90 protein-coding genes and 2 tRNA genes (1 of these 92 running past the window's edge) are annotated in these 115,343 nt (G+C 42.6%); 66 read left to right on the top strand and 26 right to left on the bottom strand.

Features of this window, described 5'->3' with window-relative positions:
* The first annotated feature begins 707 nt into the window (after nucleotides 1-707).
* The gene (locus HXT55_RS06545) at nucleotides 708-2,069 is read left to right on the top strand and encodes a hypothetical protein (protein ID WP_421792753.1); all 1,362 of its coding nucleotides are present in this window, start codon (nucleotides 708-710) and stop codon (nucleotides 2,067-2,069) included.
* Nucleotides 2,070-2,379: 310 nt separating this feature from the next.
* On the opposite strand, the gene HXT55_RS06540 is transcribed toward HXT55_RS06545, so the two are convergent.
* Nucleotides 2,380-3,321 (bottom strand): AEC family transporter, encoded by a 942-nt coding sequence (locus HXT55_RS06540; RefSeq protein WP_004124231.1) that lies wholly within the window; start codon nucleotides 3,319-3,321, stop codon nucleotides 2,380-2,382.
* A 343-nt stretch (nucleotides 3,322-3,664) separates the two neighbouring features.
* On the opposite strand from HXT55_RS06540, the gene HXT55_RS06535 reads away from it, so the two are divergent.
* From HXT55_RS06535 to HXT55_RS06480, 12 genes are all read left to right on the top strand, one after another.
* Nucleotides 3,665-7,081 (top strand): Rne/Rng family ribonuclease, encoded by a 3,417-nt coding sequence (locus HXT55_RS06535; RefSeq protein ID WP_421792804.1) that lies wholly within the window; start codon nucleotides 3,665-3,667, stop codon nucleotides 7,079-7,081.
* Between the two features lie 181 nt (nucleotides 7,082-7,262).
* Nucleotides 7,263-7,571 carry a 50S ribosomal protein L21 gene (gene rplU / locus HXT55_RS06530; RefSeq protein ID WP_004111933.1) on the top strand — a complete coding sequence of 103 codons (309 nt, stop codon included), beginning with the start codon at nucleotides 7,263-7,265 and terminating at the stop codon, nucleotides 7,569-7,571.
* Between the two features lie 33 nt (nucleotides 7,572-7,604).
* Nucleotides 7,605-7,856: a 50S ribosomal protein L27 gene (rpmA, locus tag HXT55_RS06525; protein ID WP_004106248.1), complete on the top strand. Its 252-nt coding sequence runs from the start codon at nucleotides 7,605-7,607 to the stop codon at nucleotides 7,854-7,856.
* A gap of 209 nt (nucleotides 7,857-8,065) precedes the next feature.
* Nucleotides 8,066-9,730: a GTPase ObgE gene (gene obgE / locus HXT55_RS06520; protein WP_004111934.1), complete on the top strand. Its 1,665-nt coding sequence runs from the start codon at nucleotides 8,066-8,068 to the stop codon at nucleotides 9,728-9,730.
* Nucleotides 9,731-10,876, top strand: a complete 1,146-nt coding sequence (gene proB, locus HXT55_RS06515; RefSeq protein ID WP_014554788.1) for a glutamate 5-kinase — start codon at nucleotides 9,731-9,733, stop codon at nucleotides 10,874-10,876.
* A gap of 401 nt (nucleotides 10,877-11,277) precedes the next feature.
* On the top strand, nucleotides 11,278-12,540 hold the full coding sequence (locus HXT55_RS06510) for a pyridoxal phosphate-dependent aminotransferase (RefSeq protein WP_421792750.1): 1,263 nt from the start codon (nucleotides 11,278-11,280) through the stop codon (nucleotides 12,538-12,540).
* A gap of 183 nt (nucleotides 12,541-12,723) precedes the next feature.
* Nucleotides 12,724-12,799 (top strand) — tRNA-Trp (locus tag HXT55_RS06505).
* 38 nt (nucleotides 12,800-12,837) lie between these two features.
* A complete protein-coding gene (gene secE / locus HXT55_RS06500; protein WP_004111941.1) occupies nucleotides 12,838-13,053 on the top strand; it encodes a preprotein translocase subunit SecE in 216 nt (71 codons plus the stop codon).
* 28 nt (nucleotides 13,054-13,081) lie between these two features.
* Nucleotides 13,082-13,936 (top strand): transcription termination/antitermination protein NusG, encoded by an 855-nt coding sequence (gene nusG, locus HXT55_RS06495; RefSeq protein WP_004118345.1) that lies wholly within the window; start codon nucleotides 13,082-13,084, stop codon nucleotides 13,934-13,936.
* A gap of 484 nt (nucleotides 13,937-14,420) precedes the next feature.
* Complete coding sequence (locus HXT55_RS06490) at nucleotides 14,421-15,830, top strand: metallophosphoesterase (protein WP_421792748.1); 1,410 nt, start codon at nucleotides 14,421-14,423, stop codon at nucleotides 15,828-15,830.
* An 88-nt stretch (nucleotides 15,831-15,918) separates the two neighbouring features.
* Complete coding sequence (gene murA / locus HXT55_RS06485; RefSeq protein WP_004111949.1) at nucleotides 15,919-17,277, top strand: UDP-N-acetylglucosamine 1-carboxyvinyltransferase; 1,359 nt, start codon at nucleotides 15,919-15,921, stop codon at nucleotides 17,275-17,277.
* 157 nt (nucleotides 17,278-17,434) lie between these two features.
* Complete coding sequence (locus HXT55_RS06480; RefSeq protein ID WP_421792746.1) at nucleotides 17,435-19,414, top strand: serine/threonine protein kinase; 1,980 nt, start codon at nucleotides 17,435-17,437, stop codon at nucleotides 19,412-19,414.
* A 311-nt stretch (nucleotides 19,415-19,725) separates the two neighbouring features.
* Here HXT55_RS06480 and HXT55_RS06475 read toward each other — a convergent pair.
* Together HXT55_RS06475 and HXT55_RS06470 are read right to left on the bottom strand one after the other, a co-directional pair.
* Nucleotides 19,726-19,798: transfer RNA gene (locus tag HXT55_RS06475), tRNA-Ala, on the bottom strand.
* Between the two features lie 163 nt (nucleotides 19,799-19,961).
* A complete protein-coding gene (locus tag HXT55_RS06470) occupies nucleotides 19,962-20,609 on the bottom strand; it encodes a hypothetical protein (RefSeq protein WP_004111953.1) in 648 nt (215 codons plus the stop codon).
* Between the two features lie 377 nt (nucleotides 20,610-20,986).
* Between HXT55_RS06470 and HXT55_RS06465 the strand changes: the two genes are divergently transcribed.
* From HXT55_RS06465 to HXT55_RS06430, 8 genes are all read left to right on the top strand, one after another.
* The gene (locus tag HXT55_RS06465) at nucleotides 20,987-21,667 is read left to right on the top strand and encodes a DedA family protein (RefSeq protein WP_009994439.1); all 681 of its coding nucleotides are present in this window, start codon (nucleotides 20,987-20,989) and stop codon (nucleotides 21,665-21,667) included.
* A gap of 145 nt (nucleotides 21,668-21,812) precedes the next feature.
* On the top strand, nucleotides 21,813-22,082 hold the full coding sequence (gene rpsO, locus HXT55_RS06460; RefSeq protein ID WP_004111957.1) for a 30S ribosomal protein S15: 270 nt from the start codon (nucleotides 21,813-21,815) through the stop codon (nucleotides 22,080-22,082).
* Nucleotides 22,083-22,516: 434 nt separating this feature from the next.
* Nucleotides 22,517-25,261 (top strand): polyribonucleotide nucleotidyltransferase, encoded by a 2,745-nt coding sequence (locus tag HXT55_RS06455; protein WP_004115946.1) that lies wholly within the window; start codon nucleotides 22,517-22,519, stop codon nucleotides 25,259-25,261.
* Nucleotides 25,262-25,387: 126 nt separating this feature from the next.
* Nucleotides 25,388-26,245 carry an aldo/keto reductase gene (locus HXT55_RS06450; RefSeq protein ID WP_004115945.1) on the top strand — a complete coding sequence of 286 codons (858 nt, stop codon included), beginning with the start codon at nucleotides 25,388-25,390 and terminating at the stop codon, nucleotides 26,243-26,245.
* Nucleotides 26,246-26,299: 54 nt separating this feature from the next.
* Complete coding sequence (locus HXT55_RS06445) at nucleotides 26,300-27,265, top strand: polyphenol oxidase family protein (RefSeq protein WP_004575086.1); 966 nt, start codon at nucleotides 26,300-26,302, stop codon at nucleotides 27,263-27,265.
* Between the two features lie 31 nt (nucleotides 27,266-27,296).
* Complete coding sequence (locus HXT55_RS06440) at nucleotides 27,297-27,968, top strand: pyroglutamyl-peptidase I (protein ID WP_101888068.1); 672 nt, start codon at nucleotides 27,297-27,299, stop codon at nucleotides 27,966-27,968.
* 109 nt (nucleotides 27,969-28,077) lie between these two features.
* Nucleotides 28,078-29,469: a cell division protein gene (locus tag HXT55_RS06435; protein ID WP_004111967.1), complete on the top strand. Its 1,392-nt coding sequence runs from the start codon at nucleotides 28,078-28,080 to the stop codon at nucleotides 29,467-29,469.
* 175 nt (nucleotides 29,470-29,644) lie between these two features.
* Nucleotides 29,645-30,979 (top strand): C1 family peptidase, encoded by a 1,335-nt coding sequence (locus tag HXT55_RS06430; protein ID WP_004118354.1) that lies wholly within the window; start codon nucleotides 29,645-29,647, stop codon nucleotides 30,977-30,979.
* Between the two features lie 446 nt (nucleotides 30,980-31,425).
* Here HXT55_RS06430 and HXT55_RS06425 read toward each other — a convergent pair whose 3' ends face one another.
* Nucleotides 31,426-32,379, bottom strand: a complete 954-nt coding sequence (locus HXT55_RS06425; protein WP_004115930.1) for a hypothetical protein — start codon at nucleotides 32,377-32,379, stop codon at nucleotides 31,426-31,428.
* 221 nt (nucleotides 32,380-32,600) lie between these two features.
* Between HXT55_RS06425 and nusA the strand changes: the two genes are divergently transcribed.
* The 17 genes from nusA (at nucleotide 32,601) to rplA (ending at nucleotide 52,320) form a co-directional block, all read left to right on the top strand.
* Complete coding sequence (nusA, locus tag HXT55_RS06420; protein WP_004118356.1) at nucleotides 32,601-33,647, top strand: transcription termination factor NusA; 1,047 nt, start codon at nucleotides 32,601-32,603, stop codon at nucleotides 33,645-33,647.
* A 257-nt stretch (nucleotides 33,648-33,904) separates the two neighbouring features.
* Entirely contained in the window at nucleotides 33,905-36,838 is a 2,934-nt protein-coding gene (gene infB, locus HXT55_RS06415; RefSeq protein WP_410312054.1) for a translation initiation factor IF-2, read from the top strand.
* Between the two features lie 2 nt (nucleotides 36,839-36,840).
* Nucleotides 36,841-37,422, top strand: coding sequence for a 30S ribosome-binding factor RbfA (gene rbfA / locus HXT55_RS06410; protein ID WP_004111977.1), 582 nt, complete (start codon nucleotides 36,841-36,843; stop codon nucleotides 37,420-37,422).
* Nucleotides 37,423-37,458: 36 nt separating this feature from the next.
* The gene (truB, locus tag HXT55_RS06405) at nucleotides 37,459-38,661 is read left to right on the top strand and encodes a tRNA pseudouridine(55) synthase TruB (RefSeq protein ID WP_013399447.1); all 1,203 of its coding nucleotides are present in this window, start codon (nucleotides 37,459-37,461) and stop codon (nucleotides 38,659-38,661) included.
* An 89-nt stretch (nucleotides 38,662-38,750) separates the two neighbouring features.
* Nucleotides 38,751-40,088 carry a riboflavin kinase gene (locus HXT55_RS06400; RefSeq protein WP_014554782.1) on the top strand — a complete coding sequence of 446 codons (1,338 nt, stop codon included), beginning with the start codon at nucleotides 38,751-38,753 and terminating at the stop codon, nucleotides 40,086-40,088.
* Between the two features lie 113 nt (nucleotides 40,089-40,201).
* A complete protein-coding gene (locus tag HXT55_RS06395) occupies nucleotides 40,202-41,461 on the top strand; it encodes a 3-deoxy-7-phosphoheptulonate synthase (RefSeq protein WP_248912261.1) in 1,260 nt (419 codons plus the stop codon).
* 765 nt (nucleotides 41,462-42,226) lie between these two features.
* Complete coding sequence (locus HXT55_RS06390) at nucleotides 42,227-42,703, top strand: hypothetical protein (protein ID WP_174160359.1); 477 nt, start codon at nucleotides 42,227-42,229, stop codon at nucleotides 42,701-42,703.
* An 8-nt stretch (nucleotides 42,704-42,711) separates the two neighbouring features.
* Nucleotides 42,712-43,413, top strand: a complete 702-nt coding sequence (gene mtnN / locus HXT55_RS06385) for a 5'-methylthioadenosine/S-adenosylhomocysteine nucleosidase (protein WP_004111987.1) — start codon at nucleotides 42,712-42,714, stop codon at nucleotides 43,411-43,413.
* Nucleotides 43,414-43,695: 282 nt separating this feature from the next.
* The gene (gene pstS, locus HXT55_RS06380; RefSeq protein WP_192382283.1) at nucleotides 43,696-44,877 is read left to right on the top strand and encodes a phosphate ABC transporter substrate-binding protein PstS; all 1,182 of its coding nucleotides are present in this window, start codon (nucleotides 43,696-43,698) and stop codon (nucleotides 44,875-44,877) included.
* A 94-nt stretch (nucleotides 44,878-44,971) separates the two neighbouring features.
* Nucleotides 44,972-45,946 (top strand): phosphate ABC transporter permease subunit PstC, encoded by a 975-nt coding sequence (gene pstC, locus HXT55_RS06375; protein ID WP_192382272.1) that lies wholly within the window; start codon nucleotides 44,972-44,974, stop codon nucleotides 45,944-45,946.
* Nucleotides 45,943-46,950 (top strand): phosphate ABC transporter permease PstA, encoded by a 1,008-nt coding sequence (pstA, locus tag HXT55_RS06370; RefSeq protein ID WP_004111993.1) that lies wholly within the window; start codon nucleotides 45,943-45,945, stop codon nucleotides 46,948-46,950. The genes pstC and pstA overlap by 4 nt, the downstream gene beginning before the upstream one ends.
* Before the next feature lie 29 nt (nucleotides 46,951-46,979).
* Nucleotides 46,980-47,759, top strand: a complete 780-nt coding sequence (pstB, locus tag HXT55_RS06365) for a phosphate ABC transporter ATP-binding protein PstB (RefSeq protein WP_004111995.1) — start codon at nucleotides 46,980-46,982, stop codon at nucleotides 47,757-47,759.
* Nucleotides 47,760-48,051: 292 nt separating this feature from the next.
* On the top strand, nucleotides 48,052-49,446 hold the full coding sequence (locus tag HXT55_RS06360) for an NCS2 family permease (protein WP_004118365.1): 1,395 nt from the start codon (nucleotides 48,052-48,054) through the stop codon (nucleotides 49,444-49,446).
* A 447-nt stretch (nucleotides 49,447-49,893) separates the two neighbouring features.
* A complete protein-coding gene (gene rplJ, locus HXT55_RS06355) occupies nucleotides 49,894-50,415 on the top strand; it encodes a 50S ribosomal protein L10 (RefSeq protein WP_004112001.1) in 522 nt (173 codons plus the stop codon).
* Nucleotides 50,416-50,510: 95 nt separating this feature from the next.
* Nucleotides 50,511-50,894 (top strand): 50S ribosomal protein L7/L12, encoded by a 384-nt coding sequence (gene rplL, locus HXT55_RS06350; protein WP_004112006.1) that lies wholly within the window; start codon nucleotides 50,511-50,513, stop codon nucleotides 50,892-50,894.
* 283 nt (nucleotides 50,895-51,177) lie between these two features.
* The gene (gene rplK / locus HXT55_RS06345) at nucleotides 51,178-51,609 is read left to right on the top strand and encodes a 50S ribosomal protein L11 (RefSeq protein WP_004112010.1); all 432 of its coding nucleotides are present in this window, start codon (nucleotides 51,178-51,180) and stop codon (nucleotides 51,607-51,609) included.
* A gap of 15 nt (nucleotides 51,610-51,624) precedes the next feature.
* A complete protein-coding gene (gene rplA, locus HXT55_RS06340; protein ID WP_004112012.1) occupies nucleotides 51,625-52,320 on the top strand; it encodes a 50S ribosomal protein L1 in 696 nt (231 codons plus the stop codon).
* A gap of 87 nt (nucleotides 52,321-52,407) precedes the next feature.
* Here rplA and HXT55_RS06335 read toward each other — a convergent pair whose 3' ends face one another.
* Nucleotides 52,408-53,697: a helix-turn-helix domain-containing protein gene (locus HXT55_RS06335; RefSeq protein WP_064623376.1), complete on the bottom strand. Its 1,290-nt coding sequence runs from the start codon at nucleotides 53,695-53,697 to the stop codon at nucleotides 52,408-52,410.
* A complete protein-coding gene (locus HXT55_RS06330) occupies nucleotides 53,694-55,832 on the bottom strand; it encodes a DUF6020 family protein (RefSeq protein ID WP_064623378.1) in 2,139 nt (712 codons plus the stop codon). The genes HXT55_RS06335 and HXT55_RS06330 overlap by 4 nt, the downstream gene beginning before the upstream one ends.
* Nucleotides 55,833-55,942: 110 nt before the next feature.
* On the opposite strand from HXT55_RS06330, the gene HXT55_RS06325 reads away from it, so the two are divergent.
* Nucleotides 55,943-56,947: a biotin--[acetyl-CoA-carboxylase] ligase gene (locus tag HXT55_RS06325; RefSeq protein ID WP_064623231.1), complete on the top strand. Its 1,005-nt coding sequence runs from the start codon at nucleotides 55,943-55,945 to the stop codon at nucleotides 56,945-56,947.
* 711 nt (nucleotides 56,948-57,658) lie between these two features.
* Entirely contained in the window at nucleotides 57,659-58,876 is a 1,218-nt protein-coding gene (locus HXT55_RS06320) for a hypothetical protein (RefSeq protein ID WP_101892066.1), read from the top strand.
* Nucleotides 58,877-59,219: 343 nt separating this feature from the next.
* Here HXT55_RS06320 and HXT55_RS06315 read toward each other — a convergent pair whose 3' ends face one another.
* Nucleotides 59,220-60,059: an ATP-binding cassette domain-containing protein gene (locus HXT55_RS06315; protein WP_004112032.1), complete on the bottom strand. Its 840-nt coding sequence runs from the start codon at nucleotides 60,057-60,059 to the stop codon at nucleotides 59,220-59,222.
* Between the two features lie 55 nt (nucleotides 60,060-60,114).
* Nucleotides 60,115-61,293: an ROK family transcriptional regulator gene (locus tag HXT55_RS06310; RefSeq protein ID WP_004112034.1), complete on the bottom strand. Its 1,179-nt coding sequence runs from the start codon at nucleotides 61,291-61,293 to the stop codon at nucleotides 60,115-60,117.
* 270 nt (nucleotides 61,294-61,563) lie between these two features.
* On the opposite strand from HXT55_RS06310, the gene HXT55_RS06305 reads away from it, so the two are divergent.
* The 8 genes from HXT55_RS06305 to HXT55_RS06270 all read left to right on the top strand — a co-directional run bounded on the left by HXT55_RS06305 (nucleotide 61,564) and on the right by HXT55_RS06270 (nucleotide 70,949).
* Nucleotides 61,564-62,718 (top strand): sugar-binding protein, encoded by a 1,155-nt coding sequence (locus HXT55_RS06305; RefSeq protein ID WP_004115883.1) that lies wholly within the window; start codon nucleotides 61,564-61,566, stop codon nucleotides 62,716-62,718.
* A gap of 99 nt (nucleotides 62,719-62,817) precedes the next feature.
* On the top strand, nucleotides 62,818-64,362 hold the full coding sequence (locus HXT55_RS06300) for a sugar ABC transporter ATP-binding protein (RefSeq protein WP_004112038.1): 1,545 nt from the start codon (nucleotides 62,818-62,820) through the stop codon (nucleotides 64,360-64,362).
* 7 nt (nucleotides 64,363-64,369) lie between these two features.
* Nucleotides 64,370-65,590: a multiple monosaccharide ABC transporter permease gene (gene mmsB / locus HXT55_RS06295; protein ID WP_004112039.1), complete on the top strand. Its 1,221-nt coding sequence runs from the start codon at nucleotides 64,370-64,372 to the stop codon at nucleotides 65,588-65,590.
* A 138-nt stretch (nucleotides 65,591-65,728) separates the two neighbouring features.
* Complete coding sequence (locus HXT55_RS06290; protein WP_004115879.1) at nucleotides 65,729-65,959, top strand: CDP-diacylglycerol--glycerol-3-phosphate 3-phosphatidyltransferase; 231 nt, start codon at nucleotides 65,729-65,731, stop codon at nucleotides 65,957-65,959.
* 73 nt (nucleotides 65,960-66,032) lie between these two features.
* Nucleotides 66,033-67,646, top strand: coding sequence for a xylulokinase (locus HXT55_RS06285; protein ID WP_180947405.1), 1,614 nt, complete (start codon nucleotides 66,033-66,035; stop codon nucleotides 67,644-67,646).
* A gap of 90 nt (nucleotides 67,647-67,736) precedes the next feature.
* Nucleotides 67,737-68,429 (top strand): L-ribulose-5-phosphate 4-epimerase, encoded by a 693-nt coding sequence (locus HXT55_RS06280; protein ID WP_004112045.1) that lies wholly within the window; start codon nucleotides 67,737-67,739, stop codon nucleotides 68,427-68,429.
* Between the two features lie 51 nt (nucleotides 68,430-68,480).
* Entirely contained in the window at nucleotides 68,481-69,995 is a 1,515-nt protein-coding gene (gene araA, locus HXT55_RS06275; RefSeq protein WP_101888595.1) for an L-arabinose isomerase, read from the top strand.
* A 93-nt stretch (nucleotides 69,996-70,088) separates the two neighbouring features.
* Nucleotides 70,089-70,949 (top strand): aldo/keto reductase, encoded by an 861-nt coding sequence (locus HXT55_RS06270; protein WP_004112049.1) that lies wholly within the window; start codon nucleotides 70,089-70,091, stop codon nucleotides 70,947-70,949.
* A gap of 294 nt (nucleotides 70,950-71,243) precedes the next feature.
* On the opposite strand, the gene HXT55_RS06265 is transcribed toward HXT55_RS06270, so the two are convergent.
* The 3 genes from HXT55_RS06265 to HXT55_RS06255 all read right to left on the bottom strand — a co-directional run bounded on the left by HXT55_RS06265 (nucleotide 71,244) and on the right by HXT55_RS06255 (nucleotide 73,984).
* The gene (locus tag HXT55_RS06265) at nucleotides 71,244-72,068 is read right to left on the bottom strand and encodes an amino acid ABC transporter ATP-binding protein (protein WP_075038788.1); all 825 of its coding nucleotides are present in this window, start codon (nucleotides 72,066-72,068) and stop codon (nucleotides 71,244-71,246) included.
* Nucleotides 72,068-72,961: an amino acid ABC transporter permease gene (locus HXT55_RS06260; RefSeq protein ID WP_004112052.1), complete on the bottom strand. Its 894-nt coding sequence runs from the start codon at nucleotides 72,959-72,961 to the stop codon at nucleotides 72,068-72,070. Before HXT55_RS06260 ends, HXT55_RS06265 begins: the two co-directional genes overlap by 1 nt.
* 153 nt (nucleotides 72,962-73,114) lie before the next feature.
* Nucleotides 73,115-73,984, bottom strand: coding sequence for an ABC transporter substrate-binding protein (locus HXT55_RS06255; protein WP_004116998.1), 870 nt, complete (start codon nucleotides 73,982-73,984; stop codon nucleotides 73,115-73,117).
* Nucleotides 73,985-74,250: 266 nt separating this feature from the next.
* On the opposite strand from HXT55_RS06255, the gene HXT55_RS06250 reads away from it, so the two are divergent.
* A complete protein-coding gene (locus HXT55_RS06250) occupies nucleotides 74,251-75,141 on the top strand; it encodes a 5'-methylthioadenosine/S-adenosylhomocysteine nucleosidase (protein WP_004112055.1) in 891 nt (296 codons plus the stop codon).
* A 12-nt stretch (nucleotides 75,142-75,153) separates the two neighbouring features.
* Here the strand turns inward: HXT55_RS06250 and HXT55_RS06245 are convergent, their stop codons facing one another.
* From HXT55_RS06245 to radA, 4 genes are all read right to left on the bottom strand, one after another.
* A complete protein-coding gene (locus HXT55_RS06245; protein ID WP_004575034.1) occupies nucleotides 75,154-75,702 on the bottom strand; it encodes a cupin domain-containing protein in 549 nt (182 codons plus the stop codon).
* 77 nt (nucleotides 75,703-75,779) lie between these two features.
* Nucleotides 75,780-77,201 carry an amidohydrolase family protein gene (locus HXT55_RS06240; RefSeq protein WP_064623292.1) on the bottom strand — a complete coding sequence of 474 codons (1,422 nt, stop codon included), beginning with the start codon at nucleotides 77,199-77,201 and terminating at the stop codon, nucleotides 75,780-75,782.
* A gap of 92 nt (nucleotides 77,202-77,293) precedes the next feature.
* Entirely contained in the window at nucleotides 77,294-78,808 is a 1,515-nt protein-coding gene (locus tag HXT55_RS06235) for an adenosylhomocysteinase (protein ID WP_064623290.1), read from the bottom strand.
* A 34-nt stretch (nucleotides 78,809-78,842) separates the two neighbouring features.
* On the bottom strand, nucleotides 78,843-80,288 hold the full coding sequence (radA, locus tag HXT55_RS06230; RefSeq protein ID WP_064623288.1) for a DNA repair protein RadA: 1,446 nt from the start codon (nucleotides 80,286-80,288) through the stop codon (nucleotides 78,843-78,845).
* Between the two features lie 93 nt (nucleotides 80,289-80,381).
* Here radA and HXT55_RS06225 point away from each other — a divergent pair, with 93 nt between their 5' ends.
* Nucleotides 80,382-81,011 (top strand): hypothetical protein, encoded by a 630-nt coding sequence (locus tag HXT55_RS06225; RefSeq protein WP_004112066.1) that lies wholly within the window; start codon nucleotides 80,382-80,384, stop codon nucleotides 81,009-81,011.
* A gap of 126 nt (nucleotides 81,012-81,137) precedes the next feature.
* Nucleotides 81,138-81,227, top strand: coding sequence for a 30S ribosomal protein bS22 (locus HXT55_RS06220; protein ID WP_004268639.1), 90 nt, complete (start codon nucleotides 81,138-81,140; stop codon nucleotides 81,225-81,227).
* A gap of 194 nt (nucleotides 81,228-81,421) precedes the next feature.
* Here the strand turns inward: HXT55_RS06220 and rpiA are convergent, their stop codons facing one another.
* From rpiA to HXT55_RS06200, 4 genes are all read right to left on the bottom strand, one after another.
* A complete protein-coding gene (gene rpiA, locus HXT55_RS06215; protein WP_004112071.1) occupies nucleotides 81,422-82,120 on the bottom strand; it encodes a ribose-5-phosphate isomerase RpiA in 699 nt (232 codons plus the stop codon).
* 116 nt (nucleotides 82,121-82,236) lie between these two features.
* Nucleotides 82,237-83,298 carry a ribonuclease H family protein gene (locus HXT55_RS06210; RefSeq protein ID WP_004112073.1) on the bottom strand — a complete coding sequence of 354 codons (1,062 nt, stop codon included), beginning with the start codon at nucleotides 83,296-83,298 and terminating at the stop codon, nucleotides 82,237-82,239.
* A gap of 34 nt (nucleotides 83,299-83,332) precedes the next feature.
* Complete coding sequence (gene pgm, locus HXT55_RS06205; protein ID WP_004112076.1) at nucleotides 83,333-85,006, bottom strand: phosphoglucomutase (alpha-D-glucose-1,6-bisphosphate-dependent); 1,674 nt, start codon at nucleotides 85,004-85,006, stop codon at nucleotides 83,333-83,335.
* 30 nt (nucleotides 85,007-85,036) lie between these two features.
* Nucleotides 85,037-86,170: a diacylglycerol/lipid kinase family protein gene (locus HXT55_RS06200; protein ID WP_064623286.1), complete on the bottom strand. Its 1,134-nt coding sequence runs from the start codon at nucleotides 86,168-86,170 to the stop codon at nucleotides 85,037-85,039.
* A 257-nt stretch (nucleotides 86,171-86,427) separates the two neighbouring features.
* Here HXT55_RS06200 and HXT55_RS06195 point away from each other — a divergent pair, with 257 nt between their 5' ends.
* The 5 genes from HXT55_RS06195 to HXT55_RS06175 all read left to right on the top strand — a co-directional run bounded on the left by HXT55_RS06195 (nucleotide 86,428) and on the right by HXT55_RS06175 (nucleotide 95,164).
* The gene (locus HXT55_RS06195) at nucleotides 86,428-88,017 is read left to right on the top strand and encodes a L,D-transpeptidase (protein ID WP_180947406.1); all 1,590 of its coding nucleotides are present in this window, start codon (nucleotides 86,428-86,430) and stop codon (nucleotides 88,015-88,017) included.
* 64 nt (nucleotides 88,018-88,081) lie between these two features.
* Entirely contained in the window at nucleotides 88,082-89,401 is a 1,320-nt protein-coding gene (locus tag HXT55_RS06190) for a phosphatase domain-containing protein (protein WP_004116977.1), read from the top strand.
* A 68-nt stretch (nucleotides 89,402-89,469) separates the two neighbouring features.
* A complete protein-coding gene (locus tag HXT55_RS06185; RefSeq protein ID WP_064622910.1) occupies nucleotides 89,470-91,971 on the top strand; it encodes a S9 family peptidase in 2,502 nt (833 codons plus the stop codon).
* Between the two features lie 30 nt (nucleotides 91,972-92,001).
* Entirely contained in the window at nucleotides 92,002-92,721 is a 720-nt protein-coding gene (locus HXT55_RS06180) for a Crp/Fnr family transcriptional regulator (RefSeq protein ID WP_004112109.1), read from the top strand.
* Between the two features lie 52 nt (nucleotides 92,722-92,773).
* Nucleotides 92,774-95,164, top strand: coding sequence for a transglycosylase domain-containing protein (locus HXT55_RS06175; RefSeq protein ID WP_064622908.1), 2,391 nt, complete (start codon nucleotides 92,774-92,776; stop codon nucleotides 95,162-95,164).
* Nucleotides 95,165-95,281: 117 nt separating this feature from the next.
* On the opposite strand, the gene HXT55_RS06170 is transcribed toward HXT55_RS06175, so the two are convergent.
* Entirely contained in the window at nucleotides 95,282-96,436 is a 1,155-nt protein-coding gene (locus tag HXT55_RS06170) for a quinone-dependent dihydroorotate dehydrogenase (RefSeq protein ID WP_064622906.1), read from the bottom strand.
* Between the two features lie 209 nt (nucleotides 96,437-96,645).
* Here HXT55_RS06170 and HXT55_RS06165 point away from each other — a divergent pair, with 209 nt between their 5' ends.
* From HXT55_RS06165 to HXT55_RS06155, 3 genes are all read left to right on the top strand, one after another.
* Nucleotides 96,646-98,679, top strand: coding sequence for an ABC-F family ATP-binding cassette domain-containing protein (locus tag HXT55_RS06165; protein ID WP_064622904.1), 2,034 nt, complete (start codon nucleotides 96,646-96,648; stop codon nucleotides 98,677-98,679).
* 86 nt (nucleotides 98,680-98,765) lie between these two features.
* Nucleotides 98,766-99,530, top strand: a complete 765-nt coding sequence (rph, locus tag HXT55_RS06160; RefSeq protein WP_004112121.1) for a ribonuclease PH — start codon at nucleotides 98,766-98,768, stop codon at nucleotides 99,528-99,530.
* 54 nt (nucleotides 99,531-99,584) lie between these two features.
* Nucleotides 99,585-100,277 (top strand): non-canonical purine NTP pyrophosphatase, encoded by a 693-nt coding sequence (locus HXT55_RS06155; RefSeq protein WP_004116970.1) that lies wholly within the window; start codon nucleotides 99,585-99,587, stop codon nucleotides 100,275-100,277.
* Between the two features lie 57 nt (nucleotides 100,278-100,334).
* Here the strand turns inward: HXT55_RS06155 and rfbA are convergent, their stop codons facing one another.
* The 5 genes from rfbA to HXT55_RS06130 all read right to left on the bottom strand — a co-directional run bounded on the left by rfbA (nucleotide 100,335) and on the right by HXT55_RS06130 (nucleotide 105,569).
* Entirely contained in the window at nucleotides 100,335-101,234 is a 900-nt protein-coding gene (gene rfbA / locus HXT55_RS06150) for a glucose-1-phosphate thymidylyltransferase RfbA (RefSeq protein ID WP_004112125.1), read from the bottom strand.
* A gap of 14 nt (nucleotides 101,235-101,248) precedes the next feature.
* A complete protein-coding gene (locus HXT55_RS06145; protein WP_004112126.1) occupies nucleotides 101,249-102,691 on the bottom strand; it encodes a sugar nucleotide-binding protein in 1,443 nt (480 codons plus the stop codon).
* Nucleotides 102,692-102,789: 98 nt separating this feature from the next.
* Nucleotides 102,790-103,824, bottom strand: a complete 1,035-nt coding sequence (gene rfbB / locus HXT55_RS06140) for a dTDP-glucose 4,6-dehydratase (protein ID WP_004112128.1) — start codon at nucleotides 103,822-103,824, stop codon at nucleotides 102,790-102,792.
* A gap of 57 nt (nucleotides 103,825-103,881) precedes the next feature.
* On the bottom strand, nucleotides 103,882-104,553 hold the full coding sequence (locus tag HXT55_RS06135; protein ID WP_373271522.1) for an ABC transporter ATP-binding protein: 672 nt from the start codon (nucleotides 104,551-104,553) through the stop codon (nucleotides 103,882-103,884).
* A gap of 152 nt (nucleotides 104,554-104,705) precedes the next feature.
* Entirely contained in the window at nucleotides 104,706-105,569 is an 864-nt protein-coding gene (locus tag HXT55_RS06130) for an ABC transporter permease (RefSeq protein ID WP_004112141.1), read from the bottom strand.
* 303 nt (nucleotides 105,570-105,872) lie between these two features.
* On the opposite strand from HXT55_RS06130, the gene HXT55_RS06125 reads away from it, so the two are divergent.
* Both HXT55_RS06125 and HXT55_RS06120 read left to right on the top strand, forming a co-directional pair.
* Nucleotides 105,873-106,715 carry an NAD-dependent epimerase/dehydratase family protein gene (locus HXT55_RS06125; protein ID WP_004575020.1) on the top strand — a complete coding sequence of 281 codons (843 nt, stop codon included), beginning with the start codon at nucleotides 105,873-105,875 and terminating at the stop codon, nucleotides 106,713-106,715.
* Between the two features lie 65 nt (nucleotides 106,716-106,780).
* Nucleotides 106,781-107,752, top strand: a complete 972-nt coding sequence (locus HXT55_RS06120; RefSeq protein WP_004575000.1) for a glycosyltransferase — start codon at nucleotides 106,781-106,783, stop codon at nucleotides 107,750-107,752.
* Between the two features lie 39 nt (nucleotides 107,753-107,791).
* Here the strand turns inward: HXT55_RS06120 and HXT55_RS06115 are convergent, their stop codons facing one another.
* Entirely contained in the window at nucleotides 107,792-109,486 is a 1,695-nt protein-coding gene (locus tag HXT55_RS06115; protein WP_020760530.1) for a glucosyltransferase domain-containing protein, read from the bottom strand.
* A 163-nt stretch (nucleotides 109,487-109,649) separates the two neighbouring features.
* Between HXT55_RS06115 and HXT55_RS06110 the strand changes: the two genes are divergently transcribed.
* From HXT55_RS06110 to HXT55_RS06090, 5 genes are all read left to right on the top strand, one after another.
* The gene (locus HXT55_RS06110; protein ID WP_101892069.1) at nucleotides 109,650-110,936 is read left to right on the top strand and encodes a glycosyltransferase family 2 protein; all 1,287 of its coding nucleotides are present in this window, start codon (nucleotides 109,650-109,652) and stop codon (nucleotides 110,934-110,936) included.
* Nucleotides 110,937-111,024: 88 nt separating this feature from the next.
* Nucleotides 111,025-112,938 (top strand): rhamnan synthesis F family protein, encoded by a 1,914-nt coding sequence (locus HXT55_RS06105; protein ID WP_064623309.1) that lies wholly within the window; start codon nucleotides 111,025-111,027, stop codon nucleotides 112,936-112,938.
* Nucleotides 112,931-114,028, top strand: a complete 1,098-nt coding sequence (locus tag HXT55_RS06100; protein WP_004575007.1) for an acyltransferase family protein — start codon at nucleotides 112,931-112,933, stop codon at nucleotides 114,026-114,028. Before HXT55_RS06105 ends, HXT55_RS06100 begins: the two co-directional genes overlap by 8 nt.
* Nucleotide 114,029: 1 nt before the next feature.
* The gene (locus tag HXT55_RS06095; protein WP_421792729.1) at nucleotides 114,030-114,911 is read left to right on the top strand and encodes a glycosyltransferase; all 882 of its coding nucleotides are present in this window, start codon (nucleotides 114,030-114,032) and stop codon (nucleotides 114,909-114,911) included.
* 10 nt (nucleotides 114,912-114,921) lie between these two features.
* On the top strand, nucleotides 114,922-115,343 hold the beginning of the coding sequence (locus HXT55_RS06090; protein ID WP_064623307.1) for a glycosyltransferase family 2 protein. It continues 706 nt past the right edge of the window; only the first 422 of its 1,128 coding nucleotides appear in the window; the start codon lies at nucleotides 114,922-114,924; its stop codon lies beyond the right edge, outside the window.

Genomic DNA, 115,343 nt, shown 5'->3' with positions numbered 1-115,343 from the left:
ACGACCTGCCTGAGCGCTTAAAGCGTAGCGTGCGAAGGCAATTCGGAGCGCTGAGCCGCTCAAGGCAGAAGCACTGCTTCTGTGCGGCGAAGACGTTCGCGCGCTTAGACTGCGCGAACAACATTTGCGCTTTTTGTAGTTTGACACGCCGTGAATCAGCTACAAACTCGGGAAAATCTTCCCGACTTTGTAGTTCGACACGCCATTTTGAGCAACATTCTCGGGAAAATGATTTTGCGTTTGTTTTCAAAATTGCCAAATACGTAAACAATCTCGGGATAAGAGATAGGCAGAGTGAAGAGTGGTGGGATGTCGGCGTGTTGCGTGTGTGGGTTGTGTGGAATGTTGATTTTTCAATGGTTTTATAGTGTTAGTGTTCTTGTTCGAGTAGTTTCCTGAGAAAAGTCTGGGAAAATTCTTTAAAAACCTTGAAACAATGTGTTTTTACGGTTTTATTAGTGTTAATCCACAAATATTATGATGAAAATAGTTTTTATTGTGGATTAGTTTGTGTATAACATTATTTTTTTCTGTTTGTTTTGTGTGATTGCCTCTTGACTTTTTTAAACGGGGGGGGGGTATGTTAATAACAGCTGCTAGCTAGATGCTCTAGATGGTGGTTATCCACAATATTTCGGAATGTTGTTGGATGTTTAAAATTTCTCTTCGCGTGTTTTACGTGGAGGAGAAGAAGAAAGGAAATTAAAATGATGAATAAGAAGGCTATCGCCGCTTTCGCTGCTGGCGCAACTTTGCTTGCCGGCTTCGCAATGGCAACCCCAGCAATGGCTGCAAAAGTTCCTGCTACTGATACTGAGCGTACTCAGTTAGCTCAAGAGGCAGAACAGCGTGGACTTGGTTTTGTAGCAAATAATATTCGCACCTCTAAAACAAGCTCTTACCAAGAGCTTAAAGCCATGTTGCAAAAAGCTGAGGATGAACAAGACGCTGCAGAATCTCACCGTCTTCTTGATTATCCAAACGGTACATTGAATAATTCTTCTGCTGAGGGCGTTGCTGCTGAAGCTCGTAAGCGTGGTATTGCGAATCCTACGGTAGATGAGTTCCAGCCTGATTTGCTTGCTCAGTATGCTGGTACTCGTGCTGAGAAGCTTGGTAAGGCATACAATGATTTGCTTGATGGCAAGATTACTGAGGCTCAGTATCAGGCTGTGAAGAAGGCTGTGTTTGGTAGCAGCGAGTACACTGAGGATTCATTGGATTCAAAGCAGGACGACAAGCAGGCTCCTAAGAAGGATGATAAGAAGGACGATACTACCACTCCTGATCAGAAGATCAAGGATCTTGGTAAGTTGAACTTGTCTGATGCTGCTAAGAAGAAGCTTGCTGTTCATTACGTGTATAAGGCTAAGCTTGCTTTGGATGAGGCTGATAATAATCTTGCTGAGAAGAAGGCTGATTATGCTGCTAAGAGGAAGACTCTTGTTGAGACTATGACTGAGCTTGCTGCTCGTAAGGCCGCTGCTGAGAAGGCTAACCAGGATTTGACTGATTTCTTGGCTTCTGGTGAGAATAATTCTGCTAAGGAAACTGCTCTTCGTGATGCTTTGAACCGTGCTCATGCTCATGAGCAGCGTGCTTTTGATGCTGAGCAGAAGGCTGAAGCTGAGTTTAATGCTGCTCGTGATGCTGCTTTCGCTGCTGTTGCTGCTTATAACAAGGCTTTGGCTGAGTATAAGGATGCTTATAATGATGCGGTTCGTTTGGGTGTGAATCCTGCTGCTCTTCCTCCTGTTGTGACTTCTGATCCTTTGGCTGCTGATTTCCCAGCTGTTCCTGGTACGAAGCAGATTTATGCTGATGCTTTGAATGGTAAGTTTGGTCCTGCTGCTCAGGCTTCTGCTAAGAAGACTGAGGTTGCTAAGGCTCAGTCTGCTGCTCCAGCTGCTGCTGGTAAGGCTGCTGCTAAGGGTGAGCTTGCTGCTAAGGGTGGTCATGGTAAGTCTGGCGAGAAGCTTGGTAATGCTGGTGTTGGTGTTGCTTTGACTGCTTTGGCTGCTTCTATGCTTGCTGGTATGGGTGCTGCTGTTCGCAAGATGCGTCACTAAGCATTATTTACCACCTTATTTAGGGTTTGCGCTCAACGACTAGTGTGGTGTTTTGTAGGGAAGCATCACACTGGTTTATTCCCGATTCTCTTTGGTTTTATTGTTTTAACATTGGTTTGCTATTGTTTTTCTTTTCTTCCCAGTGTTGATTCGTTTAGCTTGTTGGGTTTTGGGTGTTGAGTGTTGTTGCTTTCGGTTTTGTTTGCTACTAGGGGCTTTCAAAACCGGAAGCATTTTTTTGTTTTTGTTTATTTTTGCCAGTGTTTGTAGTTATATTTGCTTAAATAGGGAACAAATGCGGGAGGATTAGTCACCCTAAAACTGCTGCGATTAACGCAATACAAATCGGACTCGTAACCGTAGAAAACAGGATTCCATCGCGCGCAAAACTCAAGCCAACATTGTATCTTGCAGCGTAATTGTACACGTTTTGACCAGTCGGCAGCGCCGCCAGCACAACACACGCGTAAAGAGTGGCACCTCGGAAACCCATAACAAAATAAGCCAATAAAAACGCAACAATTGGCATAATCAAGTTTTTTAAAATCGCAACTGTAGCAATAGCAGCGCGATTAGAATCCTTTTGTAGCGGCTTGCTGCCGTAAAGTGACATTCCAAAAGCCATTAAAATCATAGGAACCGCGGAATCGCCAATCATCTTAATCGGGTCATAAAGAAAATTCGGAACAGGAAAATAGCCAACTTTTGCGGAAATTGCCGAAATAATAATTCCTCCAAGTGAACCAATTAAAAGTGGTTGTTTAAGCGGCTGTTGAGCAATGCGTTTAAGCGAGCACTTTCCAGTAGTTGTAACGTCTAAAACCGTTAGTCCAACAGGCGTAAAAACAGCTTGCTGCATAACTAAAATCGGTGCAACAAGTGCAGGGTTTCCAAGAATATAAGTTGCAACAGGCAAGCCAATGTTGTTTGAGTTTAAGTAAAGCGAGTTAAGCGCGCCAATTGTGCAATCTGCCGCAGGAAGACGGAAAAACAGGCGATTAAGCAGAATAAATGCAACGCCAACAATCATTGCGGAGAAAAACGCAACAAAAATTGACGAGTGGAAAATCTCAAAAATTGGCTCTTTTGCAAGTATTGCAAACATTAAACAAGGACTTGAAACAAAAAAGCTTACGCGATTAAGCACCATTTGTGCTTGCGATCCGCCGATGCGAAGACGCGCGGTTACGTACCCTGCGGCAATGACGATGCCAATTACGCAAAAGCCTTGCATAGCACTGATTAAACCCATGAAAACGATTTTAGCGCTGATTTTTGGATTGTGGGTAATGCGCAATCGACTTTTATTGGCGTATGTTACTTTTATTGGCGCATGTTATTTGACGTTGCAATATGGCATACTAGAAAACGGTGGCGCTGCAAGCCGCCAGAGCATTCGACGGCGTCGATCCCCTCACGTGATTTTCACGCATGATTTTGGGCGAGGCTGGTGTCCGCTGTCGTGCAGCTAGACTTTATTGATAGCCTTAGGGGTGGCTCGCATAAGCGTGTGCATTCTTCAGGCTAAGAGCGCGAAACTATTGCAGAGTTTCGCTAGGAGCATAGTGCCCAGAGTAACACGAGAAGGCTTCACCGTGCCCGAAGCCAATAATGATAAAAATGAAGATAAAAATCTTTCATTCGTAGCAGCAAATTCAAGCGCGAACGAATCTACTAACGCAGCTGACGATCAAAGATCAGCAGCTGCTTCAACTGTTACATCACCCGTTACAGCAGGTGTTGTCAATGTGGTTTCAGGTTCGCAAGACGCAGCGTCAAGCACAAGACGCAGGCGTGCTGGAAGACGCGTTGTAAGAGTTGCAGGAGCAGCTGGCGAATCGATGAAACTACACGTACAAGGCGGAAACGATTACGATACACGCTCTGAGGAAACTGAATCTGAAAGTGTTGTTGAGCACCAAACTCCTGTAAGGCCGATAACATCGCTACTTTTTCAGGAGCCTGTTTTACCTCATCGTTTGCCTGAAACCAATAGTCGTATGCGCGATTTAGATTACGACGATGATGCAAATGAAAGCGATAGAGAAAACAGTCGAGATGATTTAGACAAAGACAATAGTCGCAGTTCACGAAAGTTGCGTAAAACGCGTTCTGGCAGGAATGACAGGAAGAATCGCAATGAAGACGAGGATTTAAGTAGAGTACGTAGTCGCAAAAATCGCAATAATCGTAACAATTTTGACGATAACTATGATTCTGAATCTGACGATGATACACGTGTTATTCGTGTGCGTTCCAGAGTAAATCGTGCAGATCGTACAGATCGATCTAATCGTGCAAATTCTGAAGATTTAAACGAAATTGATAATAGAAGCGATAGCAGAATAAGTAGAAATAATCGAGATTATCTGGATAAGGATAGCTTGGATAAGTCTAATTTTGATAAAGCTAACCTTGACAAAGATAATGGTGACAAATATAGCGAGAATAACAATAATGGTCGTAAGAATCGTGACAATCAGGATAATTACGATGATCAAAATCATAGAAAGTCACGCAAGAATCGCAGACTAAACGCTGCCGAAAGACGCGCCGCCGCAGAAGTCGAGCAAATAGAAGAAGACCTTGAATACGACGACATAGTTTATTCTCCAATCGATGATGTAATTGACGAAAGAATTGAAAATAGTGTTGAGTCAGATAATGATGTAGATTCTGAATCAACCCGCAAGTATACAAAAACTTCTGATTTAGAAAATAATGATGATGAAGACGGAGAAATGATAACCCGTCGTCGCCGTCGTCGCAGACCGTCTCGCGCAGATAAGGAAGATAGGACAGATAAGTCTGATAGATCAAGCCGTAGAACAACATCCGGCCTATCTTCGGATGATTCTTCATACGCTGACGATTATGACATAAACGAAATAGAAGTTTCTCAAGAAGACCGCGATTTAATTCCAGATCCAGACGAGTTGCGATCTCAAGATGACGAGGAAGTGTACACTCGTCGTCGCCGTCGTCGCAGGTCGAAATCTTCTGACGATTCGTCTCAAAGTTCCTCAAGTTCGCAAAGTTCGCAAAATTCACAAAGCACACAATCGCGTTTTGTGTCAATAGACTCCGATTCATCTAGTCGAAGATCTAGAAAACAGCAGTATATTGATGAGATTACGGATATTGAAGGTTCTACGCGACTTGAAGCCAAAAAGCAGCGTCGTCGTGACAATCGCAGGGAGCGTAATCGCCAAAACTTGCTTATGGAGCAAGACTTTTTGGCAAGGCGTGAAAACGTTGACCGACTTATGGTTGTGCGTGAACGCGATCGTCACACGCAAATTTCTGTAATCGAAGACAATATTCTTGTAGAACACTATGTTTCTGATATTCAAGAAGTTGCAACAGTAGGAAATATTTACCTTGGTCGTGTACAAAATGTGCTGCCAAGCATGGAGGCTGCATTCGTAGACATTGGTCAGGCTAGAAACGGCGTGCTTTACGCTGGCGAAGTCAACTGGGATACAACCCGATTAGAAGGACAGCCGCGAAGAATGGAGCTTGCGTTTAAGGCAGGAGACCCTGTTTTAGTGCAGGTTACTAAGGACCCTATAGGCCATAAGGGTGCGCGACTAACATCTCAAGTAACGCTTGCTGGTAGGTTCCTTGTGCTTGTGCCGTCTGGAGCGATGACGGGCGTAAGTCGCAAGCTATCCGACCGTGAACGCAGCCGACTTCGCGCAATCGTAAGCAAAATCGCGCCTAAAGACATGGGAATAATCATTAGAACCGCCGCAGATGGTGCTAGTGAAGATGCGATTGAAAAAGACCTTGAATCGCTTGTAAAACAGTGGGAACGAATCGAAACGAAGCGAGAAGAGTTCTTGCATGGCAAGCGTCCAAAGCTTTTGCAAGGCGAGCCAGATGTGGCTATTCGTGTTGTTCGAGACATATTTAACGATGACTTCCAAAAGATGATTGTGGAAGGCAAGGGCGCGTATGACCGCATTTGTGAATACTTGGAGATGATGGCTCCTGATTTGCGCAGCAAGATTGAGTACTGGGATCCTGCTGAGCATGAAGGCAAAGACGTGTTCGACAAGTGGCAAATCGACAGCCAGCTTAGAAAGGGCATGGAGCGCCAGGTTTATCTTCCTGCAGGCGGTTCGATTGTTATTGACCGAACGGAGGCAATGACAACGATTGACGTAAATACGGGTCGTTTTATTGGTCGCGGTAAGTCTTTGGAAGAGACTGTGACTCGCTGCAATTTGGAAGCTTCCGAGGAGATTGCGCGTCAGCTGCGACTTCGCGATATTGGCGGCATGGTTATGATCGATTACGTTGACATGGTTATGCCAGCGAACCGCGATCTTGTTTTGCGCCGTCTTGTTGAGTGTCTTGCGCGCGACCGCACAAAGCATCAGGTTGCAGAGGTTACATCTCTTGGCCTTGTCCAAATGACTCGTAAGCGCGTTGGACAGGGTTTGGTCGAGGCGTTTTCGGAGGAGTGCCCGACTTGCAAGGGTCGTGGGTTTATTCTCCACGACGAGCCGACTGTGTCTTCGGAGTATGCGGATCCTTACGCGCTTAAGGGCGGTGATCCGTTTATTAAAACCAATAAGCACGGTCATGGAAGTATTGCGGACCCTATGCCTGTGGTTAAGCAGGAGTCCAGTGCGGATGTTCGCGCCAAATTAGCGCGTATTGCTGCCGCTGCAGCGTCGTCGGCTTTCTTGGAGGAGTCTTTGCGTAAAAGTGACGAAAAAGACGATAACAATAATAAAGACGATAACAATAATGATGTGAATGCTGTAGCTGCAGATTACGTTGCTAATAATGGCGATGCAGGTGATAGTGTCGTTGATGGTGTTGACAGTGTTGACAGTGTTGATGAATCTTCGGTTGCTGGCGACTTTTCTGCAGTAGATGCGAGTAATGAATCTGCAGAAAGCAGTGAAGAATCGCAGGTAGTCGGGAAAATTGAGGAATCTGATGATTCGCAAGAATCTCAAGAATCCACAGAAAGCTCTCAAGAATCTAGTGAAAACTAAAAAATAGACGCAAAGTATACGGCTCGAGTACAATAATGTCTATTGCTTATTTCGACTTTATGAATTAAGACTTGACGTTAGTACAGGGGTCGGTGTAATTTTGATAGTCGGTGTCTTGCCGCAGGTTCAACGCTGCGCGTGAGGCAATAGTAAAGCTTTCAATTTAGCTAAGGAACGAATTATGTACGCGATTGTGAAGGCCGGTGGCCATCAAGAGAAGGTTGAGGTTGGAGACGCCATCCTCGTAAACCGTCTCGATGCAAAGAAGGGCGATACCGTGGAATTCCCGGTCGCGCTCGTTGTTGACGGTGCTAAGGTGACCTTAAGCGCTAAGGATCTTGCAAAGATCACAGTTAAGGCAGAAGTTCTTAACGACGAAGCTAAGGGTCCAAAGATTAGCATTATGAAGTATAAGAACAAGACTGGCGTGGCTCGCCGCAAGGGTCATCGTCAGAAGTTGACTCTCGTCAAGATCACGGCCATCGCCTGATTGACGGTGTTATAAACCTGAAAGGACAGCAAGATGGCACATAAGAAGGGTGCGTCTAGCTCGCGCAACGGTCGCGACTCACAGGCGCAATATCTTGGCGTTAAGAAGTTCGGTGGAGAAGCTGTTGTGGCTGGAAACATTATTGTTCGCCAGCGCGGCACCAAGTTCCATGCAGGACAGAACGTTGCTTTGGGTAAGGATCACACGCTGTACGCTTTGGTGGACGGCAATGTGAAGTTCGGCATTCGTCGCGATCGCAAGGTTGTAGACGTAGTTACCGCCTGAGTAACTCATTAATCTTCTAGCCGCACCCCGTTCGGTGCGGCTTTTTTGTTTTTGCAAATCTGGCGAGTATTGACGTTTTTTGTTGTTGATTTTGGCGTTTTGAGCTACAAAATCGGGAAATGATCTTGTGTTTGTTTCCAAGATCGACCAAAACGTAAACAAACGCAGGCAAATCTGGCGAGTATTGAGCATCAAGTAAGGTAAAAGTTATGAGCGATTTTGTAGATCGAGTAACGGTACATGTTAAAGGCGGCGACGGCGGCAATGGATCCGCAGGCGTGCGCAGAGAAAAATACAAGCCACTTGCAGGTCCAAATGGCGGAAATGGCGGAAATGGCGGAAGCGTTATATTCGTAGCCGATCGCAACGCTAACAGCCTACTCGACTACCGATTCATGCCACATCGCGTAGCGCAGAGTGGCACAATGGGTCTAGGTGATACAAAGGACGGCTCCAAAGGAGAAGACCTTATGTTGCCAGTGCCAGTCGGAACCGTAATTTTTGAGGCGAAGGGTGCATCGGGCGCGCAAAAAAAGCCAGGCAACGTTTTGGCTGATTTGCAACACGTAGGCGACACATTCGTAGTCGCAGCAGGAGGAGCAGGCGGGCTTGGAAACGCCGCTCTTGCCAATAAAACTCGCCGCGCTCCAGGTTTTGCACTACTAGGCGAACCTGGTGAAGAACGAGACGTAATCCTAGAACTAAAGTCGATAGCAGACGTGGCGCTAGTGGGCTTCCCGTCTGCAGGAAAGTCAAGTCTTGTAGCTTCAATCAGCGCTGCAAAGCCAAAAATCGCAGATTATCCGTTTACAACGCTTGTTCCAAATCTTGGTGTGGTCAGCTTTGGCGAATACCGCTACACAATCGCAGACGTGCCAGGTCTTATTCCAGGAGCTTCCGAAGGAAAAGGGCTTGGGCTAGAATTTTTGCGCCACATTGAGCGCACGGAAATAATCGCCCACGTAATCGATTGCGCAACGTTAGAGCCAAATCGCGACCCAATCAGCGATTATAAGGCTTTGGAACACGAGCTTTCTCAATACGCAAACAAGTTGGATTTGCCGCTTGGAGCAATTCCGATTCCAGAGCGTCCGCGAATTATCGTGCTAAACAAGATTGATGTGCCAGAGGCAAAAGAGTTGGCAGAATTTGTGCGAAGCGACTTTGAAAAAATGGGCTTTCCAGTTTTTGAGATTTCTACTGCGTCTCACGAAGGCTTGAAAGAGCTTGGTTTTGCGCTTGGAAAGATGGTGGCTAGTATGCGCGAAAAGCTTGCCGAGCAAGAGGCGGCACGCGAAGAAGAGCGAGTCGTTATTCAGCCGCTTGAACAGCCAGCATTGAGACGACGCAGAGATGACGGCCGCGGAAGTGCTAGCGACTTTACAATCGAGCGCGAAGAAGACAAAAATGGCGACTTCTGGTTTACTGTTACGGGCGCTAAGCCAGAGCGTTGGGTTGTGCAAACAAACTTCGACAACGACGAGGCAGTTGGCTATTTGGCGGATCGCCTAGCAAAACTTGGTGTAGAAGACGAGTTGCGCAAGAAGGGTGCGCGACCAGGAGACGAGATTAGGATTGGTCGCGGAAACCGCATGGTTTGCTTCGACTGGGATCCAAGCATTGCAGCAGGTGCGGAAGGTTTGGACGGCGCTAGCTTGGGCGCGCGTGGAAAAGACTTGCGACTTGAAGCAAATGACCCGCGTGGCGCAAGGCGCACGAATGCGGAGCGCAGACGCGATTATCACATGATGATGGATGCAAAGAGCGCTGTGAGAGATGCGATGATGGCGGAGAGAAAGCAAGGTCATTGGGCAGATCCATCGGTAGATGACGACAAACACGATGAGCAGAGTTTATTTGGACGTGGTGAGTAAATGATTAATAAGGCAGTTGAGCCTACCGAAGATGAGATTCGGCGTTCAATTAGCAATGCGAACACAATAGTCGTAAAAGTTGGCTCTAGCTCGCTTACAGACTTATCTGGTCATTTAGACGTGCAAAAATTACGTGCTCTTGTTACGGCTATTAGCCGTGCTCAAATGTCTGGAGCTAATGTAGTTTTAGTATCTTCTGGTGCTATCGCAGCGGGATTTGGACTACTTGGTTTTAATGAACGTCCTAAAGATGTGCCGACTCAGCAAGCAACAGCATCAGTTGGACAAGGCTTGCTCATGTACCAATATGAGTCAGCATTTGCTGAATTCGGCATAAGAGTAGGGCAAATGCTACTAACGGCAGACGTTACTATAAGCCCTTCGCGTTATCGTAATGCCCAACGCACAATGCTTAGGCTGCTAGAATTGGGCGTTGTGCCAATCGTAAACGAAAACGACGCTCTGTCTAGCAACGAAATACGTTTTGGTGATAACGATAGGCTTGCGGCGCTTGTGGCGAACATTGTGCGAGCAGATGCGCTGGTTCTTTTAACAGATGTTGACGCGCTTTACACGGCTCCGCCTAGCGAACCAGATGCTAAGCGGATTGGTTTTGTTCCCGATGTTACGCGCGCGTTAGATGATGTTAAAGTTGGCTCCAGCATTTCGGGTGTAGGCACAGGCGGAATGATAACCAAGATGGATGCAGCGCACGTTGCTGCTGTTTCTGGAATCCCAACGCTTTTGACATGTGCTAGTAACGCGGAGGGCGCACTATCGGGGAAAGCAGTTGGAACCGTGTTCGCGCCACTAAATTCGCGCGCGTCTTCCAGAAGACTTTGGATTGGTTTTGCGTCTAATCCGCATGGCTCGATTATTGTAGATTCTGGTGCAGCTGCAGCTGTTCGAGGAGGGAAAGCAAGCCTGCTGGCTGCTGGAATCGTAGGGGTTGCTGGTGACTTTTCTGCAAGTGATCCAGTGTGGATTGATGACGAGCATGGCAATCATTTAGCCAAAGGGCTAGTTGCATTTGATTCAGATGAGATACCGCAGGTAATGGGGCTTACAACAGACGATTTAGAGGCGACTTTGGGGCGGCAATACGCGCATCCTGTGGTGCATCGCGACAATCTTGTGCTTTTATAGCATTTGCTTGCTTTTGCGTTTTTCTTACCTACTGTTGCGAGAGGGCTGGCTAATTCTTGTCTCACAACGCTCCGCCTATTACGTGTAGTCTAGAGTTGCGGTTGTTCCGTTTTGGCTTTGATTTTGTTTTTTGGTTGAAGTTTATTTGTAGTGGTTGATCATTGGATTATTTGGTATCGGCTGCCGCTCTTATACTGTTCGACCAAGAATCACCCAGCCCTCTTACATGCTTGAGCAATTGTGTATAGCTTAATCACCGAGATTCTCGATTTTTCTTGCTCTCTCGGCGAGTCACCACCTTTCGGCGCTGAGGCTCACCTCGCTCGCGGCAAAAAATCTCGAATCTCTACATCACTTGGTGCATTTTCGGGAAATAACGTGTAATGGTTACACTGTAGAGTATGGCAGAAAATATCGCAGCAAATACGGCAGCAAACGCATCAAACTCTCAATGGCGCTCTATGAGCAATCGCATTAACAAAGTGGCACCGAGTGCAACGCTTGCTGTAGATGGCAAAGCAAAAGCAATGAAAGCCGCAGGAATCGACGTTATTAGCTTCGGCGCAGGCGAACCTGATTTTCCAACGCCGCTCTACATTGTTGAAGCCGCAGCCGCCGCATGCAAAGACCCAAAAAACTACAAGTACACGGCTACGGCTGGTCTTCCAGAGCTTCGCGAGGCGATTGCGCGCAAAGTCAAGCGCGATTCTGGCTACGATGTTTCTCTAAATCAAGTTGTTGTAACGAATGGCGGCAAACAAGCTGTTTACGAAGCATGCCAGATTTTGTTAAACGATGGCGATGAAGTTATAATCCCAGCGCCATATTGGACAAGCTACCCAGAGGCAGTAAAACTTGCAGGTGGTGTGCCTGTGCCTGTTATGTCTGGCGCGGATCGCGGTTTTGAGCCAGATATTGAGGCGATTGAGGCGGCTCGTACCCCACGCACGCGTGCGATTATTGTAACTTCGCCTTCTAATCCAACAGGCGCTATTTGGAGCGCACAAACGATTCGCGCGATTGGCGAATGGGCTGTAAAACACCATATTTGGGTGCTTTCCGACGAGATTTACGAGCACTTGCATTACGACGGCGTAAAAACGTCGTATATTGGCGTAGAAGTGCCAGAAGTGCGCGACCAGCTGCTTGTTTTGAACGGTGTTGCTAAAACGTACGCAATGCCAGGTTGGCGTGTTGGCTGGATGGTTGCGCCGCTTGATGTCGCAAAAGCTGCGATTAAGCTTCAAAGCCACATGACGTCTAACGTTTCCAATATTTCACAGCGATCAGCTCTTGCAGCGGTTGGTGGGACCTTAGATGAAGTTGCAAAAATGCGTGATTCCTTCGATGCTCGTCGCAAGGCTATTGTGCAGGCGTTAAACGATATTGATGGCGTGACTTGCCCTCTTTCGCACGGAGCTTTCTACGCGTTTGCAAACGTTGAGGCACTACTTGATCGCCCGATGGGCAAGGATTCTAAGATTCCAGGCACGTCGTCTGTGCTTGCGCAAATGCTTCTTGATGAAGCGCATGTTGCCGCTGTTCCTGGAGAGGCTTTTGGTGCGCCTGGCCACTTGCGATTCTCGTGTGCTTTAGCAGACAGTCAGCTTGCCGAAGGTATGAGGCGTATGAAGCAGTGGATTGAAGGCGGCAGCGCGTTTTAAAGGCGCCAGCGCGTTTTAAAGGCGCCAGCGCGTTGTTTACGCGCGCAAAAGTCGCCAGCAACCGCGCGTTTAGCGACACTCGCTAATCATAATAAAACCCTTAAATCTTGCCCTTCCGCTAACATATCTATTTGGCGGTTTTGCCAAGTCAATCTTTTTAAGGTATGATTAGCAAGTTCACCTAGGGATGTGGCGCAATTGGTAGCGCAACGGTCTCCAAAACCGTAGGTTGTGGGTTCGAGTCCCGCCGTCCCTGCCAGTTTTATTGTTAACAATTTTCAAACGAAGGATTCAAGCATGGCCAAGGCAAAAGAGAAGAAGCCGAATTTGTTCATGCGTATTGGCATGTTCATTAAGCAAACTATTGATGAGACTCGCAAAGTCGTTGCTCCTCACGGCAAGGAATTGTTTGCTTGGTCAGCTTCCGTGTTTATTTTTGTTATTTTCTTGATGGTTTTCGTCACTGTTATGGACTTCGGTTTGGGTAAGTCTGTTATGTGGCTGTTTGGCTGATTTCAACGAATTTTGAGGGTGTGCGAATATGACTGACGAGTTGAATCTCGAAAATGTTGATTCTGTGAATGATCTTGCGGATTTTGACGCAGCTGATATTTCGGTTGATGCTGCAAATGTTGAGAACGCAGATGCTGCAGATACTGTTGTCGTAGAAGATGCTTCTGAAAATAGTGAAAACGTAGCTGGTGAGACCGAGTCTCCTGCTGAGCCTGCTGAAACGGTTGCTGGCGATTCTTCCGCTGCGCAAGAAGTTGATCCTACAGATGCTGGTGCTGCCGCTGTTGCGGAATTCTCTAAGACTTTGCGCACTCTTGAAGGCAAGTGGTACGTTCTCCACACCTATTCTGGCTACGAGAAGCGCGTTAAAACTAACGTTGAATCTCGTGTACAAAGCTTTGGTTTGGAAGACAAGATTTTCCAGATTGAAGTGCCAATGGAAGAGGTTGAAAAGCACACCGACAAGGGTAAGAAGGTTATTACCCGCGTTCGCGTTCCAGGTTATGTGCTTATTCGTATGTGGCCAGATGAGAATGCTCGTCGTATTGTGCGCGAAACTGAAGGCGTTACTGGTTTTGTTGGCCCATCTAAGGAGCCTGCTCCTCTTAGCCGTAAGGAAGTTATCGATATGATGGCTCCTATGATTGCGTCTGAGGCTTTGAAGAAGGCTGGAGATAAGCCTGCTGCGGCTCGTAAGCGTACCGTTGAGGTGGCTTACAAGGTTGGCGATCAAGTTACAGTTACCGATGGCCCATTTGCGACTATGGCTGCCGTGGTATCGGATGTGGATCCTACAACGCAGAAGCTTACGGTTCTTGTTTCTATCTTCGGTCGCGAAACTCCTGTGGAGCTTGGATTTAACCAGGTAGAGCCTATTGTTTGATTTTTAATGCGCGTTTTGTGATTGTTGCGCGTATCTGATTTTATCAGTGCATAAGTCGGGGTGTGGTGTTTGCTGCATCCCGACTTTTGTTTTGCTTTGTTTTTTTTGGGGGGGGGGGAATAATCCGTAATTTTGTAATGTAATTTTTTATAATTTAATCAAAAACCCCGAGCTATTAACCCGGGGTTATGAAAGAGAAGAGAAGAAGAGAGGTTCAGTTATTAGTTCTTGCAAATCATTCGTTATGTTGATTTGCTTTTTCCTTGATGTCTCTATAATAGGCATCCTTTACTTAAGACAAAGATGTTATTGCCTGTGAATTACCTGAAAATCTTGTAAAAAATCTCTACGTTTCGCCATTTTTGTGTATATTTCTTTATTTTTCTGTAGTTCGAGTGCAGTCTTAATAATTTCGCGTTAAATTCTTTGAATTTTGTTAAATCTTTTGTTGATACTGTTCTCTGATGTGCCGTATGCTTGAATCATGTCAGAAATTGCAGAATCTACGAATAGCGATGAGTCTAAAGTTTTACCCACTTCTGAATCGGCTAATTCTTCTGAATCGGCTAATTTGCCGATGTCTATTTCTGCACGATTAGGTAAATTGCAATTCCATCTTTCTGGCAAATTTCGTGTTTTGCAGTTTGCAGATGTTCAGGATGCTCCAAAAATTAGCAAAGATACAATTAGGCTTATAGAGTCCGCTTGTGATGCTGTTAAGCCAGATATTGTGATTTTTACGGGTAATCAAATTGCTGGATATGTTAAAGATTTTGCGGATACATTTGTACGCAGACGCTGGTCTTCGGAGGCTTTCGACTCTTCCTCAGGACGATTTTCTGATAATTACTCGCCTAAGGATGAGTCGTATGCAGAAAAACTAGATGCAACGCGAAAAAAAGTTATTGAGCACATTAAGCGTATGGTGAAGCCTTTGGAAGAGCGTTCAATTCCATGGGCGCTGACTTACGGAAACCATGATTTTCAATGTGGATTAAGCAACGAAGAATTGGATTCTTTGTATCAAGAGTTTAAGGGTTGCATGAACCGTTCTTCGCAAAACAAGTCGAATAATTATGATTCTTCTAGTTGCAATGTTGCAGCTTTGCAATCCACTAAATGCATATTGCCAAATCAAATTATTTTTCCTTGTGAAGCTGGTACGTTTGCGCTTCCAGTTATGGATGTGAATCAGGAAAATGTTGTATTTTCATTAGTTTTGGTTAATTCTGGAGATTATGAGAAGAGTGGAGGTTATGGGAAACCTTCGGATAAGGCACTTGATTTTTTGAGAAATTTGCCAAAGTTATTGCCTCCAAAATTCTGTGTTTTCCAGCATTTTCCTCTTCCTCAATACTATGGTTTAATGCGTGAAGTTTCTAAAGATTATGCGTCTCAGGAACATGCGATTGAGGGGTACAGGCGTTTTGCTGGGAGATATTATGCTTTAGACGATAATCGCGTTTTGCCAGATGGTTATCTTGGAGAAGGTGTGAGTTGCCCAGATAAAGACAGTGGGGAATATGATATTTTGCAAAAGATTGGCACTTTCGCTTTCTGCGCAGGGCATGATCACAGAAACGCGTTTGCTGGACGTTGTAAAGATTCGGATATGCTACTTATGTCTACTGCAACGTGTGGTTTTGGATCTTATGGGCCAGCTGCATCTAAATGTGGTGCAAGACTTATCGAATTTGACATACGTCACCCATACGAGCCTAGAACGCAAATGCTTGAATTTGGTGATTTAGTTGGAAAACCTTCGTCTAAAAAGGCGTATACTTATGGTCTAAACGCGGATTGCGATCACGATTTGCCAGAAGTAGATTTATTGCAAAAACCTTCGCTTTTTGCAAGGCTATTGAGAAGATGGCGGTCTCGCGCAGCAAAGTAGCTTGGTTAATGCTCGAATTGGTATGTGTTATTGGCACGCATGTCGGTATTATAGTGATTAGTTTTAGTTGCAAACGAAAGAGGTAAATGTGTCTGCGCATAATACGGCTGAACAGAACGAAAGTGGCATTGACGCTGCAGACGTTTTGCATGTAGAAGGTGGCAAGCCGCTTAACGGAGCTATTAAAGTTCGTGGTGCAAAAAACTTTGTTAGTAAAGCAATGGTTGCAGCTTTGCTTGCTCCTGGGAAATCCGTGTTAAAGAATGTTCCAGAAATCAGAGATGTTCACGTTGTTTCTGATTTGCTGCGTTTGCATGGAGTAAACGTAGATGTTGATGGCGCTGCAGGCGTTGTTAGTATTGACGCAAGCAACGTTCAGCTTGCTGATGTTGCAGACGTAGATACATTATCAGGATCTTCGAGAATACCTATTCTCTTCTCTGGTCCGCTTCTTCACAGACTTGGTGAGGCTTTTATCCCAGCTTTAGGTGGGTGCAATATTGGAGGGCGTCCAATAGATTTCCATCTTGAAACTTTGCGTAAACTTGGTGCGAATGTAGATAAAGATCATGAGGATGGTATTCATATTACTGCTCCTAACGGCTTGCATGGCACTAAAATTCATCTACCTTATCCATCGGTTGGTGCCACTGAGCAAACTCTTCTTGCAGCCGTGCTTGCAGAAGGTAAAACAGAGCTTTCGGGTGCTGCAATTGAGCCAGAAATTATGGATTTGGTGGCTGTTTTGCAAAAAATGGGCGCTATTATTTCTGTAGACGTTGATCGAACATTTAGGATTGAGGGCGTTGATAAGCTTCAAGGCTACAATCATACGGCTTTAACAGATAGGATTGAGGCAGCATCTTGGGCTTCTGCTGCGCTCGCAACTCATGGTGACGTGTTTATTAAAGGGGCTACTCAGCCAGAGATGATGACCTTCTTAAACGTGTTCCGTAAAGTTGGTGGTCAGTTTGACGTTACTGATAACGGTATTCGATTCTGGCATCCGGGTGGTGATTTGCATCCTGTTGCTATTGAAACCGATGTCCATCCTGGTTTTATGACTGATTGGCAGCAGCCTCTTGTTGTTGCTTTAACTCAAGCTAAAGGTTTGAGTATTGTTCACGAAACTGTTTATGAAAATCGTTTTGGCTTTACAAAACCGCTTGTTCAAATGGGCGCTATGATTCAGTTGTATCGCGAGTGCTTAGGTTCTCTTCCTTGCCGATTCCAGCAGCGAAATTACAAGCATTCTGCTGTGATTTTTGGTCCGACGCCTCTTACTGGTCAAGATATTGATGTTCCTGATTTGCGAGGCGGTTTTAGTCATCTTATTGCGGCTCTTGCAGCTAAGGGTCCATCTAATGTTAAGGGTATTTCGCTTATTGACCGTGGTTATGCAGATTTCCGCGGTAAGTTGACTGCTCTTGGCGCGGATATTGATTGAGCAATGTGAGCAATGTGGATAACTTTTCCCTTATTTTTCTAGGGTTTTGATGGCTTTGGTACACATTGTTCTATAAGTATTTTCAATACGCAAATTAGTCTATAAAGTTTGCAGCACAGGATTATTGTCATTTTGATTTTATGAAAGTGCGGCAAATATGGTTTGTGTGGGCGGAAGATATCAGATTCTCGGAAAACTTGGAGCTGGAGGAACATCTACTGTTTATCTTGCGGTAGATAATGTTCTTCATAAGCAGTGGGCTATAAAAGAAACTGCTACTGATTTTGATGACGATAAAAAAGCCTTGATTTTGCAGTCTTTGCGCGCAGAAGTTGAGGTTTTAAATCATTGCAATCATCCTTCTATACCTAGAATTGTTGATTTTTTTGAGGAGAATGGCAGAGCATACGCTGTTCGCGACTATGTTGACGGATTTTCTTTAAAATCAATGATTTTACAAGAAGGTGTTATGAGTCCTGCCGAAGTGTGTAATTTAGGTATACGATTGTGTGGCTTATTGCAATATCTTCATTCACTTAATCCTTCTATTGTTTATTGTGATTTAAAACCATCTAACATTATGCTTTGTGCGGATTCAAAAGTTTATTTAATTGACTTTGGATCTGCATTAGAAATTAAAAATAAAGATGGTGTGTTGGTGCAACCAAGCAGATTTAAACAAGATGCGCGTTTTGCTACTCGTGGATTTGCTGCTCCAGAACTTTTTAAGCCTGAATCCAAAATAGGCGTTTTTACTGATGTGTATTCTCTTGGTGCTACATTGTGGTTTGCTCTTACGGGTAAATGTTTTTCTGATAATAAGACTATAGACTCAGAAAACTCAGAGCATTATGATGCTACAAAGCACTTTACTAACTTCGACTTAGCTGATGGTGGTTTTGCTAACGATCTTCAAGCTGTTTTAATGCGCGCCATGTTAGAAAATCCTTTGGAGCGTTATGCGGATTGTAAAGAATTTGCTCAGTCGTTAGAGGATTGCTTAGAAAATTATTTAGGTGACAATTTAGATTCCGACGTAGAGGGTATAGAAAATATCAGGTCGCGTGTAAATCATTATAAGAATAATCGTCGCGATAGGCGTAAGAGTAGCCGTAGGAGTATCCGTAAAAATAGTCATAAAAAGAGTGGTAGGAATAGTTATCGAAATATTGTAATCAAAATTATTTGCTGCATACTAATGGTGATTATTGGCTGCTTTTTGATAGGAACATCGTTGCATTCTTTAACATCAAATAGTCAAATAAATAGTCGAAAAAATGATTATGCGCGAGTGGCTCGTGACAATCGTGAAAAAAGAAACAAGAATGCTATAGAGAAAATAAGTGATGTTGAAAAATATAAAAACTACATGAGAACAGCGGCAAAATCAATGGATTCTAAGCAGGTGATTCAAAATGTTAAGCAAGCCATGCGATTGCAAATAAAACTTTTTAATGCCAATATTCAGCCGCTTTCCATTCAACCAATACTCAGACTTTTAGTGCATCAAATTGAAGATTTTCGGTGGACTCTTGATGAAAGAGAAGATTTTACAGCATTGATCAATGAGTATAAAAACATGCTTAAAAAATCTGAAGATTGGTATGAGTTGTGCTTATCCGTGGGCAAAGCATATTGGTACTATAGCGTTGAAAACGGGGAAGAAGTTAGTGATTCAAATAGAAAAACTCGCATAACAGCAGCGTCTGAATGGTTTAAAGAAGCGTTAAAAGGTGTTAAATCAAGAGACTATGAGTTGGCATCAATGTATTATTCGATTGGAAGTGAGTATTTAGGCTTTGCATCTTATGCGGAAGGAAAATACAAGCCGCAAAATGTTGATTATATTACGAAATTGCATAATTTTATTGAAAATGCTAAGAAAAATCAGAACGAGATTGTAAAAATAGATGCGTGTGAACTTGTTTTTAATTCGCTAAAATCGTGGATTAGTTTATTTAAGTCTTATGCTGTTAGTCAAGATAGTATTGAAAATATTTTTGACGACGCGTTAGATTTAGCGCGATCTATAAAGTCGCAAAATAAAAACGTTGACAATAGAGTTAAGCAAATAATGAGCCAAGCAGATCCGTTAATTGATTCAATTGAAAATATATTTGACAATGGCGATATTTGATGTTTAAGGATTCACTAGGTGCGGTGGAGATTCGAGATTTTTTGCAGCGGATGAAGCGAACCTCAGCATGAAATGGTGATTCGCTGAAGAAGCAAGAAAAATCGAGAATCTCGGTGATGAAAGATACGCAAAAGTTTTAGATATTCAGAAGGTTTGATGTATTTCTATACGAGCAATAAAAGAGGAGCGTAGCGACGGGACTTGCGAGGAGAGAAATACTCAAACTTCGCGCAACAGCAAACAAGGAATCGCGCAATAGTAAGTAAGAAAAGAAAAAGCCCACTGCGGTGGAATGAATGCAGTGGGCTTAGTGGAGCTAATGGTAATCGAAACCACGACCTCTTCGATGCGAACGAAGCGCTCTACCAACTGAGCTATAGCCCCATTGTTCTACAACAACTCTGCACACTGTACTACAAGGTGCGTAAAAGTACAATGCTAAACCAGTATGGAGTGTTGCAAAAAACGTTTAAATGTCAATAATAATGCGCCTAATGCTTATTTGTATTTTCATATAGTGCACACATTTAGTATGCATATGTGGAAGCTACATTGCTGTCATAAATCCGCCAAAAATCACCACAAGAATCGCTAAGACTTCAATAGTATAGAACATTATAAATGATGCCCAGCTGCAAGTCAGCACATTTAAGCGTGATGTTTTAGGCACTATTACAAGTAGTCCTACGAATAAAACAGCGTATACAGCAACGCCAAATCCTGCAGATATTATTCCAAGGTTTGCTGCATTAGCTAGTCCAGCTGCAGACCCATAAACGACGTATGTTGAGTACCAAAAGCTTAGTCTTAGCAAGCATAAGCCGCTTATAAATTGTTCAATCGTTAGAAAAATAACGAATAAAAATCTCCACAGCCATTTTTTAGACTCTATTAATGCCATTGCTAGTGTTGTAGCTGTTGCAACGGTTGTAACCCATGCTATAAACACAACGCCTTGTGGTGTTAAACCAGAATAATGTTGAACAACCCATGAAGTGTGTTGTACTGCTAATGTTCTACCTATCCAATATGGAATGACTATTGCTGCTAGAAGCACTGCAAAGTAGAGTATCCAGCGTTTAGGATTAGAGTGACGTTTGGAAATATCTGCTATCGATAGCTCAGATTCCAATTCGTTAGGTGATTCAAGTGTTTTATCTGCGTTAGCATCAGTGTTTGCTTTACGCTGATCCATCTTTTGCCACTCTCCTTTAAACGCGTTAAACACTTTAAAGCTAGATCAAATTTGTAATATCAAATTCTCAATGACTACATTACCAGCAAAATAAAATATACGCGAAAAACGCCTGATTGTCTGTAAAAAATCTCGAATCGTTAGCTTGTTAATCATCTTGTTAATCAGCATGTTTAATCGTTAGTCTGTGTTGCGTGTGCACGGTAAGTGCGCTAGCGTTCTTGGTTTTGTAGTCAAATATCGGTTTTAAGGAAACAAATTCAGGATTCAAATCATAATCTCATAATCTAAAGCGTGCAATATAATTGTTAATCCGCGCAAAATGCGTGCATAAAAAGTGCAACACGGCACTACAAAACAGGATTTTAGGTATTCTTATGGGATTTATTCATTTTATTCTTAATCTTCTTAAAGACCCGCGTTCAGCTATAGCTGGTTGGATTGCTATAGGTACAGCTCCTGCTTTGGGATTGATATTCTTAATCGTTTTTATTGAAACAGGCGTTGTGTTTTTCCCATTTTTGCCTGGAGATTCTTTGCTTTTTGCAGCAGGATTCTTTGCTGCTCCAGATTCGCAAACTGGTAAAAGTTCTCTTCCGCTTATGCTTTTGCTCGCGGTTGTGTGGATAGCACCTATTGTTGGCGACCAGTGCAATTATTTCATCGGACACTTTTTCGGCAGAAGAATTGTTGAATCTGGTAAAGTTAAGGCATTGACTCCAGAACGCGTTGCTAAAACAGAGAAGATGATTGATAAATGGGGTCCTCTTGCTGTGTTTTTAGGTAGGTTTTTCCCGTTTATACGAACTTTTATGCCTTTTATTTCGGGTATTTCTGGAATGCGTTGGACTCGTTTTACTCCTTTCTCGATTCTTGGTGGAGTGGTATGGTCGTCGCTTTTTACAATGCTCGGATATTTCTTCGGCAATATTCCTTTTGTTCAGAAGAATTTTGAGCTTGTTATAGTGGCGATTCTGCTGATTTCTCTTGTACCAACGTTTATTGGACTTTATAAAGCTCATGCTGCTAACAAAGCTAAGAAATGTTTGGAGAAGTAGGGTATTAGTAGAATTACGAGTATTCAATCGAATTAATCTTGTTAACACGTTGTTGTAGAATCAACACTTGGCGTGTAACGCCCGCGGATTGAGAGCGCTGCATCATAAGGTTGCAGCACCGCGCAGTGATATTAAGGAGGACGCCGTGGCATTGACGGCTGAAGATAAGAAGAGCATCATCAACGAATACGCGACACATGAGGGTGACACGGGTTCCCCAGAGGTCCAGGTTGCTTTGTTGAGCAAGCGTATTGCTGACCTTACTGATCACTTGAAGGAGCATAAGCATGATCACCACTCTCGTCGTGGTATGATGCTCATGATTGGTGATCGTCGTCGTCTTCTTGATTATTTGAAGCGTGTAGACATCAACCGTTATCGTTCTTTGATCGATCGACTCGGATTGCGTCGATAAGTCTTTTTTGCCCGGGCATAAGCTCGGGCTTTTATATTTTCATGATGAATATTTTCATTATGTATTTATCGGGTTTATCGGTTTTAGTGGGTTTGAAGTAGAATAGAAAAGCTTGAATTAAATCTATTAGTTTTAAACAGACTTATAGTGTCTAATTTGTAGAGTTATGGAAAAACTATAGAAAATATTGTAGAGACTTATATTTTTGGATTTTAGAATTTAGGATTCATAAGATTTATAACTGAAGATTTAGAAGCATAATTGAATATGGATGATTGAAGTAGCCGAAACAAAAAACACTACGAAAAGAAACATTGGCATATGCAAATTTGCAAATTCGCGTGGATGTTAGAGGTAAACAAATAACAAAAGCGAAGTTGTCAATGTTATTACGCATGTTGGTTGATTAGGTAAGTTAAGAAAAGGAGGAACCCGTGGAGGGTCCCGAAATTAAGGCTGTAGAAGCCGTTATTGATAATGGTTCATTTGGAAAGCGTACGCTACGCTTTGAAACTGGTCGCCTTGCTCAGCAAGCAGACGGTGCTGTTGCCGCATATTTGGATGATGATTCCATGATTTTGTCGACGACGACTGCAGGATCTAGCCCAAAGGAAAATTACGATTTCTTCCCATTAACTGTTGATGTGGAAGAAAAAATGTATGCTGCTGGAAAGATTCCAGGATCTTTCTTCCGCAGAGAAGGACGCCCGTCAAATGAGGCAACACTTGCGTGCCGTATTATTGACCGCCCATTACGCCCATTGTTCCCACACACTTTGCGTAACGAAGTGCAAGTTGTGGAAACGATTTTGGCAATTAATCCAGATGATGCATACGATGTTATTGCTTTGAATGCTGCATCTGCATCTACTATGATTTCTGGATTGCCGTTTGAAGGCCCAGTTTCTGGCGTTCGTTTGGCTTTGATTGATGGTCAGTGGGTTGCTTTCCCACGCTGGAGTGAGCGCGAGCGTGCAGTATTTGAGATTGTTGTGGCTGGTCGTGTTATTGAAAATGGCGATGTTGCTATTGCAATGATCGAAGCTGGCGCTGGCAAGAACGCTTGGAATTTGATCTATAACGAGGGTCAAATCAAGCCAGATGAGGAAGTTGTAGCTGGTGGTTTGGAAGCTGCAAAGCCTTTTATTAAGGTTATTTGCGACGCTCAGAATGAGTTGAAGCGTATTGCAGCTAAAGAAACCAAGGAATTCCAGCTGTTCCCAGAATACACTGACGAACTTTATGCAAGAATCGATGAGATTGCTCATGCTGATTTGAACGAGGCTCTTTCTATTGCTGAAAAGCTCCCACGCCAAGATCGCATTGCTGAAATTAAGGAAGGCGTGCGTGCTGCAATCGCAGAAGAGTTTACTGATATGGACGATGAGGAGAAGGAAAAGGAGCTTGGTAACGCCTTCAAGGAGTTGCAGCGCCAGATTGTTCGTCGTCGTATTTTGACGGAAGATTACAGAATTGATGGTCGCGGTTTGCGCGATATTCGTACGCTTAGTGCAGAAGTTGATATTGTTCCTCGCGTTCACGGTTCTGCGCTATTCCAGCGTGGTGAAACCCAGATTTTGGGCGTAACTACTTTGAATATGCTTAAGATGGAGCAGCAAGTGGATGCGCTTTCTGGTCCGCAGACTAAGCGCTATATGCACAATTACGAAATGCCTCCATATTCCACTGGTGAAACTGGTCGCGTTGGATCTCCAAAGCGTCGCGAGATTGGTCATGGTGCTTTGGCGGAGAAGGCTTTGGTGCCAGTTTTGCCAAGTCGTGAAGAGTTCCCATACGCTATTCGTCAGGTGTCTGAAGCTATTGGTTCTAACGGTTCCACTTCTATGGGATCTGTTTGCGCGTCTACGCTTTCTTTGCTTGCAGCTGGTGTGCCTTTGAAGGCTCCAGTTGCTGGTATTGCTATGGGCTTGGTTTCGGGAGATGTTGATGGAAAGCATATCTTCAAGACTTTGACCGATATTCTCGGTGCAGAAGATGCTTTCGGAGATATGGACTTCAAGGTTGCTGGTACTTCCGAGTTCATCACTGCTTTGCAGCTTGACACTAAGCTTGATGGCATTCCAGCTGATATTTTGGCTGCCGCTTTGCAGCAGGCTCACGAAGCTCGTGCAACGATTCTTGAAGTTATCAACGAGTGCATTGATTGCCCAGCTGAGATGAGCCCATTTGCTCCACGCATTATCACAACTACGATTCCTGTAGATAAGATTGGTGAAGTAATCGGACCTAAGGGCAAGATGATTAACCAGATTCAAGAAGAAACTGGTGCCGAGATTGCCATTGAAGATGACGGTACTGTTTATATTTCTTCTGAAGGCGGCGAAGCTGCTCAGAAGGCGAAGGAAATCATCGACTCTATTGCAAATCCTCGTATTCCAAAAGCTGGTGAAACTTTCACTGGTAAGGTTGTTAAGACAACAAGCTTTGGTGCTTTCGTAAACTTGACTCCTGGAAGTGACGGATTGCTGCACATTTCTCAGATTCGTAACCTTGCTAATGGCGAGCGCATTGATACTGTTGAAGATGTGCTTAAGGAAGGCGATAACGTAGAAGTAATCGTACAAAGCGTGGATGAGCGCGGTAAGATTTCTTTGGCTATTCCAGGTTTTGAGAATCAGGAATCTTCTGCTCCAGCGCCTCGCGAAAACCGTGGTCGCGCTCCTCGCGAAGATCGTGATGATAGGGATGATCGCAGAAGCGATCGCCGACGCGCTCCACGTGACGATAGGGATGATAGGGGCGATAGGGATGAGCGCCCTCGCCGCCGTAATGTTCGTGATGATCGTGATTCGCGTTATGACGATAGGAATGATCGAAACGATAGAAGCGATCGTTCTGACCGTTATGAGGATCGTTCTTCCAGAAGGGATGATCGCAGGGATAATCGTTACGATAACAACGATTTTGAAGATCGTCCTCGCCGACGCGCTCCACGTGAAGATCGTTATGATGATAGGGATGATCGCAGGGATAATCGCGATGATCGCCATGAAGATAGGTCTGCTCATCGCAATGCCGATCGTCGTGGAAACGACCGTAATCCACGTTACGCAGCTGATGACGATCACTATGATGAGTATCGCGCGTCTCGCGAAGAGCGTTCTGAGCGCCCTCGTCGTAGGATCCGTCGCGATTTTGACCCATTTGACGAGGATTAATCTTAAGTCAAATAGATGAACGCACAAAAGCGTAGTCGCATAAAATAAAAATAATTCTAAATGCCTTCAAGTAGCTTTTGCACTTGGGGGCATTTTAAAACGGCTTAAAATAAGGGAAATACTATTATGGATCGCATTTTAGGTTCATTTAAAACCACTTCTATTGGTTTTGGTGAAATGCCATTGACGATTGAAAACAATCTTGGACACGATATGGGTATCGAAACTATTCATGCAGCTCTTGATGCAGGCTGCACTCATATCGATACAGCATGGGCATACTATTGTTCTGGCGGCGAGGAACAAACTGGAGAAAAGCTTGTTCGCGAAGCTTTAGAAAGTTGGAATGGAGACAAGTCCTCTATTTTAGTTGCAACAAAAGTCGGACACTTCCGCAACTTTACTGACGGACGACCAACATGGGGTAAAGATGGTAAGCCAGAGCATTTGATTGCGCACGCTAAAGAGTCAGCAATGGCTCTTGGCGTAGATACGATTGATTTGCTTTACTTCCACAGGCCAGATCCAGAAGTTCCATACAATGAGTCGATTGAAGCAATGCAACAGCTGCTCGATGAAGGAGTTGCGCGCGAAATTGGCATTTCTAACGCATCTGTTGAGCAGATTGACATTGCGCGCGGAATTCTTGGAGAAAAGCTTGTGGCTGTGCAAAACCAGTATTCTCCAGTGCATTTAGAGAATGAAGACACGTTGCAATATTGCAAGCAGCTTGGAATTGCGTTTGTTTGCTGGAGTCCTCTTGGAGGGTTCCGTCACCCATATGACGAGCATCTTTTTGACCCATTCCGCAAAGTGGCAGATGCTCATAAAGTTAGCTATCAGCAGGTTGTTTTGGCTTGGGAGCTTGCTAAGGGAAATAACGTTTTTGTTATTCCAGGCGCGCATAGGCCAGCTACAATATTGGATAGTCTAAAAGCTGCGGATTTGCAGTTAAGCGATGAAGAATTAGCTTATTTGGGCTAACTTTTACGGCAAATAACTTGTTACAGCAAATAAAACAAAACGAAAGCGAATAATATGCAGGAAACTAGCGTAGCAGGAATGCCACTTGCTCATGAAGACGCGCACGGGTTGCCAATTCCAGTGACAATTCCAGTGCCATTGGGATCGCGCGCTCACGCCGTTTTTACAACACGATTAGGTGGCATTTCCGAAGGTGATTTTGCGTCGCTTAACCTAGGTGGCAAAGCTGGCGACGATGCTAAAGCTGTGTTTAGCAACCGTTGTGCTTTGCAAAATACTCTTAAAGCCGACTTGTGTCTTGTTAGCCAAGTGCATGGAAATAACGTATTTGATGCAGATTCAATAGTTGATTCATGGAACACTCAGTACGGTTTCGATGCAACAGGTTTTGCAGATTCAAAAGTGCGAATTGAGGCTGATGCGCAAGTTTCAACAGCATGCTCACTCGCTTTAGGAATGTTTGCTGCAGATTGCCTACCAGTTTTACTTGCCGATAGTGAATCTGGAGTAATAGCTGCAGCGCATTGCGGACGAAAAGGCTTAATGGCTGGAGTACTTGATTCTACTATTGAAGCAATGTGTGAGAAAGGAGCCGAATGCTCGAATATAACAGCTGTTCTTGGACCATGTATTTGTGGCGATTGCTATGAAGTTGGCGAAGAAATAGCTAGCGACTTTGAGCGACGCTACCCACAGACTGCAACGCAAACGCGTTTTGGTGGAGTGGGAATTGATATTGCTGAAGCTGCCCGCATTGATTTAGCGCTGGCAGGAGTTGCAAACGTTGTTGACGCTTTGCCGCGAGTTACAGCTGCAACTCAATATTTGGCAGAAGACGAAGAATTGAGTACAGTTTGCGATGTTGATTGCGAAGGTGGAACGCTGAAAAGTCGCCTTCAGGCGTTGCAAAACCCAATGTGCACGTTGGAAAATCCACTCTGGTATTCTCATAGACGCGCAGGTCTTGCTGGAAAATCACATGAAGGACGATTGCTTGCGCTTATAGTCAAAGATAAGTAAAAAGCAAAGCTATTCGTAGAAAGCTATTGTTATGAAGCAAATTAACGTAGTTATTTCAGGATTTGGACCATATGTTGATCTTAGCGTAAACCCGTCTTACGAAGTGCCATTGGCTTTAGAACAATATTCAAGTCAGGAGCTTGATCTTCCAGAAGATGTTAGCGTAAATATCAAGTCTGTAATGCTGCCGATTAGCTTTGCAAACGCATGGCCTCAGCTTTTAGAAATGATTAATGCGCAAGATGCGGATATTGTAATAGCAACAGGGGTAAAACATACTGCTCGCGGAGTGCAATTAGAACGGTGCGCCACAAATATTATGGACGCAACTAAACCAGACGTAGATAACCACACTCCACAAAGTGTACAAATTGTTGAAAATGGACCATCTGCATATTGGACTAGGTTGCCATTGCGAATGATTCTGAACGATTTTGCTCACGATGCAATAGCGTCAACACTAAGTTCGGATGCAGGAACATACGTTTGCAACTCACTGTTTTATAGGCTATTAAATTGGGCGTCCAATAATTCTAAAAAGCAGATAATCGCAGGATTTGTAAGTTTTCCTCCAGTTGTTGCAACTCATGACGCTAGGCATGGGCTGCCGTTAGATTCGCAAATAAAAGCTGGTCAAAACATAATTCGTGAAGCCGTAAAATACTATATGAAACCTTCATCTTTAAGCATATTGCTCGAGTAGTTCGCTCGACACGCCCGAGTGTTTTTGCGTCTAAAGTGATAGCGTTATTGCTGATGGAGTGTGCACGATAAGTTAGTGAATCGTGCGGGGGTTTGTGAAAGGAAAAACTATGGTGCCAGATCGTTTCCCAACTGCTTTGCGCGGATACGACAAAGATAAAGTCAACGAAGCCTTTTCTAACTACGAGCGCACAATATCGCGTCTGCGTGAACAAGTGCGATCTAGTGACGAATCTATTCTTCAATTGCAAGCACAATTGCAAGAAGAAAAAAATAATGTTAAACGTGCAAAAAGCGGGAATACTTTTGCATCTTTGGGCGCAAATGCGCAACAGTTACTTGCGTCGGCAGAACAGACGAGTTCGCAGCTAATTGAACGCGCAAAGCAAGACGCTGCGTCGATTAAAAAAACTGCTCAGGCGCAGGCGGGAACCTTGCTAAACAATGCAAAATTAGACGCAGAGCATTTGCTGCAAGAGGCTCAAACAAAAGCGGATACGCTGCTTTCTACAGCAAGCAACAAGGCAAGCCAGATGACGAGTGCGGCAAAAGAAGACTCGCAGCGTTTGCGTGAAACAACAAACAAAGATGTTACTGCACAAAGAGATGCTGCAACGCTGGAAATAAACAACGCTAGAGAAGAACACACGAAGCGAATGGCATCCGAAAAATCCGAGCAGGAGCGAGCAATTGCACAGCTAAAAGCGGATGCAGCGCAGAAAATCGCGGAACAGAGGTCTGCGGCAAACGCGGAAATTGCTCATGCTAAAGCAGAGACAAATGATCAGATTGAGTCGGCTTTGGCAGAAGCAAACAAGAAACTTGCAGACATGCAGGAGCGAGCAACAAAGATGATGGCGGATGCGCAGCGCAAGGCTGGAGAAATTACAGATGCTGCTGCTGCGAAAGCCCAGGAGATTGCAGACGAAGCGCAAGTTGAGCGCACGCGCACGCTAAGCCAGGTTAGTGCAGAAGTTGAGCAAATTAGAAACGATATTGCAGCTCAGCAAGAAGAAGCAACAAAAAAGGTGAACGAACTTATATCTGGATTGAAAGAGCGAGAACACGCTGCTCAAGAAGAGGCTGATGCGCTTGTTGCTAGGGCAAAAACTATTCATCAGGATGCGGATAATTATGCTGCACAGGCGCATAAGGATGCGGATGCTCAGGCTGCACAAATCGTTCGTAAAGCTATGCAAGATGCTACGGCTCAAGTGGAAGAGCGTAGGGCAGCAGCTCAGCAGGAGCTGGATGGTATGACGGCGCGCCTAACACAGCTGCAGCATAGGGAAGCGCAAATTACGCAACGTGTTACCGAGCTTAGGTCTTTGTTTGCAAACGCTTTTTCTGGATTTGATTTTGGTGATGCTGTTTCTGGACAGGGGCATTCTGGCGATTCTGCAGATGCGGATGCTTCGGATAATAGCGATGCTGATGCTCAAAAACAGGCGAGGAAAGACGCACAAGCCCAAGTTGAAGAAGCTATCGCTCAGGAATCCTGAGTGGCGAGTTGTGAGTAGCGAATTGTGCTGTGTGGTGGATTTATAGAAAACTCATAAAGAAAAGTAGTAAATAGATTCCACGGAAAAGTCGCAAGCATCCGAAGATTTGCGTAAAAAGCTAAAATAAACTATAAAAAATAAAGATAAAATAAGGAAAAACAAGAAAGGTTAGACAGTGACTGAGATCTCTGAATTAAGTGCCGAGGCTTTGCAAGGTTTGCGTGACGATTTTGACGCAAATCCATTGAATCGTTTAGCAATGAACGGTGTTACTGCCGCTGGAATCGACAAGGTAGCGCGCAACTATGACCGCGCGCGTTTATTGCAGCGCCGATTCTCAACGGTTGTGGATAATGGTGACGCAAGGCATCAGGATCATTCTGGTCGCTGCTGGCTATTTAGCTCTTTGAACGTTGCGCGATTTGTGGCTAAAAAAACGCTTAAAGTTAAGGATTTTGAGTTTTCGCAAAATTACGCAATGTATTTCGATAAACTTGAGCGAATCAACTATTTCTTAAAGGATGTTGCTGCTCTTGTTCGCTCTGGTGAACCAGCTGATTCTAGACTAGTACAGCATTTGTTGCACGACGTTATGGGTGACGGCGGTCAGTGGACAATGGCTATGAACGTCTATAAGAAGTATGGTGCCGTGCCTAAAGACTTGTATCCAGAAACGGAGTCGTCTAAAGATACGGACGCTATGAACACTCAGCTTCGCCGTTTGTTGCGAACGGCTGTTGCACACATGTACGCTAATGCTGCAGATATTGACGACATAATTGCGGAAACTACTGCTGCAGGTCATAGGATTCTTACAATCCACTTGGGTGAGCCGCCAAAGAGCTTCGACTGGGAATGGACGGATGAGGACGGAAAGTTCCATCGCGATGGCGAGATTACGCCAGTTGAGTTTTGGAAGAAGTATGTTACGGCTGGGCTGGAAGATTACGTTTGCTTAGTAGACGATCCGCGTGCGGAGCATCCAAAGGGCAAGAAGATTGCGATTGAGCACTTGGGTAATGTTGCTGGTGGAGACGCTACGGAATATTTGAACGTACCAAATCAGTTTATGAAGGATTGTGTGCGTAAGATCCTCGTTGAGCAGGGCATTCCAGTTTGGTTTGGTGCGGATTGCCATCCTATGATGGATCGTGTAAACGGTGCTTGGGCTACGGATTTGTTTGAGTATGATCGCGTTTATGGCGTTGATTTTGATTTAAACAAGGAGCAGCGTGTGCGTTTTGCTGATTCGGCGATGAACCATGCGATGGCGTTTGCTGGGGTTGATGTTGCGGAAGATGGCACGACTACTCGCCGCTGGCGAGTTGAGAACTCTTGGGGCGCGGATATTGCCGACAAGGGTTACTTTACTATGAGTGACGATTGGTTTACTGAGTACGTGTATGAGGTTGCTGTGCCTAAGGCGCTTTTGCCAGAGGAGTATCGTAAGGCGCTTGAAGAGCCGGCAATTGTTTTACCGGCGTGGGACCCAATGGGCGCTTTGGCTTAACGCGAAGCTGCATAATGCGCTTCGCGTTAAGCCAAAGCGCCCGAGCTTGCTCAGGTTGAAAGTCCAGTGGACTTTCAACGCAAGCGAGGACGTTCGCGCGCTTAGACCGCGCGAACGAAATCGCATAGCTTGAAATCACTAGGATTTCAAGCTACTCTAATGCGCCGCGTTCGCTATTTGCAAAAAGCACGGTGTGTTTTTTGCGCGAACGCGGCCTGCTGCGTCAATCGAGACGCAGCAGGTGTCACATTGTGTATTTATGTGGTTTTTGCGCTTCGCGTTACTCCAAAGCGCCCGAGCTGCTTAGGGCAGAAGCATTGCTTCTGCTGCAGCGAGGACATTCGCGCGCTTAGACCGCGCGAATGTTGTAGCTTAGGTTAATTTCACTAGGAAATTAACCTACTCGAGTGCGCCCAAGCTTGCTCGAAGTTGCTAGGTTAGTGCGTTTATTGTTCAAAGATTGCAGAATCGTCAGTTGGATATCCGTTTGAATACGCGCTTATTATGTGTGAAACTACGATATCTGCAAGTACACCTATAAAATCTTGATTTTCGATACTTACAATCGCATCATTATTTATTTTTCCGTCTTTGTTTATGGGGAAAATCGTTTGATTTAACGCGGCTAGTTCTTCTCTTGCACAATCCATATAGGCTATTGCAACAATAGGTAGTTCTTTTCCTGTGGCGTTGTCTTTAGCGATTCCTGATTCCAGGTTTTGCTTAGGTATCTCATAGACTTTTTGACGCAAGTCACTTCCGTTTGAAGCAAAGTGCATAAGTGTGTTTGAAATTGTAGCCGTCATGTCGCTTTGTCGAAGTGAAACGTTTTTTGCATCTCTAGCAGCTAGTGTTTGCAATAGAAATGCGAGTTTGTCTTGTGCTACAGCTGCTTTTGCTAGCGGATCATGATTCCAGTATAGGTTTTTGTTATTGTCTGCAAAGTCTTGGATTTTTTTGTAAGAGTTTAATTCTAGTTGCTCAGCTAGCTTAATTGTTTCAGCATTTCCAGTTTGATTTAAATTGGCTAATTTCCAAATGTTTTGGGCACTGAACACAACGCCTTGAGCGAATCTACTGTTACATTGAACTGCGACTTTTTTCCATGTGTCAGAAGCATTCTTTAAGTCTTTAGATGTTAAGTTATTTATTTTTTTATCCACTTTTTCTTGGATTGATTTTGCTTTTTGCATAATTTTGTAGCAAGGTTCGTGGTTTTGCAAAGAATGCAGATTGTTGTTTTTTAATTCTTTTGTACTAGAACATGCACTGAAAAGCATTGTTATTGCCATTAATGCTGCAACTATTAAAAGATGATTTTGCGTATGCTTTTGATTGCGCTTTTGATTGTGTTTTGTGCGCTCTAATAGGCTTCTTAACAAAACAAACTGTGTCTGCATAATCTACTAAAATAGTCCGTGACTGTGACCAATGTTTGCTTGTTTTGCGTTTGGCATTGTATGCTTAACATTTTCAATTGCAGTCATAAGATTTTGTGCTTTACAACCGTTGTTAGATTTAGATTTTAACGCGTTTGTTGTGTGCTAATCGCGATAAAAGAAAAATAAGTTAATTTTATAAGTGAATTTATAAATGAATTTTCAACAGGAGGACATGCACGATGGAATTGGATTTGGCGGGAATGCATCAGCTTGCGGCGCAGCAGGGGATTAATGCCGAGGAGCTGGACGAGGCACTCGCCGAGGCCTTGCGTCTTGCATACATGAAGACTTCTCACCCAGCTAGGCATGCTCGCGTTGAATTAGATGAGCGTGCTGGCAGCTTTACAGTGTGGGCAAAAGACGAGATTCCTGGAGTTCCTACGGAAGATAATCCTCATCCAGCACCAACTCTTGGCGAAGAATACGATGATACACCTCGTGATTTTGGACGTCTTGCTGCTGCTACGGCACGTCAGGTTATTACTCAACTTTTCCGTAAAGTAGAAGATGACCGTGTATTTGGTGCTTTTTCTGGACAAAAAGGAAAGTTGATTAACGGCGTTGTGCAGCAGGATTCTAAAGATCCTTCTAATATTCATGTTGCTGTTGGAGATGTTGAGGCGATTTTACCGCGTCGTGAGCAGGTTCCAGGCGAAAGATATCGTCATGGTGAGCGTATTCGTGTTTACGTTGTGAACGTTGCTCGTGGTTTGCGTGGTCCAGAAATCGTTGTTTCTAGGTCTCATCCTGATCTTGTTCGTAGACTTTTTGAGCGCGAGGTTCCAGAACTTGTTTCTGGAGCAGTTTCGATTATGGCTATTGCTCGCGAAGCTGGCGCTCGCACTAAGATTGCTGTTCGTGCCAACACGGAAGGTGTTAATCCAAAGGGTGCTTTGATCGGTCCTGGTGGTTCTCGTGTTCGTGCTGTTATGGAGAATCTTGGTCCAGAAAAAATAGATATTGTTGATTGGTCGGAAGATCCAGCGAAGTTTGTTGCCGCTGCTCTTTCTCCAGCAACAGCAACACAGGTTCATGTTGTTAGTGAAAAGAGCCAGACGGCTGTAGCGTTTATTCATGATTCTCAGCTTTCTCTTGCTATCGGTAAGGAAGGTCAAAACGCAAGGCTTGCAGCAAAACTTACTGGTTGGAAGATTGGTATTGAGTCTGCGGAAGAACATGCTAAGAAGCAGGAAGAAATGAATGCTGATTCTAAGGTTTCAGCATAGTAACATCCCGTGGATTAGCATTAGCGACACTCCCGAGAATCCAACGTTTCGAGTATGCTGAAAGCTGCAATTTGGGCTTATGCGCAGCTTTCTGCCTAGTGGGAACGAGGTACGGAAAATCATGGTTGAAATCATGGTCGCACGATGAGATATCGCATTATGAGGTATCTCACTAAAGAGCATAAGAATAAGAATCTTATAAAAATATAAAGTGGCTGCGTTCGTTTTGCGCTGCCACAGACTGAGGAGAACACTGAGTGGTAAAAAAGCGCGTATACGAACTAGCTAAAGAGTTTGGTGTAGACAGCAAAACCGTGTTGGAGCGGTTGAAGAGCATGGGCGAATTTGTTAAGTCCGCGTCTTCAACAGTAGAGGCTCCTGTTGCACGTAGATTAAAAACAGAGTTTGCGTCCGCTGGATCATCTTCTGGATCGTCTGCTGCAAAGAATGATGCGAAACCTGCTGCAAATAAGAATGCTGATAATTCTTCGAATAAGACTAATCATTCTTCTAATAAATCGGAGTCGTTGGCTCAGAATAATGCTGAAAAACGAAATTTGGATAAGTCTTCAGAAAAAGCTTCGGAAAAACAGCATTCTTCGCAAAAGTCACATGATAATCATGATAATAGTGACAATAAAGAAAATCATTCATCTTCCACTCCAAATGGTGTAATTCCTAAGCCTTCTGCTGGTCACGTAAAGCCACATGCTATCGCTAACGCTGATTCTAAGCGTGGAGGCGATAAGCGTGGCGAAAATCGTAACGATGCACGAGGCGATAAGCGCGGGGAAAATCGTTCTTCTAAGTCAGATCGTTCTTCTCAGATGCCTCCACGCCCTCGTCCGCATCAGGGTGCTGGCTCTGGTTCTGCTCCTCGTCCAGGTAACAATCCGTTCAGCCGAAAGCAAGGTATGCGCGCTCCTACACCTGGTGATATTCCTCGTCCTCACCCAATGTCACGTCCAGGCGCTGCTGCAGAAAATTCTCGTGGAGCAAAGCCTGGTCAAGGCGGAGGAAATGGCAACGGCGGTGGTCGCGGTCGCGGAGGTCGCGGAGGCGCTCGTCAGGGCGGCGGTAATGGTTCGAACCGCTCTTCGCAGTGGTCTGGTTCACATCGTCAGGGTGGCGGTAATGGCGCAAGCTCTCGTCCGTCTGCAGAATCGCGCTTTAATGCAAATCAGGCTGCAAGCTTCCAAGCTGCGGCTGCAGGCGCTCCAAATGCTGGTCCATCTCGTGGCGGTGGTCGCGGTCGCGCAGGTGCTGCAGGCGCATTTGGTCGTCAGGGTGGAAAGTCCTCTAAGGCTCGAAAGAATCGTCTTGCAAAGCGCAGAGAATACGAAGAGCTTAAAGCACCAGTGATTGGCGGCGTGCGTATTCCTTCTGGAAATGGCGCTACGATTCGACTTCGTCAAGGTGCAACGCTTTCTGATTTGGCAGAAAAGATTGATGTAAATCCAGCTGCTTTGGTAACTGTTTTGTTCCATCTTGGAGAAATGGCTACAGCTACACAGTCTTTGGATGAAACAACATTCCAGATTCTTGGCGAAGAAATCGGTTGGAATATTAATCTCGTTTCTGCAGAAGAAGAAGATAAAGAGCTTCTTCAACAGTTCGACATTGATTTGGATGAAGAGGAACTTCAAGAAGACGATAATCTTGTAACTCGTCCTCCAGTTGTTACTGTTATGGGTCACGTTGACCATGGTAAAACTCGTTTGCTTGATACTATTCGTAAGTCGAATGTTGTAGCTCGAGAAGCTGGTGGAATTACTCAGCGTATTGGCGCTTATCAGGTTACGGTTACTTTAGATGGAGACAAGCGCAAGATTACGTTCTTGGATACCCCAGGCCACGAAGCATTTACTGCTATGCGTGCTCGTGGTGCAGAGCTTACAGACGTTGCAATTCTTGTTGTTGCAGCAGACGACGGCGTTATGCCTCAAACTGTTGAGGCAATCAACCACGCTCAGGCTGCTCACGTGCCTATTGTTGTGGCTGTAAACAAGATTGATGTTGCTGGAGCAAACCCAGATAAGGTGCGCGGTCAGCTTACAGAGTACGGTCTTGTGCCAGAAGAATACGGCGGCGACACCATGTTTGTGGATATTTCCGCAAAGCAGGGAACTAACGTAGATAAGCTTCTTGAGGCTGTTCTTTTGACAACTGACGCTGAGCTTGATCCTAAGGCAAATCCGAACATGGATGCTCGTGGTGCAACCGTTGAAGCTCGACTTGATAAGGGTCGTGGCGCTGTTGCTACTGTTCTTGTTCAGCAAGGCACTCTTAAAGTCGGAGATTCTATTGTTGCAGGTACGTCTTATGGTCGTGTTCGCGCAATGCTCGACGAAAATGGCAACCACTTGCAAGAGGCAGGTCCTTCTACGCCAGTTCAGGTGCTTGGTTTGACTTCTGTTCCAACTGCAGGAGACTTGTTCTTAGTCACATCCGACGATCGTTCCGCTCGTCAGATTGCCGAAAAGCGCCAAGCTACAGAGCGTGCAGCTCAGCTTGCTAAGCGTCGCAAGGTTGTGTCTCTTGAAAGCCTTAAGGAACAGTTTGCTAAGTCCGAAGTTGATATGCTCAACATTGTTATTAAGGGCGATTCTTCTGGTTCTGTTGAGGCTTTGGAAGATTCCTTGATGAAGATTGAGGTTTCCGACGAAGTTGGAATTCAGGTTATTCACCGCGGTGTTGGTGCAATTACTCAGAATGATGTGAACTTGGCAACAGTTGATAAGGCTGTGATTATTGGCTTCAACGTGCGTCCAAACCGTCAGGTTGCCGATTTGGCAGACCGCGAGGGCGTGGAAGTCAAGTACTACTCGGTTATTTACAAGGCTATCGAAGATATTGAAGCTGCTTTGAAGGGTATGCTTAAGCCAGAGTTTGAAGAGGTTGTTACTTCTCACTCTGAGATTCGTGAAATCTTCCGTTCTTCCAAGTTTGGCAATATTGCTGGTGTTATGGTTCAAGACGGCGAAGTTAAGCGCGGTACAAAGTGCCGTATTTTGCGTAACGGTGTTGCTACTGTTAACGATCTTGAAATCTCCAGCTTGCGTAGATTCAAGGATGATGTTCAATCCGTTAGCGAAGGCTACGAGGCAGGCATTAACCTTGGCAGCTTTAACGACATTGAGCTTGGCGATATAATCGAAACCTTTGAAATGAAGCAGATTGAGCGCAAGTAATTATGGCAGGAACAAACCCTAGAGCCGCGCGAATTGCGGCTCTGATTCACAGAGTGATTGCGTCCAACATGGAGGCTCATTTACACGATAAGCGACTTGCTAATGTGACTATTACAGAAGTGAGAGTTACTAACGACTTGCAGATCGCTAAAGTGTATTGGACACAGCTTGGTACTGTTGGTAAAGAGCAGGGTGAGCGTCAGCGTGCAGCCCAAGCGTTGCAACAGGCTAAGGGGCGTTTGCGCACTCTAGTTGGAGCTAAGGCTGGATTGCGTTTAACTCCTCAAATCCAATTTGTTTACGATGAGGTTCCTAGTGAAGCTCATGAGATTGAAGACATTTTGGTCGCCGCGCGTAAGCGTGATGAGGAGCTAGCTAAAGCGCGAGAAAATGCTCGGTACGCTGGTGAAGAGGATCCGTATAAAAAGCCTCGTGAAGATGAGGATTTTGACGATTCCGATGATTCTGATGATTTTGATGACTCCGACGAGTATGAGGATTATGAGAACAGCGAAAACGATTTTGTAGAAGATAAGTCGCCAGCAACCGACGATTTAGATGATTCTGCTCATTTGGAATTATAGTTTTAAATCAAATAATTAATCAAATAAAATTTAGTAATGAGTAGTTCTCAAACATCATCTTCAGGCATTTTATTAGTAGATAAGCCGAAAGGCGTTACCAGCCATGACGTTGTGTCTTGTGCAAGAGGATTGTTGCACACTAAACGCGTAGGTCATGCGGGAACGCTTGACCCAATGGCTACAGGATTGCTGATTCTTGGTTTTGGTAACGCCACTCGCTTGCTTAACTATTTGCTTGGTCACGATAAGACTTATGAGGCTGTGATTCGTCTTGGCGAATCAACCAATACGGATGATGCAGACGGTGATGTCGTTTCAAGTGTTGATGATGAAAATAGCATTCTAAACTCTGCAAATACTGATGAGATTCTTAAAGAATTGCGTTGCGTAATCGCTAAGAATTTTACTGGGCACATTATGCAAACTCCAACGGCTTTTTCGGCTATTAAAATAAACGGTGTGCGTGCTTATGACTTAGCGCGTGAAGGTAAAGATGTTCATTTAGAGCCGAGAGAAGTTGTTATTCATGACTTTTCGCTTCTGGATGCGCGTTTTAATGTGGGTGTAAGCGGTGCAAAAGTTGTTGATGTGCGTGCGAGTATTTCTTGTTCTAGCGGCACGTATATTCGCGCACTTGCTCGCGACTTAGGGCGTGTTCTTGGTGTAGGAGGACATTTAGTAAGTCTTAGGAGAACTCGAATTGGCGAATTTTCGGTAGAAGATGATAGGGTTCTTAAACTTGAAACTAGGATTCGTACATTTACGGACAAGAATGGCGTGACTCAGACTCGCGCAAAGGCTGTTGTAGCTGACAGACACGATAGTGTTTCTGACTATTTTTCTGACAGTGTTTCTAACAGTTCGGTTGCTTGCGACTTATCTGGAGATTCTTCTTGCAAAAAATCTGCACAAAAAAACTATGATTTACAAAATCGTGTTCTAAGTATGTTTGAATCCGCAAAATTAACCATGCAAACAGTTGAAATCAGCGAAAATCAGGCTAAAGACTTGCGTTTTGGTAGAAAAATAGTGATTCCTGCGATTAGCGAAAAAAATACTATTGCATACGTAAAAGCCGAAAAAGATGAGCAAAACGATGTTGTTGCAGTTCTGGAAACCGCTGAAAAGTCGCCAGCAACCGCAGGGGGAAGCAGAGCGTTCTCCAAGTTACAAGAAAAAAATGAAAAAAATATAAATCAAATAGAAGCTAAACCTATTGTGGTATTTGTACAAAGCTAGTTTGCTGGTAAAATAGTTAATAGTGTGAAAATAAGGGTTCGCGGCAGTAATGCTGCTTATTTCGGATAGTTGCGAATAGTAAGGATATGATGAAGGTCATCAACATTCGACCAGATGCCAACGGCATGATTAATTGGCCAACATTAAGTGCTCAGCGTAAGGCGATTGTTACTATAGGTGTGTTTGACGGCATGCACCTAGGGCATAGAAAAGTTATTGAACGCACCGTTGATCTTGCTCGCAAAAACAATGCGTTTTCTGTTGTTATAATGTTTGATCCGCGACCAAGCGTGGTTCATGAAAACCCAGATTTATTCGACGATTTTGGAGATAACGCGCAGATTCCAGTGGATTCGCAGGCGTTAACAAGTGTTCGTCAGCGTCTTAGGGTTTTGCAGCAGCTAGACGTGGATCATGTGATTATTGTTCGATACAGCCTAGCTTTTGCTGCAAAATCATACAGATTCTTCCTAGGGCAGCTTGTTGGAAAACTTGGTATGCGTGCACTTGTACTCGGGTCGGATGCAGCTCTTGGAGCGCGTAGAGCTGGGAATGTTCATGCGATTAAGGAGCTTGCGCAGGCTACGGGCGTTTTTGATTTGGTTGTGGTAGACGATTTTGGTCCAGGGGATGTTCGTGTTCCAGACCCAATTGTGCCAGAAGTTCCGTCTGAAGATGGAGAGCCAAAAGACCCTGCGGATGGTATGAACAAGGCGGAATATCGCGCTTGGAGTAAAGGTATGCCGAATAAGAAGGTTCGTGCTTGGAGCTCTACGAATGTGCGATGGATGCTCGCGAATGGTAGGGTTCGCGATGCTAGGGATGTTCTTGGTCAACCGCATAGAGTTGAGGGTATTGTGGTTCATGGTGCCGAGCGCGGTCGTGAAATCGGTTTCCCAACAGTGAATTTGGGCGAGCGTATTGATGGGTATGTGCCTGTTGATGGAGTTTACGCTGGTTGGATTGTTGATTTAGATGCGGACGAGGCTAGTGCTGATAATTTGCATTCTTCTAGTATTCCGAGTGTTGGCGTTTTGCGCAAGGATGAGTTGCATCTTGGAGTTCATTCGCCATGGCGTTGGGCTGCTGCGATTTCAATTGGAACTAAGCCAACTTTTGCTGAGTCGAATGAAGGTGCTTCTGTTAAGAATGTAGTTTCTGGTGATTCTGGCGATATCTTTGAATCTGATTCTATCTCTGATTTTGGCGCAGATTCTTCTACGTATCCTAATGATAGTGAAAATCGTGTGGTTGAAGCTTATGCTTTAACGGATAAGTGGCAGGATTTGTATGGTCATCGCATTTGCATTGAATTTGCGCAATTCTTACGTCCTCAACATGCCTTCGATTCTGTTGAGACTCTTAAGGACGCTGTGAGACACGATGTTGAGAAAGTGCGAGAAATAACTGATGCTGAAAACCGATAAGCTGGTTTAGATTAGTTTAGGCTGATTTTTCTTGATCTAGCTTGATTGGAATCTGATTTAATCAGATTATTGGCTGCAGCTGTGGTGTTTTGTGCTTAAGATTGGCGGTGATTATGGAGTTGGATATTAATATCAGCGATATTAGTGGTATTGAGTCTAGTACAAGTGATCTTAATTGTAAATCGTTTAACAGCAATGCCTTAAATCACTCGGATGCTCGTGCTGTTAAAAAAGCTGTTGAAGAAGGGAAAAATCCACTCGATTCATCTAAATTCGAGCGCTGGGAAGACCAGGTTGGAGTAGATCGTATAATCAACCGTCGCGTGTTGGAGTTGGAGCCGCTTCCCACTCCTGCACAAGTGCTTGGTGAGTTGCCACTTTCTCCGTATGCGCAAGATATTGTCGCAGAGTCACGCGATGAAATCCGCAGATGCCTTAATGGAGATGACGACCGCCTTCTTGTTATTGTTGGACCGTGTTCTGTGCATGATCCTAAGGCAGCTCTTGACTACGCGTCTCGTTTGGCTGATTTGCGCGCAAAGCTCGAAGGTGAACTTTTGATTGTTATGCGCGTTTACTTTGAAAAGCCGCGCACAACAGTTGGCTGGAAGGGCTTGATTAACGACCCCGATATTGACGGCACGCACGATATTCACAAGGGTTTGCTTTTGGCGCGTCGCACGCTTCTTGGCGTTTTGGACGCTGGTTTGGCTGCAGCAACCGAGTTTTTGGAGCCGACTAGCCCGCAGTTTATTGCGGATGCTGTTAGCTGGGGGGCGATTGGCGCGCGAAACACGGAATCGCAGATTCATCGCCAGCTTGCTAGCGGTCTTTCTATGCCAGTCGGATTTAAGAATGCAACGGATGGCTCTGTTACGGCCGCCGTCAATGGATGTTTGGCCGCTAGCCAGCATCACACTTTCTTTGGCATCGACCATCTTGGACGCGCTTGCGCTGTACAAACACTTGGAAACCCTGATTGTCATGTTGTTTTGCGCGGCTCTAGCAAGGGTCCAAACTACGATGCGGCTTCTGTTGCGGCTTCTGTTGCATCGGTTCGTTTGAGGCTCGGCGCGGATTGCGTGGCGTCTAATGGCGTTGTAATCGATTGCTCGCACGGAAATTCGGGCAAAGATGAGAATCGCCAGATTCAAGTTGTGCGAGATATTGCGGACCGTTTTGCACATGGCGAAAAAGGCATTAAAGGCGTTATGATGGAGAGCTTCTTGCAAGGCGGAAACCAAGATCCTGCGCCTTTGAGTGAGCTTGAGTACGGAAAGTCGATTACGGATCGATGCATTTCTTGGGAAGATACCGAGCGATTGCTTAACACGCTTGCGCAGTCTGTTTCTTCTCGCCGACTTAAGTCTTGATTTTCCCGAAAATGTTGCTTTAATCGGCGTGTCGAGCTACAAAGTCGGGAAGATTTTCCCGAAAATGTTGTGCGATTTCCTATATTTCCTTGCTTGGTGTTGTAGGAGGGCTGGCTAATTCTGCGCTCGCGCGGATTAGCCGCGCTTACGTCTTCGCCGCATGTAAAGTCCACTGGACTTTACATTTAAGCGGCTCAGCGAATCGAGGTGACTTCTCGCGCGCTATGCAGCTCGAAGTCGTCGATTCGCACAACGCTCCGCCTCTTACGTGTTGTCTGTTGTTGCGGTTGTTCCGATTTGGCTTTGATTTTGTTTTTGGGTTGAGGTTTGTTTGTAGTGGTTGATCATTTGGATTGTTTGGTATCGGCTGCCGCTCTTATACTGTTCGACCAAGAATCACCCAGCCCTCTTACAAGTCTGAACAATTGCGTATCGCTTAAACACCGAGATTCTCGATTTTTCTTGCTACTTCAGCGAATCACCATTTCATGCTGCGAATCGACCTGCATGAGCGCTTAAAGCGTAGCGCGCGAATGCACTTCGATTCGCTGAGCTTGCTCAAAGTTGAAAGCACAGTGTGCTTTCAACGCAAGCGAAGACGTGAGCGCGCTGTAACGCGCGAGCGATACGTTTCATTCGCTGCGAAAAATCTCGAATCTCTACCCAGCTTGCGCGAACGACACGACACGCCGTGTTTTTTTTTTAGTTACAAACTATTACAATAAAACCTCAAATATGCAGCATTTTTGAACAAAGGAGTGCAAAATGTGCGAATCGCCAGCCCCCGATCGTAACAATCTTCACCAAGATAAAAACGTTTCAAGCCGCGCCCTGACGATCGCGCGATACGCGATTTTTGCGCTTCTGCTTGCTGGCGCATTTCTTCTGGCGTTTGCGTGGTATCGCGGCACTCACAGCAAAGGCTACACTGTTGTTACCTGTTCCGCACTATGGCTTAGCGTTATTGTTCCGTTTATTACATTGATTGTGCTTTGCGTTTTTGTGCGCGGATGGCGTCTTGTTGTTGGCTCTACGATTTGCGTTTTGCTAATAGCGTCTTTCTTTGGGTTTATTGCGTTCCACGATTCAATCATGGGTTTTTTGAATGTTCCCTCCACAAATCCTTGGTTTGAATTTACGTGCAGCGCTTTGCTAAAAATTGCAACCGCATCTTTTGTTATTATGTGTTGTGTAAGCGTATTTTTGATTAGACGCAATTCAATGCACAAGATAAAAGGATGATTTGACGAATGCCTAAGTTTACAAAAATCGCCATTATTGGCGCTATGGAAGAAGAAGTTACTCACATTGCCGGTTCTCTTAGCAATGTTAAGCATAATAAGGCAGCCAGCTTAGATGTATCTTGTGGCGTGCTTGAATGCGAAGATGGCGGAAAAATCGAAGTTGCTGCAACAGTTGGCGGAATGGGACTTGTAAATGCCGCTGCAACTGCACAGTATTTAATTGATACGTACAAGCCGCAGGCCGTAATCTTTTCGGGAATTGCGGGAAATCTCAATAAAAATTTGCATACGAATGATGTTGTTCTTGGAAAAACATTAAAATATTTAGACACCGACATGCGCATGATTAATCAGTGGAAGCCGTTTACAAACGAATATCATTCAGACGATTATCTTCTTAAAACTGCAGACAGCGTTTTAACAAAGATGGGCATTAACCACATTTTGGGAACAATCGCCTCTGGCGGATATTTTGTAGACACGCCCGAAAAAGTGGCGGAAGTGATTGAGGCGACTCAAGCGGATGCTGTAGAAATGGAAGGCGCTGCGATTCTTCACGTTGCTGCAAGAAACGACGTTCCAGCGTTAGTTGTGCGCGCAATGAGCGATAATGCAGACACAAAATACGAGGAGTTCCACACTTTCGACATATCCGAATACGCGGATACAGCTGCAAAAATGACGGTAAATATTGTTAGGAATTTGTAGAATTCAACACGCCGATGTGGTCGCCGACGTGCTGCATCGCCAAACAAAAGGCGAGTAGCGCTAAATGCCGCCATTTTCTGAGTGCAATCAGATTTTGGCGGCAAGGTTTTTACCCCCCTCTTAAGATTGGCATCGTTAATAGAAGAAAAAGGTAATAAGAAATAAAAGATGCCAGTTTTAAACATTAGTCTAAATAGTTTAAGAGGAAAATTTGCGGTAGGTTATACGAGAAACGCAGATTGACTGGCATGATGGCAATTCTTCTTGAAAGGAATGAAGAATATGCGTAAAAATGCAGTAAAAAATAATGCAGTAAAAAATAAATCAATCAAGTTGAACACAAATTTGAACATTCGCGCGATTGCAGCAGGATTGCTAGCATCCGCAACTTTAGTGAGCCTTGCAGCTTGCGGAGATAATGTTCCTGCAAGTAATTCGCAATCGTCCGCAAATACTGGCGCAAAAATCGTAGGAAACTTCCAAGGTTCGGGTGCATCTTCCCAGCAGGTTGCTGTAGAAGCGTGGATTGCAGGATTCCAATCAAAAAATCCTGGCGCAAAAATCGCATATAATCCAACTGGCTCGGGTGCAGGAGTTACAACGTTTATGACGGGAGCCACAGCGTGGGCTGGATCCGATAAATCGCTAAGCGACGACGAGTTAGAAAAGTCAAAGTCGGTTTGCGCTAATGGCACTACGGCTTTCGACGTTCCAGTATACGTTTCTCCAATCGCAGTAATCTTTAATCTAAAAGGCATTTCGGATGCTGGAAAACACATAAATATGGATGCTTCTACAATCGCAAAAATCTTCGACGGCAAGATTACGCGTTGGAATGATGATGCGATTAAATCGCAAAATCCAAAGCTAAAGCTACCAGATAAGCCGATTACAGTTGTTCATAGGTCCGATAAGTCTGGCACAACGCAGAACTTCTTAAGCTACATAAAAGACGTTGCGCCAAGCGATTGGTCATACGATCTTAGCGAAAATTGGCCAAATAGCGTGGGTCAGGGCGCAAAAGGCACGTCTGGCGTTGTTTCCACAATCCGCATGGCAGACGGAGCGATTGGATATGCGGACTTTTCGCAAGTTGGAAAGCTTGGAACTGTGGCAGTAAAAGTGGGAGATTCTTACAACGAGATTAGCCCAGAAGGTGGCTCTATAACCGTTAATGATTCAAAGGTTGACGAAGATGCTGCAGCAAAATCAAAGCACCGCGTTGTTGTTAAAATAAACCACAAAACGGAAGAAAAAGGCGCTTACCCAATTGTGCTAGTTTCTTACGATATTGTGTGCGGCGCTTACAAAGATGCTGCAACAGCACGATTTGCAAAGTCTTGGCTTAGCTACGTTACCAGCAAAGATGGCCAGGCTGCGGCTCAAGGTGCTGCTGGAACTGCGCCTTTGCCAGAAAAGCTTATGGGCAGGATTAACAAGTCGATTCAGTCGATAGGCAAGTAAAAATAGTAATTTGCCAAGATTTTAGAGTAGTTAATAGAGTAGTCAATATATTGCTGCTGATAGCATTTATATAATGACTACAAAAGGAGCATGAGTGAGTTCTAAACAAAGAACTGAAATCAGTAAAGATGTGCGCAAAAGTGGCCATTTTGCAGGTGGTTTTGCAGACCGCTTGTTCAAAAGCGTAGCGCTTTTATGCGGATTGCTGATTTTAATGGTGCTTACAGCTGTGGCGTTGTTCTTGCTGTTTCAAGCGTTGCCGATTGTAGGCGCAAACAAAAGCCAAGTAAGTCAAGTATTTTTAGACTTTACGGGAGGCAAAGCGCACGATTTCCTAAGCTACGTAGCGCCAATGGTTTTTGGAACTGTTCTTATGTCTGCGCTCGCTCTGCTCCTTGCATTCTTTGTTTCGATTGGAATCGCGCTGTTTATAAGCCACTATGCTCCGCCAAAAATGGTGCCGCTTTTAAGTGGTGTAGTCGACTTGCTTGCTGCGATTCCGTCCGTAATCTACGGTCTTTGGGGCGGATTGGTGCTAGTTCCATCCATATACCCATTCTGGAAGTTTATCTCGCACATTTTTGGCTGGATTCCGCTTTTTGCAGGTCCTGCGGCAAGTCCTTCGCGTAGTGCTGCAACCGTTAGTGTTGTTCTTGCTGTTATGATTTTGCCGATTATAACTTCTATGGCACGAGACATTTTCCAGCAAGCTCCGCGATTGCAGCAAGAAGGCGCGCTCGCTCTTGGTGCCACAAAGTGGGAGATGATAAAGCTAGCGGTTTTGCCGTTTGCAAAGTCGGGAATTGTTTCCGCGTCTATGCTTGGTCTTGGTCGCGCGCTTGGCGAGACAATGGCAGTTCTTATGATTTTGTCTCCAGGATTCACCTTTAAATTCAACATTTTGCAAGCTTCACAAAACCAGACGATTGCAGCAAACATAGCAGCGCAATACCCAGAAGCCAACGGATTGGGTGTTAGTGCGCTTATTGCTACAGGTTTGGTGCTGTTTGTTATTTCATTCGCTGTAAACCTTATTGCTCGCAAAATCACGGGAAAGGCGAGTGCATGATGCAAAATTCAGAATCGTTACAAGCTGGCTCTGTTAGCGCAAGCAGCGAATCTCCAAAAATCGACTTTAACAAGTTCCGTCCAACGCGTTCTAGAATCGCAAGTCGTAAGCGAAAAGACGCGTTTATGCGCGTGCTAATCTTCCTGTCTTTTGTAGTTGCTCTAATTCCGCTTCTTTCTTTGCTTTTTACGACTATTGTAAACGGCATTAAGCGACTAAACCTTGACTTTTTAACGCATAATATGACGTATGTGGTTGGTGGCGCTGCTACTGGCACAGGTGGTTACGGCGGTATTTTGCACGCCATTATTGGAACTTTGGAGATTACTTTTGGCGCAATGCTGATTTCGATTCCGATTGGAATTATGTGCTCCGTGTATTTGATTGAGTATGCGCGAGGAAGTCGCTTAGCTACGTTGATTAATCTTGTTGTAGACGTTATGAGCGGAATACCTTCGATTGTGGCTGGCTTGTTTGCGTTTTCTAGCTTTACGATTTTTGTGGGTCCTGGAACAATCAACGGTTTTGAAGGGTCTGTTGCGCTTTCGCTGCTTATGCTTCCGACTGTTGTTAAGTCGTGTCAAGAAATGCTAAAAATTGTGCCGAATGATTTGCGAGAAGCGGCGCTGGCTCTAGGTGTTACAAAGCAGCGCATGATTACAAAAATTGTGTTGCGAACCGCCTTGCCTGGCATTGTTTCTGGCTGCATTCTTGCGGTTGCACGCGTGGTTGGAGAGACGGCTCCGCTTTTAATGGCAGCTGGGTTTATTGCATCCACGAATTTCAATCTTTTTGATGGGCAAATGACCACTTTGCCAGTGTACGTTTACCAAGAGTATTCAAAGCTTTCGGCGAATTGCCCAGCTAACGCGCCATCTTCGTGCGTTACTACGATTCCAATGGAGCGAGCATGGGCAGCGGCTCTTGCCTTGATTGTGATTGTTTTGCTGCTGAATATTGTTGGGCGAGTTGTGGCGCGCGTGTTTTCAGTAAAAGCAAAGTAAGACGAAGGATTTTAGAAAGTGAGGCGCAAATGGGTCAGCGCATTGATGTTAAGCATTTGAACATTTACTATGGTGATTTTCTAGCAGTAGAAGACGTTAACATAAGCATTGAGCCAAACAAGGTTACGGCTTTTATTGGGCCTTCGGGGTGTGGAAAATCAACGGTTTTGCGCACTTTAGACCGCATGCACGAGATTACTCCAGGCGCTCGCGTGGAAGGTCAGGTGTTGCTTGAAGGCCGTGATTTGTATGGCAAAGATGTGGATCCTGTGGCAGTTCGCCGAGATGTTGGAATGGTGTTTCAGCGTCCAAATCCTTTCCCAACAATGTCTATTCGAGAAAACGTTCTTGCAGGAGTTCGCTTAAATAATCGCCATATTTCAAAGCAAGATGCCGACGACCTAGTTGAGTGGGCTTTGCGCGGCGCGAATTTGTGGAACGAAGTTAAAGATAGACTAGATAAGCCAGGAATCGGGCTTTCTGGCGGCCAGCAGCAACGACTTTGTATTGCGCGAGCAGTGGCTGTGCATCCGCAAGTGCTTCTTATGGACGAGCCTTGCTCTGCTCTTGACCCGATTTCTACTCTTGCTGTAGAAGATTTGATTAACGAGCTTAAGCGCGATTACACGATTGTGATTGTAACGCACAACATGCAGCAGGCAGCGCGCGTTGCCGACTACACTGCGTTCTTTAACCTTAAGGCGGTTGGAAAACCAGGGCATCTTGAGTATTTTGCAGATACAACCACTATGTTCAACAATCCGCGCAATACGGAGGCGGAACGCTACATTTCTGGCCGCTTTGGGTGATTTTTGCATTCGTGCGATTCGCTACACGTTTTCTTTGCATGGTTCTTTACATGATTTTCTTTGGTCAGCACGTGCGCGTAAGGTCGAACCTGTTCGGTTGTTCAAAGTTCTATAAGTCGTTTCAAATTTCGTGAGTTTTCTAGCGTGTTTATTCGGCTTTTGCTTTGTGCGTCGAGCGAGTCGCAGTAACCTCTGCGTGAATGCCCAAATGTAATTGCGTCCGCGATTGCTCAAGTGCTCTCGCCGCGCTTTTTATGGTCTTTTGCGCTGTAAACCAAGGAACAGAGAGTTTATGGAAAAGTTCTTCCATCTCAAAGAAAACGGCACGAATGTATCAACGGAGATCACTGCAGGTCTCACTACATTCTTTGCAATGTCGTATATTATCGTCGTAAACCCAATGATTTTAAGCCAAACTGGCATGCCTAAGGGTGGCGTTTTCCTCGCTACAATCATCGCAGCAATTATTGGCACGCTTGTTATGGGCTTGTTTGCTAACGTGCCTTACGCTCAAGCTGCTGGCATGGGTCTTAACGCATTCTTCACATACACAGTTTGCTTTGGCTTGCATTTTACGTGGCAAGAAGCCATGTGCATGGTGTTCTTGTGCGGTTTAATTAACATTATTATTACCGTTACCAAGATTCGTAAGATGATTATTCGTGCCATCCCAACTTCGTTGCAACACGCGATTGGTGGTGGCATTGGTTTATTCGTTGCATACGTTGGCATTATGAGCGTTGGCTTAATCACCTTTACTTCCAAGGATCCTGCTGCCGCTGCTAAGAGTAAGCCAACCGCTGCTATTCCAGGTCTTGCAGTTATTAACAATCCTGTTTTGTGGCTATTCCTTATTGGACTTGTTTTGGCTATTGTTCTTACTGTTCTTAAGGTTCGCGCAAGCTTGCTTATTACGATTATTGCAACCTCTTTGATTGGTATTCCGCTTAGCTTGACTTCGTTAAATAACGCTGTTTCTGTTACAGATGCTTTTGCTCAGCTTCCAACCACCTTTGGTGCTATTTTTGGTCCGCAAGGTTTCCCTGCTCTCTTCTCTAATCCAGCACGTATTCCGCTTGTTTTGGTAACTATTTTCGCCTTCTCTATGTCGGATACTTTCGACACTCTTGGCACGTTTATTGGTACTGGCCGCAGAACTGGCATTTTCTCTGAGGCAGATGAGAAGGCTTTGGAAAACGGATCTGGCTTTAGCTCCAAGATGGATCGTGCGCTGTTTGCTGATTCGATTGCAACTTCGGTTGGCGCAATTTGCGGTACTTCTAACACCACTACTTACGTTGAGTCTGCTGCTGGTATTGGTGCTGGTGGCCGCACTGGTTTGACTTCTGTAGTTGTTTCTGTGTGCTTTGCACTTTCGATTGTGCTTGCGCCTTTGGCTAGCGCTGTTCCTGCTGCTGCTACGGCTGGCGTGCTTGTAGTTGTAGGTTGCATGATGGCAAGCTCGTTGAAGGAGATTGCTTGGGATGATATTTCTGAAGCTATTCCTGCGTTCTTCGCCGCTGTGTTTATGGCGTTCTCTTACTCGATTTCTTACGGCATTGCCGCTGGATTTATCATGTATTGCTTAGTTATGACTTGCAAGAAGCGTGCTAAAGACGTTCATCCAATGCTTTGGATTGTTTCGCTTTTGTTCATTCTTGATTTTGTTGCTAACGCAGTTTTGTAAATCTGTTAGTTTGTATTAGTTAAGTTAGATATTAGTTAGATATTAGTTAGATATTAATTTAATTAATTATTTTAAGAGCGTATTTGGTGCGTACGGTTGCTTTCGACTTTTCCGCGTTAGTTTGGGATAAGTCGCCAGCAACCGCGCGTGTTGAGTACGCTCTTAAATAATCTTAAATAAAAATAAATTATAAAGTTTGCGAAAAATATTGACATTGTCGCGTGTGGGTATTAAACTTGCCCAACGTAAACCACAGACCGTTGGTGGAGTCGTAAGATTCCTGAAAATGATGTGTCATGCCAGCACAGGTTGAGCAGTGATTGTTGCAATTTATTTGCGATTTTTCACAAACTTTTTAACACTATGTGTTTTTTGGATGCTCTGCCGTGCGCAGGGCTTTTTTGATATGTTATTTCCATTCCGACGGCCAATTTAGGAAGGAACGCCATGAAGAGGCCCGAAAAGGAAGCGGTAGTTGCAGAGCTTACGGATTTGTTCCGTAACGCCGACGCTGTCTACCTTACCGAGTACCGCGGGCTTACAGTTCCGCAGATTTCTTCTCTGCGCGAAAAGCTAGGCCGCGATACTTCCTACTCTGTGGCTAAGAATACGCTTGCTCGCATTGCCGCTAAGGAAGCGGGCATTGAAGGTCTTGATGAGCTTCTTGCTGGTCCAACTGCAATCACCTTTGTAAAGGGCGATTTCATTGAGGCTGCTAAGACCTTGCGTGATTTTGCCAAAGAGAATAAGACCCTCGTCATCAAGGGCGGTTTCGCAGATGGAACCGTTTACGATGCCGAAGGCGCCAAGCAGCTGGCAGACCTCAAGTCTCGCCCAGAATTGCTTTCCGAGATGGCTGGCGCGCTCAAGGGCACCATGTCCAAGGCCGCCTACCTGTTCAACGCTTTGCCAACCAAGGCAGTGCGTACTATCGACGCTTTGCGCGAGAAGCAGGAAAAGGCCGCTTGATTCCCTTGCAGCTTGCTGCATGAGACCAAAAATAATAAAAATGTTATGGCTCTAAGGCACAAGGTGTGTCTGGCCAAGTAAGAAAGGAAGCCATTATGGCTAAGCTCACTAGCGAAGAGCTTCTTGAAGCTTTCGGTGAAATGACCCTCGTCGAGCTTTCTGAGTTCGTCAAGGCCTTTGAAGAGAAGTTCGATGTTGAGGCTGCTGCTCCTGTAGCTGCTGTTGCTGCTGCTCCAGCCGCTGCCGCTGGCGCTGCTGAGGAAGAGAAGGACGAGTTTGACGTTGTCCTCGCTTCTGCAGGTGCTCAGAAGGTTGCCGTCATCAAGGCTGTTAAGGCTTTGACTGGCCTCGGCTTGAAGGAAGCTAAGGACATTGTTGACAATGCTCCAAAGCCAGTCCTCGAGAAGGCTAAGAAGGAAGATGCCGACAAGGCTAAGGCTGCTCTCGAAGAAGCCGGCGCAACTGTTGAACTTAAGTAGTTCTAGGCTCTTTTGTTAACGCATTCGGCTGGTTGCTAGTGCATTAGTCGCGGATGCGTTTTGAATGCGGCAAGGTTTTCGTGGTTTTACGGATTCCTTGCCGTTTTTGCTTTTGTTTCCAAAATCGTCGCGGCAAAGTGGCATAATAGGAAAGCTTGTGACTGGAGGAGTAATCCGCTAGCACAGCACAGCAATATAAGTTGCGGGAGGATCCTTAAAACGGCTTAATATCAACGTTTTAGGGCGCCGAATGAACCGCTTCAAAAGAAAGAAGAACCATACTATGGCTCCAAAAAAGAAAGTCTCTGCGCTTATTAAGCTCGAGATTCAGGCTGGTAAAGCAAATCCAGCCCCACCACTGGGTCCTGCTTTAGGCTCCCACGGCGTAAACATCATGGACTTCTGCAAGGCCTATAACGACCAGACGAAGGACAAGATGGGTCAGATCGTCCCAGTAGAGATTACTGTTTACGAAGATCGTTCCTTTACATTTATTCTTAAGACTCCACCAGCTGCTGCTTTGTTGCTTAAGGCTGCTGGCATTCCTAAGGGCACCGAGAACCCATTGACCCACAAGGTTGGCTCTGTGACTAAGGCTCAGGTGCGCGAAATCGCCGAAATCAAGATGCCAGATCTTTCTGCACGAGATGTTGAAGCTGGTATGAAGATTATCGCGGGCACTGCTCGCTCGATGGGTATTACCGTTACCGACTGAAAGTGAGTGGAAAAAATGGTGAAGCGTTCTAAGAAGTATCGTGAAGCGGCTGAGAAGATTGACCGCAACAACCTTTACACCCCAGCTGAGGCTATTGCTTTGCTTAAGAGCATGCCAAAGCACGCTTTCGACGAGTCTGCTGAGGCTGTTATGCGCCTTAATGTGGATCCTCGCAAGGCGGATCAGTTGGTTCGTGGCGTTGTGAACTTGCCTAATGGCACTGGTAAAACCGCTAAGGTTTTGGTGTTTGCTCGTGGTCCAAAGGCTACTGAGGCTCAAGAAGCTGGCGCAGACATCGTTGGTGATGACGAGCTTATCGAGAAGGTTGCCGGTGGCTTCCTTGACTTCGATGCCGTTGTTGCAACCCCAGACATGATGGGCAAGGTTGGTCGCCTTGGTCGTGTGCTTGGTCCTCGTAGCTTGATGCCAAATCCTAAGACTGGCACCGTTACAATGGATGTTGCAAAGGCTGTTGCCGATATTAAGGGTGGTAAGATTGAGTTCCGCGTTGATCGTCAGGGCAATCTTTCCTTCCTCTTTGGCAAGCTTTCCTTCGACGAGAAGGCTCTTGAAGAGAACTTCAAGGCTGTTGCCGATGAGATTCGCCGCTTGAAGCCTACTACCATCAAGGGTCGTTACATTACTAAGGTAACGATTACCTCTACGATGGCTCCTGGTGTTCCAGTGGATATTGCAAGCATTGCTGCGTGATTTTAGCCAAGCATAGCTGAGTAATTTTATTAGCGCTGAAAATAGTGTGTTCTTTTATAGAATGCGTTGTTTTCGGCGCTTTTTGCTTTAGCGCGCAGAATCGCGGATGCGCCCAATCGTAATAGCAGTTTGTAAAACGTATGCTTCTCTAGGGTCGGTGGCGTCCCAGCCTGTTGTTTGTGCAACTTTGCGCAGTCGATATCGTATTGTGTTTGGGTGCACATTAAGGTTGTGTGAAGTTTGGTCTAGTGCGCCGCCAAATCGCAAGAAAGCATCTACAGTTTGCAAAGTCGGGTCGTCTGGGTTGTATGGTGCCAAGCTCTGATACACCTTAGTATATAAGGTTTCTACGGCGGTTTCGTCGCCTATAAGCGCGCGCTCTGGCAGCACGTCGTCGCAGCGTATTATTTGTGGCAAATGTGTTACAGACGGTGCAACAGCAAGCGCTGCTAGAGTTGCTGTGATTTCTTCGCATATTTCTTGTGCGCCGACTGCAATTTCGCTTATGCAAATTGGCTTACCTGATTTTGTAAATACTTCGCAAAGTTTGTTTAGCGCGTCTTGGCTTGGGTTTTCTTTTAAAGCTAGGATGATTATGTGTGACGGGGCGGGAAATTCATCGTTTTCTTTTGCTTGAGGTTTTGCGGCTATTTTCCATGTTTTTGTTCTAGATGTAATTGCGTCTTTTTGAACGCGGTCTACTATCGCATCGTATGCTCCACATGCGCCAAGTTGCGTCCATATGGTTCGTCGTAAAGTGTCTGTGTTGTTTTGCGGCGCGTGAGTTGTTGTTTTTCGTGTTGGACTGTCTTCGTTTATGTCGAGTGTTTCGTATGTACCAGCTATTGCTAGGAGTCGCGTATTTTCTTGCCATTGTAAGAGGTGCATTAGTGCGCTTACGCGGTTGTCTGCAATGCCGTTCATCAGGCACGCTCCAATTATTGTTTGTAGTCGCAGGCGTGTTGCTGAGTCGAAGATTTTTCCGTCTCGATTGTCAAATATTCCACTTGTGTCTTCGTTTTTTGGCGCGCATGGCAGTGGCGTAAATTGTGGTGTTGTGCTAGTAGCTTTTTCTGTAGTTTCGTTTGATTGTTTTCTGCGCCATAAAAGATGATGTTTTTTATGTGTTTCTGTTTGGTTTTGGTCTTGAGTTTCTTCGGCTTTTTCATCGCTGGTTGCTTGCGATTTTTCCTTAGCTTCGTTTGAGTTCCTATTATAAATATTGTTTCCGTTTGGCAATATTCCTGTAAGAATTGTTAGAAAATCAACATCTTCTGTGATGTTGCTAGTAGTACTATAGTCTACGTCATAAAGCTTGCTGGTTGTGTCAGCAGTAGAGTCGCCAGCAACCGCGCTATCGTAAAGTTCGTTGTTCATTTGTCACCTCCAATCGTTTCTATATTTAATTTTGGCAATTTTGGCAACTGTGAAGTATTTTCTATTTTTGTATTTGACGTTATATCTATAATATTATCTCTGCCAAGCAATTTAGACTCTCTTAAAAATGTTAGAGCCGTAAAGAAGAATACGAACGTAATAGGGAGCATATGTCGTTCAAAATTGTTTGCAGGAGCCAGCACCATTACTCCCATTAACAGCGCAAGAGGAATATGCAAAACGAGTGTTTTCCAACGTTTAAGAACGATTTCTGCAACTCCGATAAGCAGTGTGCCAACAACATACAGGTTTCCGTGAATCAGCCAACCTAAAATCGGCGTATTACTCCACGATTCAACAGTATTTGAAACACCTGCACGCCATTCTGGTAGCCAGTAGCGTATCCACTCTGAGTTTTTTATGTTGTCAGTATTTATGTAGTATTCTGGTCCGACATAAGGGATGTCTAGAATGTCAAAATAACCGTAGGATTTGGCTAAGAATGCGTCCGTTGCAACAATTGGACTGTGTTTAACCATAAGCCACCATGCGTGGTTAAACTTTTTCATGTCGTCTTTTGTAATGTAACGCCAACGGTAGCTCACTTTTTTAGACTGTAAGCCAGAAGATTTTACAGGATCTGCGTCTTGAGGTGTGTATGCTTCAGCGGTTTGGTTGAGATTAAAAATTGGCGCAATTTCTCGTGCTGCTTTATGAGGTATGCTTTTTGGATCTAGTTTTGCGATTCTGGCTATTTGCTGAAGTTGTACTCCGCGGCTTTCAATAGGATCTCCATTTATTATGGCTCCGCTAGATATGGCTATTATTATGGCTCCGTGTATAAGAATTGTTGGGAGCAGAATGCATAAAACCCATATTTTCCAACGTTTTATGCTGTAAAACATTAGAAGTACAAATTGAATTACAAGAATATACCACGCATATTTTGCTGCGATTAGCATAATGCATACGCTTATTATCAGTTCAAGAATCGTATGTTTGCGTGAAATTTTTGTGTTTTGTATTGTGCAGTGTAGTTCGTAAGATATTCCAAACCACCATACGAATGCAAATGCGAATAATGGTGATTTTGTTAGTGCGATTGTTGAAAAAACTACAAGTGGACTGAATAAAAATATGATTATTACGGCTGCGCGGAAGAAGATTGGTGTTGGCAAAGCAGCTTGCGTTCCGCTTGTTTTAGATTTAGCCCACGGTGTGTTTAAGAATCGGTTCGCTGTGGCGGCACAACACCATGCTGCAAGAATGAATTGCATAATTGCAAGTAGTATGATTCCAGCATCGTTTGATTCGGTAAAATACCGCGATACTGCTGCTACGGCACCGTAAATTAATGTTAAAACAATGTTGTGTTGGTCGCTTAAATACGTAGGTTTTGCCGGCCAAAGATAGTGTGCTGTTGGGTAGATGTCTGCTGGAACAAAGCTAAAGAATCCAATGTATGGTTGTTTTATGCCAGTTATTTGGTTCCATGTCCAGCTGTATTCTCGGATTTGTGAGCAAATATCGGCTCCATAAGCTGCTAGAAGTGTTATTGGTGCCCACAGCCAGCCGATAATCAGTGTTAGGAAAATGTTTCGTTTTCTACAAGTTGAATGGTAAAAACACCATTTTAGAGTACGTTTTATTGAAAAAATTATCTTAGGCTTTTTAGCGGCGATGCTTCTAAATGGGTGAAAAAGTGGTTTTGTGATTTTATAAGTTGTGATTTTTAGTATTTTTAGTATTTTGTCGTTTTTGTTATTTTTCCCAAAATGAATGATGAATCTTAAAATAGCGTAATAAACGCAGAATACTGCTGCAAAAATAAGTGCGTTAACCCAATTAAAATCGGTTAAAGATCCCTGATTGCGGTAAATCACGCCTAAGCTTGTGCAAAGAGCGAGCCAGATGCAAGTAAATAGTATTAGTGCTTGAGTCGCAAGCTGACTTACGAGATTAAATATTGATGTTTTTGTCAAGCTTGTTTTTGATGTGCTTGTTTTTGGATCGATTTTCATTTCAGATTTCGTATCTGGTTTTATATCGTTTTTAGTATCTGGTTTTGCATTGCAAGTATCAGTAGGTTCTGCGACTGTTTTTGCGCTCGCATAGTCATTTTTAATGAATTTCATAGTGACCTACTGATTTTTAATCCTAATAAGTAATTTGTGTAAAGTACTTGTGTAAATTATACCTGTTGCACAATCTTTTTAAATTATATTAAAATTTCTATAATTTCTGTATGAGTAATTTTTTTGAACGCACTAAAAATGTTGCAGACGGTTTTGTTTATTTTGAAGTTATTGATTCAACACAGAATTATGCGCGCAAAATTCTCACTGATGGGTGCGTTGATGGGTGCGCTGATGATTGCAGCAATATCTGTTTTGTAAAAAGACAAGAGGAAATGCCTGCGATTTATGTTGTTGCTGCTTGCCATCAGACAGCTGGCAAAGGAAGATTGTGTAGAAAATGGGTTAGTAAGCCATTTGAAAGTTTACTAGCTTCTTTTGCCACGATTTTGCCAAGTAGCATTGTTAAGAATCCAAGTTACAATGGCTGGCTGCCTATAATTGCTGGTCTTGCTGCGCGAGATTCGATTATTGGCGCGCTAAAAGAGTTTTGCGTTACGCAGATTGAAAATGGGGAATTGCCAGATTATAGCGAGATCAGTCTTAAATGGCCTAATGATATTTTTATTGGTGACTGTAAAGAAGGTGGAGTTTTAACGGAGATTGTTTTGACTCCAAAAACGGTTGCTGGCGATATTGCCGATTCTAATATTGGAGTTATTTTCGGGATTGGTTTAAATCTTTTTATGGATAAGCAGTCACTTCCAATCGAGGAAGCAACTTCGCTTAAAATGCATTACGATAATCTGCCAGATTTTGCTGAGCTTGGGGATAATATAGCCGCGCGATTGGTGGAAAATCTTAGGATTAGGTTGGGGAAGTTTGTAAAGAATGCGAATGAATACTCTTTGGATTTGCTTAAAGAGGCGAGCGAAGCGTGTTGGACGTTGGGGCGCAAGGTGATTGTTCGCGCGCCGAATGATGACGGTTTGGGGATTGATGCTGGAGTTGACGATTCTAATCACGCTGATGCTTATGATGTTGGTGCAAAAAGTTTTACTAGTGTAGAAGGAGTTGCTCAAAATCTTATGCGTGATGCTTCTATTCAAGTGCGTAAGGATTCTGGGCAGATAATAACTGTTCGCACTGGCGATGTTTGTGCTGTGCGAATCTAGGTGTATTCGCGCGCTACGCTTTGAGCGCGAAGTCGTAGATTCGCCTGTTTTTGTTTATTTTGTCCGCGTTTGTTTCCAAAATCGCCAAATACGTAAACAATCTCGGGAAAATCGCTCGCGCGTTACAGCGCGCTCACGCCTTCGCCGCACGTAAAGTCCACTGGACTTTACGTTTGAGCGGCTCAGCGCTCCGAATTGCCTTCGCGCGCTACGCTTTGAGCGTGAAGGCAGGTCGTCGCGCCCGTGTTTGTTTCTATATTTGCTAAAAAGGGGAACAAATGCGGGAGAAGAGATTGCAGAGTGAAGAGTGGTGGGGTGTCGGCGTGTTGCGCGTGTGGGTTGTATGGAATGTTGATTTTTCAATGGTTTTATAGTGTTAATGTTCTTGCTTGAGAAGTTTCCTGAGAAAAGTCTGGGAAAATTCTTTAAAAACCTTGAAATAATGTGTTTTTACGGTTTTATTAGTGTTAATCCGCAAATATTATGGTGAAAATAGTTTTTATTGTGGATTAGTTTGTGTGTAACATTATTTTTTTCTGTTTGTTTTGTGTGGTTGCCTCTTGACTTTTTTAAACGGGGGGGGGGTATGTTAATAACAGCTGCTAGCTAGGTGCTCTGGTTGGTGGTTATCCGCAATGTTTTGAATGTTGTTGGATGTTTAAGATTTTTCTTCGTGTACCTGCACGGAGGAGAAGAAGAAAGGAAATTAAAATGATGAATAAGAAGGCTATCGCCGCTTTCGCTGCTGGCGCTACTTTGCTTGCCGGCTTCGCAATGGCAACCCCAGCATTCGCTGCTGATGGCGGTGCAAATACTCAGTCTCAGGAAGTTAAGAAGTCTAAGGCTGATTTGAAGAAAGAATTAGATACCGCTCGTACTGCATATGAGGCTGCTGTTGCAGCTGAGAAGGCTGCTGATGAAGCTGCCACTAAGACTGCTGAGGCTTTGAAGGCTGTTGGTGCTCAGCCAGCTGATACTGATAAAGTCAAGATTAAGGATGACACTAAGGTTCAGGGTCATAAAGTTGTTGAGGCTGCTGCTGATGCTCCAAAAGATGCCAATGATAAAGCTGAAAAGTATGTAAATGCTTTCAACGCTAATGCTGATGCTCAGGCTGCTAAGACTGCTGCTGAGCAGGATAAGAATGTTAAGGCTACTGCTTATCTTGCTGCCGAGCAGGCTTATGCTAAGGCTCCAGAACCAAAGGCTGCTCCATCTGATGATCAGAAGAAGGCTGAGGCTGTTGAGGCTGTTAAGACTGCTAAGTTGCATCTTGATGATGCTTTTGCTGCTTATACTAAGGATTATGCTGAGTATGAGAAGGCTAAGGCTACTTTGGCTGGTAAGGTAGCTGCTCAGGAAGCTGCTCAGAAGGCTTTGAAGGCTGCTCAGGATGCTTTGGAAGCTTACAAGGTTTCTGCTAAGAATGATTCTGCTTTGGCTCAGCGTCTTACTGATGCTGTAGCTCGTGCTCAGGCTAAGGTTGATTTTGCTGTTGCTGAGACTGCTAAGGCTACTAAGGATTATGATGAGGCTAAGGTTAAGGCTGTTGCTTCTACTGCTAAGTATAATGCTGCTTTGACTAAGTACAAGGCTGCTTATAATGATGCAGTTCGTTTGGGAGTGAACCCTGCTGTTCTTCCTGCTGTTGTGACTTCTGATCCTTTGGCTCCTAATTTTGAGGATGTTCCAGGTGCTGCTAAGGCTATGAATGATGCTGCTAGTGGCAAGCTTGGTAAGGCTGCTCAGCAGGAGGCTGGTAAGGCTGCTGCTGGTAAGGCTGCTGCTAAGGGTGAGCTTGCTGCTAAGGGTGGTCATGGTAAGTCTGGCGAGAAGCTTGGTAATGCTGGTGTTGGTGTTGCTTTGACTGCTTTGGCTGCTTCTATGCTTGCTGGTATGGGTGCTGCTGTTCGCAAGATGCGTCACTAAGCATTATTTACCACCTTATTTAGGGTTTGCGCTCAACGACTAGTGTGGTGTTTTGTAGGGAAGCATCACACTGGTTTATTCCCGATTCTCTTTGGTTTTATTGTTTTAACATTGGTTTGCTATTGTTTTTCTTTTCTTCCCAGTGTTGATTCGTTTAGCTTGTTGGGTTTTGGGTGTTGAGTGTTGTTGCTTTCGGTTTTGTTTGCTACTAGGGGCTTTCAAAACCGGAAGCATTTTTTTGTTTTTGTTTATTCTCGCTCGTGTTTGTGCGTGTTTTGTAGTCAGATTTGGTGTTTTGGTAAACAAACGCGGGAATAGGCTCTTATGTTTTGACCTTGATAGCTTATTTTGCACTTCTACTAATAAGCGCATTTCTTTTATGACTTAGTTTCTGATTCTCATTTATGTTGTCTATTATTGATGAAGATATTGTATCGTCTTCCTCATCCTCTATTCCAGTCATTTCTCTGATTATTTGGACATAATTTGTTTCACTAACATCATGATTTCCAACGATTTTTCCTTGTCTTAGTACAACTATCCTAGTTGCAACTGCAAATACGTCTGGAAGATTATGGCATACCAATATAATTGTGCGACCCTGTGATCGTAGGCGTTTCATATAAGATAAGGTTTCAGCTGTTTGTGTTAAAGATAATGAAGCTGTAGGTTCGTCTAATAGTATGAGTTTTGGATCCGATAGTAGCATTCGTGCCAATGCGACAGTTTGACGTTGTCCACTTGATAGTAATCGTATTGGAGTATGTATTCTTATGGCACATGTTAGTTCTTGTAATGCCTTTCGGGCTTCACACGCCATTGCATCTTTATTGAGTGTATGACATGATTTATTTCGCATCTCTTTGCCTAAGAATAGATTTGATGTAACGTCCAAATTATCGCAAAATTCTTGTCCTTGAAAAACTGTTGCTATTCCAAGATCATTTGCTTCTCGTATGGAGTGCAAATTCACTTCTTTATCTTCAAAGATCATTCTTCCTTTTGTTGGTTGGATCAAACCAGATATTGTTTTAATAAGAGTGGATTTTCCGACGCCATTGTCTCCAACAATTGCCACTATTTCTTTGCTATAAATATCGAGTGTTATTGATTTAAGCGCTTCGGTAAAGCCAAAGTTTACGCTAATATCTTTTAGCTGTAGGAGTGGATTTTGTCCGTACATTACGTCTCCTTGTTGATATTGCTAATCATATTGCAATCGATATTACAACCTATTTCTATAGGTGTTGAGATGTTTTGTGATGTATTTTTTCTGCAGCATCAATTCCTTCTAGTGCTGCTCCTAGTGCAGAACAATTAGTAAGATTTGATGCAACCACAACTTGTATAGGAGTTAAAACATCAGGGAATAGTAAGCGGTGCAATGACTCTCTAAAAGCATCGACGAAAACTGATCCACTTTGCACTAGGAGTCCTCCTATAACTACAATTTCAGGGTCTACTGATGTGCATAGTTCTGCTGCTACTGTTCCTATTCGTATTGCAGTATCAGCTATGATACGTCTGCATCCTGGGTCTCCTTCATTTGCTAAACGTACAAGATCTTCTACAGTTAGATCTCCATGGGTAACTCTTAATAACGATGTGATTCGTTCTTCATTTATAAAAGTATTAAGGCATCCACGGTTTCCGCATGCGCAAATGCTTCCGAGTGGATCAACTTGAATATGCCCTATTTCGCCTGCCATTCCAGTTACGCCGCGCCATATTTTCCCATCTGCCATTATGGAGGCACCAGCTCCGTCATCGGTATTTATGTATATGAAATCTGTGGTTTTTGTAACAGATCCTGCTCTTGATTCCCATACTGCGCAACAGTTTGCATCGTTATCTAAAGTAACTGGAATATTAAAAATTGATTGTAAATACGAAATAATGTCGAAATTGTTCCAATGTGGCATAATGCCAGGTATTGCTATTGTTTTTGTACGTTTATCTATTGGTGCTGTTATAGATACGCCTATTGCTATTAGTTCTTTTGCAGATGCGTTTATGTTGGATAAAGTTTCATTTATGAGTAATGTTGCTCGCTCGAGAGTTACATCTGGAATATGTTGTTTTGGTAATAGTAATGTTCGTTCCGCGATTATGTTAAGTTCGTAGTCAATAAAAATTAGATCTAGAGAGTGTCTACTAATTTTTAGTCCTGCGCTTATTCCTTTTCTACGAGCTAAAGCTACGAGTGTTGCTCTTCTTCCGTTATGTATTGTGTTTTCTGTGTACAACCGCCCTTCTTTTACAAGTTGTCTTACAAGAGTTGATACGGTTGCAGTTGATAATCCTGTCGCTTCAGCAAGCTCTATTTGCGTAATTGCACCAAATCTGCGTATGTAAGAAAGTAATGCAGATCGATTAGCTTCTCGCAATGAAGTTTGGGATCCGAATAAATGCGACATAATATAAGCATATCTGTATTTTAAAGAATTGTCATTCGTTGATTTGATACTTTTGTTCTTTATTGGTTAAATTAACTGAATTTATATTAAATAATTGGTACAAGTAGTTGATTCATGTACGTTAAGAATTGTGTTAAATTATATATTAAACAAAAAAATAGAAAAATTTGATTTATGTGTTTGACAACTTAACACAATAGTTTATAATAAAAAACTAGATAGCGTTGTAGCTGTCTATATCAAATAACCTTTTGATGCAAAGGAGCGTCGATGAACATAGGTAAAAAAGCAATCGCTTTATTTGTAGGTATTGCTGTAGTTGCTGGTTTATCAGCCTGTTCAGGTTCAAGAGGTGGTGCATCCAAAAACGTAAGTCAAGGAATTGAAAAAGGTGCCACCATCGGTGTCTCTATGCCAACAAAGTCAGAGGAACGTTGGAATAAAGACGGTAATAACCTAAAGAAGAAGCTAGAAGATGCTGGATATAAAGTTATATTGAACTTTGCAGACGATAAACCAGCTCAGCAAAATGCAGATATTGAAAATATGATTAACAACGGCGCTAAGGTTGTTGTTGTTGCTGCAAAGGATGGTAGTGCTGTAGGACCTGCAGTAGAGAAGGCTCATGATGCTGGAGCTAAAGTAATTGCCTACGATAGATTGATTATGAATACAAAGGCTGTTGACTATTATGCAACATTCCAGCTTGAGCAGACTGGTATTCTTGAAGCAAATTATATTATTGATAAGTTGGGTCTTAAGAATGGTGCAAAGGGACCATTCAATATTGAGCTTTTCACTGGTTCTCCAGATGATAACAATGCTAAGTACTTCTTTAAGGGTGCATGGGATTTGCTGCAACCATACTTTAAATCTGGTGCCTTAGTTTCCCCATCTAATCATGGTGGTGGCGTGAATAAAGACTTTAAGGTTCAAGATTGGCAGAAGATTTCTGTTCAAGGGTGGAAAGCTGAACAGGCTCAAAAGGATATGGAATCAATTATTGATTCTGCATATGCTAAAGGTCAGCCACTACATGCAATATTAAGCCCTTATGATGGTATTTCGACTGGTGTTATTAACGCAATTGAATCTAAGCGTCCAGATTTAAAGCCAGGTACAGATAATTGGCCAATTATAACTGGACAGGATGCTATGGAGTCAGCTGTATCTTCAATTGCACGTGGAAAGCAGAGTCAGACAGTATTTAAGAATGTCAATAAGCTTGCTGAAGCCGTTTATCAGATGGTATTGGAAATTGCTAAAGGCAAGAAGGTGTCTGGTATTAACGGAAAGTTCAATAACAACAAGATAGACGTTCCTTCTAAATTGCTAAATCCACAAAATATTACTAAGGATAATCTTACTGACTTAGTGAAAGATGGTTATATAACACAAGAACGCTTTGATAAGTTAGTACATTAAAAATTAACTATCAATTTGAACTAATATGGGGGCACGATTAGTGCCATAGTTGTGCCTCCATTAGTTGAAACTGTGCGTTGTAATGATTGGAAGTAGATGATGTCGCATAAAGACACGATATTGAGTATGCAGCACATCACAAAAACGTTTGGTTCACTAAAAGCTCTTACTGATGTTAATCTTTCGGTTGATCGCGGTGAAATTCATGCAATTTGCGGCGAAAATGGTGCTGGTAAATCTACGTTAATGAATGTGCTATCAGGTGTTTATCCTTACGGATCTTACACGGGAAAGATTATATTTAACGGAAAAGAGTGTAAATATAGTAATATTAAAAATTCAGAACGTGATGGAATTGTTATTATTCATCAGGAGCTGACTTTAAATCCATTTCTTTCAATTTCTGAAAATATTTTCATGGGAAATGAATGCTCCAAAAATGGAGTAATTGATTGGAGTGAAACTCGCGCTAAAGCTGCAGAACTTCTTGAACGTGTTGGTTTGCCAGAAGATCCAGATACAAAGATTATGGATATTGGTGTTGGTAAACAGCAGCTTGTAGAGATTGCTAAGGCTTTGTCTAAAAATGTAAAGTTGCTGATTCTTGATGAACCAACTGCAGCATTAAATGATGAGGACTCTGCGCATTTACTACAGCTTGTTCGTCAATTAAGAGATGAACATGGCGTTACAAGCATTATAATTACGCACAAGCTTAATGAAGTTGCTGTAATAGCAGATAACGTTACTATCATTCGTGACGGATCGACAGTTGGTGAAATGTATATTACACCAGAAACGCCATTAGATTACGATGAATTAATTCGTAAAATGGTAGGTAGAGAATTAACCAATCTGTATCCTAAGCACGAAACAAATCAATCTGGTGAAGAATATCTTCGTATAACCAATTGGACAGTTCATCATCCAATGGATAATAGCCGAATAATAGTCGATAATGCTAATTTGTATGTTCGTTCTGGCGAAATTATTGGATTGGCTGGATTGATGGGTGCTGGAAGAACCGAATTGGCCATGAGTGTTTTTGGACGCTCATATGGCTCCAATATAACTGGTGATCTTTATATTAAAGGTAAAAAAGTCGAATTGCGCAATGTGCAAGAAGCAATTAATGCTGGTTTGGCTTATGCTACAGAAGATCGTAAAGGTTATGGTTTAAATCTTTTGCAGAATATTCGCGAAAATTCATCTATTGCTTCATTGTCAAAAATGAGCAAATTAGGTGTTGTTGATGGAAACATTGAGCGAAAAGAAGTTGATGCATATCGAGAGAACTTTAATATAAAATGTCAAAACATTGATGTGCAAGTTTCTACGCTTTCTGGCGGAAATCAGCAAAAGGTTGTATTGGCAAAATGGGTTCTTTCTGATCCAGACATACTCATTCTCGATGAGCCAACTCGTGGTATAGATGTTGGTGCAAAGTATGAAATTTATGAAATCATCGATAAGCTTGCCGATCAAGGTAAAGCTGTTGTAGTTATTTCTTCTGAACTACCAGAATTAATTGGTATATGCGATCGTATTTATACCGTAAGTCAAGGCATTATTACTGATGATGTTAATAAGAATGGGTTTACCCAAGAATATCTGATGAAATGCATGACTAAGGAAAGGAATTAGCGTTATCATGAGCAAAAACAGATTAGCCCAAGATACGAAGGGTGAACAAAAATCAAGTATTCTTTCGACAATTACCGATAATGCAAGACAATATGGAATCGTTGGAGCTTTAATCGTTATTGTCGTTGTGTTTCAAATACTTACAAAAGGTGTTCTTTTAACTCCTAACAGTTTTGTTTCTTTAATTCAGCAGAATGCATATGTGATTATTTTGGCAATAGGCATGGTGATGGTGATTATTGCTACACACATTGATCTTTCTGTAGGATCTTTAGTTGCATTTATTGGTGGTGTTTGTGCACTGTTGATGGAACGTTATGGTGTTAATTGGGTATTAGCGATTGCTATATCAATTGTTGTTGGTTTACTTATTGGTTGCTGGCACGGTTTCTGGGTGGCTCGAATGGAGATTCCTGGATTCATCACCACTCTTGCAGGTATGCTGATCTTCCGCGGTTTATCTACGGTTATAGTTGGCGAATCTGTGCCTATCACTTCAGACGCGTTCCGTGGAATTGCTCGTAACTATCTTCCTAATATTCTCGGTTGGTGGGGTCCGTTTGATGGTCTTACGATTGTTCTTGGTCTTATGTGCATCGCTTTGTTTGCTTGGAGCCAAATTAATAAGCGTAAGCATGTAGAAAAAGTTGGATTAGTCCCAGAACCACTATCGATTACTGTATGCAAGATCGTATTTGCTGCTCTTGCAATCATATTTGTAACATATTTGTTAGCATCCTCTGGCAATTCCGAGATGGGTGGAACTCCAATTATGTTGGTGATTGTTGCGATTTTGGTAGTTGCATACAACTTTATTCTTACAAAGACAGTTTTTGGACGTCACATATATGCTGTTGGAGGTAACCGTAAAGCTGCAATACTTTCTGGTATTGATGTTAAGCGTGTAGATTTCTGCTTGTTTGTTCATATGGGATTCTTGTCTGCTATTGCTGCTGTGGCTATGCTTTCTCGTCTGGCATCTGCTACTGCACAAGCTGGTATGGAATTTGAAATGGATGCAATTGCATCCTGCTTCATCGGTGGCACTGCTGTAACTGGTGGTGTTGGAACTATACCTGGAGCCGTTGTTGGTGCTTTTGTTATGGGAGTAATCAATCAAGGCTTGTCTATCATGGGCGTTGACACTGCAATTGTGAAGACAATTAAGGGTCTTGTGTTACTCGCTGCAGTGGCTGTTGACATAATGAGCAAGCGTCGTAAGCGCTAAAAATGCCGTATATATTGGGCGTGCGCTTCAGATATTACACAAGCGTTGTGAATGAAAAAGTGTACGCCCAATTTTGTTCAGTCATTGTCAGTTATTAACAGGTGTTAATCAATATAAAAGAACAATAAGGAGGAATATATGCCAAAAAAATATATTCAAAAGACTAGAATGTACGCTCTAACTACCTTTTTTATGTCGATTTGGTTATTCCAGTCTTTATATGGTTCTTATAAATCTGGTGATTTATTCGCTTGGTACACTCTTATTTTTTCATTGTGCTTATTAATTGTAATCGGCTATTGCGGTTACAACGCTTTTAAAGGATTCAGTCAAGAGCGTAAAGATAAGAGCGAGGATTCTAAAAAGTAATAAATGATTGGGTATTCAAGATTTTCTACATATTTGAATAAATGAATCTTATAAAAGCATGCAAAGGAGCATCATGTGTGATATTTCGAGCGTATCATCTAATAAAAAAGATATTATTAATGCAAACACATATCTTGGTATTGAGTTGGGTTCAACTAGAATTAAAGGTGCTTTAATTAATGGACAATATCAAGTTATTGCAGAAGGATCTTATAAGTGGGAAAACAAACTAGAAAATGGTTTGTGGACCTATGATCTATCTGATGCTTGGCATGGAATACAATCTGTTTTTTCTCAGATAAGTAATCAAATTAATAAAGATTACCAATTGCGTTTAAATAATATTGGCGGCATTGGTATTTCAGCAATGATGCATGGTTATTTAGCCTTTGATAATAGAAATAAGTTGCTTGTGCCATTTAGGACTTGGAGAAATACCAATACGCATGATGCTCACAGAATTCTTTCTAACGAATTAAGTCTTAATATACCAGAACGCTGGTCGATAGCTCACTTGTATCAATGTGCGCTTGACAAAGAAGAGCACGTACATAATGTAGCATTCTTTACTACGCTATCTGGCTATATTCATTGGAAGCTTACTGGCAAAAAAGTATTAGGATTGTCGGATGCTTCTGGAATGTTTCCTATGGATTCAAACATTTTAAGCTGGGATGAGAATGCGCTAAATAAAATTGAGAATCTTCCTGAAATATCTAATCAGCCTTGGAATTTGAAGGATATTTTACCTACACCTCTTTCCGCTGGAGAATTTGCTGGTCGATTGACAGTTGATGGTGCTTCTCTTCTTGACCCTAGTGGCATTTTGAATCCAGGAATACCATTTGTTCCTCCTGAAGGAGATGCGGCAACCGGTATGGTTGCAACCAATACATTAAAGCCTGGTACTGGTAATGTTTCGGCTGGTACATCTATTTTTGCAACTGTTGTTTTAAAGCGCCCTTTGTCAAAAGCTCATAAAGAGTTAGATATAGTTATGACTCCAGATGGTCATTTATCTGCAATGAGTCATGCTAATAATTTCACTACAGATTTAAATGCTTGGGTTAATTTATTTGCTCAATTTGCAGATGCAATAAGAAAACCAATATCAATGGATTTGTTATATACAAGCCTGTTTAATTCTGCTGTTGATAGTGGAACTGAATTTGATGCTGGAGGAAATATTAACTACTGTTTTTCTTCTGGAGAGTTTCAAGCAGGTTTGGAAGAAGGGCGATTTGTATTTGCTCGCGGTCCGCAAGCAAAACTTTCACTCGGAAACTTTATGCGTGCTCAGCTATATGGAGCATTTTGTCCAGTGACTATTGGAATGAATGTTTTAACAAAAGAAGAGCATGTTGAAATTGATTCTTTGCTTGGTCATGGTGGTATTTTTGCCACTCCTGAAGTTTCTCAGCGTATTGCTTCGGCGGCGTTTGGTGTTCCAGTAACCACTATGCCTACGGCTTCTGAAGGCGGATCGTGGGGAATGGCGATTTTAGCATCATATATTAGGCGAAAAAATATAACATTAATAGACTTTTTGCAAAATGAAGTATTTGCCCATGTGAATTCAGTTACCGTTTTCCCTCGTAAGGATGACGTGGAAGGATTCCAGAGATATTTTGAGCAATTTATGAGGTCATTGCCAATAGAACATGCAGCAATAACTACGATGCCGTAAAAATATTGTGCAAAAGATTGCTTAAGCAAGACTAAAAATAGTGTTTTCTCATCATATTTTTAAAAAATTTATTAGAAAGAAATAGTAATTATGAAAACTTTAAAAGATTATTCACAAGAAACTCAATCTGAGGTAAAACAGGTACGCGAATTAGTATCCAATTTGCATGATCAACTTATTAAATGGAATTTAGTTGTGTGGACTGCGGGAAATGTTTCTCAACGTTTGCATACTGCTGATTTAATGGTTATTAAGCCTTCTGGAGTACGATACGAAAGACTAACTCCTGAATCAATGATTGTTTGTGATCTAGATGGGAATGTTGTTGATGGATCCTATTCTCCAAGTTCTGACACAGCTTCGCATGCTTATATTTATAGAAATATGCCTGAAGTATTTGGAGTAGTACACACTCATTCGACTTATGCTACTGCTTGGGCTGCTATTGGAGAAAATATACCGTGTGGATTAACAATGATGGGAGATGAGTTTGGCGGTCCTGTTCCAGTTGGACCATTCAGGTTGATTGGCAGTGAGGCAATTGGGCAAGGCGTTGTTGAAACATTACGCAAATATCCTAAGTCGCCAGCGGTTTTGATGCAAAATCACGGTCCTTTCGTAATTGGAAAAGATGCAGAAAGTGCTGTGAAAGCTGCTTCTATGACAGAAGAAGTAGCCAAAACAATGTGGGCCGCTAGGCAAATAGGGAAAATAATCGATATAAAGCAAGAAGATATCAATTCTCTTAATAAACGATATCAAAATGTTTATGGACAAAACTAATAAAAAATAATCTAAAAACAATTACATATATAAGTCTTATAGGAGTAAATAATGGCTATGGAAAATCCTTTTGAGAACAAAGAAGTGTGGTTTGCTGTAGGTTCGCAAGAACTATATGGTCCAGAAACACTAGAACAAGTGGCAAAACAAGCTGGCGAAATCGTAGATTATTTAAATAATCAACATTCGATACCTGTGAAAATTGTTTTGAAACCAACCTTAAAATCATCTGACGCTGTGCGTAATTTTATGGTTGATGCGTCTTCAAAAGAATCTTGTATAGGCGTGATCGCTTGGATGCACACGTTCTCGCCAGCAAAAATGTGGATTCGCGGATTAGAACTGTTGCGTAAACCTTTGCTTCAGTTGAATACCCAGTATCATCGTGAAATACCTTGGGAAAGTATTGATATGGATTTTATGAATTTAAATCAAGCTGCTCATGGAGATAGAGAATTCGGTTATATTGTTTCTAGACTTGGTATTAGAAGAAAAATAGTTGTTGGTCATTATACGAATCCAGAAGTTTCGGATCGCATAAATACTTGGGTTCGTGCGTGTTTAGGTTGGTGGGCGTCTAACAATATGAACGTTATGCGTTGGGGAGACAATATGCGTAACGTTGCTGTTACTGAAGGAGATAAAACTGAAGCTGAGAAAATCTTTGGTGCATCTATTAATACTTGGTCTGTAAACGAATTAAATTCATATGTTAATCGTGCTACAGATAAGCAAGCTAAAGATTTGATAGAAGATTATAAAAATAAATACAATATTGATCCAGAATTATTAAATCAAAAATATGATTCTCTGTTAATTGCAGCTAAGCAGGAAGTTGGAATGGTATCCATGATGCGTGATTATGATGCTACTGCTGCAGTAGATAATTTTGAAGATCTTGGTGGTCTTTCCCAACTTCCAGGAGTTGCTGCTCAACGTTTTCCTTCCGAATATGGATGGGGTTTCTCGGCAGAAGGGGATTGGAAAACCGCAATATTGGTTCGTTTGGGATTAGTTATGGGGTATGGTCTTGAAGGTGGAGCTTCTCTTATGGAAGATTACTCGTATCATTTTGAGCCAGATAACGAAATGATATTAGGATCACATATGTTAGAAGTTTCGCCTTCTATTGGAAGTATTCAAAAACCTCGTCTTGCTATATATCCATTGGGTATTGGAGGAAAATCAGATCCTGTTAGACTCGTGTTTACTGCTGCTCCTAAAAAGGATGCTGTTGTGGTTTCTCTTGCGGATATGTGCAGTAGATTTAGACTTTTAATGAATATTGTCGATGTTGTAGAGCCGTCTGGAAGCCTAAAGAATTTGCCTTGCGCTCGCGCCATGTGGAAACCGCAGCCAAGTCTATCTTTGTCTGCGCAATGCTGGTTATTAGCTGGTGGATCCCATCATACTTGTATGACAACGTCAATTGGTAGAGAAGTTTGGGAAGATTTTGCGCGTATCTCTGGTGTTGAACTAGCTGTGATTGATAAAAACACTAATACCCAAGATTTTGAGCGCAATCTACAGATTTCTCAAATGTATTACAAGCTTAATGTTAAGTAATATTGGCATTATTACGTCTCTAGTGATGAGTGTTTGTTGTGTTATTATTTCCTTTGAAAATAATGGTCAATTTTATAGCGAAGGGGTGCTTTAATGAATGAAAATATGCACATTGTGCCTAACATTTTATTATCGGATGGCAATTCTATACCACAAGTTGGTTTAGGTGTACTTCGAGTTGATAAAGTAAGTATGCATGATGTTGTAGAAAGCGCTCTTTCGTTAGGATACAGACATATTGATGCTGCAGCTGGATATAACAATGAGAATGAGCTAGGTGAAGTATTGCGCGAAACTGGTTTTAATACTGGCGAATTGCGAGAAAACCTATGGGTGACTACAAAAGTTAGAGATTCACAGCAGGGGTATGACAGTACTTTGAAGGCTTTTGATTCTCAACTTGCGGATCTTTGCTTGAACTATGTGGATATGTATATGATTCATTGGCCTACACCATTTAATTGGCGTTCTACAGAAACATGGAAAGCATTTGTTAAGTTGAAAGAGGAAGGTAGGGTACGTTCGCTTGGTGTGTGTAACTTTATGCCTTCTGATTTGCAGCGTTTATATGATGAAGTTGGTCAGTGGCCTCAAGTGAATCAGATTGAATTGCATCCGAGCTGGCAGCAGTCTAATGTAGTTGATTTTTGCAAGAAGCATAATATTGCTATTGAAGCGTATTCTCCATTGGCGCGCGGACGTGATTTGAATATCGGCGATGGTGTTTTGGAAACTATTGCTAAGAATCATGATGTTACTTGTGCGCAGGTGATTTTGCGCTGGCATATTGAGCATGGATACATTATCATACCTAAATCTGTTTCAGAAAATAGGCAACGTGAAAATATTAATGTTTTTGGATTTAGTCTTAAGGATGATGAAATACGTGCAATAGATGATTTGAACACTAATGAGCGAATGGGGCATGACCCTGCAACGTTTAGTTATGCATAATTGTGTGGCGTTTGTTTTATTTGTATTTGTGAAGGGGTTATATATGTGACTTATTGATTCCTTGTCATCGAGGCTACGAGTGATTAATGGTGGACAGTATAAGTGAACAAAAAATTTTCGTAGCTTTCTCCTATAGAGCGGCATGAAGTTTGTGTTTTACATGAGCTTCATGCCGCTTTGCCCGTGTTTGTTTATTTTTGCCAGTGTTTGTAGTCAGATTTGCCCAAAAAGGGAACAAACGCGGGAATGGGGTTACGCTTATGTGAGCGCAATTACTGCGTAGTTCACAAAAAATCAATGTCGGAAAGACTTAAAGAAGTTTTGCGTTTCTGGGTCGCTGCAAGCGTCCATAACTTCGTATGGTGTGCCATTTTCTGCAACAACGCCGTTTCGTAGCAAAACCACTCTGTCGGCAGCTTTGTGAGCAAAATGCATCTCGTGAGTGGCCATTAAAATTGTGGTTCCTTGCTCTTTTAGTTCCGCAACCATGTCTAGAACTTCACCAACAAGCATTGGGTCTAGCGCGGAAGTAATCTCGTCTAAAAGCAAAAGTTGTGGGCTTGTCATAAGCGCGCGTGCAATAGCCACTCGTTGCTGCTGTCCGCCCGAAAGCTGATCCGGATAAGACTTTGCTTTATTTTCTAGCTTAATCCTAGATAGAAGCTCCATTGCGCGGCTTTCTGCACGGTCTTTGCTCCAATGATGAACTTTTCGCGCAGCAAGAGTCACATTATCTAAAACGCTCATATGCGTAAAAAGATTGAATTGCTGGAACACAACTCCGATTTGAGATCTAATTTGATCCTGATTTATACGAGGATCTGTAATATCTGTGTTTCCAAGCCAAACTTGACCGTCGTCTACTCGCTCAAGCAGATTAATGCACTTCATAAGAGTGGATTTTCCGCTTCCAGAAGGTCCTAAAAGAGCCACCACTTCGTGAGGTGCAATATCAAAAGAAATGCCTTTAAGAACAGGTGTTGAGTTATACGATTTTCGAATATTGCTTAAGCGCAAAACTGGGGTTGAATCCGTGTAATCACTTGCATTTGTTTGATTGTTTGCGTTTATTTGCTCGCTCATTTGCTGACTTACCTTCTGGTTTGTTAAGTTATTCATCACACGGTTCCTCCGTTTAGCTCGCGTTTGCGCAGTCTTGCCGTATACCAATCGTTTAGAACAATAAACGGAATGCTCAGCGCTATAAATACAACGCTTGCTACAACGTATGGAGTGAAGTTATAAGAAGTTGCAACAGATATTTGCGCGGCTCGAACAGCGTCTACAGCGCCCAAAACCGATATGAGTCCTGCATCTTTTTGCATTGATATAAAGTCGTTCATTAAGGCAGGAGCCACTTTTCTTAAGCCAAGAGGAATTACCACTAATCGCACAGTTTGACCAGATGTTAAGCCAAGTGATCTTGCGGACGCTCGCATAGACGGATGCACGTCTTCAAATCCTGCGCGCAATACCTCTCCAACGTATGCGGAGTAGCTCATAACAATGGCAATTGTACCGAGTATTGCTGGTGGGATTCGCCCAAAAAGCTGTAATCCTGGTATGCCAAAGCCGATTAAGTAAAGCACAACAAGCATTGGTATGCCGCGCATAATAGTTGTGTAGAATTGCGCTATAGCTCGCAAAGGGAAAAGCATTGGGCTTACGCTTGTACGAATAACTGCGATTAAAGTTCCAAGTATTGCTACTCCAATAACAGCGAAAACAAGCACCTGCAGATTAAGCATTAAGCCTTGCAAAACGGATGGCAAAGATAACATAAAGTACTTGCCAGAAAAGAACGTTTCGCGCACTCTTGGCCAACCAGGGCTCATTGCAAGTGCCGCAACGCACACGCCAAGTAATACTAAAGTGCTTATTATGCTTGTTAAAACTGATTTAAGATTTTGCTTTTTGCGGATTGACCTACGCTCAAGCTCGATATTGCTTAAAGCGTATTCTCCAGCGTTGTTTGATTCACTGTTTAATGCATTGCCGTTAAGTACTGTCATTGGCGGCACTCAAGCCTTTCGACATAATGAATGATACGCACTATTGTAAGCACTTTTATGTGACGATTGGGTTACAAGTTGCTTACAATAATGCGTATTGGTAATGACGTTAGTACGATTTTTATTTATTTTTATTTATTTTTGGTTTAGTTTTTACTTAAGAACTGGCAGATTAGTCGTGTACTCTGCAAGCCACTTTTCTTGGAGCTTCTTCAAAGTACCATCTTTTTCTAGCGCATTCACAGCCTTAGTGACGTCTGCAGTAAGCTTAGAGCCTTTTGGAAGTACCAATCCAGTTCCTTCCTTATCTTCCGATCCTGCAATCTGTCCAAGAACAACACCTTCTTTAACCTGCTTGCTGCGCACAATGTTTACGGAAGATGGAGTATCTATAACAAGTGCGTCAATCTGCTTAGAATCAAGAGCCTGAACCAAAGCGTCATTATCGTTAAAGGTTTGAATATCGCTCTTAATCTTGTCTTTAGCAAAGCTGTAGCTTGTTGTTCCAACCATTGCGCCAATTGTAGCGGTTTTAAGGTCTGCTAAGGTCTTTGCGTTAGCAAACTTGCTATCTTTTTTGACCACAACACCCTGAGTTGCGTTGTAGTAACTTGGCGAAAAGTCTACTGCCTTCTTGCGTTCCTCCGTAATAGAGAACTGCTGAAGGTTAAAATCAAAGTCTTTTGGTCCTGGGGTTACTGCGGAGTCGAAGGTTGTGCGAACCCACTTTACTTTGTCTTTATCGTATCCGAGTTTCTTTGCAACAGCGTATGCTACTGCAGATTCGTAGCCCTTGCCGTTTTCTGGCTTGTTATCGTACATCCAAGGTGTGTAAGTTGGCTGAGCTGTGCCGATTGTCAAAACGCCTGGAGTAATCGTCTTTTGGTTTGTATCTTGTGCGTTTTGGCTGCCGCATGCTGCTGTGCTAACCATTGCTGCCATTGCTAATGCTGCTGCTGCAATTTTTGCAGCAGCGATTGCTACGCGGTTGGTGTGCAAGTTGTTGTGTACGAAAATAGCCATTTTTTCTCCTTGTTTTTGCTAAAACCTTAAGATTTTTCGCTTATTCGTTTTTTAAGCGATTTAAGTAGGTTTTGCGGCCGTACATTTGATAGTTTATAAGACGATAGACGCATTTAAGGCTTAATTGTTACAGAATTGTTATCGCGATTGTTTATAACGCGCTATATTTTGTTGATTTAATACGTAGTTTTGTGGTGATTAGACTTAAGTCGTAGTATGTTAAGTGTCAGTTACATACGGTGTGTTGATTTTTTGAGGAGTATTTCATGTTAAATAATTTTGAACATAGCGCGGCTGACGATTTTTCTGAAAGTTCTAAAGATTTTAGTCATCTTTCAAAACTTGCTGTTATAGTTGCACTTCAAAAAGAAGCTCAGCCTATTCTTCAAGCATTTTGTGGGGATTATAAAACTTGGGATTCGTATGGGGTTACTTTTATTCAGGGCAAAATCGCTTCTAATAGCAAAGGCGAAAATCCTACTCTTACAATATGTGTTGCTGGAATGGGAAAGTGCGCTGCCGCAGCTGCAGCTCAAGCGTTGATAATCGAATCCAATCCACAAGTGTTGATTTTTAGCGGAATCGCAGGTGCTTTAAATCCGCGTCTTAGTGTTGGAGATATTGTTATAGGCAAGAAACTTCACTATTTAGAAACAAATACGCAAATTATTGCAGAGTGTGCTCCGTACAAATCTGTTTTTGAATCAGATTCAAAATTATGCGATTTAGCTGTTAAAGAGGCGCAATTATTAGGATTTAGGCTTGAGAAGTCTTTGGAGGAATCCTCTTCGGTTGCTGGCGACTTATCCTCGGACTTTAAGCAAAGCGCGTCTAATGAAAATAGCGTGTCTAACGAAAATTCAAACAACGTTGCTTATTTGTGTGGAAACATAGCAACAAGCGACCAATTTAACACAGATCCTAATATTTTAGACGCTGTGCGAGCAACGGTTTTTGGCGATTGCGAAGAGATGGAAGGCGCTGCTGCTGCACATATTGCTGCTAAAAACGGTGTTCCATTCCTTGCGATTCGCTCAATGAGTAATCGTTGTGGAGAATCATACGAATCTGTGGACTCGCATAAGGATGATTTAGTTCTTGCAGCTAATCAAGCAGGATCGTTAACTTTGCGTGTTTTGAAGGCGCTTGTTAAATAACTGCAGACTAGTTTACTTATTTGAATCGTTTTGTTCTGCTAAATCAAATCCGCTGAAAGTAAACCCAGGGCTTACTACGCAAGAAACAAGAACATCGCCATCGCTTGGTATTGTTCTCTGCCATGTCCCAGCAGGAATTACAAGATGTCCGCGCGTGGATAAGCCATTGCATTCCTTAGTGTTTCCAAGAGTAAAACGCTGCAAATCTGCCTCATCACAAGGGGTTTGACCACATCCACCAAGTTCAATCGTAAGATTTGACGGTCCATGCCATAGCCAAATCTCGTCTGCATCAACTTTATGCCATGCGCTTGAATCGCCAGAAGGCAAAAGGAAGTAAATAAGAGAGGCCAATGGTCTTGGTGCGTCTGCGCCAGCGTTTTCGTCAATTTTCGTATTGTTTGTGCTCGCGTTTGAAGTATTTTCATTGTTGGTTGCGCTATATAGTTGCGCTGCTTGCCAGTCGCGGGTGTACCATCCGCCTTCTGGATGGGCTTCTAGCTGTAATTCTTTAACAAGATTTTTGGCGTAATCACTCATATTTTCTAAACTGACACTCATAATGCATGCTCCTTTTATTTTTCATATTTGCGTTAAATATTTGCGTTAAATGTGTTCTTATCTGTGCTTGCATCAGATTATTGAGCAAAAGCACCATTATTGTATACAAGATTTCCAGAAATAACTGTTGCTTTTGCACTACCTGCACCGTGACGCACAAAATTGTGCAAAGTCTCTTCAACTCCTTGTGGCGAGCTTGTGTCTGTTGGAATATCAAATAATGCAAGGTCGGCTGTTGCTCCAGCATTAATTTGACCAATTCTGTGCGGTCCTACGTGTAAGCCCATAACGCTTGCGCCGCCTAAAGTAAGCATGCGAATAATTCGATGTGTTAAATCATCTTTTCTATACCCTTGCGCTGTTGCTAAATCATAGACTTTTGCAGCGTCGTCTAAAACGTCTAAAGATGGGGAAGAAGATAGTGAATCCGTACCAATCGCAAGCAAGTTTCCTTCTTCCATGTAGTCGCGAATTGGCGCGTCTCTTTCCGTAACAGTAATGCGGTTGGATCTTGGGCACAATGCCACTCCCACTCCGCGTTGACGCAAAATTCTTCGGTCTTCGCCATCTGCCCAAACTCCGTGCGCAATATGTACGTCTGGTCCAAGGGATCCGAGCTGATCCAAAAACTGAATTGCGGAAGCTGTCATTCCATGTGCTTTAAGTTCGCTGTAGCTCGCCCAAACGTTAGCATTCCAATCTGGTGCGGAATACGTGGTGAGTGTATCGGCGTGATTTCCAGCCTCCATAGGTGTTTCTGCTAAGTGTATGTGCAAGCGCATGTTTAGCTGTCTTGCAATGTCTGGCAAATCCACAAAAGGTTCGGTTTCTAGACTGTAAGGTGCGTGTGGGCTAATTCCTATACTCGGCACTCTGCCGTCGTCCATCATGTGCCCAAGCATCTCGAGCAGCTTAGCGTAGCCTTCTTCCTTCCAGTCAACGTTTTTCCAGCCCATTACCTCCCAATAGGCTATCCCGTGCATGCCTTGGCTTGCAAGCGCTCCAACTGCTTCGATATCAGTTACAATGTCGGCAGCTGCAGTAGTGCCAGCTTCCACCATCATTCTGGCACCTTCGTATGCAGAAGTTTTCCAAGTCATCAATGATGGGTTATGCTGTTTTTCTTCTTGTAATTTGTCATAAACAACATTGAATCCTTCTTCCCAGTCTCTAAAATTGCGGTATTCGCCGCGGCCTACGCTTGCCATATTAGTGTATTGCAAATGCGTGTGTGCGTTTATAAGACCTGGTGTCATAAGACCATGCCAATGTCGTTCGTTGTTAAACATTTTCCTATAGGAATCGTTTGACATTTCATCTTTTAGAATGTCTAGTACCCACTGTCTTGTTCCAACGTGTACAACGCGTCTATTTGATACTGCTACGGCTCCTTCGGGAATAATAGGACCTGTTACTGGAATAACCATTGCTGCACTGTATAAGGTTACTTCGCTAAGCGGCGTTGGGTGTGCAAGTGCGCGTATTGGATCTGTAAACATTGCTTTCCTTATGGAATTATCGTTTAACTAATTTTGCTTCTGTTACTCTATTATTGCTTAGATTTGTTATGATTCGGTTAATTGGATTTCATCTAAATATTTTCGTCTTCGGCAAATCTTGTTAAATCCCATCTATAACCATTATCTTTATTGGATTCGCTAGCACTATATCCGCGTTCTGCTAATGCAATACTTGCTATTTGATTATCGGAGCTTTCTGGCAATTGGTAAATTCCAGAATCAAGCCGATTTTTGTCGCCATTTTTCTTGTTTTTCCCATTGTGATCTAGCAAATACGCTACTGCGCTTACTTGAACAGCAAAACTAAAGTCCATAATCTCAATAGGATTTCCACCGCCAGTAGTGTAATTTGTGCCGTCTCCTTCACTTATTAGTGTGATTTGCGGACCGCACGGAACTTGGATTTTTCTTTGTGAAGTTCCAACAACTGGCTTAAAATCAGGGATTTCGTCTAGTGCAATCTCGTTTGCAATTCCGCCAATAACAGCCAAAATCGCGTTTTCTTGCATGTTTTGCATGTGTTGCAATGTAATCGTGTGTCTAACGCCTGTTGCAGAAACAATCATATTGCTTTTTTTAACAACGCATTCAAGATTATGAGCTTCAAATCCATCGAAAACTGCGCGTAAGGATTGGACAGGATTTGTATCGCAAATCGTAACTTTTGCACCCAATGCGCGTATTCTTAATGCGAATCCGCGACCAACTGGACCGTATCCAACAACAGTTACTTTAGCGTTTTTAAAGCATTCGCTTCCAAGAATTTGCTGCATAGTAGTAACGCATGTTTCGCCAGTTCCATGACGATTGTCAAAATCGGTTTTTAGAGCGCTGTTATTTACTGCAATCACAGGATAGTGCAAGTGTCCAGCTTTTTGCATTGCTTCAAAAGCGCGCACTCCACTAGTTGTTTCTTCTGCAACTCCTATTAGATTAGCTGCGATTTGCTGGCGTTCCAGGCTTGCTAGGCGCGCAAAACTTGCACCATCGTCGATTATTATGTCTGGCTGTATTTCGTCTAAGAGTTTTAGCGCACCTTCATGAGTTTGTTCAGGTGTCCAATCTCGGTTTGCTTGTACTAAAATGCCTTCTTTTTTAAGCTGATCTGCTACTCTCTGGTCAGTTTCGTCTGGACCACAAAAAACGCCAACAATCGCTCCGTGCGCGTGCAATTCTCTAAGCAATACAGCTGTTTTTGGTTCCAACACAAGACAAACAGCTATTCTAACGCCTTCTAAATTAAGACCACTTTCTTGTAAATTGTTAAGTAGAGTGCGCATTACTTGCATATGTTTTTGCGCGTAATCTATTGCGTCTTTTCCGCTTAAATTAGGCGCGTTAACCATAGTGTTTTCTATATTTTCGTAAGATTTAGTGGCATCAAAATCTGCGTATTGTTTACAAGTCGTAGGAATTATTCCCCAAGATTGCGCGCTCTGTAAGAATTTTTCCACATCACTATTTTGGTCACTATTTTTAGCATTCTCATTTTGAATATTGTTATCTCCAATAAACACGCGTGCCCCAGCAAGAGATTGGTTAGTTCTCTGCGAAGTAATAGCAACCCATTCGCTAAAATCAATCATATTAAACTCCTAAAAGCTCTTATATTTATTATCCCTATAATCCAAGTGCGTTCAAAGCTTCTTTTAAATTCTCTACTTCGATTATGTCAATACCGGGAATGCTAATTTTCTTTCGCATATTACACACGATCGCACGCTTATAGCCGATCCTAGATGCTTCTCTAATTCTGGGTTCCATTCTAGAAGCTGGGCGAATCTGACCAGTAAGACTAATCTCACCAATTGCGCAAGTTAAAGGTAAGACTGCCTTATTTTTGGCTGCGCTCGCCAAACTTGCCACTATTGCTAAATCGCAAGCAGGTTCTTTCGCCTTAGCTCCAGCAATCGTAGAAACGTAAATATCTTTAGACAAAAGATTTAATCCACCATGTCTATATAAAACAGCGGTAAGCATGGCAATTCTGTTTGTGTCTACTCCAGAAACTGCGCGTCTAGGGGCTGGCAGAACCGAATCTGTAACAAGAGCCTGAATTTCAATAGGTATGCTTCTGTGTCCTTCTAAAGTAAAAGTTACGCACGTTCCTTCATTTTTACAATCTCCATTAGAAGACAGGAAAAGCCCAGAAGGATCTGGAACCTCTTCAATACCATCGCCACTCATGTCGAAGCAGCCAACTTCGTCTGTAGGTCCAAAACGATTTTTAACAGCGCGAAGCATGCGTAATGCGGTTTGACTATCTCCTTCAAATTGGCAAACAGTGTCTACAAGATGTTCAAGCGTGCGAGGACCTGCAATCGAGCCGTCTTTTGTAACGTGTCCAACAAGAAGAATTGGAATATCGCAAGTTTTAGCAACGTCTATAAGCGCGCTAGCTACTTCTCGAACTTGAGTGGAGCCTCCTGTAATTCCTTCAACATCGCTAGAAACAATAGTTTGTGCCGAATCTACAATTGCAAGAGTTGGCTTATATTTTTCGATTAGCGCTAAAGCTGTGTTTAAGTCTGTTGTAGACGCAAGAAGAAGATTTTGACTTATGGCATTTATGCGTGATGCGCGCAATTTTACTTGCGACTTTGATTCTTCGCCAGAAATGTACAGGACTAAATTTTTTGTGTATTCGGCAGTGTTTTTCGCAGATCCGTTGCAATTCTTGGCAATTTTTCCTGCTGTTTCTAAAAGTAGAGTAGATTTTCCGATTCCTGGTTCGCCTGCTATAAGCGTGACTGATCCTGGAACAAGCCCTCCTCCTAAAACGCGGTCAAATTCGCTAAATCCTGTGTGGATTCGCATGCCATTATCTGCTGTAATTTCACTGATTGGCTGAGCATCTACGCTAGAATCAAGATTTGTTATTGTAGAAATGTTATTTTTTGCATTTCTAGATCTTGTGGAGGCTCGTGAAACTCCGCTTGTAGCTTTAGACTCGTGAAACTCGTTTAATGTTCCCCATTCGCCGCATTCTGGACAGCGACCATACCATTTTGAACCACTCCAACCGCATTCGGAGCATAAGTAGTAAGTAGTAGATTTTGCAGCCATGATTTGACGCTAGCTGCATTTGTAGACATTTTACCGTCATACTTTTGTGAGATAATCCAAGTATGTTGAACAGTGTTATGTGGGGTAAAAAATATGAATTCTTATGCGAATAATCCTTCTAACTCGACTTCATCTGTATCTGCTTCTCATAACAACTTACGAAAAGTTCTTATAGTTGCCGTAATAGTGGTCGTTTTAGCTATAGTTTCCGCATTCATATGGCCTGGCTGGGCGTTAAATCGCCAGCAACCGCAGTCTGCTAAAACTCAGGTGTCTTCTGCAAAAACTCCGTCAATTAAGTCTAAAGATTTGCCTAGTACATCTACTGCACTGTTAAGATCTATGCCAGATAGTGTTCTTGATTTTGCGCGTGTTGATGCTTCTCCTAGTGCTAAATGGTCTTCCGCATCTCCTTTGGAAGAATACACTGTTAGATATTCTACGGGAGAATCTGGCAGTGATGTTTCAGTCGTTGTTGCTCAATGGAGTAGTCGTGATTTAGCAAATAAGCAATATGAGCTTTTGACTGATGCATTAGCTGGAAGTGATATTGCTTCTGGAAAGATTCAGGTTGCTGGTAAGGCTACTGGAAGCTATGTTTTGAAGGCAGATGATAATAGCAAAACTAAAGCTAGTGCAATCTGGCAAAATGACACTGTTGTATTTGAAGTGACTGGTTTAAAACAGTCTGTTGAAAGATTCTATAAGCAATTCCCAATGTAACTTTCGTAGTGATATAGGCTGTTTTGTACGTGTTTTTGTAAAATTTTGTTTTAAAATTTTCCAAAGTCGTCAAAACGGTGTAACATTAGGCAAGTTGCACACTTTACATATGAATGGAGGCTTCAGATGGGTTCTGTCATCAAGAAGCGCCGCAAGCGGATGAGCAAGAAGAAGCACCGCAAACTGCTGCGTAAGACTCGTCATCAGCGTAAGTAGTAGCTGTTTGGCGCGCCTGCCCGTTTGGGCACGTAACACTTTTGAAAGCGTTGGATTTTTCCAGCGCTTTTTTTTTTATTGCGATTGAAGACTGCAATGATTGAAGAATGTAAAAAATTTCCCGAAAATGTACGTAAAACAGTGGATTTTACGTACATTTTCGGGAAATGATTGGTTAAATTTAGATATGCAGTTTACTTATTTGGGTTTGTAAGAGTGCGCGGACCGTTTGGATCACCAACAATCACAGTGTCAACCATATTCAAGAACAATCCGTGTTCTACAACGCCAACAGTCTCAATCAAATCCTTAGCAAGCTCTTGCGGGTGCTCAATGCGCTCCAAGTGCAAGTCAACAACAAAGTTATTTTCGTCTGTACGCACTTCCTTGCCATCTGCATCAAGACGCAAAACTGGCTTGTATCCGCGCTTTTCAAACTTGCGAATCACTTGTGCAGATCCGAATGGAATTACCTCAACAGGAAGTGGGAACTTGCCGATTGTATCAACTACCTTGCTGGCGTCCACAATCCACACAATGCGGTCGGAGTTAATTGCAACAATCTTCTCCCAGAGCAATGCTGCACCGCCGCCCTTAATACCGTTAAAGTTCTTATCGACTTCATCTGAACCATCAATAGTAACGTCAATATGGTCAACATCGTTAATGTCAAGAATCTTAATGCCGTAGCCCTCTGCCTGCTCTTGCGTGCGTCGAGAAGTTGTGACACCAGTGAAGCTCAAGCCTTCTTCTTTTACTCTGCGACCGAGTTCGTCTACAAGAAAACGAACAGTAGAGCCGGTTCCAAGTCCAACCATCATGCCATTTTGTACAATCTTTGCGGCCTCAATGCCAGCTGCCTTCTTAAGAGCATCTTGCTGTGCTTTATCCATTTGTGCCTACTTTCTTATCTTTCTTGTTGGCGTGGCTAAAATAACAGCGCGTTTATAGCGTTTTTACCAACCGCCACTTATTTCATACATACTACATATTAGTCTGCGTTCAGATTTTATTCTGTTTGGTTTGCAGCTTTTGTTTGAATATAAAACTCGGTTGGATCTAGTTTAAGAGTGCCGTCTGGCTGAACATATCCGCTTACTTGTATGTTTCCTAATACGTATCGTGGTTGACCATTAAAGCTTTGGCTCGTATTTGGAGCAGGTGTGAATTGTAATGTTCCAGATACACATAATCCTGGCACTACTTGATATTTTTGTTCTGATTTATTTTGAGATTGTTTATTTTTACGCGACTCGTCGGATGCTTTCGATTCGTCCTGTGTATTACTGTTACGCGTAGTTGAATCGTTAGCAACGCTGTTATCGGCGTATTTAATGGCATCATCATCGGATGTTTCACGTTTTGTTTCACGATGAAAATCGCCTTTAAAATCAGGATTAATATCCTTACCAACGCATCTTCCTATGTGATATTCAGCATTAGAAATCTTGCCGTCTAACAGCATTTTTGCGTCTTCTGGTACATCAACACCGTCTGCATATGTAGAAGAAATCAACGATTTCCATCCTTCTAGTGGCAGGTATCCATCCTTCAATCTGCTGCGGCAATCTTCAGCATAAGTTCTAGCCAGCTCATCAACTTTTTCGTTTCCAGCGTTTCCAGCGTGTCCCTTAACCCAGACGAACTTAACGGAGCCTTCGCGTTTAGTAATCTCCGAATCGATTGCGCGAATCAAATCTGCGTTTTTTACAGGCTCTTTTTTGGAGTTCTTCCAACCGTTCTTCTTCCACCCGTGAATCCACGTGGTTGAGCAGTTTATAGCGTATTGCGAATCAGTTTCGATTGTAAGATCCTCGCTTCCAGGGTGTGCTCTCAACGCTTCTAGTACTGCGCATAACTCACCAATTTGATTCGTGCCATTTGTGGCTCCGCCTGCATCCGCGTTTCCTGCATGTTGATGCTCGTGCGTGCTTCCTGCTTCATCAGTGTGGTCTGCCCAAGCCCAACCCATTGATCCATTTGGATTTCCAAGTGCTGAACCATCGGTAGAAACAACAATCATCACAAAACCTTTCAAAAATGCGCCGGTTGCAGATTGCAACCAGCGCAATTAGTAGATTCTTTACTTACGAAAGATTATTACGTTACGCTAAAGCCTTGTCTACTACAGCAGTAGCTTCCTCAAGCACCTTGTCAAGTGCCTCTGGAGAAACGAAGGACTCAGCATAAACCTTGTAAATGTTCTCGGTACCAGATGGGCGAGCAGCGAACCAATTGTTCTTGGTCGTAACCTTCAAGCCGCCAATCTTTGCGCCGTTTCCAGGAGCTTCCGTAAGCTTTGCGGTAATATCTTCGCCAGCGAGCTTAGTTGCTTCAACATCGTTGCCACTTAGAGCCGCAAACTTCTGCTTCTGTTCAAGAGTTGTTGGAGTATCTACGCGCTTGTACCAGCTTTCTCCAAAGCGAGCAACCTGATCTTGGTGAAGCTGAGCAGGGTTCTTACCAGTCTTTGCAGTAATTTCCGCAGCGAGCAAATCAGGAATCAAACCATCCTTATCGGTGGTCCACACGCGTCCGTCTTTGCGCAAGAAGCTCATGCCAGAGCTTTCCTCGCCGCCGAAAGCAACTTCGCCGCTAAAGAGTGGGTCAACGAACCACTTGAAGCCAACAGGAACTTCCACAAGCTTAGCGTTAATCGAAGCAGCTACGCGGTCAATCAAGGAAGAAGACACAAGCGTCTTGCCGATAGCAGTATTCTTTGGCCAATCCGGACGAGCGCCGCCGAACAAGTACTCCACGCACACTGCAATGTAGTGGTTCGGGTTCATAACGCCCCAATTCGGGCACACGATACCATGGCGATCGGCATCTGGATCAGTGCCTCCAACCAAATCGTACTTATCCCAAGCGCCAGCGTTAAGCTGATCAACTAAGCCCTTCATTGCGTAAGGGGAGCTTGGATCCATACGAATCTTGCCATCGTGGTCAATAGTCATGAATCGCCAAGTTGGGTCAACTTCTGGACGCACAACGCCAATGTTTAAACCGTACTTTTCGTTCATAAGTGGCCAGTAGTTTACGCTTGCGCCGCCGAGTGGGTCAATTCCCAAACGCACGCCGCTAGAGCGAATCACATCGAAATCGATTACGTTAGCCAAATCGCTAACGTAGTGCTCGCGGTAATCGAAGCCTTCAACCAAATCAGACTTGATTGCTTCCTCGAAAGGCACGCGCTTAACGGACTTGTAGTTGTCGAGCAATTCGTTTGCGCGAGCTGCAATTGCGTTAGTCACTTCTGCAGGTGCAGGACCGCCTGTTACAGGGTCGTACTTAAAACCTCCGTCGGTTGGAGGATTGTGCGAAGGAGTGACGACAATGCCATCTGCCAAGCCGTCTCCGCTAAAGCGTTGAGTGCCGTCTGCTGCGCGATTATGCGTCAAAATAGCCTGAGAAACAACAGGAGTTGGCACGAAATCGCCGCGAGAATCCACGCGAACGTGAACTCCGTTAGCAACCAAAACCTCGATAGCGGTTTTTTGAGCAGGCTCAGAAAGAGCATGCGTATCGCGACCAATATAAAGAGGACCAGTTACGCCAGCCTTCTTGCGATATTCAGCAATAGCTTGAGTAATAGCCACAATATGAGCTTCGTTAAACGAAGTTTTTAAAGCAGAACCACGGTGACCGGACGTACCGAAAATCACGCGCTGTTCTGGAATATTGGAATTTGGAACTTCATCATAGTAAGCGCCAACCAAAGCGTCGACATCTACTAGATCTTCTGGGGTGGCGGGCATTCCCGCATTTTTTGCTACCATAATTTTTTATTTTGCCACGGCGACGGTATTTTAACGTAAGTTAGCATTATTTTGAGTCAAAGAAGATTGTAAACTCTCTGGTATGCGAACGCATAAAGCCTGTTTGTCTACGCTAAAACGCAAGTGTTTTGTGTAGCCTAAAATATCTCCATCAACTTGCACAGGAGCAGGTCGTTCTATCTTGACTTCTGCTTCAACACCTTGCGATTGGTCGATTTTAGAGTTTGTAGAAAGCGGACTTTGCTTTGCTTTTCCTGTAACGGTTTGGTGTACAACGTCTCCAAATAGGTTAGCCCATCCAATTAATCCGCCAGATGTGTCAATAATTTCGAAGTCTAATATGCCATCATCGTAAACGGCTTCTGGCATTAAAGAAAGCATTGGTATTTGTCCACAATTACCAGCCATAAGTGTGCGGAATGATATTCCTCTTGCTGTGTGATTTGTACCGTTTTCTCTAATAAAAGTAACGTCTCCGCGATATTTTGGCGCAAATAAGTGTTTAACGCCAGCAACAAAGTATGCAAGCCAGCTTATGTTCTTTTTAAGCGCAGGATTAGTGTCGTCTATCATAAGAGCGTCGAATCCAATTCCTGCAATAATCAAAAATGCGTGACCATGGTCTTCATACGGCTTGTCGAGTATAAAAACACGCCCAACGTCAACTTTTTTAGATCCGTGGCTTGTTGCAACTCTTAGTGCTGCTTGAACATCATCTACTGGAATGCCCATGTTGCGCGCAAACAAGTTCCCTGTGCCAATTGGAATTATTCCCATCGCGTGGTTCGTGCCAGAAACCGCGCTTGCAACCGTTCTAACAGTGCCATCTCCACCAACTGCTACAACAACATTTGCCCCGTTTTCTAAGGCTTCGAGTGCGCATTCTCGCCCATCTTTATTTAATTGAGTGTCTATTATTTCGTATGTGAAATTGTGTGATTTGCAATATTCTTTAATGTCAAGTCTATATTGTTCTGCTTGAGGTTTAGACGGGTTTAGTATGAAAGCGTAATGTACACTATCTCCGTGTCGCTCTGCGAGTTTTTCTGCTAAATGATGCTTTTTCAAGGCGCGCGTAACTATCATAATGATGAATGGCGCAAGTACTAGCGCAAAAACAATCACCATTAACGCAATCGTCGCTTGAATTGGTATATCTGGCATATTTATTATTCTTGCACATATCTTTAATATATGGTGATTATTTTTAGAATATTTGCGAATATTTGATTACTTTTCACATTTTCATCACGTATTGAGCATATTTTTTATTTTTGGCTCGCATTTCTATTATTTATTTCTATTATTTCTATTATTTCTATTTATATGTTTTACATTCCTTATGTGAGTTATATGCTAAGCAAGTGCTAAACTTGCCACATGCGATTTTTGTGCCATTAATCGAGCAGGGGTTTAAGAGTATGTCCGAGTTAGAACATAATAATCCAGACGCTTTTGAGTCTGAAAATATTGATAATATTGCTAATAATATAGACGTAAACAGTGTAGATAATTACAATATTGACAATAACGATATAAATCAGACTGCTGTTTTAAAGAATCGCCATAAGTCGAACAAGTCTGCACTGGTTCTTTTATATTCTTTGGTCATATTCGTTATACTCTTAGTCTGCGCTTTTCTTGGCACACAAGCGTATTTCCATGATCGTGTTGCCCCTGGTGTACATTTTGCTGGAAGTAGTCAAATTGTTGGCGCTCAGTTGGCAGCGGTTTCTAAAAATGTAGATAATGCTGTTGATAGCACCAAAATAGAAATTAAAGATGATCGTGGTAAAACAATCAACGCGAATTTTGAAGACTTGTACGTCAAAGTAGATAAGAGCGCAACGGTTAAAAATATAATGCGATCTAAGCATGATAACGCGTTTACAATGCTTATGCCTTGGGTTCAGAAGACTGTCGCTTTGCAAGCAACTCGAAACGACATGGATATGGATGCGTATATCATCAAGAAATTTGTTAACGATAAAGATCGTGCAATGCCTTATACGGCAAAATACGATTCTGGTTCTGAATCTTATGTGGTGGAAGATGGTGTTCCAGGTCGTACAGTAATAACATTGCCTGTTCGTGAGGCTGTTAAAAAATCGCTTGAAAATCCTGGTAAAACAGTAAAAGTTACTATTGAGTCTCGTAGGATTGAAGCACCGATTAAGCGTGATGTTGCTAAGAAAACTGTGGATCAGCTTAATAATATTCTTACTAAGAAAATCACTTTAAGTAATGGCGATTCAAAAGATTTTACGATACATAAATCTGCAATCGCTTCTTGGATTAAGGTTAATGCTGATGAACAGAGAAAGCAGATTTCGTTTACTGTAGATAGGGAAGCAGTAAATACTTGGCTTTCAAAAGAGCTTGCTAAGAATCTGAACCAGCAGAAAATAGATCAGGAAGACACTTATAGTAAGAAGGGTCAGTTCATAATGACCACTCTTAAAGGTGTTAATGGCGTAGAGGTTCGCTATTCAAAGGATGTAGCAAACAAGGTTGTGGATGCTATCGAAAAGGGTACAGACGCAAAGATTACGGTTCCAACAAATGTAGTAAAGTTTGCTGTTGAAAAGAAGATTGTTGAAATGCGTATTGTGGTTGATAAAACCACGCAGACAGTAAGCGTTTACAAAGATGATCAATTAATACGAACAATGCCAGTTTGCACGGGCTCCAATGGATATTACGAGACGCCAAATGGAACATTCCACATTTACTTACGTTATGACGTTCAAGCTATGCAAGGATTTAATAGAGACGGTTCTAGATACTATTTGCCTGGAATTACTTGGGTTAGCTACTTTAACGGTGGAATTTCATTCCATACAGCAAGGTGGAATGATGTTGGTATAGCACAAGGATACCCAGCAAAGCATGGTTCTCACGGCTGCATTAATATGTACGAGCAGGATTCTAAGTGGGTGTACGACAATTGCCCGCGTGGAACAATCGTACAAGTGGTTGGCGAGCAGCCAGATGGTCCAGTTCGTCAATAATTCATTGTAATAGTGAGTTATAGGCTTTATAAAAGTTATAAAATTCATAAAAGCGAGTAACAATTTGGCTAAATTGGATGACAATAACGCTGCAAAAGGCGGCGAACAAGCCAAGCAAGAATGTGATTCTCCAGCTGTAGCTAGAAGAATAAGCAGTACGCCTATTCAAGTGCGAGTTACAGCCACGCTTTTTGATGCTCCTTCGGATGAAGAGCGTATAGATAAAAAGCCGCCTTTTATTCGATTGGTCAGAAAACTTGTTACATCAAGCGTTGGATTTTGGATGCGTGTAAGCGGTAAGATTATGCGCCGTTTGGGTTGGTTCCCAAGCGTTGAGCCTTATATTGGTTATGGAACTGATAATTATGCTCGTCTGATTTGCCGTACGGTTCTTGCTCCTAAAGCTGGGCATCATTCTGTTTTGAAGCGCGGAATATATGCGATGCTTGTTGTCCCTGCTGTTAGGATTCGTGTTTCTTTAAGCATTGATGGTGTTCCTGTTGAATCTGCGCAAGTTGGTGATTCGTCTGTGTACGATAAGCCAGATGCTAGTTTCAACAGTGGTGCTGAATATTGTGTTTCAGACTGTTCTGGTTATCTTGATTTGATTACCGAAAGATCACTTAATGTTGGTGAACATAAAGTGTCTTACAAAGTAGATAATCGTGAGCCTGTTGATGCAAGCATGTTTGTTATTTCTGAAAAATCTACTTTAGGAATAATTTCCGACGTTGATGACACTATTATGGTCACTCAGGCTCCTTCTCCGCTAAGAGCAGCTTACAATCTGCTTATTATGAATCCAGAGCACAGGCATGCTGTTAAGGGTATGAATCATTTCTTTAATAAGATTCGTGATTTTGTTCCTAACGCCCCGTTTTTCTATCTTTCAACTTCTCCTTGGAATGTGGAAGCTTCTATACGACACTTCATTTTGCGTGAAGGTTTTCCATCTGGACCGCTTCTTCTTAGAGATTTAGATCCTAGACCTAAGACTTTTGTGCCGACTGGTCCTCAGCATAAGCTTGAGTTTGCTCAGCAGCTTATGGATGATTTTCCAGGTATGAGATTTGTGCTTATTGGTGATGATGGTCAGAAGGATCCAGCTACTTATGCGAGTATTATAAAAAAATTCCCTAATCGAGTTTTAGCGGTAGGCATAAGACAGCTTAAGGTCAATTCAACTATGACCGATTTTAGGAGAGCAATGTCTAAGGATTTTGGGGTTACTCTTGCGTCTTCTAGAATTGCAAGCGTTGGTGATGGTAATTTTGTTAATGCTAAAGGTGCTGCTGGAACTTTTGAAGGTGTCCCATTTTTTGCAGCTCCAGATGGTGAATCTTTGAAAGATATTATGATTCCATTTATTATGGATGCTGTTTAATGTTGTGTAGTTGATATTGTGTAATTGTGCAGAATTTTTATGTTTTCTATGTGTTGTAAAGGTTATAAATGCAAGATAGTTCGCTAAAAGTCGGTGAGTTTGATTCTTTAAATAAGGCTGCTGGTTGTAAGCCTATGACCGCTACAAAAATTGATTATGTTCGTGAGTTTCACAATGATGTGTTTGTAGATGAATATGCTTGGATGAAAGACAAAGAGAGCAAAAGACTTCGTGAATATATTGATTCTCAAAACAAGTACACTGAACAACGCGTTTCTAGGTTAGATTCTTTACGTAAACAACTGTTTAATGAGATGAAATCGCGTATTCAAGAAACGGATATGTCTGTTCCAACGAGAATGGACGGATATTGGTATTATGTGCGTACCGTAGAAGGTAAACAGTACGGGATTCAATGCCGAATGCCTGTTAAAAACGAGAATGATTGGGATCCGCCAGTTATAGATGAACGCGCAAATCCTGGAGAAACAGAAGGTGAAGAAGTTATTTTTGACGCCAACAAAGAGGCATCGGAATTTGGTGGAGATTTCTTCCAACTCGGAGGAATGGATATTAGTTTAGACGGCACGAGAATGTTGTTTGGCGTCGATACTAAGGGTGATGAAAGATTCGATTTTTATATTCGTGATTTTTGCAAAAGTAGCAATGATTTTATAACACTTCCAGATTGCATAAAAGGCATATCTTCTGCGCTTTTAACACCAGACGGAAAATGGGTTTTTTATGTGACTTTAGACAGCGCATGGCGACCATACCAAGTGTTTAGACATAAAATTGGAACTTCTGTAGAAGATGATGTAAAAGTTTTTGAAGAATTGGATGCGAGATTTTTTGTTAGCGTTTACGAAAGTTTCGACGAACGTAGCATTATGATAAACAGCAGCTCAAAAACAACTTCGCGCGTATTAATGCTTCCATTAAGCACTCCAGAAGCAGATTTTAAGATGGTGTTAAAGCCTATAAAAAACGTGGAATACGATGTTTCTTTCGCATGCTTTGAAAATGCTGGAGATGATGGTAAAGATATTCCACTCATGTTTGTAAGCCACAATCTTAAAAATCCTAATTTTCAGATTGACGTTATAGATTTGCGAAAGCAATCTATGGAATCAATGCCATTTAACATTGGCGAAGGCGATTGTGTTGTTCAGGGATCTCCTTACGGCTGCAAAAATGGTGATTTATTAGAACCAGGAGCCAGCAAAAAAGCAGTTAGTGAACCGTATTATAACAGCAAAAATCCTAAGATTTTACAGGGAACTTGCGGATTGAGCATTGATGGTTTAAGCGTTTATAAGAGTTATGTGGCTCTTTCTTTCCGAGCGAATGGCTTGCCTCAGCTTGCTGTTATGCCTAAAAGCAATGCTGTTGAAGATTTTAATGCTGGACGACCTTGGCGTTTTATTAGGGTTGGGGCAGAAGGTTTTATAAAAGAAACAGCGGAAGAGTGGCAACCAACCGATGTTGTAAAAGATAATTTGTCTGATTTGTCTGATTTATCTATCCAAAATCAAAATCAAAACACCGCTCGAATTGAACTATCTAAAATAACCAATGAACAAGCTAAAAATAGTCGTGTTTACCTTATTGGAGCAACTGGTAATCCTTCTTACGAAGCTCCAAGAATGCGTTATTCTTGTTCAAGCTATGCAACACTAGGGTCTTTGCGTGAAATAGATCCTATTACAGGCAAAGACGTTTTGCTTAAGCGTGGGAAAATTCTAGGCGATTTTAACGAAAACGACTACGCGGAAAAACGAGTGTGGATTACTGTCCGAGATGGAGAGCGCGTACCCGTATCCCTAGTGTGGCGTAAAAACACTGTGGCTAAATCACAAGCAATGTTCATCACCGCTTACGGAGCTTATGAAATAAGCAGCGACCCGTATTTTTCTGTGGCGCGTCTAAGCATGCTGGATAGAGGAGTGCTGTTCGTACAAGTGCATGTGCGAGGCGGCGGAGAAATGGGTCGTGCGTGGTATGAGAATGGTAGGCGTCGCAACAAAAAACACACGTTTGAAGATTTTGTAGACGTTACGCGCGCTTTGCAACAAGCTGGGTATGCTGATGCGAATCAGACTGTTGCAAATGGTGGTTCTGCAGGCGGCCTTCTTATGGGCGCTGTAGCAAATATGGCTCCGCAATGCTACGCGGGAATCGAAGCTGATGTTCCGTTTGTTGATGCGCTTACGTCTATGCTAGACGACTCGTTGCCGCTTACTGTTACAGAATGGGACGAATGGGGAGACCCATTGCATAATGCGCAAGATTACGCTTATTTAAAGTCTTACACGCCTTACGAGAATGTGCCTGAACATGTTGAGCCAGGTGAGTTTCCAAAGATTCTTATAACTTCTTCGATTAACGACACTCGCGTTCTTGTTACGGAGCCTCTTAAGTGGCTTGCTCGTTTGCAGGCTGCAGGTGCGGACGCGATTGCGCGCATTGAAACAGATGGCGGTCACGGTGGAAGCTCTGGCAGGTACAAAAAGTGGGAGGAAGTTTGCTATGAAAACGCATGGTGTTTAGATGCCATGGGTATTTCGTAGAATATTTTTAAAACACATTGGAGGCTGATTGTGGTAAGAATTAAGCCAGATAAGCCCTACACGGAAGACCTTCCTTTAACGCATACAGCGTTATTTAAGCAAGTGCCACTCGATCAAGCGAGGGAGCTTCTCGAGCATTTGCATGAGTCGGTTTTTTCTAAGGGGCAGGCGATTTTTAACGAAGGAGATACTGATCGCCGCATGTATCTGCTTGAGCGTGGACGGGTTAAGCTCGTGCGCCATTCAAGGGATAATCGTGTGCAATTGCTTAGTATCCACACGCACGGTGAGATTCTTGGAGAGATTCCTGTTTTTGACCCGTTCGGCGGTCCGCGTACAGCTTCTGCAATAGCAATTACAGATAGAACTCGCGTATTATGGCTAGAAAACGAAGTTCTTTTTAAGTGGCTTGGCCATCATCCTAGGGTTGCTGTAGACATGCTTCAGGTTTTAGCTGCACGTTTAAGAGCAAATAATGAGCATATTTCTGATCTTGTTTTTATGGACGTTCCAGCTAGATTGGCTAAAACGCTTTTAAACCTTGCTTCTAGGTTTGGAGAACCTGTTAGGGAAGGTGTGCTTGTTCCTCACGATTTAACACAAGAAGAACTTGCTCAACTTGTTGGGTCTTCTAGAGAAACAGTTAATAAAGCGTTGATGGATTTTGCTCAGAGGGGTTGGATTAAAAGGCACGGTAGGTCAATTATTATTTACCAACCTGGAATGTTGATTCGCAGAGCAGAAAGATAAATCGCGATTTTTGCGTGCCGCAACGTAGAGGCAAACCTCTAGAATAGTTCGCATGCCTAAGAAGAAATCCCTCACAACTCGTCGCGTGTTAGCACTGTTTCTTACGTACATCACATTGTGTGTTGCAGGTGGTGTAGTATCAAGTATTTTATTTGTGCCAGGAGTGATGAGCGTAAACAGTGTGGTCAAGTCTGTTGTGCCTTCTCTTAGAGTTGATGGCATTGATTTTGACGTTACGGCTTTACCTCAAAAGTCGCGTTTATACGCTTCTGATGGCAAAACAGTTATAGCAACATTTTATGCTCAAAATCGCACTGTTGTGCCATTAAGACGCATATCGCAATACATGCAGCAGGCAATGGTTGCGCGTGAGGATCGTAGATTCTTTGAACATTCAGGCGTTGATGTGCAAGGCGTTATGCGTGCGTTTGTGCAAACGTTTATTAAAAAGTCTGATATGCAAGGTGGATCGTCTTTAACACAGCAATACGTTAAGAATGTTCTTATGATCAAAGCTAGAGAAGACAATGATCCTATTTCGGAATATCATGCTGCAGAAAGTACTGTTGCTAGAAAATTGCGAGAAATGTTAATCGCAATACAAATGGAGAAAAAATACTCTAAGCTAGAGATTTTACAGGGATATTTAAACGTTGCACAGTTTGGTAGTAATAATCTTTACGGTGTAGAAACTGCTGCAAAACGCTATTTTAATACCACTGCAGCCAATCTTAATCTTGTTCAAGCTGCGACTATTGCAGCAATCACAAAGAATCCTTCTAGGTACGATCCTTCTATTGAAGAAAATCAGCCTGAATCACAGAAGCAAAGAAATATAGTTCTTGATTTAATGCTTCGACAAAACTTTATAAGTCAAAAAGAACATGATGATGCGGTTGCAACACCAATTAAAAGCACTCTTAATATTCAGCATGAAGTTGCTAACGTCGGTTGCCAGGCTGCTGGAGATGCAGCATTCTTCTGTGATTATGTTACTAAGAAAATCTTGAATTCTAGAGAATTTGGCAAAACAACTGTAGCAAGGCAGAAGCTGCTTAACGAAGGCGGATTAGACATTTACACAACAATGGATATTCTTGCAAACTCTTCTGCAATGGATACAGCTAGGGCTACTGTTCCAATAAACGATCCAAGCGGTTTTGAAGTTTCGATTGCTGCTATTAAACCTGGAACTGGAGAAGTACTTGGATTTGGAAGCAACCGTATTTACGATGCTACAGATGCAGCAAAATCAGACCCTACGCACACTGCGATTAACTACGCTGTAGACGAGCGAGACGGCGGCGGCTTAGGCTGGCAGATTGGTTCTACGTGGAAGCCAATTAACATTGTTGCTTGGCTGCTTGCTGGAAAGTCGATTAATCAGCCTCTAAGAACAAGCATGCTTTATAACAACACTGATTTTTCTTGCGCAAGGTATCGTGGAATTGGCCGCTGGTCTGTTCAAAACTCTGGTGGCGGTAGTGTTAGCCCAGAAACGCCTTTAATGGGTCTTGTTCATTCTCATAACACTATTCAGGCTGCTATGGGTGCTCAGCTTAAGCTGTGTGCAGTGGCAGAGGCTGCGAAAACACTTGGGTATCACAATTCGCCACTGGGTCAAGAAGATGTGTTCTCTAAGAACTCGTTCAATCCTCCTATGTTGATTGGTGCTGTGCAAGCTTCGCCGCTAACAATGGCTAATGTTTTTGCAACTATTGGCGCTAATGGTGTTCAATGTGATCCTATAGCAATTAAGCGAGTAGTAGACAAAAATGGCAAGCGACTTCGTGTTCCTAGTGCGCATTGCCATCAAGCTATTCCAAAGAAGATTGCTCAAACTGTTGCATACGCTATGAATCAAGGTGTTGTTCAGCCAAGTGGTGTTGCTCATGGCGCGCAACTAGAAGGCGGTCGTAAGACTTTTGCTAAAACAGGTACGAACGAGCAATACTACATGACTACTGCTGGATTTGTGCCAAATAAGGTTTCTGCTTTTGTTGCCGTTGGAAATGCGGAAGTACAAAAGAGCTTTAGCAATATGAGAATTAATGGCGTCTACCACAGCACATGGTATGGTACCTACATTGGTATGCCTGCTTGGAAAAAGTTTATGGATACGTACCTAAAGGCATCTAACACGCCTATGGATAACGATTACGGAAAACCAGATCCAAAGTATATGGCTGGCGGAAAAATGCCGTCATTAACTCCGCAAATGCGTCAGGAAGATTATGCAGAGCAGCAGCGTAAGCGCGATGAGGATGCTCGTAGACAGGCGGCTCAAGATCAGGCTCAGGCTCAGGCAAATCAGGGTGCGGCTTCGACAGATCCTGCGACTGGTGGATCGTCGGTTACTGGCGATGGAAGAACGAGTACATCTTCTGGTTCTACGTACGGTAATACGGATAGAACAGGAGACGCATCTTCTGACGGTAATTAAGCTTCATCTGGTTAGTTGAAAATATTATTAAAAAATCAGCTGGCATTGAGGTATTGTGCGAATACTTCGATACCAGCTGATTTATTGTAATTTATTGTTATCTATTCTGGTTTTTTTTTAATCTACATCAGCTGAAACTGCATCTTTAACTGTTTCAAACCCATCTTTTCTGAGTAAATCAGCAAGTCCGCGCTTTAGAACAGTTATTTGTTGAGGACCTCTATACATAAGAGAAGAAACGAACATAACTAGGTCAGCTCCACTTCTAATCTTTTCATAAGCTTGTTTTGCAGTAAATACGCCACCTATTCCAGCAATAGCAAAGCGAGATCCGAACTCGCTTCTAGTGCGCTTAATAAGATCGTTGCTTGCGGCAAATGTTGGAGCCCCAGAGATTCCACCTTGCCAATCTGCAGGAACGTCTAGCCCATCTCGATTCTTGCGCAAATTTGCAATGCTCACGCCATCAACCTTATGCTCGCTTAAAACGTCTAGCAAAGACTTAAATTGAGGCCATCCGCCCTTTAAGTTCAAAGGCATTTTTACAAGAGTTGGCTGAGGTCTGCTAACTTTATCTAAAACACTAAAAAGCTTATCTAAAGCATCTGGATTGCTAAAAGGCTCGCCAGCCATAGTGTTTGGACAAGAAATGTTAACCTCAATCATGGAGCTTTTGCCACTTGCTCGCTCCATAGATATGCGATAATCTTCAATACCTTCGTCTAAATCACCAACAAGATTATCATTGGTGCGCGCAATGCTCACAGAAACACGCATGCTTTTAGCATTAGTCCACGCTTTTTCCACTCTAGGAATCACAAACTCGCTGCCATCGTTAGCAAGACCCGCATGAACAAGAAGAGAATCATATTGCGGAAGCCTATGATACCAAGGTTTAGCGTTTCCTTCGCATGGGCGAGCAGTTGTGGAGCCAACTGTTTCAAAACCAAAGCCAGCGTTGTCTAGAACTGTGCACAAATCGCAGTTTTTATCGAGTCCTGCGCTTAATCCAAATGGATTCGCAAAGTCCACTCCCATAACTCGCGTTTCTAAAATTGGATCCGTGTAATTGAGCATTTGCCGCAAAAGCCACATTAATCCAGGAATGCGCTCACTCGTCTTGCAGAAAGCAATCATGCGATCGTGAGCTTCGTCTGGTGGAATGTTAAACACTAAGTGCGGCTTAATTACATGCTTATAGCTAAAGGTGAATAAGTCTGTTGCAGCTTTGTTCACAGCATTGTGTAAAGAATTTTCAGATACATAACCCATAACTCAATATTATACGACATTCAATATTATGCGACTTTCCGCTTTTTGTTGTTGATTTTGGTGTGTTGAGCTACAAAATGCGGAGTTGTTTTTCCGAGTTTGTACCAAATTTGATCTAAATCACGTACAATCCCGGGCAGGTCCTGTCGTTCGTGCGGTCTAAGCGCTTTACCGCGCGTAGTATAGTAGCACAGCTATATTTGTGAGTTATGCCTACTTATGATTTGGGACTAGAACGCGTATCGCTTGAATTTGCAACAAAAACTATTTTTAGAAATGTGACTCAAGGCGTTTTTGAGGGAGACCGTATAGGAATTGTTGGAAAAAACGGAGACGGAAAATCCACGCTTCTTAAGCTTCTTGAGGGTAGTATGGACCCAGATTCTGGCAGAGTTACGCGTAGAAGCGGATTGACATTTGGCATTTTAAGCCAGCGAGATCCACTGGACGATAATGCTACAGTTCGCCAAGCTGCATTGGAGAATCGCCAGGATTATGAGTGGGCTGCTGATTCAAAGTCTCGCGAAATTGTTGAGGCTCTTCTTGGCGGAATCAATCTTGAAGCTAAAGTTGGTACGCTTTCTGGAGGTCAGCGTAGGCGTGCGGATTTGGCTAGGTTGCTGTTGCATGATTGGGATATTTTGGCTTTGGATGAGCCTACGAATCATCTTGATGTGCTTACAATTCATTGGCTCGCAGAGCATCTTTTGCACAGGTGGCAAGACGGGCAGGGCGCGCTTTTGCTCGTTACGCACGACAGGTGGTTTTTAGACGAAGTTTGCTCTTCTATGTGGGAAGTTCACGATGGAGCAATCGACCCGTTTGAAGGCGGATACAGTGCGTACATGATGCAGCGTGTTGAGCGCGAACGTCAGGCGGATGTTCGCGAGGAGCGCAGGCGGAATTTGGCTCGTAAAGAGCTTGCGTGGCTTTCTAGGGGTGCTCGCGCTCGTTCTACAAAGCAAAAATTCCACGTTAAGCAGGCTCGCGAGCTTATAGCAGACGTTCCGCCAATGCGAGATACTCTTGAGTTGAAGAGAATGGCAACTTCTCGACTCGGCAAGCAAGTTGTTGATTTGATTGACGTTACGCAAATTTTTGAAGATTCGTCAAATCCTGCTGGAGCCGATGCAGATATTGTAAAATCGCCATTTTCCCAGCCTACACATGATGGTAGCGTTACGATTTCTGTAGACGAATCGCAAGCAGCCGCACAGTCGCAAGAATCGCAACTATCGCAAGAAGAATCGTCATTAAAAGAAACGTGTGCAGCATTACAAAAAACGATTAGCGGCCGCATGATTTTAGACAATCAAACGTGGCTAATAGGACCTGGAGACCGATTCGGCATAGTAGGAGCTAATGGCGCTGGAAAATCAACACTTTTAAGCATAATCGACGGCTCTTTGCGTCCAACTAAAGGGCACGTAAACATTGGTAAAACTGTAAAATTTGCTGTGCTTTCTCAACGATTAGAAGAGCTGGAAAAGCTTGGAAAATATAAAGTCAAAGAGGTTTTGAGTAGATATAAGCCAAGTTACATAATCGACGGCAAAGAAGTAACTCCTGGTCAACTTATGGAGAGGCTTGGTTTTAAGCCAGAGCAGCTTATGACACCAATTGCAGATCTTTCAGGCGGCCAGAAACGCCGCATGCAATTGCTTTTGATTCTTCTAAACGAGCCAAATGTGTTGATAATGGACGAGCCTGGAAACGATCTAGACACCGACATGCTTGCAGTTATGGAAGATTTACTAGACACATGGCCAGGCACTTTGATTGTTGTATCTCACGACAGATACTTGCTTGAGCGAGTGACTGATCAGCAATTTGCATTGATTGACGGCAAGATTCGCCATCTTCCAGGCGGAGTTGACGAGTATTTAAAGATTATGGAAGACTATGAGCGCGCAAATATGCAAGAATCTAAGGCAGATTTTGAGGCGAGTTCTAGGGCGGTTGCTGGCGATTCGTCAGATGCGGATTCTGCGGAAAAATCCAATCAAAAATATGAAGCAAAATTAAGCGGAAAAGCTTACTACGATGCTACTAGAAGAGTTTCAGCAATAGAGCGAAAACTAGAAAAGCTTGAGGAAGAAAAAAGCGAGATTGAGCAAAAAATGGCTAGCCATAATCCTAGCGATTTTGTTGGCTTGCAAGAGCTTAACGAGAAGTTACAGGCGAATCAAAGTGAGTCGAGCGCGTTAGAAGAAGAGTGGCTTGCGCTTAGTGAGCAAATTTGATGCAAAAGTCTACAGTTTTTGCATTGCGATTTTGCTCAAGATTAATGCTGCATGCTAGTTAATGCCGCGTGCTAGATTGTTGAATTATGGCTCAAATTAAGGATATGTTGGAATCTGTAAAACCTATTCGCTTTGATGGCAGAGATGTAGACGAGTTGCGACCAGTAAAAATCACGCGCAATTTTACAAACGTGCCAGAAGGCTCCGTTTTAATCGAGTGTGGTAACACGCGCGTTATGTGCACTGCCACTTTTACTATTGGAGTTCCGCGTTGGAGACGAGACACTGGTTTAGGTTGGGTTACAGCCGAATACTCAATGCTTCCAAGAGCCACTGCCGAGCGCACTGATCGCGAGTCTGTTAAGGGCAAAATCGGCGGCCGCACGCACGAGATTAGTCGCCTTATTGGTCGCTGCCTTAGAGGTGTTATAGATATGAAGGCAATGGGCGAGTGTTTGATTCAAATTGATTGCGATGTTCTTCAAGCAGATGGCGGCACGCGTACAGCTTCGATTACGGGCGCATATGTTGCTCTTGTAGATGCGCTAAATTGGGCAGAAAAGCACAAGCATATTCGTAGTGCTAAAAACGTTCTTAAAGACTCTGTTTCTGCTGTTTCTGTAGGCGTGATTAATGGCACTCCAATGCTTGATTTGCCGTATGTAGAAGATAGTCAAGCAATGACAGATATGAATGTTGCTATGACTGGTTCTGGCAATTTTATTGAGATTCAAGGCACTGCGGAACATCGCCCGTTTAATCGCGATGAGCTTAATGTTTTGCTTGATTTGGCAGCTAAAGGTAATCGTGAGCTTCAGGCTGCTCAGCGCGCTGCTTTAAGTCAAAATTAAATAAAGTTTATATCTATATCTGTTTATTCGATAAATTACTAAGGAGTGGCGAGCGTGAAACTTGTTGTGGCAACGCATAATGAGGGTAAACTCGTTGAAATTAAGCGGATTCTTAACGAAGAGTTTGTGGAAATGTCGGAGCATATTGAGCTTGTTACTGCTGGCTCTTTGGGGCTTCCAGATCCAGTAGAAACAGGCGTGACTTTTGAGCAAAATGCGTTAATCAAAGCTAGAGATGTTTCTTTAAGAACTGGTTTGCCTGCAATAGCAGATGATTCAGGTTTGATTGTAGATGTTCTCGGAGCTGCTCCAGGAATATTGTCTGCGCGTTGGAGCGGTGTTCATGGAGATGATAAGGCGAATAATGAGCTTTTGCTTAAACAGCTTGAAGACATTCCAGATCAGTGTAGAACAGCACGATTCCGCTGTGCTGCAGCTTTAGCTATTCCTAAGGGTTGTGGTGAAACAGAACTTGAAAACAGTATGTGGAAAACAAATGGTTTTGAAACTGTTCGCGTTGGAGAAATGGTTGGTAGACTGATTAGAGTTCCACGCGGAGAGAATGGTTTTGGTTACGATCCGCTTTTTGTACCAGATAATCAGCCTGTTAGAAATGGCATTCAAATGCAGGATTTGACAAGTGCTCAGCTTAGTCAAGAAGAGAAGAACGCCATTTCACACAGGGGCAGTGCGTTACGAGCGCTTTTGCCAGAGTTAAAAGCTATGTTCCTTGGGCAAACTAAGTAAATAAACTAAGCAAACCAGAAGTAAACTATCTGATTTGTAAAATTGGATTTGCGATTTTTAATCTGTGAACAAATCTTTAGATATGATAATGCGATTTTCAGCAACCTGCTTTAAATGCTTGCCATAATTGCTTTTACCATATTTTTCTGCAGACTCAAGCAAACGCTCGCGACTAATCCATTGATTCTCGTACGCAATCTCCTCAAGCACTGCGATTGGCAGTCCCTGCGCTCGCTCTATTGTGCGCACAAATTCGCCAGCTTCGTAAAGCGAGTCCATTGTGCCAGTGTCTAGCCACGCGTATCCGCGACCAAGAGTCATAACGTTTAGTGAGCCATTTTCTAAGTACATTTTGTTAAGGTCCGTAATCTCAAGCTCGCCGCGTGCGCTTGGCTTAACTTGTTTTGCAAACTCTGTAACTCTGGAATCGTAGAAGTATAATCCTGTAACAGCATAGTTCGATGCTGGGTGTTCTGGTTTTTCTACTATGCTAACGGCTTTGTGATTTTCATCAAATTCCACAACGCCGTATCTTTCTGGGTCGTCTACGTAGTAGCCGAATACTGTAGCACCGTGTTCTACGCGTGCAGCGTGCTTTAAAATAGCTCCCAGGCCATTTCCGTAGAATATATTGTCTCCAAGCACGAGCGCGCAAGAATCGCCATTTATAAACTCTTCTCCGAGTATAAATGCTTGAGCAAGACCGTCTGGCGATGGCTGAACTTTGTAAGATAAGTTGATTCCAAATTGTTCTCCGCTTCCAAGTAGCCTTTCAAAATTCGGCAAGTCTTGAGGAGTAGAAATCACAAGAATATCTCGGATTCCAGCCATCATAAGCACGCTAAGAGGGTAATACACCATTGGCTTATCGTAAACTGGCAAAAGCTGCTTAGACGTTACTGTAGTAAGTGGGTATAGGCGTGTGCCAGAACCGCCAGCAAGAATAATGCCTTTCATCTTTGAAACATCCTTTACTTGTTGTTTTGTTCAATTCTATTTACGTAAGACTCAAGCAAATCTTCCCAATCGCATGGCGTAAATCCAGCGGACTCGATTTTTTGCAAGTCAAGTGCGCACTTGTGTGGTCTAGGAGAGCCATTAGATATGCGCGTGTAATCGTCTACGCGATTTGCTTCGATTTTGCTTGTGTCTACATTAAGTTGTGTAAACACTTTTTGAGCAATATCGTGCCAAGACGCGATTTTTCCTGAACCTGTAAGATTGTATGTTCCGTATTGTGCTTGAGTGTTTAGAAGATGGAACATGCCTTTTACTAAGTCGCTTGCAAAAGTGAGTCTGCCAGTTTGATCTATTGGCGCTTGAACACTAACAGATTCGCCATTTTTTAAACGGTTTGCAAAGTCAATCATGCGCGTTACAAAGTTTCGTCCTTCTCCGACAATCCAGCTTGAGCGAATAATATAATGCTGTGGAACGTTTGCTACTAGAGAATCTGCTGCAGCTTTTGTTTCGCCGTACACGCCTAGTGGTGCAAAGTCTTCGTTTTCTTTGTGATTTTCTTGAGTGCCGTCGAAAACATAGTCGCTTGAGATGTGCACAAGAGTAATGTGGTGTTCTTGCGCTATTTTTGCAAGATTTGCCACTCCTTTAACGTTGCTATTCCACGCGGCTCTTCGCCCTTGTAGCGTTTGCGCGCCATCTACAGACGTGTATGCTGCTGTGTTAATAATCGTTCCGTACAAATCCCAGTCGTAGCGGCTGTAATCGTCTTTATTTGCTATATCGAAGCTATCTAAGTCTACGTACTCAAATCCTTCTAAATTATTCTCTTTAGCATAATTTTGTATTGCGCGACCAAGTTGACCGTTGCATCCAGTTACAAGAGTGCGTTTTGGTGCCATTGGCTTTGCGTTTTTTAGCATTGGGTGGTGTAAGTCAGCTTCGCTGCGCTCGGATTCTTCTAAAGGTATTGGCCAATTAATGTGTAAATCTGGGTCTGCAAGGTTTACAAAAGTGTATGTTTTCTTTTGCTCTAGTGACCAATGTGCGTTTACTAAATAAGTGTATGCCGTGCCATCTTGCAAAGCTTGGAAGCTGTTTCCTACGCCTCTAGGAACGTAGATTGCTTTGCTAGGGTTTAGTGTGGTTGTGTACACTTGACCGAAGCTTTTACCTGGTCTTAAATCCACCCATGCGCCAAATACTTCGCCAGTAGCAATGCTTATGTATTTATCCCATGGCTCTGCGTGGATGCCTCTGGTTACTCCGCGTTTTTCGTTGAACGAAATGTTGTTTTGTACGGGTCCAAAGTCGGGGAGACCTAGAGCCGTCATTTTTGCGCGCTGCCAGTTTTCTTTGAACCATCCGCGGTTATCTCCGTGTACTGGAAGATCAAATACGATTAAACCTGGAATATTGGTTTTTGTAACGCTTAGTTCTTTTTCAAATTCCATAGCATCCTACAAATTCTTTATTTTTGATTAGATTTATGACTATTTTTGGCTAGATTTGCATACAATTTGTATACAAGCAGACTTGACTTTTAGGCGATTCACTGCCCTTGAGCTTTGTACTTTGCTTCAGTCGCGCTTTTAGCGCCTTCCCACCATGCGCGATTTTCCGTGTACCATTTGATTGTTTGCTCTAAGCCTGTTGTAAAGTCTGTGTGCTTTGGTTTCCATCCAAGCTGTGTTTGTAGCTTTGTGCTGTCAATCGCGTAGCGGCGGTCGTGGCCTGGGCGATCTTTTACAAGGTCAAAGTCGTCTGCATCTTTGCCCATCATTTCAAGAATCATGCGCAAAACTGTTATATTGTTTTTCTCGCCATTTGCACCAATCAAGTACGTGTTTCCAAGCTCTCCCTTTGTGAGGATTGTCCAAACAGCACTGCTGTGGTCTTCTGTGTGAATCCAATCTCGAACGTTTAAGCCTTGACCATACAACTTTGGCTTAATGCCTTCTAAAATATTTGTGATTTGGCGCGGAATAAACTTTTCAACATGCTGATATGGTCCATAGTTGTTTGAGCAATTGCTGATTGTTGTGTGCAAACCGTATGTGCGAGTCCATGCGCGTACCAACATATCGCTTGCTGCTTTTGTGGAGCTGTATGGGCTGGATGGGTGGTATGGCGTCTCTTCTGTAAATTTAGCTGGGTCGTCTAATGCCAAATCTCCGTACACTTCATCGGTAGAGATGTGGTGGTATCGAATCCCGTATTTTCTAACTGCTTCGAGTAGTCTAAAAGTTCCTTCAACATTGGTTTTAAGGAATGGTTCTGGGTTTGCAATGCTGTTGTCGTTGTGTGATTCTGCAGCGTAGTGCACAATTGCGTCGTGCCCTGGAACGAGCTTATCTAAAAGCTCTGCATCGCAAATATTGCCGTGAACAAAGTCAACTCTATCTTCTGGCAATCCTGCAATGTTTTCAATATTTCCGGCGTACGTTAACGCGTCTAGTACCGTTACGTGCGTTTCTGGGTGATTGTTCACTACGTAGTGCACAAAATTAGACCCAATAAAGCCGCATCCGCCAGTTACAATTATGTTTTTTGGCTCAAAGTTTGTTGTGTTACTCATGTTTTCCATAATATCCTCTTATATGCCTTTTGCTTTTTAGTTTTGATTATTGTTTAAGATTGTTGTTTATGCTTTATTGTTTAAGCTTTCTCGCATTGCGTTAAATGCTGGCTCGGCTTGACCGTCGTAAATCATGTGTGAATGAGACAGCACTATGCAGCGAGAACAAAGTTGCTTAATTTGATCTTCGCTGTGCGAAACAATTACCATTGTTTGCCCTCGTTTTTGCTGCTCTTTAAGCCTAGTAATGCACTTGTGTTGGAAAGCTTCATCTCCAACTGCAAGAATTTCGTCGATTAAGAATATGTCTGGATCGCTGTGCGCTGCTACAGAAAACGCCAATCGTAAGAACATTCCAGAAGAGTAGAACTTAACTTCTGTATCCATAAAAGGCTCTATTTCGCTAAAGTCTACTATTGATTGGTATTTATCGTCTATTTCTTCTTTTGTCATTCCAAGAATTGCGCCGTTAAGATACACGTTTTCGCGACCAGTTAAGTCGGCAGCAAATCCTGCTCCAACTTCGATTAGTCCTGCGATTCTTCCGCGCGCACAAACTTCGCCTTCGTCTGGTTGCATAACTCCAGAAAGCATTTTAAGCATAGTAGATTTTCCAGATCCATTCATGCCTATTAGTCCAACAGTTTCGCCGCGTTTAATAGTAAAACTAACATTGCTTAAAGCTGTAAAGTTTTGTGTCTCGTGCTTTTTAGACGGCGGTGTTAGCAAGTTTACAATCGACTCTTTAATCGAATGATTTGCTCGCAGCGAGAATCGTTTAGTAACGTTGGAAACGCTTAACACAACGTCTTCTGGAAGTGTGTTATAAGGCTTATTCATATATAACTCCTGCTGCTCTTAAAAGTAAAATCCACAAAATCTTAGTAAGCTTAAATTTCTTGAGCAAACTTGCCTTCAAGATGTCTAAATGTAACTTCGCCAATAAGTAGTACAGCAAATGCGACTACAAGGCTTTCGCAAAGTCTTAAAGACCAAGCTCCTGCAAATTGGAAAGTGCGATCTGTGGCATTTAGCCAGAATCCGCGGTGGAATGCTTCAACGCTTATTGCAATAGGATTTGCATAATACATCTCTAAAACCCATCGTGGTGCGTGGGCTGCAACCATTTGCCATGTGTAGAAGCACGGCGCAAGCCATACGGCAACCATTGCTACTAAGTCTGTAATATTTTCTGCATCTCTGTAAAAAACGTTTATTGCTCCAAAGAATAATCCAAGACCAAACGCAAACGTACACACGCTAATAAATCCGATTATTGCCACTATTACGCCTGCAAAATCTGGAATCCACCCCATGCATAAAGCTCCGATTATAAGCACGATTACTTGTGGGAAAAAGTGCACAAAAGCAACTCGTAGCGATGCAAGTGGGAATAGTTCTCTAGGAAGATAGATTTTTTGTATTAAGCCAGCATTAGAAAGTATTGATCTTGTGCAATTAGAGAATGCTTCTACAAAAAAGTTTGTTACTATAATTCCACTAAAAAGGTACAGTGGGTAGGCTTGAATTCCGCCTCCGCGGCCAAGTCCTAAGAAAATTCCCATTGCAACGTAGAACACTACAAATTGCGTTATTGGCTTTACGTACGTCCAAGCCATACCGAGCCACGAACCGCGATATCTTATTCGTACTTCTTTTTTTACAAGTAAGTCAAGCAAATAAAGGTACCTTGGAATGTCTATCAAACCTTTGCTTCTACCAGGGTGATAGATGGCGTCAGACTTTGTTGTCATCGCTGCCTTTCTTGCAAAATTTGCAGTGTGTATGCACATATAACTTTGTTAAGTTTACATTTGGGGATTGATTTGATTCAATATTTGGCTAAATATTTGGTTAAATTATGCGCAGTATTGTGAGCAGTATTATGCGAGATATTATGTTCATCATTATATGTAATAATTTTAGCTTTTAGATTAGTTGTTAATGTGATTATTTTGTGATTATTTTGTGATTTTTATGTGATTATTTTGTGCTTATATTGTTCTATTTATTTTGGCATGTTTGAAAGTTTTTATACGCTGCTAAACTGAAAAATTATGAGTAAGCGAATTCTTGTTACTGGTGCTGGTGGGTATATTGGTCGTCACGTTGTTAAAGCTCTTTTAGATGCAGGCGCTAGCGTAATTGCTTCCGACTTGCGTTTAGATGGTGTTGATGAGCGCGCAACGCGTATTGAAGCGAATATTTTTAGCGATGATGCTGATTTGTTTGCAAAGCTTGGGTCTCCAGACGTTTGCTTGCACATGGCTTGGCGCAACGGTTTTAAGCATGCTGCAGACACGCATATGGAAGATTTATCGAACCATTACCGCTTTATTCGTCTTATGCTTCAAGGTGGCTTAAAACAGATTGCTGTTATGGGTTCTATGCACGAAGTTGGCTACTGGGAGGGTGCTATTGACGAGAACACGCCTTGCAAGCCAGCTTCCATGTATGGCATTTCTAAGAATGCTTTGCGCGAAGCTACTTTGCTTTTAGGTAAAGAGTATGATGCAACTGTTCAATGGATTCGCGCATACTACATTGTTGGCGACGACGCTCGTGGAAACTCTATTTTCTCTAAGCTTCTTCAAGCTGCTCAAGAAGGAAAGAAGACTTTTCCGTTTACTACTGGCAAAAACAAATACGACTTTATTAATGTAGACGTGTTAGCTAAGCAAATTGCTGCAACCGTTTTACAAGATAAAGTAAATGGCGTAATTAATTGCTGCACGGGGGAGCCTGTTTCGCTTGCAGACCGCGTTGAACGTTACATTCGCGAGAATAATCTTGATATTTCGCTTGAGTATGGCGCATTCCCAGATAGGCCTTACGATTCTCCAGCAGTTTGGGGAGATAATAGCAAAATCCAAAAGATTATGAGTGATTTTCTAAAATAGTTATTGCAAATCGTAACTTTTCTGGATTTTTAATGCTAAATTATGGTTTTTAGAAAGGATTAACATTGCGTGAAACATTGCAAAACAGCAAGTGCCCATGCATATATTTTGTTCTTCCTTGCTACAACGAGGAGCCTGTTCTTTCGCAGACTTCTAGTATTATTTTAAGCAAAGTTACTTTTCTTATTGAAAATAAGATTATTTCGGATTATAGCCGTATTCTTTTTGTGGATGATGGTTCTAGAGATTCGACTTGGAATATTATTTGCGATTTACACCAGTCGAATCCTTCGCTTTTTGGCGGTGTAAAGCTTGCGCATAATCGTGGACATCAAAATGCTTTGCTTGCTGGCTTAACTACAGCATATAAATCGGGTTGCGATGCTGCAATTTCCATGGACGCCGATTTGCAAGACGATGTTGATGTTGTTGATCAATTTATTGCAAAATATGTGGAAGGCTACGAGGTTGTGTATGGCGTTCGCTCGTCTAGAGAAACAGACACGTGGTTTAAGCGCAACACTGCATTAGCTTTTTACAGTGTTTTCAGATGGATGGGCGCAGAAACAGTTCCGAATCATGCCGATTATAGACTTATGGGCAAGAGTGCGTTGAAGGCTCTTTTGGAATATAAAGAAGTTAATCTTTTCTTGCGTGGTATAGTGCCATCTATTGGCTTTAAGTCAACAAAAGTTGAGTATGTGCGTGGTAAGCGCAAAGCTGGTGTGTCTAAGTATCCGCTTAAAAAGATGATTTCGTTTGCTATAGATGGCATTACATCTTTTTCTACTAAGCCTTTGAGTTTTGTAACATTTGCAGGATTCGCGTCTATTTTAGTTTCACTATGCGTATTTGTTTATGTAATAGCTTCTGTTGTGCAAGGAAAAGCAGTTGCTGGCTGGGGCTCTGTTATGTTCTCAATGTGGTTTATTGGTGGATTGATTATGCTTTCAATCGGCATTGTGGGCGAATATATTGGAAAGATTTACATGGAATCTAAGCATCGCCCACGTTACGAGATTGAAACTACTATTTAGATATTTATATATTTAGGTATCTAAATTCTTAACTACTACTTAGTGCTTATTTTGCATTGGTTCAGAGAATTTTACGACTATATACTTGTTATCTAAAACAGTAGTGCATTTATCCGAAGGCCAAGAAGGCAGATTTTGTGCGGCCTTTTCTGCGTTTATATAAACGGATTCTAATACAGGATTTTTCATTTTAAATCCAGTAGTTGAGCGTATGAAACCAGTTTTTACCCATGTGCCGTGAAGAGTTGAGAATCCAATCTCAAACATTGATCGTCCAATAAGTTCAAGCTGATTTGACTTAAATTCACTAGGATTGTAGTCTGCTATGTGATTGCCAACGAATATTACTTTAAGAGGATTTTTATGATTTGCTTGTAGTACTTCTATTCTTCTAGCAACATCTTGAGCAATGTAATAGTCTTGGTTATAAGTCATGTATTCCGTGTAATACAAGCGATTTACTGTAAACGACTGACTTAATCCAATAATTGCAAGAAGAATGCATGCAATAATCGTTGTTAAAGTCTTTTTACTAAATTGCATAATGTAATGTAACAAATACATGCATGCAAAAGCGCCAGCAAGCGGGTATGTTAGTTCCGTTCGCGCTATTCCAGATGTGCCAAGTATTACGCTCATCATCATGGGGCTTGCAGCTATAGCAATAGCAAAAATAATAGTAAAAGCGTTAAGCTCTTTACGAATCACTTGAACAATAGTTAATAACACTAAAGCGATTAATGCAATTGTTATAAATACGCTATGGAATATTGTTCTTCCTAGATACATGTTTATTGCACGTGAAAGTATAGCATAAATGATTTTTGCTATAGGGTCTTTACCCCAACGCATTTGTTCTTTAATGTACGGATCCGTGAAGGTGTGGTTGGTAGCGATAACAATTTTATTCAAAATCACATAGCATGCATAGCTTGCTATAAACACGCAAATATACGTAAAAACGTAGCTTACTATGTTCTTGAATTTGCATGCATAGTCGCCCTTAATTATTAGTGCAATCATGGCTGTTCCAGCAATAAAAACAGTAGTCATTGCTAAGTAGAGAGTAAAACCAAAAATCGCAAAAATAAGTGCCATTAATGCGTATGCTAAAAGAGTTTTAAGTTCTTTACGATTTTGGTACGCGTTATGCGCACACATAAGCGACATGCTAACAAACATTAGCGCACAAGCTACGTCATCTCCCATAAGCAAGAATCCAAGCATTTCTGCAAGAATAGGAGCGCTTATAAAAGGAATCATAAATAAAGCTGGGTGGAATTTTGCGCCCAAATTGTGCGCTTTGCTAAACAAGTATGCCCATGTTGTTGCGGAAGCAAAAAGCGCAAGAATCATTAAGATTCCAGCTAATGAATTGTTATACCAGTATCTTCCTGTAACGTACTTAAAAGCCAGCAAGCCGAAGCGTTCTAGGCGAATCCAAGAATTGTAAAGAGCCTTAGATCTAGAGATCATTTCTTCTGTGTCTATAGAAAAAGTGTTAGAAAAAGCTTTTTGACCGTATGCAATAATCAAAAAAATCGCGCTTATTGCAAGTTCTGCAACATTAGATTTGCAAAAATCAATGAAGTCTTTAAAGGAATACGTTTTTTCTATAATTGCTCTAGTTGTGCTAGTTGAGTTGCTTTTTTTGCCGCATTTTGCAAGTGTAGCTGAATCTTGTAGTTGATTAGTGTTTAATTCTTTAATACAACTAGAGTCTGCTTGATTCATACTACAACCCTTCTATGTGTTTGACATGCATGTGCTACTTGTCACTAAAAAATATACTATAAGATTTTAATGCGTGACAACAATCTAAAAACTGATTGTGTTTAGTAGTACAATAGATATGATTTGTGCTATTTTACCGATTAGTGTGCAATGGAGACGATTTATGAATCCTGCAATTTCCGTGGTGGTTCCTGCGTACAACAAGGAGCCGTATATTAAGCAGTGCATGGATTCACTTGTTAATCAAACTTTTAAAAACATTGAGATTATTGTTGTTGACGACGCTAGTACAGATAATACTTTGCAAATTTTGCGCGATTATGAGCATAAAGATTCTAGAGTAAAAATTATTGCTAAAGATCATAATTGCGGTAGGCATGTTGCGCGTAAAACTGGTGTTCAGTCGACTAGCGGTGATTACGTTCTTTTTGTTGACGCAGATGATGAGATTGATCTTAAAGCTTGCGAAGTTCTCTACTCATACGTTACTAATAATCCTGCAGATATATTGCATTTTGGTGTTTCTATTCACCCAGAAGGCAAATCAGATGAAGATTTTGCATACAGCTACGATCAAATGTATGCGCAAAATAATGGTGATCAAACTGGCGATAATATTATTAAATCAACGTTTTCTAGTGATTTTCCGCATTGGACACCTTGGAATGTTATAACAGCGCTTTTTAAAGGTGACTTAGTTCGAGATTCGTTTAAAAAAACAGTTTCAACACGACTTTCTAAAGCAGAAGATGCTTACGAATATTTCGCTATTGCAGCCTTTGCTCAAACTTTAAAAGACTTAACAGCGTTTCGCGCGCTTAAATACCATATTGGCAGAGGAATTTCTGGAAGATCTAAGATAAGCGTTGAAAAATTTACTGTAGAACAACGAAGTGTTAAAGATGTTGTAAGCGCTGTTTACGATTTTGCTAATGATTTTGCTAAAGAGCCTTCGATGAAAAGTCGCAAGCAAACCATTGAAGAAGCCTCACGCTGGTTTGATAATCGTGGATTAAAAATAGTAAAAGATGAGTTCTTTACAAGACTAAAAGTCGAGGATTTTCAAGAAGCCATAAACGCTGTTATTGAAACATGGGGATTAGAACGCGCGTGCTCAATTGTGCTAGAAAAGCTTGTAGACCTTATGAATCAAGTTGTAGAAAGCGATTGCATAATAAAACACGGTTCAGTGTGTGATGTTCTTCTTAACGTTTATAGAAATATTAAACCAGATAGTTTTAAAGACAAACAAAACACAACTTACGATAAGCAAGTAGACTTAATGTCTTTGCATATTATGCAGGTTCATCAGCAAAAATATGAAGAAGAACAGAAACGTTTGCAAATTGAAGCGCAAAAACGTTACGATGCAATGCCAGTGTATAAGCGTTTTGCAAAAAAGATAAAAAATATTGTTAAAAACTTAACTAAATCAAAGAATGATAAATAAAGTCTAAAAAATAAATTTGAGATTAAACAAAATACAAAATTACACAATAGAATAATCAAGGATAATTAAGGGTAAATCAGGAGATAACATGATTTTGGAAAATCCAAAGCGCTTGGGCATTTTCTTCTTCTACGATGCGCAAGGTCACGCAGACCATTATGTGTCTACGCTGCTTGACGGATTCAAACCATTCTTTAACGAGCTTGCGATTGTAGTTAATGGCAAAATCGACGAGTCAAGCAAAGCGATGCTTAAAGGTTACGCGAACAAGTTTATTTTGCGCGAAAACAAGGGTTTTGACGTGTGGGCGTACAAAACTGCAATGGACTCTTACGGTTGGGCAGAGTTGGAAAAGTTTGACGAAGTAGTGCTATTTAACGCTACGATTATGGGTCCAGTTTATCCGTTTAGCGAAATGTTTAACGCTATGAACGCAAAAGACCTTGATTTTTGGGGCATAACAAAGTTCCATAAAGTTAATGGAGATCCGTTTGGATACAGTCCGTACGGATATTTGCCAGAGCATATTCAATCGCATTTTCACGCATACAGGGAAAGCTTTGTTCAATCCAAAGATTTTCAGGATTATTGGAACAATCTTCCACCAATCAACAGCTACTTTGAGTCTGTTGGATTGCATGAATCAGTATTTACAAAGCGATTTGCAGATAAGGGATACAAGTGGTCTGTATACGTTGATACGAGTGATTTAGAAGGCTATTCTTATGGCCCAATAACGTATGCTGCAAGGCAGATTGTGGAATACAAGCGATGCCCGATTTTTAAGCGCAGGTCTTTCTTCCACGACTACTCCGACGTTTCTACGCAATCTGTTGGAAACCAAGCATTAGACTTATACGAGTATTTGAAAGACCACACAGATTACAACACGGATTTGATTTGGGAAAATGCTTTGCGAAGCATGAATATGGCAGATTTGATGAAGAATCTTCATTTGCGATACATTTTGCCGCAAAATCATGTTGTAGAAAACTCATCAACAGCTACATCAGCATCTACGGCTAAGCCAAAAGTCGCGTTGTGTATGCACTTGTATTACATGGATTTGCTAGATAAAAGTTTGCACTATATTCAGTCTATGCCGCAAGGATGTGACGTTATTTTAACTGTAGGATCGAAAGAAAACCAGCAAATTGTGAAACAGTGTGTGGAACATCTTCCATATGACGTAGACGTGCGGTTAATTGAAAATCGCGGTAGAGACGTGAGCGCATTCTTAGTGGGCGGCGGCGCAGATCTTATGAAGTACGATTACGTATGCTTTGCTCACGATAAAAAAGTCACGCAATTATCGCCTCGAAGCATAGGCGACGGATTTGCTTACAAGTGTTTTGAAAATATTCTTGCAAGTAAAGAGTATGTGCAAAACGTTATAAATCTGTTTGAAACGCATCCGCGACTTGGAATGGCAATGCCAACGCCGCCAAATCATGCGGACTACTTCCCAGGATTTACATACACTTGGGGTCCAAACTTTGAAGGCACAAAGAAATTCCTAGAAAAAACGTTAGGAGTTAGCGTTCCGTTAGACGAAAACAAAGACGCTATAGCTCCGCTTGGCACAATGTTTTGGTTCCGTACAAAAGCTATGCGTGGGCTATTGGATAGAAAGTGGACTTACGAAGATTTTCCAGCAGAACCGCTAAAAATAGACGGAACGTTGTTGCACTTTATAGAGCGAGCATACGGGTATGTGCCGCAATCCAACGGATATTATGACGCATACATATTCTCGGATCACTTTGCGCGAATAGAAATGACTAACCTAGAATTCGATGTTCGAGAACTATCAAAATCTGTGAGCACGCCATGGATTAAACGCAATTTGGAAGAAACTTGTAGAGAAGTAATGCGCGGAAAGCGATTCCGTTACGCTGCTTTAAGAGTATTAAAGAGTATTGCAAAGCGAGTTTTCTATAAAACACTGTACATAGGTCAAAGAATTGTGCACATTGGTCGTAAAGGTAAAGAAGATGAGTGATATAAGCGTAAATACAGCTGCGACAAAACTTACGCGCGCAAAAAAACCGCGACTTTTCTACTTGGATTGGATTCGCGCAATAGCTGCGATTTTGATTGTTGTAACTCATTTTAACAATCCATATTTGGAGCCAATGCGGTTCTTCGTAAATAGACCGTTTGGAATCTACATTGGTGGATTAGGAGTATCGCTATTTTTGATTATTTCTGGCGCTGCTCTTATGTACAACTATGGCGATAGAGAAAGCCTGGATTTGCGCACATTCTACACAAAGCGCGCAAAAACACTATACCCAATGTTTTGGGTAGCATTCATAGTGGCGAATATTTTATTGTTTATTCGCAATAATGGATATATTTTTGTACCAAGGCATAAAATAACAGCAATTTTTTCGCTTTTTGGAATGGATGGTTATGCTTCTGCATTCGGCGTAGGTACTTTTTATGTTCTAGGCGAATGGTTCTTAGGGTTCATAATACTGTTTTACATAGTGTTTCCACTTTTAAGAGTTGGCGTAAATAAAATGCCAATAACAACTGTGTGCGTTGTGTTGGCTCTATACGCTGCAACAGTTGTGTTCTTTACTTTTTACCAGATTCCGCGAGTACCGTCTGATATTCTTTTAACAACAAGATTGCCAGAATTAGTATTTGGCATGATTTTTGTAAAGTTTATTAAAAAAGTGCCTTGTTGGCTTGCTGCAGTATCTTTTGTGATTCTTGCATTGCAACAATTAACGCATGTTTTACAAGGAAATATTGCCGTTACGATTGTAGGAATATTAGCATTTTTGCTGCTTTCTTATATTGGTGAACTTGTTAAAAGTTTTAAGCCATTAAGCGCGTGTACAAAATTTATATCCGCATATTCGTACCCGATTTTTTTGGTACACCATGTGTTAATAATGCAAGTGTTTACAGTAATATATCCAGTGTGGCTTAATCGCTGGCAAGCATACGGATTGCTAATCGCAGAGTTTGCGGTGATTCTTGTGCTTTCTGTAATACTCAAGCGTTTTACAAACTTGATTGTTGGTTTTGTGAGCAAATGTTGGGTGAAAATCGGCAGCAAGAATCGCAGTTTGGACTAACATGCGTATTTGTTCTGGAATAATCACCTATAATCCAACTTTAACAGACGTAAGCACGTGTTTAGAAGCGCTATGCAATCAAGTAGAGCGCGTAATAATCGTAGACAATGCGTCTAAAAATGTTAAAAGTTTGCAAGAAGTTGTAAGCAAATACGCAAACGTGACTTTAGTTAAAAACAGTAAAAATATTGGTTTTGCAAAAGCATTAACGCAAGTGTTTGAATGGGCAAAATCGCAAGGTTTCAACTGGGTTCTAACGCTTAACGACGATTCTGTTGTGCCAAGCAACATGATTAGCGAATACAAGAAAATCCTGGAAAATCAGGGAAGTCTTGTAAATCAAAAAAATTCAAAAAATTCCAAAATCGCAATTGTATGCTCTTTGCTAAAAAACCGTTTAGACGGCACGATTTTACACAGCAAATGCCACGAAGACGAATGCATAACGTCTGGAAGCTTAACAAGCGTAGAAGCGTGGCAGAAAATCGGCGGATTTGACGAATGGCTAGAAATCGACGGAGTAGACTTCGACTTTTCAAGGCGACTTGCGCGTGCTGGCTGGCAAATCGTAGAGTGCCAAAACGTTATAATGGAACACCAAATCGGCAAAGCGCGCTCAATAAACTTGATTATAAAACACCCAATCGTGTGGAATCACAATGCAAATCGCAAGTACTATATAGCGCGAAATATGCAAGTAGTGGATTACAAAATGGGAACATACTCGTATGCTAAGTCGTTGCGTGCAGTTGTGCGAGATATGATTTTCGTTGCGCTGTGGGAAAAGAATAAATTTGCGAAAATTCGCGCGATGATACGCGGATTTAAGGATGGGCAGCAAAAGATTCGTCAAATGCGCAAAGCAGAACAGAACGCGGTTTGAAAGGATAGCAATGGAAAATTACGCTAAAAACGAAAATCCGCTAGTTTCTATAATCGTGCCAGTCTACAATTCTGCAAAATATTTGAGCGGATGCGTGGACTCGATTCTTGCGCAAACGTACAAAAACATAGAGCTGATTTTGGTAGACGATGGATCAAAAGACGACTCGGGTAAAATTTGCGATTCGTATGCATCAAAAGATTCGCGAGTTAAAGTAATACACCAACAAAACGGCGGAATATCGCGTGCGCAGAACGCAGGGCTTGATGCAGTGAGTGGGGAATTTATAGCGTTTGCAGACAATGACGATATTCTAGATTGCAAAAATATTGAGATTTTACTAAACGCTATTTTGCAAAGCGGAGCTAGTATGAGCAAAGCAAAATGGCGTCAATTTGGGCTAAGTAGCTTAGAGCAGATTAAAAAAGAAGC

The organism is Gardnerella sp. KA00718 (assembly GCF_049244285.1).
GTDB lineage: Bacteria > Actinomycetota > Actinomycetes > Actinomycetales > Bifidobacteriaceae > Bifidobacterium > Bifidobacterium vaginale.
This window is presented reverse-complemented; position numbering and strand designations above follow the sequence as displayed.

Bases quoted from the DNA above. Each gene is read 5' to 3' on its own strand.
- HXT55_RS06545 (WP_421792753.1), top strand. From the start codon at position 708: ATGATGAATAAGAAGGCTATCGCCGCTTTCGCTGCTGGCGCAACTTTG.
- HXT55_RS06540 (WP_004124231.1), bottom strand. From the start codon at position 3,321: ATGGGTTTAATCAGTGCTATGCAAGGCTTTTGCGTAATTGGCATCGTC.
- rplU (WP_004111933.1), top strand. From the start codon at position 7,263: ATGTACGCGATTGTGAAGGCCGGTGGCCATCAAGAGAAGGTTGAGGTT.
- rpmA (WP_004106248.1), top strand. From the start codon at position 7,605: ATGGCACATAAGAAGGGTGCGTCTAGCTCGCGCAACGGTCGCGACTCA.
- obgE (WP_004111934.1), top strand. From the start codon at position 8,066: ATGAGCGATTTTGTAGATCGAGTAACGGTACATGTTAAAGGCGGCGAC.
- proB (WP_014554788.1), top strand. From the start codon at position 9,731: ATGATTAATAAGGCAGTTGAGCCTACCGAAGATGAGATTCGGCGTTCA.
- HXT55_RS06510 (WP_421792750.1), top strand. From the start codon at position 11,278: ATGGCAGAAAATATCGCAGCAAATACGGCAGCAAACGCATCAAACTCT.
- secE (WP_004111941.1), top strand. From the start codon at position 12,838: ATGGCCAAGGCAAAAGAGAAGAAGCCGAATTTGTTCATGCGTATTGGC.
- nusG (WP_004118345.1), top strand. From the start codon at position 13,082: ATGACTGACGAGTTGAATCTCGAAAATGTTGATTCTGTGAATGATCTT.
- HXT55_RS06490 (WP_421792748.1), top strand. From the start codon at position 14,421: ATGTCAGAAATTGCAGAATCTACGAATAGCGATGAGTCTAAAGTTTTA.
- HXT55_RS06480 (WP_421792746.1), top strand. From the start codon at position 17,435: ATGGTTTGTGTGGGCGGAAGATATCAGATTCTCGGAAAACTTGGAGCT.
- HXT55_RS06470 (WP_004111953.1), bottom strand. From the start codon at position 20,609: ATGGATCAGCGTAAAGCAAACACTGATGCTAACGCAGATAAAACACTT.
- HXT55_RS06465 (WP_009994439.1), top strand. From the start codon at position 20,987: ATGGGATTTATTCATTTTATTCTTAATCTTCTTAAAGACCCGCGTTCA.
- HXT55_RS06450 (WP_004115945.1), top strand. From the start codon at position 25,388: ATGGATCGCATTTTAGGTTCATTTAAAACCACTTCTATTGGTTTTGGT.
- HXT55_RS06445 (WP_004575086.1), top strand. From the start codon at position 26,300: ATGCAGGAAACTAGCGTAGCAGGAATGCCACTTGCTCATGAAGACGCG.
- HXT55_RS06440 (WP_101888068.1), top strand. From the start codon at position 27,297: ATGAAGCAAATTAACGTAGTTATTTCAGGATTTGGACCATATGTTGAT.
- HXT55_RS06435 (WP_004111967.1), top strand. From the start codon at position 28,078: ATGGTGCCAGATCGTTTCCCAACTGCTTTGCGCGGATACGACAAAGAT.
- HXT55_RS06425 (WP_004115930.1), bottom strand. From the start codon at position 32,379: ATGCAGACACAGTTTGTTTTGTTAAGAAGCCTATTAGAGCGCACAAAA.
- nusA (WP_004118356.1), top strand. From the start codon at position 32,601: ATGGAATTGGATTTGGCGGGAATGCATCAGCTTGCGGCGCAGCAGGGG.
- rbfA (WP_004111977.1), top strand. From the start codon at position 36,841: ATGGCAGGAACAAACCCTAGAGCCGCGCGAATTGCGGCTCTGATTCAC.
- truB (WP_013399447.1), top strand. From the start codon at position 37,459: ATGAGTAGTTCTCAAACATCATCTTCAGGCATTTTATTAGTAGATAAG.
- HXT55_RS06400 (WP_014554782.1), top strand. From the start codon at position 38,751: ATGAAGGTCATCAACATTCGACCAGATGCCAACGGCATGATTAATTGG.
- HXT55_RS06395 (WP_248912261.1), top strand. From the start codon at position 40,202: ATGGAGTTGGATATTAATATCAGCGATATTAGTGGTATTGAGTCTAGT.
- HXT55_RS06390 (WP_174160359.1), top strand. From the start codon at position 42,227: ATGTGCGAATCGCCAGCCCCCGATCGTAACAATCTTCACCAAGATAAA.
- mtnN (WP_004111987.1), top strand. From the start codon at position 42,712: ATGCCTAAGTTTACAAAAATCGCCATTATTGGCGCTATGGAAGAAGAA.
- pstS (WP_192382283.1), top strand. From the start codon at position 43,696: ATGCGTAAAAATGCAGTAAAAAATAATGCAGTAAAAAATAAATCAATC.
- pstA (WP_004111993.1), top strand. From the start codon at position 45,943: ATGATGCAAAATTCAGAATCGTTACAAGCTGGCTCTGTTAGCGCAAGC.
- pstB (WP_004111995.1), top strand. From the start codon at position 46,980: ATGGGTCAGCGCATTGATGTTAAGCATTTGAACATTTACTATGGTGAT.
- HXT55_RS06360 (WP_004118365.1), top strand. From the start codon at position 48,052: ATGGAAAAGTTCTTCCATCTCAAAGAAAACGGCACGAATGTATCAACG.
- rplJ (WP_004112001.1), top strand. From the start codon at position 49,894: ATGAAGAGGCCCGAAAAGGAAGCGGTAGTTGCAGAGCTTACGGATTTG.
- rplL (WP_004112006.1), top strand. From the start codon at position 50,511: ATGGCTAAGCTCACTAGCGAAGAGCTTCTTGAAGCTTTCGGTGAAATG.
- rplK (WP_004112010.1), top strand. From the start codon at position 51,178: ATGGCTCCAAAAAAGAAAGTCTCTGCGCTTATTAAGCTCGAGATTCAG.
- rplA (WP_004112012.1), top strand. From the start codon at position 51,625: ATGGTGAAGCGTTCTAAGAAGTATCGTGAAGCGGCTGAGAAGATTGAC.
- HXT55_RS06335 (WP_064623376.1), bottom strand. From the start codon at position 53,697: ATGAACAACGAACTTTACGATAGCGCGGTTGCTGGCGACTCTACTGCT.
- HXT55_RS06330 (WP_064623378.1), bottom strand. From the start codon at position 55,832: ATGAAATTCATTAAAAATGACTATGCGAGCGCAAAAACAGTCGCAGAA.
- HXT55_RS06325 (WP_064623231.1), top strand. From the start codon at position 55,943: ATGAGTAATTTTTTTGAACGCACTAAAAATGTTGCAGACGGTTTTGTT.
- HXT55_RS06320 (WP_101892066.1), top strand. From the start codon at position 57,659: ATGATGAATAAGAAGGCTATCGCCGCTTTCGCTGCTGGCGCTACTTTG.
- HXT55_RS06315 (WP_004112032.1), bottom strand. From the start codon at position 60,059: ATGTACGGACAAAATCCACTCCTACAGCTAAAAGATATTAGCGTAAAC.
- HXT55_RS06310 (WP_004112034.1), bottom strand. From the start codon at position 61,293: ATGTCGCATTTATTCGGATCCCAAACTTCATTGCGAGAAGCTAATCGA.
- HXT55_RS06305 (WP_004115883.1), top strand. From the start codon at position 61,564: ATGAACATAGGTAAAAAAGCAATCGCTTTATTTGTAGGTATTGCTGTA.
- HXT55_RS06300 (WP_004112038.1), top strand. From the start codon at position 62,818: ATGTCGCATAAAGACACGATATTGAGTATGCAGCACATCACAAAAACG.
- mmsB (WP_004112039.1), top strand. From the start codon at position 64,370: ATGAGCAAAAACAGATTAGCCCAAGATACGAAGGGTGAACAAAAATCA.
- HXT55_RS06290 (WP_004115879.1), top strand. From the start codon at position 65,729: ATGCCAAAAAAATATATTCAAAAGACTAGAATGTACGCTCTAACTACC.
- HXT55_RS06285 (WP_180947405.1), top strand. From the start codon at position 66,033: ATGTGTGATATTTCGAGCGTATCATCTAATAAAAAAGATATTATTAAT.
- HXT55_RS06280 (WP_004112045.1), top strand. From the start codon at position 67,737: ATGAAAACTTTAAAAGATTATTCACAAGAAACTCAATCTGAGGTAAAA.
- araA (WP_101888595.1), top strand. From the start codon at position 68,481: ATGGCTATGGAAAATCCTTTTGAGAACAAAGAAGTGTGGTTTGCTGTA.
- HXT55_RS06270 (WP_004112049.1), top strand. From the start codon at position 70,089: ATGAATGAAAATATGCACATTGTGCCTAACATTTTATTATCGGATGGC.
- HXT55_RS06265 (WP_075038788.1), bottom strand. From the start codon at position 72,068: ATGAATAACTTAACAAACCAGAAGGTAAGTCAGCAAATGAGCGAGCAA.
- HXT55_RS06260 (WP_004112052.1), bottom strand. From the start codon at position 72,961: ATGACAGTACTTAACGGCAATGCATTAAACAGTGAATCAAACAACGCT.
- HXT55_RS06255 (WP_004116998.1), bottom strand. From the start codon at position 73,984: ATGGCTATTTTCGTACACAACAACTTGCACACCAACCGCGTAGCAATC.
- HXT55_RS06250 (WP_004112055.1), top strand. From the start codon at position 74,251: ATGTTAAATAATTTTGAACATAGCGCGGCTGACGATTTTTCTGAAAGT.
- HXT55_RS06245 (WP_004575034.1), bottom strand. From the start codon at position 75,702: ATGAGTGTCAGTTTAGAAAATATGAGTGATTACGCCAAAAATCTTGTT.
- HXT55_RS06240 (WP_064623292.1), bottom strand. From the start codon at position 77,201: ATGTTTACAGATCCAATACGCGCACTTGCACACCCAACGCCGCTTAGC.
- HXT55_RS06235 (WP_064623290.1), bottom strand. From the start codon at position 78,808: ATGATTGATTTTAGCGAATGGGTTGCTATTACTTCGCAGAGAACTAAC.
- radA (WP_064623288.1), bottom strand. From the start codon at position 80,288: ATGGCTGCAAAATCTACTACTTACTACTTATGCTCCGAATGCGGTTGG.
- HXT55_RS06225 (WP_004112066.1), top strand. From the start codon at position 80,382: ATGAATTCTTATGCGAATAATCCTTCTAACTCGACTTCATCTGTATCT.
- HXT55_RS06220 (WP_004268639.1), top strand. From the start codon at position 81,138: ATGGGTTCTGTCATCAAGAAGCGCCGCAAGCGGATGAGCAAGAAGAAG.
- rpiA (WP_004112071.1), bottom strand. From the start codon at position 82,120: ATGGATAAAGCACAGCAAGATGCTCTTAAGAAGGCAGCTGGCATTGAG.
- pgm (WP_004112076.1), bottom strand. From the start codon at position 85,006: ATGGTAGCAAAAAATGCGGGAATGCCCGCCACCCCAGAAGATCTAGTA.
- HXT55_RS06200 (WP_064623286.1), bottom strand. From the start codon at position 86,170: ATGCCAGATATACCAATTCAAGCGACGATTGCGTTAATGGTGATTGTT.
- HXT55_RS06195 (WP_180947406.1), top strand. From the start codon at position 86,428: ATGTCCGAGTTAGAACATAATAATCCAGACGCTTTTGAGTCTGAAAAT.
- HXT55_RS06185 (WP_064622910.1), top strand. From the start codon at position 89,470: ATGCAAGATAGTTCGCTAAAAGTCGGTGAGTTTGATTCTTTAAATAAG.
- HXT55_RS06175 (WP_064622908.1), top strand. From the start codon at position 92,774: ATGCCTAAGAAGAAATCCCTCACAACTCGTCGCGTGTTAGCACTGTTT.
- HXT55_RS06170 (WP_064622906.1), bottom strand. From the start codon at position 96,436: ATGGGTTATGTATCTGAAAATTCTTTACACAATGCTGTGAACAAAGCT.
- HXT55_RS06165 (WP_064622904.1), top strand. From the start codon at position 96,646: ATGCCTACTTATGATTTGGGACTAGAACGCGTATCGCTTGAATTTGCA.
- rph (WP_004112121.1), top strand. From the start codon at position 98,766: ATGGCTCAAATTAAGGATATGTTGGAATCTGTAAAACCTATTCGCTTT.
- rfbA (WP_004112125.1), bottom strand. From the start codon at position 101,234: ATGAAAGGCATTATTCTTGCTGGCGGTTCTGGCACACGCCTATACCCA.
- HXT55_RS06145 (WP_004112126.1), bottom strand. From the start codon at position 102,691: ATGGAATTTGAAAAAGAACTAAGCGTTACAAAAACCAATATTCCAGGT.
- rfbB (WP_004112128.1), bottom strand. From the start codon at position 103,824: ATGGAAAACATGAGTAACACAACAAACTTTGAGCCAAAAAACATAATT.
- HXT55_RS06130 (WP_004112141.1), bottom strand. From the start codon at position 105,569: ATGACAACAAAGTCTGACGCCATCTATCACCCTGGTAGAAGCAAAGGT.
- HXT55_RS06125 (WP_004575020.1), top strand. From the start codon at position 105,873: ATGAGTAAGCGAATTCTTGTTACTGGTGCTGGTGGGTATATTGGTCGT.
- HXT55_RS06115 (WP_020760530.1), bottom strand. From the start codon at position 109,486: ATGAATCAAGCAGACTCTAGTTGTATTAAAGAATTAAACACTAATCAA.
- HXT55_RS06110 (WP_101892069.1), top strand. From the start codon at position 109,650: ATGAATCCTGCAATTTCCGTGGTGGTTCCTGCGTACAACAAGGAGCCG.
- HXT55_RS06105 (WP_064623309.1), top strand. From the start codon at position 111,025: ATGATTTTGGAAAATCCAAAGCGCTTGGGCATTTTCTTCTTCTACGAT.
- HXT55_RS06100 (WP_004575007.1), top strand. From the start codon at position 112,931: ATGAGTGATATAAGCGTAAATACAGCTGCGACAAAACTTACGCGCGCA.
- HXT55_RS06095 (WP_421792729.1), top strand. From the start codon at position 114,030: ATGCGTATTTGTTCTGGAATAATCACCTATAATCCAACTTTAACAGAC.